The sequence below is a fragment of the Bradyrhizobium sp. AZCC 1693 genome (genome assembly GCF_036924745.1).
Lineage (GTDB): Bacteria > Pseudomonadota > Alphaproteobacteria > Rhizobiales > Xanthobacteraceae > Bradyrhizobium.
Map to the genome: position 1 here is coordinate 3,637,186 of NZ_JAZHSD010000001.1, position 114,177 is coordinate 3,751,362.

The 114,177-nt window shown below is 62.4% G+C and carries 105 protein-coding genes, 1 tRNA gene and 9 pseudogenes (2 of these 115 cut by a window edge); 43 read left to right on the forward strand and 72 right to left on the reverse strand.

All coding sequences use genetic code 11. From position 1 onward, the window contains the following. Both V1293_RS17275 and V1293_RS17280 read left to right on the forward strand, forming a co-directional pair. Positions 1–1,663, forward strand: the 3' portion of a protein-coding gene (locus tag V1293_RS17275; protein WP_334511089.1) for a branched-chain amino acid ABC transporter ATP-binding protein/permease. 107 nt of this gene lie to the left of the window's left edge; 1,663 of the gene's 1,770 nt are visible here — the last part of the coding sequence; its start codon lies beyond the left edge, outside the window; the stop codon is at positions 1,661–1,663. Beyond that, positions 1,660–2,373 (forward strand): ABC transporter ATP-binding protein, encoded by a 714-nt coding sequence (locus tag V1293_RS17280; protein ID WP_334511090.1) that lies wholly within the window; start codon positions 1,660–1,662, stop codon positions 2,371–2,373. Before V1293_RS17275 ends, V1293_RS17280 begins: the two co-directional genes overlap by 4 nt. A 35-nt stretch (positions 2,374–2,408) precedes the next feature. Here the strand turns inward: V1293_RS17280 and V1293_RS17285 are convergent, their stop codons facing one another. The 7 genes from V1293_RS17285 to V1293_RS17315 are packed head-to-tail and all read right to left on the reverse strand — an operon-like array spanning position 2,409 to position 8,376. After that, complete coding sequence (locus tag V1293_RS17285) at positions 2,409–3,386, reverse strand: 3-hydroxybutyryl-CoA dehydrogenase (protein ID WP_334511091.1); 978 nt, start codon at positions 3,384–3,386, stop codon at positions 2,409–2,411. Then, positions 3,383–4,474, reverse strand: a complete 1,092-nt coding sequence (locus V1293_RS17290; RefSeq protein ID WP_334511092.1) for an NAD/NADP-dependent octopine/nopaline dehydrogenase family protein — start codon at positions 4,472–4,474, stop codon at positions 3,383–3,385. Before V1293_RS17290 ends, V1293_RS17285 begins: the two co-directional genes overlap by 4 nt. 23 nt (positions 4,475–4,497) lie before the next feature. Next, positions 4,498–5,145, reverse strand: a complete 648-nt coding sequence (locus tag V1293_RS17295; protein WP_334511093.1) for a flavin reductase family protein — start codon at positions 5,143–5,145, stop codon at positions 4,498–4,500. Between the two features lie 9 nt (positions 5,146–5,154). Next, positions 5,155–5,580: a fumarylacetoacetate hydrolase family protein gene (locus V1293_RS17300; protein WP_334511094.1), complete on the reverse strand. Its 426-nt coding sequence runs from the start codon at positions 5,578–5,580 to the stop codon at positions 5,155–5,157. Between the two features lie 11 nt (positions 5,581–5,591). Beyond that, positions 5,592–6,719, reverse strand: a complete 1,128-nt coding sequence (locus V1293_RS17305; protein ID WP_334511095.1) for a cupin domain-containing protein — start codon at positions 6,717–6,719, stop codon at positions 5,592–5,594. Between the two features lie 49 nt (positions 6,720–6,768). Beyond that, positions 6,769–7,164, reverse strand: a complete 396-nt coding sequence (locus V1293_RS17310) for a RidA family protein (protein WP_334511096.1) — start codon at positions 7,162–7,164, stop codon at positions 6,769–6,771. 39 nt (positions 7,165–7,203) lie between these two features. Continuing rightward, positions 7,204–8,376 (reverse strand): acyl-CoA dehydrogenase family protein, encoded by a 1,173-nt coding sequence (locus V1293_RS17315; protein ID WP_334511097.1) that lies wholly within the window; start codon positions 8,374–8,376, stop codon positions 7,204–7,206. Between the two features lie 277 nt (positions 8,377–8,653). Between V1293_RS17315 and V1293_RS17320 the strand changes: the two genes are divergently transcribed. The 7 genes and pseudogenes from V1293_RS17320 (at position 8,654) to V1293_RS17350 (ending at position 16,449) form a co-directional block, all read left to right on the forward strand. After that, a complete protein-coding gene (locus V1293_RS17320; protein ID WP_334511098.1) occupies positions 8,654–10,816 on the forward strand; it encodes an indolepyruvate ferredoxin oxidoreductase subunit alpha in 2,163 nt (720 codons plus the stop codon). Continuing rightward, positions 10,813–12,357, forward strand: a complete 1,545-nt coding sequence (locus V1293_RS17325) for an indolepyruvate oxidoreductase subunit beta family protein (RefSeq protein WP_334511099.1) — start codon at positions 10,813–10,815, stop codon at positions 12,355–12,357. Before V1293_RS17320 ends, V1293_RS17325 begins: the two co-directional genes overlap by 4 nt. 2 nt (positions 12,358–12,359) lie before the next feature. Continuing rightward, positions 12,360–13,322, forward strand: a complete 963-nt coding sequence (locus V1293_RS17330; RefSeq protein WP_334511100.1) for a PDR/VanB family oxidoreductase — start codon at positions 12,360–12,362, stop codon at positions 13,320–13,322. An 11-nt stretch (positions 13,323–13,333) separates the two neighbouring features. After that, positions 13,334–14,648 (forward strand): annotated as a pseudogene (locus tag V1293_RS17335) (aromatic ring-hydroxylating dioxygenase subunit alpha). 1 nt (position 14,649) lies between these two features. Next, the gene (locus tag V1293_RS17340) at positions 14,650–15,162 is read left to right on the forward strand and encodes an aromatic-ring-hydroxylating dioxygenase subunit beta (protein WP_334511101.1); all 513 of its coding nucleotides are present in this window, start codon (positions 14,650–14,652) and stop codon (positions 15,160–15,162) included. A 6-nt stretch (positions 15,163–15,168) separates the two neighbouring features. Further along, positions 15,169–15,903 carry an SDR family NAD(P)-dependent oxidoreductase gene (locus V1293_RS17345; RefSeq protein WP_334511102.1) on the forward strand — a complete coding sequence of 245 codons (735 nt, stop codon included), beginning with the start codon at positions 15,169–15,171 and terminating at the stop codon, positions 15,901–15,903. An 18-nt stretch (positions 15,904–15,921) separates the two neighbouring features. Beyond that, a complete protein-coding gene (locus tag V1293_RS17350; RefSeq protein WP_334511103.1) occupies positions 15,922–16,449 on the forward strand; it encodes a MarR family winged helix-turn-helix transcriptional regulator in 528 nt (175 codons plus the stop codon). A gap of 18 nt (positions 16,450–16,467) precedes the next feature. Here V1293_RS17350 and V1293_RS17355 read toward each other — a convergent pair whose 3' ends face one another. Beyond that, positions 16,468–17,283: a dienelactone hydrolase family protein gene (locus tag V1293_RS17355; protein WP_334511104.1), complete on the reverse strand. Its 816-nt coding sequence runs from the start codon at positions 17,281–17,283 to the stop codon at positions 16,468–16,470. 166 nt (positions 17,284–17,449) lie between these two features. Between V1293_RS17355 and V1293_RS17360 the strand changes: the two genes are divergently transcribed. Beyond that, positions 17,450–18,379, forward strand: a complete 930-nt coding sequence (locus V1293_RS17360; RefSeq protein WP_334511105.1) for a GlxA family transcriptional regulator — start codon at positions 17,450–17,452, stop codon at positions 18,377–18,379. 30 nt (positions 18,380–18,409) lie between these two features. Here the strand turns inward: V1293_RS17360 and V1293_RS17365 are convergent. From V1293_RS17365 to V1293_RS17395, 7 genes and pseudogenes are all read right to left on the reverse strand, one after another. Next, positions 18,410–19,017 (reverse strand): annotated as a pseudogene (locus V1293_RS17365) (aldehyde dehydrogenase family protein); the annotation flags it as partial. Positions 19,018–19,077: 60 nt separating this feature from the next. Continuing rightward, positions 19,078–19,839 (reverse strand): SDR family NAD(P)-dependent oxidoreductase, encoded by a 762-nt coding sequence (locus V1293_RS17370; protein WP_334511106.1) that lies wholly within the window; start codon positions 19,837–19,839, stop codon positions 19,078–19,080. 6 nt (positions 19,840–19,845) lie between these two features. Then, the gene (locus V1293_RS17375) at positions 19,846–20,814 is read right to left on the reverse strand and encodes a Bug family tripartite tricarboxylate transporter substrate binding protein (RefSeq protein ID WP_334511107.1); all 969 of its coding nucleotides are present in this window, start codon (positions 20,812–20,814) and stop codon (positions 19,846–19,848) included. A gap of 43 nt (positions 20,815–20,857) precedes the next feature. Continuing rightward, positions 20,858–21,937: an alpha/beta hydrolase gene (locus tag V1293_RS17380; protein WP_334511108.1), complete on the reverse strand. Its 1,080-nt coding sequence runs from the start codon at positions 21,935–21,937 to the stop codon at positions 20,858–20,860. Between the two features lie 58 nt (positions 21,938–21,995). After that, positions 21,996–22,967 (reverse strand): DUF6282 family protein, encoded by a 972-nt coding sequence (locus V1293_RS17385; RefSeq protein WP_334511109.1) that lies wholly within the window; start codon positions 22,965–22,967, stop codon positions 21,996–21,998. 27 nt (positions 22,968–22,994) lie between these two features. Then, positions 22,995–23,927 (reverse strand): hypothetical protein, encoded by a 933-nt coding sequence (locus tag V1293_RS17390; RefSeq protein ID WP_334511110.1) that lies wholly within the window; start codon positions 23,925–23,927, stop codon positions 22,995–22,997. Continuing rightward, complete coding sequence (locus V1293_RS17395) at positions 23,911–24,729, reverse strand: HpcH/HpaI aldolase family protein (protein ID WP_334511111.1); 819 nt, start codon at positions 24,727–24,729, stop codon at positions 23,911–23,913. The genes V1293_RS17390 and V1293_RS17395 overlap by 17 nt, the downstream gene beginning before the upstream one ends. Positions 24,730–24,791: 62 nt before the next feature. Between V1293_RS17395 and V1293_RS17400 the strand changes: the two genes are divergently transcribed. The 4 genes from V1293_RS17400 to V1293_RS17415 all read left to right on the forward strand — a co-directional run bounded on the left by V1293_RS17400 (position 24,792) and on the right by V1293_RS17415 (position 28,707). Further along, complete coding sequence (locus V1293_RS17400; protein ID WP_334511112.1) at positions 24,792–25,649, forward strand: DNA-binding transcriptional regulator; 858 nt, start codon at positions 24,792–24,794, stop codon at positions 25,647–25,649. Positions 25,650–25,848: 199 nt separating this feature from the next. Continuing rightward, positions 25,849–26,394: a TRAP transporter small permease gene (locus V1293_RS17405; protein WP_334511113.1), complete on the forward strand. Its 546-nt coding sequence runs from the start codon at positions 25,849–25,851 to the stop codon at positions 26,392–26,394. Position 26,395: 1 nt separating this feature from the next. Continuing rightward, positions 26,396–27,703 carry a TRAP transporter large permease gene (locus tag V1293_RS17410; RefSeq protein WP_334511114.1) on the forward strand — a complete coding sequence of 436 codons (1,308 nt, stop codon included), beginning with the start codon at positions 26,396–26,398 and terminating at the stop codon, positions 27,701–27,703. Positions 27,704–27,744: 41 nt separating this feature from the next. Next, complete coding sequence (locus V1293_RS17415) at positions 27,745–28,707, forward strand: TRAP transporter substrate-binding protein (RefSeq protein ID WP_334516766.1); 963 nt, start codon at positions 27,745–27,747, stop codon at positions 28,705–28,707. Between the two features lie 74 nt (positions 28,708–28,781). On the opposite strand, the gene V1293_RS17420 is transcribed toward V1293_RS17415, so the two are convergent. The 3 genes from V1293_RS17420 to V1293_RS17430 all read right to left on the reverse strand — a co-directional run bounded on the left by V1293_RS17420 (position 28,782) and on the right by V1293_RS17430 (position 31,988). Continuing rightward, positions 28,782–29,711 carry a CobW family GTP-binding protein gene (locus V1293_RS17420; RefSeq protein WP_334511115.1) on the reverse strand — a complete coding sequence of 310 codons (930 nt, stop codon included), beginning with the start codon at positions 29,709–29,711 and terminating at the stop codon, positions 28,782–28,784. 2 nt (positions 29,712–29,713) lie between these two features. Beyond that, the gene (locus V1293_RS17425) at positions 29,714–31,204 is read right to left on the reverse strand and encodes an amidohydrolase family protein (protein ID WP_334511116.1); all 1,491 of its coding nucleotides are present in this window, start codon (positions 31,202–31,204) and stop codon (positions 29,714–29,716) included. 160 nt (positions 31,205–31,364) lie between these two features. Continuing rightward, on the reverse strand, positions 31,365–31,988 hold the full coding sequence (locus V1293_RS17430; protein WP_334511117.1) for a TetR/AcrR family transcriptional regulator: 624 nt from the start codon (positions 31,986–31,988) through the stop codon (positions 31,365–31,367). A 112-nt stretch (positions 31,989–32,100) separates the two neighbouring features. On the opposite strand from V1293_RS17430, the gene V1293_RS17435 reads away from it, so the two are divergent. Then, a complete protein-coding gene (locus V1293_RS17435; protein ID WP_334511118.1) occupies positions 32,101–33,066 on the forward strand; it encodes an alpha/beta fold hydrolase in 966 nt (321 codons plus the stop codon). A gap of 118 nt (positions 33,067–33,184) precedes the next feature. Here V1293_RS17435 and V1293_RS17440 read toward each other — a convergent pair whose 3' ends face one another. Continuing rightward, complete coding sequence (locus V1293_RS17440) at positions 33,185–33,574, reverse strand: hypothetical protein (protein ID WP_334517077.1); 390 nt, start codon at positions 33,572–33,574, stop codon at positions 33,185–33,187. Between V1293_RS17440 and V1293_RS17445 the strand changes: the two genes are divergently transcribed. After that, a complete protein-coding gene (locus V1293_RS17445; RefSeq protein WP_334511119.1) occupies positions 33,464–38,287 on the forward strand; it encodes an NAD-glutamate dehydrogenase in 4,824 nt (1,607 codons plus the stop codon). The two genes, V1293_RS17440 and V1293_RS17445, sit on opposite strands and share 111 nt — an antisense overlap. Before the next feature lie 120 nt (positions 38,288–38,407). Here V1293_RS17445 and V1293_RS17450 read toward each other — a convergent pair whose 3' ends face one another. The 3 genes from V1293_RS17450 to V1293_RS17460 all read right to left on the reverse strand — a co-directional run bounded on the left by V1293_RS17450 (position 38,408) and on the right by V1293_RS17460 (position 44,445). Beyond that, a complete protein-coding gene (locus V1293_RS17450; protein ID WP_334511120.1) occupies positions 38,408–41,194 on the reverse strand; it encodes a UPF0182 family membrane protein in 2,787 nt (928 codons plus the stop codon). 267 nt (positions 41,195–41,461) lie between these two features. After that, positions 41,462–42,178, reverse strand: a complete 717-nt coding sequence (locus tag V1293_RS17455) for a hypothetical protein (RefSeq protein WP_334511121.1) — start codon at positions 42,176–42,178, stop codon at positions 41,462–41,464. A gap of 206 nt (positions 42,179–42,384) precedes the next feature. After that, positions 42,385–44,445, reverse strand: coding sequence for a 2OG-Fe(II) oxygenase (locus tag V1293_RS17460; RefSeq protein ID WP_334511122.1), 2,061 nt, complete (start codon positions 44,443–44,445; stop codon positions 42,385–42,387). Between the two features lie 461 nt (positions 44,446–44,906). On the opposite strand from V1293_RS17460, the gene V1293_RS17465 reads away from it, so the two are divergent. Further along, on the forward strand, positions 44,907–45,293 hold the full coding sequence (locus V1293_RS17465) for a hypothetical protein (protein WP_334511123.1): 387 nt from the start codon (positions 44,907–44,909) through the stop codon (positions 45,291–45,293). Between the two features lie 197 nt (positions 45,294–45,490). Here V1293_RS17465 and V1293_RS36175 read toward each other — a convergent pair. After that, positions 45,491–45,562 (reverse strand): annotated as a pseudogene (locus V1293_RS36175) (autotransporter outer membrane beta-barrel domain-containing protein); the annotation flags it as partial. Here V1293_RS36175 and V1293_RS17470 point away from each other — a divergent pair. Continuing rightward, positions 45,561–45,890 carry a hypothetical protein gene (locus V1293_RS17470; RefSeq protein WP_334517079.1) on the forward strand — a complete coding sequence of 110 codons (330 nt, stop codon included), beginning with the start codon at positions 45,561–45,563 and terminating at the stop codon, positions 45,888–45,890. The pseudogene V1293_RS36175 and the gene V1293_RS17470 overlap by 2 nt on opposite strands. A 230-nt stretch (positions 45,891–46,120) precedes the next feature. Here V1293_RS17470 and V1293_RS17475 read toward each other — a convergent pair whose 3' ends face one another. The 5 genes from V1293_RS17475 to V1293_RS17495 form a co-directional block, all read right to left on the reverse strand. Continuing rightward, positions 46,121–46,801, reverse strand: a complete 681-nt coding sequence (locus V1293_RS17475) for a hypothetical protein (RefSeq protein WP_334511124.1) — start codon at positions 46,799–46,801, stop codon at positions 46,121–46,123. Positions 46,802–47,570: 769 nt separating this feature from the next. Then, positions 47,571–48,890, reverse strand: coding sequence for an MFS transporter (locus V1293_RS17480; protein WP_334511125.1), 1,320 nt, complete (start codon positions 48,888–48,890; stop codon positions 47,571–47,573). A 108-nt stretch (positions 48,891–48,998) separates the two neighbouring features. Next, a complete protein-coding gene (gene phnY / locus V1293_RS17485) occupies positions 48,999–50,447 on the reverse strand; it encodes a phosphonoacetaldehyde dehydrogenase (RefSeq protein WP_334511126.1) in 1,449 nt (482 codons plus the stop codon). Positions 50,448–50,479: 32 nt separating this feature from the next. Next, positions 50,480–51,724 (reverse strand): phosphonoacetate hydrolase, encoded by a 1,245-nt coding sequence (phnA, locus tag V1293_RS17490; RefSeq protein ID WP_334511127.1) that lies wholly within the window; start codon positions 51,722–51,724, stop codon positions 50,480–50,482. A 65-nt stretch (positions 51,725–51,789) separates the two neighbouring features. Then, positions 51,790–52,917, reverse strand: coding sequence for a phosphonoacetaldehyde reductase (locus V1293_RS17495; protein ID WP_334511128.1), 1,128 nt, complete (start codon positions 52,915–52,917; stop codon positions 51,790–51,792). Positions 52,918–52,998: 81 nt separating this feature from the next. On the opposite strand from V1293_RS17495, the pseudogene V1293_RS17500 reads away from it, so the two are divergent. Together V1293_RS17500 and V1293_RS17505 are read left to right on the forward strand one after the other, a co-directional pair. Further along, positions 52,999–53,127: pseudogene (locus V1293_RS17500) on the forward strand (LysR family transcriptional regulator); the annotation flags it as partial. Between the two features lie 90 nt (positions 53,128–53,217). Further along, a complete protein-coding gene (locus V1293_RS17505; RefSeq protein ID WP_334516768.1) occupies positions 53,218–53,880 on the forward strand; it encodes a LysR substrate-binding domain-containing protein in 663 nt (220 codons plus the stop codon). A gap of 225 nt (positions 53,881–54,105) precedes the next feature. Here V1293_RS17505 and V1293_RS17510 read toward each other — a convergent pair whose 3' ends face one another. The 5 genes and pseudogenes from V1293_RS17510 to V1293_RS17530 form a co-directional block, all read right to left on the reverse strand. Then, positions 54,106–54,777 (reverse strand): nitroreductase, encoded by a 672-nt coding sequence (locus V1293_RS17510; protein ID WP_334511129.1) that lies wholly within the window; start codon positions 54,775–54,777, stop codon positions 54,106–54,108. A 35-nt stretch (positions 54,778–54,812) separates the two neighbouring features. Then, positions 54,813–55,790, reverse strand: coding sequence for an NADPH:quinone oxidoreductase family protein (locus V1293_RS17515; protein WP_334516769.1), 978 nt, complete (start codon positions 55,788–55,790; stop codon positions 54,813–54,815). A 58-nt stretch (positions 55,791–55,848) separates the two neighbouring features. Continuing rightward, positions 55,849–56,994 carry an acyl-CoA dehydrogenase family protein gene (locus V1293_RS17520; protein WP_334511130.1) on the reverse strand — a complete coding sequence of 382 codons (1,146 nt, stop codon included), beginning with the start codon at positions 56,992–56,994 and terminating at the stop codon, positions 55,849–55,851. A 215-nt stretch (positions 56,995–57,209) separates the two neighbouring features. Beyond that, positions 57,210–57,920: pseudogene (locus tag V1293_RS17525) on the reverse strand (ABC transporter substrate-binding protein); the annotation flags it as partial. Positions 57,921–58,158: 238 nt separating this feature from the next. After that, entirely contained in the window at positions 58,159–58,356 is a 198-nt protein-coding gene (locus V1293_RS17530) for a hypothetical protein (protein ID WP_334516770.1), read from the reverse strand. Positions 58,357–59,139: 783 nt separating this feature from the next. Between V1293_RS17530 and V1293_RS17535 the strand changes: the two genes are divergently transcribed. Further along, positions 59,140–59,823 carry a GntR family transcriptional regulator gene (locus tag V1293_RS17535; RefSeq protein ID WP_334511131.1) on the forward strand — a complete coding sequence of 228 codons (684 nt, stop codon included), beginning with the start codon at positions 59,140–59,142 and terminating at the stop codon, positions 59,821–59,823. Between the two features lie 3 nt (positions 59,824–59,826). Here V1293_RS17535 and V1293_RS17540 read toward each other — a convergent pair whose 3' ends face one another. From V1293_RS17540 to V1293_RS17570, 7 genes are all read right to left on the reverse strand, one after another. Then, positions 59,827–60,939: a Zn-dependent alcohol dehydrogenase gene (locus V1293_RS17540; RefSeq protein ID WP_334511132.1), complete on the reverse strand. Its 1,113-nt coding sequence runs from the start codon at positions 60,937–60,939 to the stop codon at positions 59,827–59,829. Next, complete coding sequence (locus V1293_RS17545; protein WP_334511133.1) at positions 60,940–61,248, reverse strand: DUF6166 domain-containing protein; 309 nt, start codon at positions 61,246–61,248, stop codon at positions 60,940–60,942. Positions 61,249–61,258: 10 nt separating this feature from the next. Further along, on the reverse strand, positions 61,259–61,978 hold the full coding sequence (locus V1293_RS17550) for an ABC transporter ATP-binding protein (protein ID WP_334511134.1): 720 nt from the start codon (positions 61,976–61,978) through the stop codon (positions 61,259–61,261). Then, positions 61,978–62,784: an ABC transporter ATP-binding protein gene (locus V1293_RS17555; RefSeq protein ID WP_334511135.1), complete on the reverse strand. Its 807-nt coding sequence runs from the start codon at positions 62,782–62,784 to the stop codon at positions 61,978–61,980. Before V1293_RS17555 ends, V1293_RS17550 begins: the two co-directional genes overlap by 1 nt. 1 nt (position 62,785) lies before the next feature. Further along, the gene (locus V1293_RS17560; protein ID WP_334516772.1) at positions 62,786–63,700 is read right to left on the reverse strand and encodes a branched-chain amino acid ABC transporter permease; all 915 of its coding nucleotides are present in this window, start codon (positions 63,698–63,700) and stop codon (positions 62,786–62,788) included. A 92-nt stretch (positions 63,701–63,792) separates the two neighbouring features. After that, on the reverse strand, positions 63,793–64,674 hold the full coding sequence (locus V1293_RS17565) for a branched-chain amino acid ABC transporter permease (protein WP_334511136.1): 882 nt from the start codon (positions 64,672–64,674) through the stop codon (positions 63,793–63,795). Between the two features lie 3 nt (positions 64,675–64,677). Beyond that, positions 64,678–65,952 (reverse strand): ABC transporter substrate-binding protein, encoded by a 1,275-nt coding sequence (locus V1293_RS17570; RefSeq protein ID WP_334511137.1) that lies wholly within the window; start codon positions 65,950–65,952, stop codon positions 64,678–64,680. A gap of 189 nt (positions 65,953–66,141) precedes the next feature. Between V1293_RS17570 and V1293_RS17575 the strand changes: the two are divergent. The 4 genes and pseudogenes from V1293_RS17575 to V1293_RS17590 all read left to right on the forward strand — a co-directional run. Next, positions 66,142–66,946 (forward strand): annotated as a pseudogene (locus V1293_RS17575) (sterol desaturase family protein). Positions 66,947–66,963: 17 nt separating this feature from the next. Beyond that, positions 66,964–67,362, forward strand: coding sequence for a hypothetical protein (locus V1293_RS17580; RefSeq protein WP_334511138.1), 399 nt, complete (start codon positions 66,964–66,966; stop codon positions 67,360–67,362). Positions 67,363–67,381: 19 nt separating this feature from the next. Then, a complete protein-coding gene (locus V1293_RS17585) occupies positions 67,382–67,591 on the forward strand; it encodes a hypothetical protein (RefSeq protein ID WP_334511139.1) in 210 nt (69 codons plus the stop codon). Between the two features lie 205 nt (positions 67,592–67,796). After that, positions 67,797–68,135, forward strand: a pseudogene (locus V1293_RS17590) (tyrosine-type recombinase/integrase); the annotation flags it as partial. Positions 68,136–68,360: 225 nt separating this feature from the next. Here the strand turns inward: V1293_RS17590 and V1293_RS17595 are convergent. Further along, positions 68,361–68,936, reverse strand: a complete 576-nt coding sequence (locus V1293_RS17595; RefSeq protein ID WP_334511141.1) for a hypothetical protein — start codon at positions 68,934–68,936, stop codon at positions 68,361–68,363. 140 nt (positions 68,937–69,076) lie between these two features. Here V1293_RS17595 and V1293_RS17600 point away from each other — a divergent pair, with 140 nt between their 5' ends. From V1293_RS17600 to V1293_RS17610, 3 genes are all read left to right on the forward strand, one after another. Continuing rightward, positions 69,077–71,941, forward strand: a complete 2,865-nt coding sequence (locus V1293_RS17600) for a penicillin-binding protein 1A (protein WP_334511142.1) — start codon at positions 69,077–69,079, stop codon at positions 71,939–71,941. Continuing rightward, positions 71,938–72,960: a hypothetical protein gene (locus V1293_RS17605; protein WP_334511143.1), complete on the forward strand. Its 1,023-nt coding sequence runs from the start codon at positions 71,938–71,940 to the stop codon at positions 72,958–72,960. The genes V1293_RS17600 and V1293_RS17605 overlap by 4 nt, the downstream gene beginning before the upstream one ends. Positions 72,961–73,272: 312 nt before the next feature. After that, positions 73,273–73,935: a hypothetical protein gene (locus V1293_RS17610; RefSeq protein WP_334511144.1), complete on the forward strand. Its 663-nt coding sequence runs from the start codon at positions 73,273–73,275 to the stop codon at positions 73,933–73,935. A 425-nt stretch (positions 73,936–74,360) separates the two neighbouring features. Here the strand turns inward: V1293_RS17610 and V1293_RS17615 are convergent, their stop codons facing one another. The 8 genes and pseudogenes from V1293_RS17615 to V1293_RS17650 all read right to left on the reverse strand — a co-directional run bounded on the left by V1293_RS17615 (position 74,361) and on the right by V1293_RS17650 (position 78,567). After that, the gene (locus V1293_RS17615; RefSeq protein ID WP_334511145.1) at positions 74,361–74,705 is read right to left on the reverse strand and encodes a hypothetical protein; all 345 of its coding nucleotides are present in this window, start codon (positions 74,703–74,705) and stop codon (positions 74,361–74,363) included. A 440-nt stretch (positions 74,706–75,145) separates the two neighbouring features. Further along, entirely contained in the window at positions 75,146–75,901 is a 756-nt protein-coding gene (locus V1293_RS17620) for an AbiU2 domain-containing protein (protein WP_334511146.1), read from the reverse strand. After that, positions 75,886–76,152 (reverse strand): annotated as a pseudogene (locus V1293_RS17625) (Rap1a/Tai family immunity protein); the annotation flags it as partial. The pseudogene V1293_RS17625 and the gene V1293_RS17620, both read right to left, overlap by 16 nt. Positions 76,153–76,284: 132 nt before the next feature. Continuing rightward, positions 76,285–77,142, reverse strand: a complete 858-nt coding sequence (locus V1293_RS17630) for a nucleotide-binding protein (protein WP_334511147.1) — start codon at positions 77,140–77,142, stop codon at positions 76,285–76,287. Next, positions 77,142–77,303: a hypothetical protein gene (locus tag V1293_RS17635; RefSeq protein WP_334511148.1), complete on the reverse strand. Its 162-nt coding sequence runs from the start codon at positions 77,301–77,303 to the stop codon at positions 77,142–77,144. Before V1293_RS17635 ends, V1293_RS17630 begins: the two co-directional genes overlap by 1 nt. A gap of 25 nt (positions 77,304–77,328) precedes the next feature. Beyond that, positions 77,329–77,610 (reverse strand): hypothetical protein, encoded by a 282-nt coding sequence (locus V1293_RS17640; RefSeq protein WP_334511149.1) that lies wholly within the window; start codon positions 77,608–77,610, stop codon positions 77,329–77,331. Positions 77,611–78,021: 411 nt separating this feature from the next. Next, positions 78,022–78,096 (reverse strand) — tRNA-Glu (locus tag V1293_RS17645). A 132-nt stretch (positions 78,097–78,228) separates the two neighbouring features. Beyond that, a complete protein-coding gene (locus tag V1293_RS17650; RefSeq protein WP_334511150.1) occupies positions 78,229–78,567 on the reverse strand; it encodes a hypothetical protein in 339 nt (112 codons plus the stop codon). 25 nt (positions 78,568–78,592) lie between these two features. Here V1293_RS17650 and V1293_RS17655 point away from each other — a divergent pair, with 25 nt between their 5' ends. Then, the gene (locus V1293_RS17655; protein ID WP_334511151.1) at positions 78,593–79,609 is read left to right on the forward strand and encodes an RluA family pseudouridine synthase; all 1,017 of its coding nucleotides are present in this window, start codon (positions 78,593–78,595) and stop codon (positions 79,607–79,609) included. Positions 79,610–79,823: 214 nt separating this feature from the next. Beyond that, the gene (rpoH, locus tag V1293_RS17660) at positions 79,824–80,723 is read left to right on the forward strand and encodes an RNA polymerase sigma factor RpoH (RefSeq protein WP_334511152.1); all 900 of its coding nucleotides are present in this window, start codon (positions 79,824–79,826) and stop codon (positions 80,721–80,723) included. Between the two features lie 270 nt (positions 80,724–80,993). Here rpoH and V1293_RS17665 read toward each other — a convergent pair whose 3' ends face one another. From V1293_RS17665 to V1293_RS17675, 3 genes are all read right to left on the reverse strand, one after another. Further along, positions 80,994–81,617 carry a peptidoglycan recognition protein family protein gene (locus V1293_RS17665; protein ID WP_334511153.1) on the reverse strand — a complete coding sequence of 208 codons (624 nt, stop codon included), beginning with the start codon at positions 81,615–81,617 and terminating at the stop codon, positions 80,994–80,996. A 36-nt stretch (positions 81,618–81,653) separates the two neighbouring features. Then, positions 81,654–82,883 carry a GGDEF domain-containing protein gene (locus V1293_RS17670; RefSeq protein WP_334511154.1) on the reverse strand — a complete coding sequence of 410 codons (1,230 nt, stop codon included), beginning with the start codon at positions 82,881–82,883 and terminating at the stop codon, positions 81,654–81,656. Positions 82,884–83,155: 272 nt separating this feature from the next. Then, positions 83,156–83,482: a hypothetical protein gene (locus V1293_RS17675; protein ID WP_334511155.1), complete on the reverse strand. Its 327-nt coding sequence runs from the start codon at positions 83,480–83,482 to the stop codon at positions 83,156–83,158. Between the two features lie 419 nt (positions 83,483–83,901). Here V1293_RS17675 and V1293_RS17680 point away from each other — a divergent pair, with 419 nt between their 5' ends. Continuing rightward, a complete protein-coding gene (locus V1293_RS17680; RefSeq protein ID WP_334511156.1) occupies positions 83,902–84,672 on the forward strand; it encodes a transposase in 771 nt (256 codons plus the stop codon). A gap of 355 nt (positions 84,673–85,027) precedes the next feature. Here the strand turns inward: V1293_RS17680 and V1293_RS17685 are convergent, their stop codons facing one another. Both V1293_RS17685 and V1293_RS17690 read right to left on the reverse strand, forming a co-directional pair. Then, positions 85,028–85,645: a LysE family translocator gene (locus tag V1293_RS17685; protein WP_334511157.1), complete on the reverse strand. Its 618-nt coding sequence runs from the start codon at positions 85,643–85,645 to the stop codon at positions 85,028–85,030. A 53-nt stretch (positions 85,646–85,698) separates the two neighbouring features. After that, a complete protein-coding gene (locus V1293_RS17690) occupies positions 85,699–86,106 on the reverse strand; it encodes a response regulator (protein WP_334511158.1) in 408 nt (135 codons plus the stop codon). A 148-nt stretch (positions 86,107–86,254) separates the two neighbouring features. Here V1293_RS17690 and V1293_RS17695 point away from each other — a divergent pair, with 148 nt between their 5' ends. Continuing rightward, positions 86,255–87,100 (forward strand): SDR family NAD(P)-dependent oxidoreductase, encoded by an 846-nt coding sequence (locus V1293_RS17695; protein ID WP_334511159.1) that lies wholly within the window; start codon positions 86,255–86,257, stop codon positions 87,098–87,100. Between the two features lie 182 nt (positions 87,101–87,282). On the opposite strand, the gene V1293_RS17700 is transcribed toward V1293_RS17695, so the two are convergent. Together V1293_RS17700 and V1293_RS17705 are read right to left on the reverse strand one after the other, a co-directional pair. Beyond that, positions 87,283–88,089: a lytic murein transglycosylase gene (locus tag V1293_RS17700; RefSeq protein WP_334511160.1), complete on the reverse strand. Its 807-nt coding sequence runs from the start codon at positions 88,087–88,089 to the stop codon at positions 87,283–87,285. A 200-nt stretch (positions 88,090–88,289) separates the two neighbouring features. Next, entirely contained in the window at positions 88,290–89,042 is a 753-nt protein-coding gene (locus tag V1293_RS17705; protein ID WP_334516774.1) for a lytic murein transglycosylase, read from the reverse strand. Between the two features lie 259 nt (positions 89,043–89,301). Between V1293_RS17705 and V1293_RS17710 the strand changes: the two genes are divergently transcribed. The 5 genes from V1293_RS17710 (at position 89,302) to V1293_RS17730 (ending at position 94,751) form a co-directional block, all read left to right on the forward strand. Beyond that, complete coding sequence (locus V1293_RS17710; protein ID WP_334511161.1) at positions 89,302–90,246, forward strand: OmpA family protein; 945 nt, start codon at positions 89,302–89,304, stop codon at positions 90,244–90,246. 249 nt (positions 90,247–90,495) lie between these two features. Then, positions 90,496–91,272, forward strand: a complete 777-nt coding sequence (locus V1293_RS17715; RefSeq protein ID WP_334511162.1) for a DUF5131 family protein — start codon at positions 90,496–90,498, stop codon at positions 91,270–91,272. A gap of 45 nt (positions 91,273–91,317) precedes the next feature. Beyond that, the gene (locus V1293_RS17720; protein ID WP_334511163.1) at positions 91,318–92,421 is read left to right on the forward strand and encodes a three-Cys-motif partner protein TcmP; all 1,104 of its coding nucleotides are present in this window, start codon (positions 91,318–91,320) and stop codon (positions 92,419–92,421) included. A gap of 3 nt (positions 92,422–92,424) precedes the next feature. Next, complete coding sequence (locus tag V1293_RS17725) at positions 92,425–93,012, forward strand: hypothetical protein (RefSeq protein WP_334511164.1); 588 nt, start codon at positions 92,425–92,427, stop codon at positions 93,010–93,012. A 158-nt stretch (positions 93,013–93,170) separates the two neighbouring features. Next, positions 93,171–94,751, forward strand: a complete 1,581-nt coding sequence (locus V1293_RS17730; protein WP_334511165.1) for a hypothetical protein — start codon at positions 93,171–93,173, stop codon at positions 94,749–94,751. On the opposite strand, the gene V1293_RS17735 is transcribed toward V1293_RS17730, so the two are convergent. Beyond that, complete coding sequence (locus V1293_RS17735) at positions 94,714–95,682, reverse strand: DUF817 domain-containing protein (RefSeq protein WP_334511166.1); 969 nt, start codon at positions 95,680–95,682, stop codon at positions 94,714–94,716. The two genes, V1293_RS17730 and V1293_RS17735, sit on opposite strands and share 38 nt — an antisense overlap. A 131-nt stretch (positions 95,683–95,813) precedes the next feature. Here V1293_RS17735 and V1293_RS17740 point away from each other — a divergent pair, with 131 nt between their 5' ends. Continuing rightward, positions 95,814–96,050, forward strand: coding sequence for a hypothetical protein (locus tag V1293_RS17740; RefSeq protein ID WP_057849867.1), 237 nt, complete (start codon positions 95,814–95,816; stop codon positions 96,048–96,050). A 39-nt stretch (positions 96,051–96,089) separates the two neighbouring features. Here V1293_RS17740 and V1293_RS17745 read toward each other — a convergent pair whose 3' ends face one another. The 3 genes and pseudogenes from V1293_RS17745 to dnaG all read right to left on the reverse strand — a co-directional run bounded on the left by V1293_RS17745 (position 96,090) and on the right by dnaG (position 101,001). Next, entirely contained in the window at positions 96,090–96,470 is a 381-nt protein-coding gene (locus V1293_RS17745) for a thiol-disulfide oxidoreductase DCC family protein (protein WP_334511167.1), read from the reverse strand. A 6-nt stretch (positions 96,471–96,476) separates the two neighbouring features. Further along, a pseudogene (gene rpoD, locus V1293_RS17750) lies at positions 96,477–98,586 on the reverse strand (RNA polymerase sigma factor RpoD). Between the two features lie 396 nt (positions 98,587–98,982). Continuing rightward, a complete protein-coding gene (dnaG, locus tag V1293_RS17755; protein WP_334511168.1) occupies positions 98,983–101,001 on the reverse strand; it encodes a DNA primase in 2,019 nt (672 codons plus the stop codon). A 354-nt stretch (positions 101,002–101,355) separates the two neighbouring features. Here dnaG and V1293_RS17760 point away from each other — a divergent pair, with 354 nt between their 5' ends. Continuing rightward, on the forward strand, positions 101,356–101,922 hold the full coding sequence (locus tag V1293_RS17760; RefSeq protein WP_334511169.1) for a chlorite dismutase family protein: 567 nt from the start codon (positions 101,356–101,358) through the stop codon (positions 101,920–101,922). A gap of 147 nt (positions 101,923–102,069) precedes the next feature. On the opposite strand, the gene V1293_RS17765 is transcribed toward V1293_RS17760, so the two are convergent. After that, positions 102,070–102,468: a gamma-glutamylcyclotransferase family protein gene (locus V1293_RS17765; RefSeq protein WP_334511170.1), complete on the reverse strand. Its 399-nt coding sequence runs from the start codon at positions 102,466–102,468 to the stop codon at positions 102,070–102,072. A gap of 135 nt (positions 102,469–102,603) precedes the next feature. Continuing rightward, complete coding sequence (locus V1293_RS17770; protein WP_334511171.1) at positions 102,604–103,524, reverse strand: transglutaminase family protein; 921 nt, start codon at positions 103,522–103,524, stop codon at positions 102,604–102,606. Between the two features lie 102 nt (positions 103,525–103,626). On the opposite strand from V1293_RS17770, the gene V1293_RS17775 reads away from it, so the two are divergent. Continuing rightward, complete coding sequence (locus V1293_RS17775) at positions 103,627–104,430, forward strand: N-formylglutamate amidohydrolase (RefSeq protein WP_334511172.1); 804 nt, start codon at positions 103,627–103,629, stop codon at positions 104,428–104,430. Here the strand turns inward: V1293_RS17775 and V1293_RS17780 are convergent. The 4 genes from V1293_RS17780 to V1293_RS17795 all read right to left on the reverse strand — a co-directional run bounded on the left by V1293_RS17780 (position 104,427) and on the right by V1293_RS17795 (position 108,355). Then, complete coding sequence (locus V1293_RS17780) at positions 104,427–105,401, reverse strand: DUF3592 domain-containing protein (protein WP_334511173.1); 975 nt, start codon at positions 105,399–105,401, stop codon at positions 104,427–104,429. The genes V1293_RS17775 and V1293_RS17780 overlap by 4 nt on opposite strands. Before the next feature lie 84 nt (positions 105,402–105,485). After that, positions 105,486–106,103 carry a LysE family translocator gene (locus tag V1293_RS17785; RefSeq protein WP_334511174.1) on the reverse strand — a complete coding sequence of 206 codons (618 nt, stop codon included), beginning with the start codon at positions 106,101–106,103 and terminating at the stop codon, positions 105,486–105,488. A gap of 240 nt (positions 106,104–106,343) precedes the next feature. After that, complete coding sequence (locus tag V1293_RS17790) at positions 106,344–106,898, reverse strand: hypothetical protein (RefSeq protein ID WP_334511175.1); 555 nt, start codon at positions 106,896–106,898, stop codon at positions 106,344–106,346. 11 nt (positions 106,899–106,909) lie between these two features. Then, a complete protein-coding gene (locus V1293_RS17795) occupies positions 106,910–108,355 on the reverse strand; it encodes an LVIVD repeat-containing protein (RefSeq protein WP_334511176.1) in 1,446 nt (481 codons plus the stop codon). 118 nt (positions 108,356–108,473) lie between these two features. Here V1293_RS17795 and V1293_RS17800 point away from each other — a divergent pair, with 118 nt between their 5' ends. The 3 genes from V1293_RS17800 (at position 108,474) to V1293_RS17810 (ending at position 109,519) form a co-directional block, all read left to right on the forward strand. Continuing rightward, positions 108,474–108,788 (forward strand): ArsR/SmtB family transcription factor, encoded by a 315-nt coding sequence (locus V1293_RS17800; protein WP_334511177.1) that lies wholly within the window; start codon positions 108,474–108,476, stop codon positions 108,786–108,788. 16 nt (positions 108,789–108,804) lie between these two features. Continuing rightward, the gene (locus V1293_RS17805; protein WP_334516776.1) at positions 108,805–109,317 is read left to right on the forward strand and encodes an SRPBCC family protein; all 513 of its coding nucleotides are present in this window, start codon (positions 108,805–108,807) and stop codon (positions 109,315–109,317) included. Positions 109,318–109,378: 61 nt separating this feature from the next. Next, the gene (locus V1293_RS17810) at positions 109,379–109,519 is read left to right on the forward strand and encodes a Fic family protein (protein WP_334516777.1); all 141 of its coding nucleotides are present in this window, start codon (positions 109,379–109,381) and stop codon (positions 109,517–109,519) included. A gap of 48 nt (positions 109,520–109,567) precedes the next feature. Here V1293_RS17810 and V1293_RS17815 read toward each other — a convergent pair whose 3' ends face one another. From V1293_RS17815 to V1293_RS17840, 6 genes are all read right to left on the reverse strand, one after another. Continuing rightward, a complete protein-coding gene (locus V1293_RS17815; protein ID WP_334511178.1) occupies positions 109,568–110,344 on the reverse strand; it encodes a DUF2189 domain-containing protein in 777 nt (258 codons plus the stop codon). 277 nt (positions 110,345–110,621) lie between these two features. After that, positions 110,622–111,065 carry a hypothetical protein gene (locus V1293_RS17820; RefSeq protein WP_334511179.1) on the reverse strand — a complete coding sequence of 148 codons (444 nt, stop codon included), beginning with the start codon at positions 111,063–111,065 and terminating at the stop codon, positions 110,622–110,624. 2 nt (positions 111,066–111,067) lie between these two features. After that, positions 111,068–111,436, reverse strand: coding sequence for a nuclear transport factor 2 family protein (locus tag V1293_RS17825; RefSeq protein WP_334511180.1), 369 nt, complete (start codon positions 111,434–111,436; stop codon positions 111,068–111,070). An 82-nt stretch (positions 111,437–111,518) separates the two neighbouring features. Beyond that, a complete protein-coding gene (locus V1293_RS17830) occupies positions 111,519–111,989 on the reverse strand; it encodes a MarR family winged helix-turn-helix transcriptional regulator (protein WP_334511181.1) in 471 nt (156 codons plus the stop codon). Positions 111,990–112,007: 18 nt separating this feature from the next. Next, entirely contained in the window at positions 112,008–113,618 is a 1,611-nt protein-coding gene (locus V1293_RS17835) for an acyl-CoA synthetase (RefSeq protein WP_334511182.1), read from the reverse strand. 184 nt (positions 113,619–113,802) lie between these two features. Then, on the reverse strand, positions 113,803–114,177 hold the 3' end of the coding sequence (locus tag V1293_RS17840) for an FAD-dependent oxidoreductase (protein ID WP_334511183.1). Its footprint extends 1,152 nt past the window's final position; 375 of the gene's 1,527 nt are visible here — the last part of the coding sequence; the start codon falls outside the window, past its right edge; it ends in the stop codon at positions 113,803–113,805.

Here is a 114,177-nt window from a genome sequence, read left to right on the forward strand (position 1 = left end):
CATCTACGCGCTTGCGGCCATCGGGCTCGCGCTATTGACCGGCGTCGGCGGCATCGTGTCGTTCGGCCAGGCAGCTTTCGTCGGCGTCGCAGCCTACGCAACCGCCTGGGTCACCGCGGTGAACGGCTACTCGCCCTGGCTCGGACTGGTGCTGGCCGTGGTTCTTACCTGCAGCATCGCAGCGACCCTCGGCTTCGTGACGCTACGCCTGGGCGGCCACTTCCTGTCGCTGAGCACGGTCGCCTGGGGACTGGCGATCGCGTTCCTGTTCGGCAACATCGATGGCCTCGGTCAACATAACGGCATCTCGGGCATTCCGCCGATCTCGATCGGCCCGGTCGCCTTGGTCGAGAGCCGGCAGATCTATTTCCTGATCTGGGCGATCGTCGTGGCGGTTCTTTTCGTCTGCTACAATCTGCTCGACTCCCGCATCGGCCGCGCCATGCGCGCGCTCCGCGGCGGCAATACGCTGGTCGAAAGCCTGGGGATCAGCGCATTCCAGATCAAGCTGGTGACGTTCGTCATCGCCGCGTTCCTTGGCGCGCTGTCCGGATGGCTCTATGCCCATCTCGGTCGTTTCGTCAGCCCCGGACCGTTCGACGCAGCCATGGGCATCGAATATCTGATGATGGCGATGGTCGGCGGCGCCGGCAGCATTTTGGGCGGCGTGGTGGGTGCGGCCATCGTCACGCTGTTGAAGAACAGCGTGCAGGACTATCTGCCGCTGATCGCCAAGGGCGCCTCCGGCCAGCTCGAGATCGTGGCGTTCTCGGCGCTGTTCATTCTGTTCCTGCAACGGGCCCGGCAGGGCATCGTCCCGTTCATCGCAGGTTTTCTGCCGGACCTGAAGCAGTCCCGTCCGCAAGCGGCGACGCCATTGCCGCGCCGCGAGCAGCCGGCGCCCGGTACGCTTCTTCTCAAGGTCAGCGGCGCGCAGCGGCGATTTGGCGGCCTCGTCGCCGTCAACAATGTCAGCTTCGAGGTCAGGTCCGGCGAAATTCTCGGGCTGATCGGGCCGAACGGCGCCGGCAAGACCACGATGTTCAACCTGCTCACCGGCGCGCTGCGCGCCAACAGCGGCGAGATCGCGTTCGCGGGCCGCTCGATCACCCGCGATCAGCAATTCCACATCGCCCGCTCCGGAATCTCCCGTACCTTCCAGCACGTCAAGCTGCGCCCACGCATGACGCTGCTCGACAACGTGCTGCTCGGCACCTATTCGCGCACCCGGACCGGCCTGTTCGCCGGCGCCCTGCGCCTCAATCAGGCGGAAGAAGCCAGCGCCCGCTACGAGGCGCTGCGGCAGCTCGAACGGGTAGGCCTTGGCGACAAGCCGTTCGAACTCGCTGGCAATTTGCCGCTCGGCAATCAGCGCGTGCTCGAGATCGCCCGCGCGCTCGCAGCCGATCCGACGCTGCTCGTGCTAGACGAGCCGGCCGCCGGCCTGCGTCGTCAGGAAAAGCTCAAGCTCGCCGAACTGCTGCGTTCGCTGCGCGCCGACCACCTGACCATCCTCCTGGTCGAGCACGACATGGAGTTCGTGATGTCGCTGGTCGACCGCATCGTCGTGCTCGATTTCGGCTCAAAGCTCTGCGAGGGCGAACCGGCGGCGATCCGCAGCGATGCCCGCGTCCAGGAAGCCTATCTCGGAGGTGTCGCGTGACACAGATGCTCTCGATCGAGAATGTGTCGGTCGCCTACGGCAAGGTGGAGGCGGTGCGGAATGTCTCGCTTGCTGTCGAGCAAGGGCAGATCGTGACCGTGATCGGCCCGAACGGCGCCGGCAAGACGACCCTTCTGATGGCCGCCATCGGTCTGCTGAAGTCCACGGGACGGATGGTGTTCCAAGGCACCGATCTTGCGCGGATCGATGTCGAGGGCCGCGTCGAGCGCGGCCTTTGCCTGGTGCCCGAGAAGCGCGAGCTGTTCGCCGACATGTCGGTCGCCGACAATCTGTTGCTCGGCACCTACAGCCTGCGCGACCGCTCGACGACGCGGAAGAGCTTCGACGACGTGTTCGACCGTTTTCCTCGGCTGAAGGAACGCAGCAAGCAGGCCGCCGGCACGCTGTCGGGCGGCGAGCGGCAGATGCTGGCACTCGGCCGCGCGCTGATGGCAAAGCCAAAGCTCCTCGTCCTCGATGAACCCAGTCTCGGCCTTGCGCCGCTCATCGTCCGCGAAATCTTCCGCACGATCGCCTCGCTGCGAAGCCTCGGCGTATCGGTGCTGCTCGTCGAGCAGAACGCCCGCGCCGCGCTGGAGACCGCGGACTACGGCTACGTGCTGGAAACCGGCGAGATCATCCAGTCCGGTCCGGCGGACACACTGATCCACGACCCGAAACTGATCGCAGCCTATCTCGGCGGTCATTGAAGCGGCGGCGCGCTACACGCGGCGCCAGACGCGCGTCAGGCGACGGGTTTACGCGCGAGACCCATGGCCCGCAGCGCCGACGCAAAGGCCGCAAGCCGCTGCTCGCGATAGGCGGCCTGATCGACACCTTCGTAGTTCATGAATCCCTGTCCGGTCTTCAAACCGATCCGTCCTTCGCGCATATTCGTCGCGATGATGTCGGGTGCGGCGTAACGGCTGTCGCCCAACGCCTCGACCAGATAGCGGCTGGCATGATGCAGGATATCGCCGCCGCCCCAGTCGATGAACTCGAGCAGGCCCAGCACCGCGAAGCGGAATCCAAAGCCATAAATGACCGCCTTGTCGATATCCTCCGCCGAAGCGACGCCCTCCTCCACCATGCGGGCGGCCTCGTTCATCGCCAGCGCCTGGATTCTGGGAACGATGAAGCCCGGGCGCGCCGCGCAAACGACCGGCACCTTGCCGATGCCTTCGAGCAGCGCCTTCATCCGCGCCGTAACTTCCGGCGCGGTGAGCCGCCCTGGAGACAATTCGATCAGCGGCACGAGATAGGCGGGATTAAGCCAGTGCGCATTGAGGAAACGGCCGGGATATTCGATCGATCCCGCGAGATCGTCGACCAGTATCGTCGACGTGGTCGAGGCGATGATCGGGCCTTCGCCCGCCAGCCGCGAAGCTTCGGCCAGCGCTGCCTGCTTCAAGCTGAGGATTTCCGGCATTCCTTCGAAGATGACGTCACAGCGCCGCAGCGCCGCGCCCGCCTCTTGCCGCGGGACGATCGTGATGCGCTCGGCAATCGTGGGCACAAGTTCTGCCGGGAGCAGATCGATACGCGAGAGGATTTCGAGCGTCGAGCGGATCTCAGCTCGCGCTTCGGCCGCCAGCGCGTCAAATGCCGCCGCTTCCCGTTCCTTGAAGTCGACGACGACGACCTGGTGGCCGGCAAACGCGAATACCACCGCGATCCCGCGGCCCATTCGGCCGGCGCCGAGGCATCCGATGACCGGCTTCATCGGAAGCCCTCGGTCAAAAGAGTCTGCAGTGCGGCGCGATCCAGATCGCCGAGACCGAGCGAAGACAAGCTTCGGCCCGTCACCGCGAAATCCTGCCCGGTGATGGCGGAGCCGATCGCCAGGAATGCCTTCACGAGCGGCGTTTGCACGCCTGCGAGGCCTGCCACCGAAGCAAGGAACGACAGGCCGAGACGCAGATCCTCCAGCATGTAGCGGTGCTCGACGAGAATGAGGCGCTCGGACCAGTCGCCGGAATCCGTGAGCTGGTCATGGGCGTCGCGCGCATACATCCAGGGTTCGCCATCCTTCGAATAATGGTCGGCAAGCGGAAAATGCGGTCCTCCGTAACCGAGCGCCTCGCGAATGGCGATGCGTTCGGCATCGAGCGCGTCCGTCACGCGGCGGATGGCCGGCTGGGTTCCTTCCTTGTGGATGTCCCACTTCTCGAAATGCTCGATCGGGCCGGCGTTCATGGTGATCAGCGGCGGATGGATGATCGGGCCGGCATTCATTAGCGCGCCCGAGAGCGCATCGCCGCATGGTTCGATGGCGTTTGGAAACGCGCGTTCGATCACGCCCAGCGCGTGCGGGGCAAGGCGCAATGGAAATACGCCGGTCGGCAACCGCGCACCCCTGCCGGAGATGCGGACAGCACAAGGACCCTGCTTGCGCGCCAGCCACGGCAATGTGCCGGTCTCTGCGGTTGCGATCTCGGCGCGGTTACCTGCGTCTCGCGCGGCGCGGGCGAAGATGTAGGAGCCGAATGTGCCGGGCGGCAGGAACACCACCTGTCCGTCGCGCAAGTGCGGCGCGGCCAGATCAGAGATTTCAGCTTGCGCGAAAGCCGGTGCTGGACACAGGATAAGGTCGGCCGCTTCGATCGCTTCCGCGATCGAAGACGTGATCATGGCCAGCCGTGCATCACGTCGCCCCGACCGATCGATGACCGTTATCGTGCCTCCTTGTGCGCGATGCGCCTCAACATCTCCAAAATTTCGCCGCCACAGCCGGACTTCGTGACCGGCCAAGGCCAAGTCGCCGGCAGCCGCGAACGAACCGTTCCCTCCACCCAATACTGCAATCTTCAAGATGTCCTCCGCTTCAGATCCCGCTACGCAGGTGTCGCCTTGACGTTCTTTTCCTGCCACGCCGCCCAGGTCTGCCGATCGATCTGGAACAAGTCGGTGGAGCGCGCATACCAGCCGCTTCCGTGCATGCGGGCGATCAGACGCAGCGCCTGCGTATCGATGTGACAGCGCTCCTTGTCCAAAATCACGGCGTCATCGACATGGGCGCGGACCACGCGGCCGATGACGGCGGTCTGGCGTGGTCCCGTCACCAGCGAGGTGAGGACCCGACATTCGAACGACACCGGCGATTCCGCAATGCGCGGCGGGCGCACCGCCTGCGAGGCCGCCGGCGTCAGTCCGGCCAGCGTCAGTTCGTCGATCTCGGGCGGCGCATCGATACAGGTGATGTTCATGGCCTCGGCGTTGCTCTCGGCGACCAGGTTCACGACGAATTCGCCGGTGTCGAGGATATTCGCCGCGGTGTCCTTGAACCGCTCAGAGCCCGCCAGCAGCCCGATCGCGACAGTAGGCGGCTCATGCCCCATCACGTTGAAGAAGCTGAAGGGCGCTGCATTGATCACGCCGCTCGCGGAGACCGTGGTGATCCAGGCGATCGGCCGCGGCGTCACCGTGGCCGTCAGGATCTTGTAGCGGTTCTGCGCCTCCAGCGTCTCCATGTCGAAGATCATGCCGGCCTCTCAGATCGCGACCACCGGGTGGCGCAGCCGGCCGATACCCGTCACTTCGGCTTCCACCACATCGCCCGGCCACAGCCACTCCTGCGGAGAGCGCCTGGCGCCGACGCCCTCGGGCGTGCCCGTCGCGATGACATAATTGAGGCCGATGCCGAAGATGTTCTTGCGGGGTCGCGGTATCGGCGCCAGCAGCCTGACATTCGCCAGCGGCAATGCGGCGCCTACCGGCCAATGGTCCTTGCCCCCGTTCAGTATTTTCTTGAGCGCTGCCAGCGCGGGCGGTCCAAGATCGATAAAGTCGAGCATCGATGACGGAAGGGAAACTCCGGCGTGCTTGCCGACCTCCTCGACGTCGACGACCAGATCGTCAACGACCGCGCCAAGACGGGCAGCAGCCTCAACGGTGCTGCGATAGGTAACGAGACGCACTGTTTCTCTCCTTAGGATACGAGGGGCTGCCGGCCGCCATTGTCGCCAAACGCTTCTTCGCGGTAGAGCCCGAGCGCGTTCATCACCGGCAGGTCGTTGAAGGTAAAGAGGCAGGCATCCTCGCTGGCGGAAGCGTTCACATGTTCATGCCAGGCCCATGACGGAACACAGAAGATGTCGCGCTCCTTCCAGTCGAAGCGCTTGCCATCGATGATCGAGTGACCGCGTCCCTTTGCCACCTGATAGATGAAGCTGCCGGTGTGACGATGCGCGCGCGTGCTCTCGCCCGGCCGCAGCATCTGCATCGATGCGCCGATCGTCTGCATCACCGGCCCGCCGGTCACCGGATTCACATAGTTCATGAGAACGCCGTCATATGGCGAACCGTCGGTGGCCTTGCCGTAGCGCTGCAGCGCCTCGTAGGTCGGCCCCCACTCATATTTCAATAGCGGCGAATAACCTTTGGACCATTCGGCGCCCGCCGGACGCAGGCCGGGATTGCCCCAGGTGTGCGTCATGTCGTCGACGGGATAGCCGACGCTCTGCTGCAGGTCAGGGTGAACCACATAGAAGTTGGCTTCGAGCGTGTTCACCAGGGGAATGTCGAGGCCGTCCTGCCAGATGCAGGGCGTGCCGTCGCTGGAGACGCCGTGTTCGTGCCAGGTGCCGTTCGGCGTCAGCACAAAATCGTTGGCGCCGAGCGTCATCTTGTGGCCGTCGACGATGGTGTAGGCGCCCTCACCCTCCATGATGAAGCGAAGCGCCGATGCCGAATGGGCGTGGGCGGATGCGACCTCGCCCGGATGCATGACCTGCAGGCCGGAATAGAGCCAGCCGACCGCGGCGGCGTGCTCACGGCGGCCGGGATTGTTCAGATAGATGACGCGGCGGCCGGCCTTCTCGGGCGACACCAGTTCGACGGAACGCAACACGTGCGCGCGAAGGTCCTCGTAGCGCCAAAGCACCGGAACGGAGGATGATTTGGGCGCCCAGGGCTCGATCTTGTTCGCGACTGTCCAGAGCGCGCCGGCCTCCAGCCTTTCGAGTTCGTCGTAATAGGCGAGCAGTTCAGGCGTATCCTCGACATTGGCCCGTCCGGCCACGTCTTCCCGGTGGTTTTCACGAGCTTTCGTTGCCATGTCGCCCTCCTGTACTGGCGCCGTGTCCGGCGTCGCGTTGTCAGTTCATCTAATCAGGTATCATTGCGATCGCCTGGATTTCGACCTTGGCGCGATCCTCGATCAGCCCCGATACCTGCAACGCCGTCATGGTCGGAAAGTGCCGACCCATGATGTCCCGATAGGCCACGCCGATTTCCTTCAGCCGCGCCGAATATTCCTTGCGGTCGAGCAGGAACCAGGTCATCGACACGATATGCTCAGGCCCGGCGCCGCCGGCGCGCACCACCGCATCGACATTCTTCAGGGTCTGGCCGACCTGCGCCACCAGATCGTCGGACTCGAACTTGCACTGTTCGTTCCAGCCGATCTGGCCCGCGACGAAGATCATCTTGCCGCGGGCGGCGATGCCGTTCGCGTAACCGCTCGGCTTGGCCCAACCGGGCGGCTGCAAGAACTCGAACATTTCATACTCCCGTAGCAGGACGCGACTGGACGCCTGCGGCTAGGCCTTCAGGACGTCGCGTCCGATAATGAGTTTCTGGACTTCGGTCGCGCCTTCATAAATGCGCAACGCGCGTATCTCGCGGTAGAGCTGCTCGACGATCTCGCCGGAACGCACGCCGCGGCCACCGAACATCTGCACGGCGCGGTCGATCACCGCTTGCGCGGTTTCGGTCGCAACCATCTTCGCCATCGCCGCTTCGCGGGTCGTGGAAGCTTTCTGCACGTCGCGCCGCCAGGCTGCGCGATAGGTGAGGAGCGCGCTGGCATCGACGCCTGCCGCCATGTCGCCGAGGGCGGCCTGCGTCAATTGCTGGTCGCCCAGCACGCCGCCGAACATTCGCCGGATCCGCGCATGCAGTGTTGCCTCATCGAGCGCACGGCGGGCAAAACCAAGCGCTGCTGCTGCGACCGACGCGCGGAAGATATCGAGGGTCCGCATCGCGATCTTGAACCCTTCGCCCGGCGAACCCAACAGCCGCGCCGCCGGAATCCGGCAACCCTCGAAATGCAGTGTCGCCAGCGGATGCGGCGCCATCACATCGATGCGATCGGCAATCGAGAATCCAGGATCATCCGGAAGCACCACAAAGGCCGAAATGCCGCGCGCACCCGGCGCCTCGCCGGTTCGCGCAAACAATGTATAGACATCGGCGATGCCGCCGTTGGAAATCCAGGTCTTCTCGCCATCCAGGATATAGTGGTCGACCTCGCGCCGGGCGCTGCAGGCCATGGCGGCGACATCGGAACCGGCTTCCTTTTCCGACAGGGCAAAGGCGGCGACCCAGTCGCCACGCCGCGCCTTCGGTAGCACCAGCGCGCGCATTTCGGGCGAACCGGCAATCGCCACCGCACCGGTGCCAAGTCCCTGCATTGCAAAGGCAAAATCGGCGAGCCCGCTGTGCCAGGCCAGCGTCTCGCGCGCCAGACAAATCAGCCGGGAATCAATCACTGCATCGGGCCGATCGCCCGCGACCGATGCCTCCAGCAACCCCGCGGCGCCAAGCTGGCGAACCAGCGAACGGCAGGTCGCGTCGACGTCACCGCTGTGCGTATCGCCAAGACCGGCTGCAAATGCATCGAGCGCCGCGGCGTATTCGCTATGGCGGGAATCGAAGAACGGCCACGCGAGATGTTCGCGAGACGGCCCGCGCAACTGCGAAACCGGGGTCATGTCAGTCTCCCGCAAAGCCGCCTTGGCGCACGCCGACAAGTGCGACGCGCTCCAATAATGTTTCATGGCTAAAATATCCTGTCAAGCGAGCCGATCCGGCGCTGGAGCCGGCCGACTGTGCACGAAGCCCACGAAATAGGCTGTAAAATTGCACATCGATGCGCGTAAGGGTGTTTTGCCATGCGCAAATCCGCAAGTCCGATTGACATCATTTTTGTTTGATGTCTAAAATTATATTCGGTCGTCCGGAGTTCCCCGCAAGGCCGAGGAGGCGAGCATGGCAGAACGCTCTTTCGCGCGCGAGGTGGAAGACCTGAAGCTGGGCGCCGGCCAGGAATTTCGCGGCGAAGGCATCCTTGCGATCACCAAGGCATTGCTCGAATGCGGCGTCAGCTATGTCGCCGGCTACCAGGGCGCGCCGATCTCGCATCTGATGGACGTGCTGTCGGACGCGCAGGATATTCTTTCCGACCTCGGCGTGCATTTTGAATCGAGCGCCAGCGAGGCGACCGCAGCGGCGACGCTGGCCGCCTCCGTGATGTATCCGATCCGCGGCGCGGTCACGTTCAAGGCGCCGGTCGGCATCAATGTCGCCTCCGATGCGCTCGCCAACCTGTCCTCGGGCGGTGTGACCGGCGGCGCGCTCATCATCATCGGCGAGGATTACGGCGAAGGCTCCTCCATCATGCAGGAGCGGTCGCACGCCTTTGCGATGAAGTCGCAGCTCTGGCTGGTCGATCCACGGCCCAACGTGGCGTCGATCGTCAAGGCCGTGCACGATTCCTTCGAGCTGTCCGAGGCGTCGAATACGCCCGTCATGCTGGAGGTGCGGATTCGCGCCTGCCATGTCCATGGCCGCTTCGCCACCCGCGACAATGTCCGCCCTTCCTTTCCGCTTTCCCGCGCGCTCGATGCGCCGTCGCGCGACACCAATCGCATCGTGCTGCCGCCGGCTTCGTTCCTGCACGAAAAGGAGAAGATCGAGCAGCGCTGGCCCGCGGCGGTCGAATTCATCCACGCGCGCGGCATGAACGAGACGTTCGAGGGCGATATCGACGACATCGGCATCATCATGCAGGGCGGCATGTATAACGGCGTGATCACCGCGCTGCGCGAGGCCGGCCTTGCCGATATCTGGGGCGAGACGCGGGTGCCGCTCTATGTGATGAACGTGACCTATCCGATCGTCGACCGCGAGGTGATCGACTTCTGCCGGGCTAAGAAGGCGGTTCTGATGGTCGAGGAGGGTCAGCCCGAATTCATCGAGCAGGCGCTGCACAAGATCCTGCGCAACGCCGACATTCCGGCCAAGCTGCACGGCAAGGACCTGTTCCCGATGGCCGGTGAGTACACCGCGCAGGTCATGGGCCAGGCGATCGGCGCCTTCATCCGCCGCTGGCGCCCCGACGCGCTGCCGGATGCCGCGCGCGCACCGAACATTGATCGTGTCGAGGTCGACGACAAGATCCGCGCGCTGGCCGACGTGGTGCCGCCGCGGCCGCCGGGCTTCTGCACCGGTTGCCCGGAGCGGCCAATTTTTTCCGCGATGAAGCTGGTGGAGAAGGAACTCGGCCCGCATCATATCGCCGCTGATATCGGCTGCCATTTGTTCTCGATCCTGCCGCCGTTCAATATCGGCGCCACCACCATGGGCTACGGGCTTGGCCCGGCGTCGGCCTCGGCCTTCAACGTTCCGGCGAGCAAGCGCTCGATCTCGATGATGGGCGACGGCGGTTTCTGGCATAACGGACTGACCAGCGGCGTCGGCAACGCCGTCTTCAACCAGCACGACGGCGTGATCGTCGTGGTCGACAATTATTATTCCGCCGCGACCGGCGGCCAGGACATCCCCTCCTCTCGCGCCGACAACCGTTCGCGCTCGACCAAGCATCCGATCGTCGAAGCGGTGAAGGGCGTCGGCGCCAAATGGGTGCGCCAGATCGATCGCACCTACGACGTTACGCGCATGCGCGACACCCTCCGCGAAGCGCTGACGACGGAGGAAAAAGGGCCGAAGATCATCGTCGCCTCGTCGGAATGTATGCTGAACAAGCAGCGGCGCGTGAAGCCGCTGGTGGCCGCAGCCGCCAAGCGCGGCGAACGCGTCGTGCGCGAACGCTTCGGTGTCGACGAAGACGTGTGTTCGGGCGACCACGCCTGCATCCGCCTCTCCGGCTGTCCGTCGCTGTCGGTGAAACCGACCAGCGATCCCCTAAAGGACAATCCCGTCGCCGCCGTCGACAATACCTGCGTCGGCTGCGGCCACTGCGGCGAGGTCGCGGACGCCGCCGTGCTGTGCCCCTCCTTCTATCGCGCCGACGTTGTCTCCAATCCGACCGCCTTTGAAGCGCGCTTTGACCGGATCTGGCGGCGCGCGATCGGCGCGTTGCAGCGCTGGCGAGCGGGACGGCGGGTCATGTTCGAACAGGAGGCGGCATGAACGTCTCGGTCGCACCCTCGTCCATCGCGCTCAGTCAGGCTCGCCCTATCACCGTCGCGGTGCTTGCCATGGGCGGCCAGGGCGGCGGCGTGCTGGTCGACTGGATCGTGGCGCTGGCCGAGCGGCGCGGCTGGTTCGCGCAATCGACCTCGGTGCCCGGCGTCGCCCAGCGTACCGGCGCCACGATCTATTACATCGAGATGATCGCGCCCGACGCGAGCAAGCCGGAGCGTCACCCCGTGCTGTCGCTGATGCCGGCGCCCGGCAAGGTCGACATCGTGATCGGCGCCGAATTGATGGAGGCCGGCCGGGCTATCTTGCGCGGACTGGTCTCGCCCGACCGCACGCTCTTGATCGGCTCCTCGCACCGCTCGTTGGCCGTAATCGAGAAGACAGCGCCCGGCGACGGCACCGCCGACGCATCGCAGGTCTACGAGGCGGCCAATGTTGCGGCCAATCGCTTCATCGCGTTCGACATGGCCGAGATCGCCGACGCCACCGGCAGCGTGGTCTCCTCCGTGCTATTCGGTGCACTCGCCGGCTCCGGCGCCCTGCCCTTCACGACCGAGGATTTTGAGGAAACGATCCGGGCGGCCGGCGTCGGCGTCGATGCCAGCCTGCGCGCTTTCACCGCCGGCTGCAAGCGCGCCGTCGCCACGCTCAAGCAGGATCCCAAGATCAAGCCTATGGCAAAGCCGCCGCTCGCCAAACGCTTTCCGCGCCTCGAACCGATCGGTCATGCTGGCTATGACGCGCTCGTCGCCCGCGCGCGGCAATTGCCGGAAGGCCTGCACGGCATCGTCGCCGCCGGCCTGCAGCGCGTGGTCGATTATCAGGATGTCGCCTATGGTGGCGAATATCTTGACCGGCTGGAAGCGATGCCGCGCGACGCGACCGGCCTGCTGCAGGCCTTTGCCAAATATCTCGCGGTCGCGATGGCCTATGACGACGTCATTCGCGTCGCTGACCTCAAGACGCGTGCGGGACGATTCGACCGGGTGCGCCGCGAGGCGCGGGCCGGCGATGACCAGATCCTTGGCATCACCGAGTTCTTCCATCCACGGATCGAGGAAGTGGCGGGGCTGCTGCCGCCTCGCCTCGGCGAGAAGATCGAGCGCAACGCGCGGATCGCTCGGCTCATCGATCGCGGAAGAAAACTGCGCACGACCGCACCGTCGGCGTTCCTGATGCTGTACTGCGTGGCGGGCCTGCGGCGCCTCCGCCGCCGTACGCTGCGGCACGCCCGCGAGATGCACCATCTCGATCAATGGGCACAACGTATCAGGAAATTCGCCGCAAGCGACGTCGCACTCGCGACCGCCGTGTGCGAGGCGCGCCGCCTCGTCGGCGGCTATTCGGATACGCATTCCCGCGGCGAGTCGAAGTTCGACAAGGTCATGCTGGCGTCCGAGCGCCTGGCCGGCCGGCCAGATGCCGCCGAATGGGTGCAGCGGCTGACCAAGGTCGCGCTGAAGGACGCCGATGGCGCCGAGTTCGACGGCGCGCTGCGCACCGTCGAGACACTGTTCGGGGACGCCTGAGGATGGATCAATTCGAAGTCGTGGTGTCGAAGGCTGAGGCGCTTACGCCGCGCATTCGCGAATTCGTGCTTGCGCGCACCAACGGCGCCCCGATGCCGGGCTGGGCCGCGGGCGCACATATCGACGTGCATCTGCCCGATGTCGGCCGGCGTTCCTATTCGCTGATCGAGACGGCGTCACCGCGCGCGGCCGAACATCCGACCGCCTATCGCATCGCCGTGCTGCAGGAAAGCAAGAGCCACGGCGGCTCTATATTCATGCACGGTCTCAAGACCGGCGATCGCCTGACGATCTCGCCGCCGGCGAACAATTTTCCCCTCGGCGCGGGCACGAGCGAAGTCGCGCTCGTCGCAGGCGGTATCGGCGTGACGCCACTGCTCGCCATGGCCTGCGAACTGAACGCGGCGAAGCGACCGTTCTCGCTCTATTACGCCGGACGCAGCCGCAGCGAGCTCGCCTTTCTCGGCGACATCGAGCGATTGGCCAACGCAAGTGCGACGATCCACGCCGACGACGAAGCCGGCCGGTTTTTCGATCTCGAAGGTTTGATGATCCGGTTAGCCGCCGACGTGCCGCTTTACCTCTGCGGGCCGCTGCCGATGATCGAGGCCGCCATCGCGCTGGCCAAGCAGATGAACTGGCCGCAGGGGCGGCTGCATTTTGAAATCTTCAGCGCGCCCGAAGAGAAGTCCGGCGACGCCAGCTTCGAGGTCGAACTCAAGGGCAGCGGACGCGTCTATGAGATTCCCGCCGGCAAGACCATCCTCGATGTGCTGCTCGAGGCCGGCGAAGACCCGATACATGACTGCAAGCGCGGCGATTGCGGGATCTGCCAGACCACTGTCATCGAGGGCATTCCCGATCACCGCGATTACATCTTGAGCGAAAGCGAGAGGGCGTCGAACAAGGTGATGCAGATCTGTATTTCGCGCGCGAAAACCAAAAGACTTGTGCTCGACCTGTGAAGGAGGAACGCATGACCCGATATGCCGGCAACGCCGCGGCGCTTCGCGCGCTGGTCCGCGAGCAGGAAGTTCACCGCGAGCGTCTATGTCAGCGAAGAGGTATTCCAGCTCGAGATGGAGCATATGTTCCCGAATAGCTGGGTCTATGTCGGCCACGACAGCCAGGTCCCCAATCCCGGCGACTACTTTGGCACCACGATCGGCACGCAGCCGGTGCTGCTCGTACGCCATACCGACGGCAAGGTGCACGTGCTGCACAACCGCTGCCCCCACAAGGGCACGCGCATCACGTCCGAGACCTGCGGCAACACCGGAAAATTCTTCCGCTGCCCCTACCACGCCTGGAGCTTCAAGACCGACGGCTCGCTGCTCGCGATTCCCTTGAAGAAGGGCTACGAGAACACCGGCTTCGAGCAGAGCCACGCCGCGCCCGGAATGGCGCCGGTGCGCCATGTCCGCAACTATCGCGGCTTCGTGTTCGCCAAGATCAATGACGGCGGCCTCGATTTCGAGGAGTTCTTCGGCGAAAGCCTGTCGAGCTTCGACAACATGACCGACCGCTCGCCGGCCGGCCAGCTCAAGGTCGCCGGCGGCGTGCTGCGCTACATGCACAATTGTAATTGGAAGATGCTGGTTGAGAATCAGACCGACACCTGCCATCCGATGGTGGCGCACGAATCCTCCGCAGGCACTGTAGTCGAGGTCTGGAAGAAAGCGCCGCCCGGCACCAAAAAACCGATGGCGGTCGAGATCATCGCCCCCTTCATGAGCCCCTACGAGTTCTTCGAGAACATGGGCATCCGTATCTGGGACAATGGCCACGGCCACACCGGCGTGCACCACTCGATCCATTCCGACTATTCGGCTGTATCAGGCTATTTCGAGAAGATGAAAGCCGCCTATGGCGAGGAACGCGCCAAGGCGATCCTCGGCGAGAACCGACACAACACGGTCTATTTCCCCAACATCATGATCAAGGGACCGATCCAGTTATTGCGGCACTTCAAGCCGATCGCGGCCAACAAGACCTTGGTCGAATCCTGGACCTTCCAGCTCGTCGACGCGCCCGACATGCTGCTCGAACGCACGCTGATGTATAACCGGCTGATCAATGCGCCGACCTCCATCGTCGGCCACGACGATCTCGAAATGTATGAGCGGGCGCAGGAAGGCCTCCATTCGAACGGCAACCAGTGGGTGAACCTGCAACGCCTCTATAGCCCCGACGAGGCCGGACAGACCAACGTGGCGGTCAACGGCACCAGCGAGTGGCCGATGCGCCATCAGTTCCGGGCCTGGTCCAAGTTCATGACGATGGGGATGTGACATGAGCATGGTCACTGAGCTTCCCCTGAAGAATGCGGTCCCCACCGATCAGGAATTGATCGACTTCGTCGTTCGCGAGGCGCGGCTGATCGACCAGCAGCGTTTCGACGAATGGCTCGATATGTACGCCGACGACGCCTTCTACTGGATGCCGCTGGAATGGAATCAAACCGATCCGCGGCTGACCTGCTCGCTGATGTACGAGGACAAGCTGCTGCTCTCGATCCGAGTCGAGCGGCTCAAGGGCGCGCGAACCTTCAGCCAGAAGCCGAAGAGCCGTTGCCATCACGTGCTGCAGACACCGCAGGTCGATTCGCGCGACGCCGCCGCCAACAGCTACGTCACCTGGACCCCGATACATTATGTCGAGACTCGTCTGGACGACCAGGCGCTCTATGCGGCCTGGGTCACGCATCATCTGAGCGTCGAGAACGGCAAGCTGAAGATCAAGCTCAAGCGTGTCGACCTGATCAATTGCGATGCTGCCTTCGGCAACATCCAGCTCTTTATGTGAGGGAGAATGAGCGTGGTCCACCACACGGCGATCGTGAGCGGCGGCAATACCGGCATCGGCGCGGCGATTGCCCGCGGACTCCTCGCCGAGGGCTATGACGTGATCTCGCTGTCGCGGCGCAAGCCCGACTGGAGCCATCCTAAGCTCTCCTCGCGCGAGGTCGACCTGCTCGATGCGACGGCGACGCGGCAGGCCGCGAACGAGATCGCAGCAAAGGTCGCGATCACGCATGTCGTGCACAATGCCGGCGCGATCCGCGCCAAGCCGCTGGAGGAGGTCGCTGACGAGGACGTCGGCGCATTGGCGCAGCTGCATTTCGGCGCCGCGATTGCGCTGGCGCAGGCGGCGCTGCCGGGCATGAAGCAGGCCCGCTTCGGCCGCATTGTGCTGCTGTCCTCGCGCGCCGCGCTGGGAGCTGCCACACGCACGGTCTATTCGGCGACCAAGGCCGGCATCATCGGCATGGCGCGAACCTGGGCGCTGGAGCTTGCTCCCTTCGGAATTACCGTCAATGTCGTCGCACCCGGCCCGATCGGAGATACCGAGATGTTCGAGAGCGTGATGTCGCCGGAATCCGAACGCGCCCAGAAGCTGGCGCAGTCGATTCCGCTCGGCCGCCTCGGCAAATCGGCCGACGTCGCGCGCGCAGTCAGTTTCTTCAGTTCACCTGATGCCGACTTCATCACCGGGCAGACGCTCTATGTCTGCGGCGGAGCCAGCATCGGATCGATTTCCATCTAGCCCGGTGAGACCCAAGCCATGGACGCCACAGTCAAACGAAAGGCCCGATCCCCGAAGGGCGCACGCGGGCAAGCGTTGCGGCCGGTCGAGCCGGCGCACGAATCCGACGGCGCGCATCTGGAATTACGCATCTGGCTGCGGCTGCTCTCCTGCGCCACCCGCATCGAGAAGGCGCTGAATGCCCGGCTGCGCAAGGAGTTCAACACCACGCTGGCCCGCTTCGACCTGCTGGCACAGCTCACGCGCAAGCCTGAAGGCGCGACCATGTCCGAAGTTTCCGAACTTCTGATGGTCTCGAACGGCGCGATCACGGCGCTGGTGCAGAAGCTGGAAGCCGACGGCTTCATCCATCGCGAGGTCGATTCCGATGACCGCCGCACCTTCCGCCTGCGCCTGTCGCAGGAAGGCGCCAAGCAATTCGGCCGGATGGCGCGCCGGCATGAGGAATGGGTGATTGCCCTGATCGGCGAACTGTCACCCGTCGCGCAGTCGGACCTGCTGCAACATCTGACCCTGCTCAAGCGCCGCCTCGACAAGCACTCCTGATGTTGAAATGCGATCGCTTCACGCCAGCCTGTGCCTGAAGAACGCCAAAATTTCGTCGCGGGCTGCGATTGTCGGCTGGCCGGCCTCGTCGATCAGGTGCGCGGTGACAACGCTATGCGGGGTCGTGACGTGGCGCTCGAAGAACGGCGCAAGATCGGTATTCGCCGCACTGTCCGGCAGCACCCGCCCGATGAAGCGATCACCGAGCGCCTCTGCATACGCCGCGAAGCGTTGCGCCATGCAGAACTTGTCGCCCGCGAAGCGATAGGCCATCACAGTCAGATCTTCCCGCTCGAGCCGTTCGCGGACGGCCTTGACTTCGTCGGGTGCGATTTCAATGCCTGCCGGATCGTTCAGCGGCAGCGACGGCTGCGAGAGCACCGGCGCCAGCATCGATGGCTCGAGCATCATGGTCAGCGCAAAATTTCCCGTAAAGCACATGCCGATGGCGCCGACGCCGGGACCGCCGCACTCGCCGTGCGCAAATCGCGCCAGCGAACGAAGCCACTTCGTCACGGGGCTGGATTCGTTTGAGGCCAGGGCGCGAAACTCGGCGCTCACGCACGCGCGCTGAAAGATCGCGGCGCCCTCCTCCGCGCCTGGGACGGCGCCGTCGCGACCGAACAGCGACGGCATGTAGACGGTGAAGCCGGCATCGCGGACCCAGCGGGCAAACCGCGCGACATGCGGGCTGATGCCCGGCATCTCCGTCATCACGATGACGGCAGGCCCTGTGCCGGCCACGTAGACGACCTTGCTGACGCCATCGAGCGTGATATCGCGGCGCGTGAAATCCTCGAGCGGATCGTCCTGCTTCATGGACCGTTTCGGCATCGGCGCAATTCCTTGTTGGTCGATGGATACCCGGACGAGGGCCGCAGCGCAGCGGCCGAAGATGCCTGCGGCCAAGGCCTCCGGGGCGATGTCTTCACGGAGATCATTGCGATTTCGAGGCCGGCAGGCTAGTGTCAAAATTGACATTAATCGGGTATTTTCTGACATGACCAAAGTCGCGGTTCTTGAGATCGAGCGGTGCATGGCTTCGAGCGCGGCCATCACCTACGACGTCATGGCAACCGCCAACCGCATCAGCGCTGCGAAGCGCGTTCCGCCCTTCAAGGTCACGACGGTGCGTTGCGGATCCCGCCGCAGCAGCGTCGATCTGCGCGGAATCGAACTCGTCATCGTCCCCGGTCTTGGAACGGCGTCGGCGGACGCACTGGACGCGAAGTTGAAGGGCCCGGCGTGCCGGCATGCGGCCGACATGCTGATCCGGGCGCACGCGACCGGTGCGATGCTCGCCGCGTCCTGCGCGAGCACCTTCCTGCTGGCGGAGACGGGCTTGCTCGACGGCCGGCGGGCGACCACGACATGGTGGTTCGCGCCGCTGTTCCGGCAGCGCTATCCCGCAGTCGAACTGCTGACGGAGCAGATGGTGGTCGCCGATTGGCCGATCGCAACCGGCGGCGCGGCCATGGCGCAGATGGACCTGATGCTTGCGGTCGTCGGCCGGTTCGCTGGACCAAGCCTGGCGAAGGCCTGCGCCAACTATCTCCTGCTCGATGAACGGCGCTCCCAGGCGCCATTCATGGCGATCAACTATCTGGCGAGCCAGGACCCCAGGATCGCCAGGGCCGAGGGCTGGGTGCGCGACAACATCGCGCGCGACTTTGCGATCGAGGAGCTGGCCGAAGCCGTCGCGCTGGCGCCGCGGACATTTGCCCGGCGAGTTGCAGCGACATGCGGCGTTTCACCGATTCAGTTCGTGCAACGGATCAGGCTTGAGACCGCGCGATTCCTGCTCGAGACCACGCGCCTGTCGGTCGACGAGATCGCACGGCGGGTCGGTTATGCGGAGCCTTCCACGCTTCGCCGGCTGATCCGGCGCGATACGAAACATCCGCCCGGGCATTTCCGTCCCACCGCTTGAATGTCTCCCTCGCCCGCGATATCGCCAGCCTCAGTAGCCGAGTATGGCCTTCACCTCGAGATATTCTTCAAACCCGAACACCCCGAACTCACGCCCATTGCCTGACTGCTTATAGCCACCGAACGGCAGGCTGCGGTCGAAAGGAGCACCGTTGAGATAGACCCGCCCGGCGCGGATGCGGTTGGCGACAGCGCGAGCGCGATCAGGATCGCTGGACTGCACGAAGCCCGCCAGTCCGAACGGCGTATCATTGGCGATTTCGATCGCCTCATCCTCGGTGTCGTAGCTCATGATCGACAGCACGGGTCCAAAAATCTCCTCGCGTGCAATCTCCATTTGCGCGAATGGACTCCACAGCCTCACGCGCCGCAGCGAATGCCGCATCGCGCTGCGCGCGAGGGATGAGCATGCCCGTGGGAGATTGGCAATTTTGGCCGACGTTTGTTTAGCAGGCGTGAACGCCCTGGATCACGGCGGCTTTCACGTCGGCGTCGGCGAGGATGATGTCGGCGGATTTTCCGCCCAGTTCCGGCGACGCGCTTGACCGTATCCGCCGCAAGCTTGGCCACTCTTACACCAGCCGTTGTCGATCCGGTGAACGACACCATTTCGATCTCGGGATGGGCGGCGATCGCCTCGCATTTTTCCATTGCTTCCCGTCCACGACGTTACGCCGCGCTGTCGTTAGCGGCTTGTTTCTAGAGGTGCCTGCCCTCATCCACCGGCACCACGATTCCCGTCGAACTGGTCAGGTTGACGACGCAGGCAATCGCCGCCCTTGCGACATCGTCGGGCGTGGTGACGTGGGCCAGCGGCAGTTTTTCCGCGATCTTCTGCAACTGTTCGCGACTCCGGCCGGCGACAAAATCCGTATCCACGCCGGCTGGCGAGACCGAGAACACGCGGATTTTCGGCGCGAGTACTTTCGCGAGTGCGATCGTGAGCGCGTCGACGCCGGCCTTTGCAGCCAGATAGGCCAGGCTGCTGCCCAAGCCGGTGCGCGCCGCGATCGACGAAATGTTCACGATGGCAGCGCCACTGCCGCGTTCCAGCAAGGGACGGAAGGCGCGAACCATGGCGAATGGCCCGCGCAGATTGAGCGAAACGGTCCGATCGAAGATCTCGTCCGTCAGTCCCTCAAGATCAGCGGCGGGCACTGGCGTCGTGGCGCCTCCGCAATTGACCAGCACGTCGAGCCGCCCGTACTGCTTGTCCACGGCCGCCGCTGCCTCAGAGATCGAAGCCGGATCATCGATCGCGATGCGCATGGCGAGATGTCCGCGGCCTTGCAAGCCCCCGATCACCTCTTCGGCCTGCGCGCGTCGGCTGTTGTAGCCGACCACGACAGCCGAACCCATCGCGGCGAGGCGCGCTGCCGTCGCCCTGCCGATGCCGCTGTTGCCGCCCGTGACGAGCGCAACCTTCGGAATCGACAGCGGAGGAATTTCAATACCAGTCATCCATGCTCACATCGTGATCTTTGCGGCCTCGATCACGGGACGCCATTTGGCACGTTCGCCGTCGATGAACGCCTTGAGGTCATCCGGAGATCCTCCGACGCCTTGCAGCGAGTTTTGCTCGAGGATGATCTTGCCCTTGTCGCTCTTCAGAAAGGCGTTCACCGCGTTGTTCACCTTGCTCACGATGTCGGGCGGCGTACCGGTTGGAGCTACGATCGCGTACCACGCGGTCGCCTCGAAGCCTTTGAATCCCGCCTCCTGCACCGTCGGCACATCGGGCAGTTGCGCGACGCGCTGGCTCGTCGTCAAGGCAAGCGCGCGGACCTTGCCGCTAGCCACCAGCGGCAGATAGGTCGGCATGAAATCCATCGCGACATTGACCTGTCCCCCCAAGAGGTCCGTGATCAGCGGCGCTGAGCCGCGATAAGGCACATGCGTCATCTCCACGCCGGCAAACTGCTGGATCAGCGCCGAGGTAATGTGTCCGAGCGTGCCGTTGCCGGGATGGCCGACATTGACCTTGCCCGGGTTCTGTTTGGCATAGGCGATCAGTTCGGGGAGCGTCTTCGCCGGAAAGTCTGATATCGCCGCGATGATCAACGGAGACTTGGCGACGAGAACGACCGGCATGAAATCGCGATCGGAATCGTAAGCCAGGCCCTTGTACATGAACTTGTTGAGCGCGATCGGCGCCGGCGTCCCGAACAGCCACGTATGGCCGTCGGCAGCCGCCTTGGCGACCGCCATCCCGCCGAGATTGCCGCCCGCGCCCGCACGGTTTTCGACGATGAACTGCTTGCCGAAGTCTTCGCTCAGCGCATGCGCAACGGCGCGCGCCAGGGTATCAACGGCGGCGCCGGCAGGGAACGGCACGACCATGGTGACCGGGCGGTTCGGCCACTCCTGCGCCACGGCGTGGTGCCTTGGCGCAATGGCAAGTGCGAGGCCCAGCAGGCCGAAAGAGAGCAAGCGCATGTTTCCTCCGAATTGTGTGCGGGGCTTGCGTTGGCGCCAGCGCCTATTCTGCCGCAAATTTGTCCAGGCCCTTGCGGCCCAGCCATTTCGATAATTCATCCGCAACGGCTTCATTATTGAGATCGGCAAAGGCGATGTGCGTATTGCCGCGCAGGCCCGCATCTGACAGCAGCAAGACCTCGCAATCTCCGCCATGACGATTGACGATGTCGCAGAAGGTTCGCGCCACCTGGACGGAAGAGGCCCAGATCGGACGCGTGTCGGTGTAGTCGCCGAACACCATCTGGATCGGAAACTTCGTCAGCTTCTTGAACTCGGCCAGCGGCACGGCATTCGGACCGTACGGCGCGTCCGGCTTGGGCTCGGGCCCTTCGCCCTCAGGGAAGACGAAGCCCGGGGTTTCGTAGGCAACGATGCCCTTCATGTTGTCGCTTTTTGCCTTCAGCGCCGACAACAGCGCGCGCCAGCCGCCCGCGGAATTGGTGACGGCAATGACGGGGCCGATCTTGTCGATGGCCTGACCGCCGGCTTCCGCCTGCAGCAATGCATTCTCGAGCGTATCGAACTCGTCGTAGCGGGCGCGCGTGGCCTGGTTCCAGGCTTCCTTGTCGGCGGTCGGAAACTGCAGGCCCGGATGCCAGTTGAGATAGGTCAGGCCGAAGCGCCAGGCGGCAAAGTTGCGTTGATCGAAATAATCTGGCGTGTAGGTGATCGGCTCGCAGCTCCAGTTCGCGCGGCCGACGCGCGGGCCGTCCCAGAGGTAAACGGGATATCCCCTGCGCAGGAAAATGCTCTTGTAGCCTTCGCCGCCGTCCCAGCGGTTTTCCCAAACCTTCGTGCTGGAGCTGTGCCACATGATCAGGCCGACGTTGCGCCTTTTCGCGGGGATAAAATATTCGACGTAACCATGGTCGCAGGAGAGCGTCTGGCTGGGGTCACCGGGCTTAGTGACAACCTTGCCGCCCACTTCATACGCGCCCGTTGATTCCAGGACGATCGGAGGCTTCGGTGGCTTGCGGCCCTCTTCCGCGAAGGCTGTGTTGCTTAGTCCGGCAAACAACAATGCCGCGGCAAACGGCTGCAACTGCTTCCAGCCTTTCAAAGGGCTTCTACCGCAAATCATGATCAGCCTCCTCCCCAAATGATGCACGCCGCTTTTCGCGGTCTTTGCGTTTGTCTTGCTAGGCGGCGTCCTGCGCGGCCGACTGGCTCACCGGAAGATTAAGGAACCGCGCGGCGTTGTTGCTGATGAGCTTCCTGATCGCAGAGCGTGACATCTGCAGATCGAGCAGGATCTGCGTGATGCTGCGAAAACCATCGACCGGACGCTGCGAACCCTGCAACCCGAGGTCGGACGACAGGATCGTGTTGTCGACGCCGGCCACCTCGATCAGGTGCGCGAGATCATCCGAACTGTACTTCAGGGATTTACCTTCGATGAACATGCAGATCGAATGTTCCATCTTGACGCCGCGCGCGACCAACTGGCGGATATCGGTGTCGTTGCAGCCGACAATGTAGGTCGGATGATTGACCATCATCTTTTTGACGCCGCGCCGCGCCGCTTCGTCGAACAGGATGTGCAGCTCGCTGGCCGGCAGGTGACCGCCGGCCAGGATGATGTCCGCCTCGGCAATGAGGTCGATGACCTTCTTGGTGTCTTCCGTGAGCTTGCCGTTGGCGTCGAGCGCGGAAAGCGGAATCGGATCGAGCATTTTCTGCGCGGTCTTTGGAAAGGTCGAGTTCCCCTTCGCCATCGCCTCGATGTGGTTCGCGGCCGACAGCGTCGGCAACCAGACGATCTTGCCGCCGAGCTTGATCGCGTGATCGACGGCGTGGGGGTTGATGCCGCCCGACGCATTGTTCAGCACAATGCCCGAGAACAGCTTCACATTGGTTTCGGGGAACAGCTTCTCCAGCAGGATCGCATGCGCCATGCCGGCATAGAAGTGATCCTTGTAGAGCACGGCGCGAAATTTCGCGGCCGCCGCATCGAGCAGTTCCTCGTGATGATCGAGAATGCGCGGCATGGCCGCCGGTCCGCTATGGCAGTGCAGATCGATCGCGCCGACGAGAAGCTCGGCAACCTCCGCCGCCCGCGACAGCGGCGGCAGCGGTACGGTGGTCGGGTAGGATGCTTGCTTGTCGGCCATGGTCGGGCCCTTTCGGTTGAATACGTATCAGGCAGCGGATTTGCCGGCGGAAGTTTGCGCGGGCATCGGATAATCGTCTTCGTTCAGCACCCAGCCCGGCTTGGCCGAAAAGTCCATGCGCGGCGGGCAGAAGATGTCGACGAGAATGTTGAGCTTGGGATCGACAGCCTGCGAGGTGTGGATGGAGGGTGGCGGGATCACTGCGATCGAAGGCGATCCGCAGGTTTCGTGATCGTCGTTGCGCCACTGGGCCATGTCGGTCGTCCATGGCCAGCGCAGGTGATGAATGAAGGTGCCGGCCAGCGCCAGCGAGCACTGCTCGAAATCGTCATGGTGGTGCGGCGACATCTTGCTCGGATCGCGCGGACCGTTTTTCGGCTCGAGGAAATTCACCATGAAGGTCGAGCAGCGGAAGATCCGGCCGAACCGACCCGGTGTTGCCGCGACGTCGAGGCTGTAGGTGCGGATCTTCGCACCCGCAGCCGCCTCCGGCCACGGCTCGAACGGTGGCAGATTGGGATGCGGCGTCGCGTAAGACGCGGCGTTGGAGCACAGCCGAGTGAGATCTTCCGACCGCGTCGTCATCATGCGCACCACCTTGGCGGCACCGAGCAGCGTGACGGAGCTTGCGCCCGGCGGCACGAAACTGATGGAGTGACCGCCGACGACCTTGCGCTCGTTGCCCCACACGATTTCGGCGCCCGCGCCGGGATCGGGAAGCAGCACGACATATTCGTCGGGTTGGTTGGTCCGGCTCAGCACCGCGCCCTTGTCGGCGTCGGCATAGGCGATGATGAAATTCTGGCCGCGGGCATACCAGGTGCGTGCGCCGTTCTGATCCTCAGTCGGTGGCGTTTCGTAGAATTTCGCATATTCGGCGCCTGCAAAATGCGTGGCGGCGGGTTTGGTGCCGACCGGAGCAGCAGCGAGCGCCGCGCGGGGATCAGAGCTGTGATACATGCGAGCCATCCGTGGTTTGAACGAGGGTTTTGAAGTCGGTGAGGGTTTGCGCCGCGGCCCGGCGCATCTGACCCTGATCGGATGAGATGATGAAGGCGCTGGCGCCGAGGCCGGCGAAATCCCTGGCTTCCGACGCGCTCGCGACCATCACGCAGACCGGCTTGGCGGCTTTCTTCGCCGCCGCAATGATCCTGATAACTGCATCCTTCACGGACGTGTCGGCCGACGATTTGGCGCCAAGCGCGACAGTGAGATCACCACGGCCGATGAAGAACCCGTGGATTCCGTCGACGGCGGCGATGGCGTCGATGTGATCGAGCGCTTCCGTGTCCTCGATCATCGCGATCGCGCAAACCGATGCATCCTGTTCATCGACCAGGGACCACATCGGTGTGGCGCCATAGGCGCCGGCGCGGGCCGAGCCGGAATAGCCGCGCCGTCCGCCGCGGTATCGCGCAGCCGCCGCAATCGCGCGCGCCTTCTCGACGGTTGCGACATGGGGCACCAGCACGCCAGTCGCGCCGCAGTCGAGGCACGACAGGATCTTGGCCGGATCGTCCGACGACACCCGCACTATGCCGGCGAGGTTACTGGCGCGCGCGGCCAACAGCATGACATCGGTCACTGCGCGATCGATCGGCGCGTGCTCCTCATCGATCACGACGAAATCATAGCCGAGCGCGCCGAATATCTCGGTCGCGTGTGTGGTGGGCGTCTTGATGAACGAGCCGACGACGTGCTGCCGCGCGGAGAAGCGGCGGCGGAATGACGAAAAATGCGGCCTGACGACGTCTCCGGACACGGCTGTTCCTCCCCGGCCATCTGCACAGGCTTGCCTTGAGAAGGCAGACTCCGGCGTGGCGCTTGGCGAAAACCATTGCAGGGAGGACGCCGCTCGGCCATAGCTATTCGGTCGCGTTCCACCAGGTGGAATTCCATCGTATGCCGCTTAAATCCGACACCGTCGAAGCCGCCTCCCGCACGCTCCTGCTGCTGGAGGAGCTCAATCGCCACCGCGTCACCTCGATCGATCGCCTGCACAGGGCGACCGGGCTGCCGAAATCGACCGTGGTGCGATTGATGAAGTCGCTATGCGCGATGGGCTACGCCGCCAACGACCGGCGGCAGGGCGGCTACGCGGTCGCCTCGCGGGTCAAATCGCTGAGCAACGGCTTTCACGGCGATCCGCTGGTGGTGGAGGCTGCGCGCCCATGGGCGCTCGCCTTCACGCGGCAATATCACTGGCCGATCGCCATCGCCGTCCTCGACAGGAGCTCTGTCGTGGTCCGCTTCAGCACCATTCCCGACAGCCCGGTCTCGCCGTTTCATGGCACCCTCAACATGCATCTCAGCCTGCTCGGGCGGGCGCTGGGGCGCGCCTACCTGGCCTTCTGTCCGACAAGCGAGCGGTCGATGCTGCTCGACATGCTGGCGCGGTCGCAGGAGAGCGAAGACAAACTCGCCACCGAGCGAAAGCGCGCGCTGACTTTGTTGGCCACGATCCGCAAGCAAGGCTTCGCCGAACGCGACCCGATGGTCGAGCCGCGCTCATCCGGCACGATCGCGCTTCCCATCATCGTCAACCAGCGCGTGCTCGCCACCGTCGGCATGACCTATTTCACGTCGGCGCTCGACCGCGCGGACGTCGTCCAGCGCTACGTCCCGCTTGTGAAAGCCTTGGCCGACAATATCGCCGCAAGCGTCTCTTCATTGCAGCAATAGAGAGGTGACGCGTGACCGTATCCCGCCTTGACGGTCCGGAACAATTCCGAAACCCTGTCTCCTTCTTCTGGGGACTGATTTCAGTGATCGGCTTTCGCCTACGGCTAGGATCGATAGACTCATTCCGGAAGAGGACGGTTACCGGAATTGGCATCTCTATTGCTTGCGGGCAAAGGGCGTGCGAGGGGAAGGACACAGTATGATCCGCCTGTTTCTTGATCGAATCTACCTTTTCTCCGGCTATCTCGCCGGACTTTTCCTCATTGCGATTTTTGTGCTGATGATGCTGCTGTCCGGCGGCCGGCCGCTCGGCATCAATATTCCGGCGGGCGATGATTTCATCTCCTGGTGCATGGCGGCAACCGCCTTCCTCGGGCTCGCGCACACGTTCAAACATGGCGAGATGATCCGCGTCGGCCTCTTGATCGACCGCCTCAACGACAATGTCCGCCACTATGTCGAGATAACAGCGCTCCTCGTCGGCGTCGGCTTCATCGGCTTCTTCGCGTGGCATGCATCGGTCATGACCTGGCAGTCATGGAAATTTTCCGACATTTCGCAAGGCGTCATCGCGGTGCCGCTGTGGATTCCGCAACTCGGCTACAGCGGCGGACTTGTGATTCTCTTCATCGCTTTTGTGGATGAGCTGGTCCACGTCCTGCGCGGCTTCGCGCCGCGTTACGAACTGCCGAAGCCGCAGAGCGCCGAGGAAATCGTCGAGCGCGCCATGCAGAGCGGGGTCTGACATGGAGCTTCTCTCCATAGCCGCGATCCTGCTTGGATTTCTTGCGCTGCTGCTCGGGGCCGGCGTCTGGATCGCCGTCGCCTTGATGGCGACGGGATGGGCCGGCATGCAATTCGCCGGCGGCGGCATTCCGGCGGGCAGCGTGCTGGCGACAACGGTGTGGGGCAACAGCGCGTCTTGGTCGCTGGCGGCCTTGCCACTCTTCATCTGGATGGGCGAAATTCTGTTCCGCACGCGGCTGTCGGAGGAAATGTTTCGCGGATTTGCGCCCTGGCTGAACTGGCTGCCGGGCCGGCTCATGCATGTCAATGTGCTCGCCTGTGGCGTATTCGGTTCGGTGTCGGGATCATCAGCCGCGACCTGCGCCACGGTTGCCAAGATTGCCCTGCCGGAGTTGAAGAAGCGCGGCTACGACGAAGACTTAAGTCTGGGTTCTCTCGCGGGTGCGGGCACGCTCGGCATTCTCATCCCGCCGTCGATCACCATGGTGGTCTACGCCGTGCAGGCGAACGTCTCCATCATTCAGGTTTTCCTCGCCGGATTTCTGCCGGGCCTGCTGGTGATGGTGCTCTATTCCGGCTACATCGCGATCTGGTCGCTCGCCAATCCAAAGCGCACGCCGCCGGCCGATCCGCCGATGAGCCTGCGCAGGCGCATTGCAGAGTCGCTCAATCTCATTCCTTGTCTGCTGCTGATCGTTTTCGTCTTTCTGTCGTTGCTGATGGGCTGGGCGACGGCGACGGAATGCGCAGCCTGGGGCGTACTGGGCTCGCTCGCAATCGCATGGTGGCAAGGCGCGCTGAGCTGGGAATCCTTCTGGGCGAGCGTCATGGGCGCGACGCGGGTCAATTGCATGATCCTCCTGATCCTGGCGGGCGCCTCCTACATGGGCACGTCGATGGCCTATACCGGCATCCCGCTGGCGCTCGCGACCTGGGTGAACAGCCTGCAGCTCAGTCCCTATGCGCTGATCGCGGCGCTGACCGTGATGTACATCGTGCTCGGCACGGCACTCGACGGCATTTCCATGATCGTGCTGACCACGGCCATCGTCATTCCGATGGTGAAGCAGGCCAGCTTCGATCTTGTCTGGTTCGGCATTTTCCTGGTGCTGGTGGTGGAAATGGCGGAAGTCTCTCCGCCCGTCGGCTTCAATCTGTTCGTCCTGCAGACCATGAGCGGCAAGGATTCCAACACGGTCGCCAAGGCGGCCCTGCCGTTCTTCTTTTTGCTCGTTCTGGCGGTTGCCATCATCACGGTCTTTCCTGCTATCGTGATGGTGCTGCCGCGGATCGCGTTCCCTGGCTAGAGAAAGGTATTGTCATGTTCAGGCTTATTAAGACGTGCGCTATGGCCGCCTGCGTCGCGGCGCTTGCCGCTCCCGCACTTGTTGTTCCAGCACTGGCGCAGACCAAATGGAATCTCCCGGCGGCCTATCCGGCGGACAATCCGCATTCGGTGAACCTGATCGCGTTCGCCAAGGACGTTGGCGACGCCACCGGCGGCAAGCTGCAGATCACCGTGCATGCCGCCGCATCCCTGTTCAAGGCGCCGGAAATCAAGCGCGCGGTCGCCACCGGACAGGCGCAGGCGGGTGAGGTTCTGATCTCGCTGCATGAGAACGAAGATCCGATGTTCGGCATCGATGTCATCCCGTTCCTGGCGACAAGCTATCCGGCAGCCAAGAAGCTGTGGCTCGTGTCCAAACCCGCCGTCGAAAAGAAGCTCGCATCGCAAGGCCTGATGCTCCTGTTCGCGGTGCCGTGGGGTCCGCAGGGCATTTATTCCAAGAAAGACCTTAACACCGTCGAGGATATGAAAGGCTTGAAGTGGCGCGCCTACAATGTCGGTACCGCGCGCATCGCCGAACTGGTCGGTGCGCAGCCTGTCACCATCCAGGCGGCGGAACTGCCGCAGGCGCTGGCTACCGGCGTTGTGAACGCGTTCATGACCTCGGGCTCGACCGGCTACGACAGCAAGGCCTGGGAAAGCATGACGCATTTCTATGATACGCAGGCCTGGATTCCGAAGAACGTGACCTTCGTGAACAAGGCGGCGTTCGACGCGCTCGACAAGCCGACCCAGGAAGCCATCCTCAAGGCGGCCGTGGTCGCCGAAGAACGCGGCTGGAAGCTCGCGGAAGAAAAGGCGAAGTGGTATCTCGAACAGCTTCAGGCCAACAAGATGAAGGTGCTGCCGCCGCCGCCGGCGCTGAAGACGGGCCTTGAGAAAGTCGGGGAGCAGTTGACGGCCGATTGGCTCAAGAAGGCCGGCCCCGATGGTGAAGCCGTGATCGCGGCCTATAGAAAGTAGACCATCGTTGTTGCGTCCGGCGTTCGCTCGCCGGACGCAACAGTTTCGCAAGGGGAGGCGATCGGCCCCTCACCTCACCCGGCTTCGATGCACGCTTCCATGATCCCATCGATCTCGGCGATCGAGAGAACCCCGATCTCGGCAATGAATACGATCCGTGTCCGCGGCGCTCCGGCCGGCAGCGCCCCGCCCGGAGCCAACGTCGCGCGCCCGCCGGCGAGCTGAAACACCGTCAACCGCCCGGGCTGCTCCACCGTCTCGAACAACCCCTTCGCGCGCGCGAGCTTCGGCGCCAGCCGACCGATCGCTTGCTGCAACCGGGGGAGCGACACCGGCCGTTCCGATGTCCAGCTCAGCGTCTCGAACCGGTCGGCCGCCGGCCGTCGCGGCCCTACCTCGCGCGGCGCCGGCACGCGGTCCAAATCCGCGGGAAACAGCAGCGCTGCAGGGACCTCGCCATGCAGCGCATCGACCACCACCGCCGCCGGACGCACCGCCCGGACGGCATCGCGCAACTTTGCGCGACCCGCCGTGTCCACGAGGTCCACCTTGCTCAGCGCCACCACGTCGGCCGCCCGCAGTTGGGATCGCAGCAACGCGTCGTTCAACGCTTCTCTCGTTGTCGTCGCGTCCACCACGCACAGCACCGTTTCCAGCGGCGCCTCCCGCCAGATCAGGGGATCCATCAGGTTGCGCACGATATCGGAGGGATCGGCGATCCCGCTGGTTTCGATCACGATGAACTCCGGCCGCGGATCACGCCGCAGCAGGGCGGCGAGCGTGCGCAACAGATCGCCTTCCAGCGAGCAACAGATGCAGCCGTTGCTCAGGCTGACCACCCCGTCGCTGGCGCCCGCGATCAGCTCCGCATCGATGTTAACAGCGCCGAAATCGTTAACCACGGCGGCGATCCGCCGCCCCTGCGCATGCGCCAGCAGATGGTTCACGACCGTGGTCTTGCCCGCCCCGAGGAAGCCGGTCACCAGCAGGATCGGAACCGCCACAATCAACTCTCGGCAACGGGCCGGCGCACCGGCCGGCCCGGCCTCGCCGCCACATCCATCACGCCATCTGATATCAGCGGCTGGCCGCTGACCACCAGATGCCGCACGCCCTCTGACGGGCGGTTCATCGCCGAGAAAGTCGCCCGGTCGGTCAGCGCGTCGAAATCGAACACGACGATGTCGGCATCCGCGCCTGGCTGCAGCCTTCCCTTGGCGCGCATCGCGGGCGTGCTGCGCGAAAGGATCTCCGCCGGGATCAGGGCGCATTTGCGGACGCCTTCCAGGAGCGACAGCTTCTTGCGCTCACGCACCCACTCGCGGATGAAACGGGTGAAGCAACCCGCCGAACGCGGATGCGAGGTGGCGTCATCAGGCAGCGGCCAGGCGTCGCCGGTGTAAGCGCTGCCGTCCGACAGCGTCCAGGGCATCGCGTCGGACGCGATCGCGCCGCCGGGATACAGCACCGATATGTCCAGAAGGTCACGATGGTGCGGATTGTTCTCGGTATCCAGGATATGCCACAGCACCAGCGTGGAGGGCTCCTCCGCCTGCGCTGCCAGCAATTCCTTGCGGTCGCGGAAGCGCCGCCCGTCGGTCACGCGCTGCACCGAATCGTAGCCCAGTCCATTGCGCGCCTCGAACTCCGGATCGCTGAAGAAGGCCGCCGCCAGCACCGTCGAACCGGTGCCGTAGGGATAGGCCTCCACCGTGATCGGCAGGCCCTGCGCCTGCGCCTTGGCCACCAGCACGGCGCAACGCTCCACGTCCGTCTTGCTGGAAGAGTTGAAGTGGCAGATGTGCATGTGGGCTCCGGTAGCGCCGGCATAGCCGATCAGGCGGATATAGGCCTCGGCGGCGCTTTCCGGATCGATGCGGGACATGTAGGCGACGTGGGTGAAGGTCGCCACATCATGCGCCGCCGCCAGTTGGCAGACCGCAGTGAGCTCCTGTACGCCTGCGCCCGGGGCATAGGCGTTGAGAATGCCGATACCGATGCCGCCCTCGTTAAGTCCGATTGCGAGGCGGTCGAGGATACCGGCCACCTCCGTGTCGCTGGCCACGTTGTCGATCCAGCGGCGATCGCGCATGGCATTGCCGAACGCCTCCAGCGAGCTTTCCGCGTTGGAGCCGGTCATCGCGCCGATGCGCGCGAAGGCCCAGTTGGCGGCGGCGCCGTAGTTCAGCACGCGTCCCTTGGCGGCCTGGCGCCGATACCAGGATGCGACCGGCAATACGCCCGCCTCGAGGTCGAGCGTCGTCGTCACTCCGTCGAACGCCTGCATGCGGTCGGCCGGGATCGACTGGCCGTGCGCGTGCAGGTCGATGAAGCCGGGCGCCACCACCAGCCCGGTCGCATCGATCATTCGCTCGGCGCCGCCGAGCCCGGTGCCGACAGCGGAGATCCGGCCATCCACCACCGCCACGTCGCCAGTAGCGTCCATCCCGCTCGCCGGATCCACCACCCGGCCGCCGCTGATCACCAAGCCGCTCATATCGTTACTCCCCACGCAAAACTTTAGACCCGGCAGGCCGGTAGCCGCTCCGCAAGTACGTAAACCGGCTGCGTGCGGGCCGTCTCGATTCTCCAATAGAGGCAGATTTTCGGACCGACGACCACCTCCGCCGATGCTGAGGCATCATGCACCACGGCGACTACTGCAGATATCCGACCACGAGACGTGTAGTCTCGTCGACGAGCGTCCTAACCACTTCATCCGAGAGCTTTTCAGAGCGGTGCAAAACGGCCGTATGGGCCAGCGCCTCTATCGAGGTCACGCACACGAATGCCGCAAGTCCCAGGTCGACCGTGCGAAGTTCATCGCGGTGGCGCTCGAGATAGGCCCTGAAGAGAGCATGGGCCTCACGATTAAAGGCTTCGACATTCTCGAGGCGTCCCGTGCGCGGAATCTGCTCTGCAAGGACGCGATGTAGCTTGGGATCGATGCGATGCGCCTCGATCGCGACGGCAACAATCCTGCGCACCGCTTTCTCAATCGGCTGCGAGGCGACCTCCGCCAACGCGGCACGGACGACCCGCATGATTTCCTGATTATGACGATCGATGACGGCGGCAACCAGCGCCTCTTTGCCAGGGTAATATTGGTAAAGCGAGCCAACGCTCACGCCCGCCACCTCAGCAATCCGGTTGGTGCTGGCTTTGTCGAAACCTTCCCTGACCAAAATGCGAGCCGTCGCTTCAATAAGCGCGTCAACCGTCGCACGTGATCTCTCTTGAGAGGCGTTTTTTCTGGGTTTGGTGGGCGGCTTGCGCGCCATGTCATGCGTTCCAAATGCGAGTATGGAATACGAGCTATCGCTCATATTCTATCCCAGACGGCGACAAGTAGACAGATGCCATGACCCGCCGGACACCAAGCAGGATGTAGCCATGAGCGTTGACGAGATGCCATCAACACAGCAGATTCAGGAGCTGCTGCCGGACGACACCGGGCCGAGCTGGCAGAGCCGCTGCATCAATGGTCTGCTACGGCTTCTTCCCATCAAGAAGCAGACGGCGTCCGCCGCTGCCGTACAAGAGCATGTGCGCAGACTGGCATTGCGACCGGCTTGCTATGAACCGACGGGTTTGGGCCGCGCTGTCGAGGTGACTTTGAAGAATGTGGCGGGATGGCCGGTTTATTATACGGCGCCGTCTGCAAAGCCCAATATCGGCAACTACGTGCTGTTCTTGCACGGCGGCGGCTACATCAACGAGATCGTCCGCGCCCATTGGCGCTTCATCGGTTACTTGACTCGCCATGCTCGCGTCCGTTGCGTCGTTCCCATATATCCGCTGGCTCCCCGTGCCACTGCAAAGGACGTCGTGCCGGCCACGGGTAACCTGTTATGGAAGCTTCTGGAAGATGCCAGGCCCGCGAAAGTCACGGTGGTCGGCAATTCGGCGGGCGCTGGATTGGGGCTGGCGGCAGCCCAATGGTTACGAGATTCCGGATATCGGCAACCGAACGGGCTGGTGCTGATCTCGCCCGGAGTGGATGCTGCGATCAGCAGCCCGGAGCATATGGCGATCGCTGCGCGTGACCCCCTGCAGGATATTCCGGGCATCATCGAAGCGGGGCGGCTTTATGCTGGCGACCTGGATGTCGCCCATCCGTATGTCAGTCCGTTGAATGGCGATTTCCGCGGGCTGGCGCCGATGATCGTATTCTCCGGTACGCTCGACCTTCTCTATCCTGACAGTGTCGAGTTGGCCGCAAAGGCGCGGGCCGCGGGTGTGCCGGTCGAGCTTCATCTGCGAAAAGACCAGCCACACAACTATGCGGGGATGCCGACGCCGGAAGGCCGGCAGGCGCGTGCGATTATCCTGCGCGCCGTTGCCCAGGGACTGACGTGATCGCCTGCTGATGCAGTCTGCGGTGAGCCCAAGCAGCGCTTCGTCGAACAGTGCCGCAGAAAATCGCGGAATATCGTCGCTTGGCGCACCACTCAGAATGAAACGGCGGACTGATATTTCATTGAAACTCCTCGTGATTTCGCCAGCTGGCTGACGGTTCGACGATCGTCGGGACCGACTTCAGACGCGCCGCCCTCTCGAAGTCAGCTGAAACGCATCCGGAGATGTATTTCTCGAAATTTAATGGCATGATGATCAAGAGCCGCGGAGGCTCCGTGGCCGGGATTTTCGCGTACGTGATCAATTCCGGTGAAAATGATGCGCTCGAAGAGGTGCACTCCAGAATCAAGCGGACGATCGCGACATCGGTCGGGCGGCGAGAGAAATGGAGGACGTTATGGCGGCGTGGCGTGATGACAAGGCCCGGGCGACTCTGATCCACGAAGCCGCGGGTGACATGCGGCCAGGCAAGGCGCCCCGATCCTTTGCCGAGCGTCTGTTCGGTCATACCAATTTCGAGGACCTCGCCAACTACGATGCGGCCTCGCTGGCCTTCCTGTCGGAACAAGCCTGGGAACACGTGCAGCAACGCACGGCGGGCCGTGCCGACATCCGCGTCATCAATCCGATGATGCCGGACGGGCGCGAGATTTCCGTGCTCGAAGTGCTCAATGACAACATGCCCTTCCTGTTCGACTCCATCATGGCGGAACTCGCCGAGCAAGGCGTCGAGGTCACGCTGGTCGCCCACCCGATCATCGCCGTGGAGCGCAACGAGCAAGGCAAGCTGTTGCATTTCTACGGCGAAACGCTCCCCGAGGGAGCAAAGGGCGAGCGTGAAAGCCTGATTCACCTCCACATCGCGCGTCTGGACGCCGATGCCGATCGCCAGAAGCTGATTGACGGCCTCACCAGGACGCTGAACGACGTACGCGCCTGCGTCGCCGACTGGCGAGCCATGCGCGCCCGCGTCGAGCAGGCGATCATGACCTTCCGCTCCAATCCGCCGCCGCTGCCGATCGATGAGGTCGCCGAAGCCAACCAGTTCCTGCAATGGCTGTGCGCCGACAATTTCACCTTCCTGGGCTTGCGCGAATATCGCTTCTCGCCCGACGCCGATGCGTCGGATGACATCAGCACGGGCGAAGGCCTCGGCATCCTGCGGGATCCCGATGTGAAGGTCCTGCGCCGCGGCACCGAAATGGTGGTCATGACGCCGGAAATCCGCGAATTCATGCGCGAGCCGACCGTCCTCATGGTGGTCAAGGCCAATGTGAACAGCCGCGTTCATCGCCGCGTCCGCATGGATTATGTCGGCATCAAACTCTATGCGCCCGACGGCCGCCTCGAGGGCGAGTTGCGCCTCGTCGGCCTTTTCACGTCGGGTGCCTATACCCGCTCGGCGCGGCAGATCCCCCATGTCCGCCACAAGGTCGAGCAGGTGTTGCAGCGCGCCGGCTTCGACCCAGCCAGTCATTCAGGCAAGGCGGTCCTGCACATTCTCGAAGAGTATCCACGCGACGAGCTCTTCCAGGTCGATGCCGAAACGCTCTACAATTTCGTCATGGAAGTCCTGACGCTCTATGAGCGTCCCCGCGTACGGGCGCTGGCACGGGCCGACAAGTTCGACCGTTTCGTCTCCATCCTCGTCTTCATTCCGCGCGAGAAATACGATACCGATGTGCGCACGCGCGTCGCGGACTTCCTGGCGCAGGTCTACAAGGGGCGCCTGGCGGCCTCCTACGCTTCGTTCCCCGAGGGATCGCTCGCGCGCGTCCACTACATTATCGGGCGCTATGAGGGCGAAACGCCTGTCGTCGAGCGCGCGACGCTGGAAGCCGAGATCAGCGCCATCGCCGCGACCTGGGGCGACAAGCTGAAGGCGGCGCTCGCCGCCTCCACCGACGGCATGCGAGCGCGCATGCTCGCCAACCGTTACGCCCAGGCCTTCACTGGCGGTTACACCGAGGCCTTCGGCACCTCGCAGGCGATTGCCGATATCGCCACCATCGAAAAACTCACCCCGGCGCGGCCGGTGGCGATTTCGGCCCACCGCATCAAGGGCGAGGACGATCCAACGCGCTTCGGTCTCAAGGTCTTCTCGCATGGCGCACCACTGTCGCTGTCGTACCGGGTGCCGGTGATCGAACATCACGGCCTGCGCGTCGTCAACGAGCGCACCTATCAGATCGTGCCTCGCGCCATGCCGGCGCCGGCGCCGGTATGGCTGCACGACATGACGATCGAGGCCAACGACGGCAAGCCGATCGTGATCAGCCCGGAATTCGGCCATCGCCTGGAAGCCTCGATCATGGCGGTGGTCGGCGATCGGGCCGAATCCGACGGATACAACGCCCTCATCCTGCGCACGGCCCTGAGCTGGCGCGAGGTTTCGACCATCCGCGCGCTCTCCCGCTACCTGCACCAGATCCGGGCTCCGTTCAGCCAGGACTACATGTGGGAGACCTTGCGCAAGAACACCGCGATCACCGCAAGCATGGTCGCGCTGTTCCAGGCCCGCCTCGATCCGCGCCTCGCCACCACCGACGCCGAGCGCTCGGCACGTGAGACGACCCTCCTTGCCGAGATCGAGGAGCAGCTCAAATCGGTCGCCTCGCTCGACCAAGACCGCATCCTGCGCCGCTTCACCAATCTGGTGCAGGCAACCATCCGCACCAATCTGTGGCAGATCGGCCAGGACGGACATCCGCGTCCGGTGATCTCTTTCAAGTTTGACGCGCGCAAGATAGAGGACCTGCCGGCCCCGCGGCCGCTCTACGAGATCTTCGTCTATTCGCCGCGCCTTGAAGGCATTCACCTGCGCTTCGGCAAGGTCGCGCGCGGCGGGTTGCGCTGGTCTGACCGGCCGCAGGATTTCCGCACCGAGATCCTCGGCCTGGTCAAGGCCCAGCAGGTCAAGAACGCCGTGATCGTGCCAGTCGGCGCCAAAGGCGGCTTCGTGCCCAAACGCCTGCCGCCGCCCTCCAATCGTGACGCCTTCATGGCCGAAGGCACCGAAGCCTATCGCATCTTCGTTCGCTCCATGCTCGAACTCACCGACAATCTCGACGGCGACGTCATCGTGCCGCCCGACTCCACCGTGCGGCATGACGGCGACGACCCCTACCTCGTCGTCGCCGCCGACAAGGGCACCGCCACCTTTTCCGACATCGCCAACGCGATCTCGACCGAGAAGAACCATTGGCTCGGCGATGCCTTCGCCTCCGGCGGCAGCCAGGGCTATGACCACAAGAAGATGGGGATCACGGCGCGCGGCGCTTGGGAGGCGGTGAAGCGCCACTTCCGCGAGCTCGGCACCGACATTCAGACCATGCCGTTCACCGTCGCCGGCGTGGGCGACATGTCCGGCGATGTGTTCGGCAATGGCATGCTGCTCTCGCCGGCTACCAGGCTGGTCGCGGCTTTCGATCACCGCGATATCTTCATCGACCCCTTGCCCGACCCGGCCGTCAGCCACGCCGAACGCCTGCGCATGTTCAACCTGCCGCGGTCGAGCTGGCAGGATTACAACAAGGCGCTGATCTCGCAAGGCGGCGGCGTGTTCTCGCGCTCGCTCAAGGCCATTCCGCTCGCCCCGGAAGTGCGCGCCCTGCTTGATCTCGACAAGCCGCAAGCCACGCCGTTCGAGGTGATGACGGCGATCCTGAGAGCGCGCGTCGACCTTCTCTGGTTTGGCGGCATCGGCAGCTATATCCGCGCGTCGGGGGAAAGCGACGATCAGGTCGGCGATCGCGCCAACGATCCGATCCGCGTCACGGGCGCCGATATCCGCGCCCGGGTGATCGGCGAGGGCGCCAATCTCGGCGTCACCCAGCGCGGCCGCGTCGAAGCCGCGCAGAAGGGCGTCAAGCTCAACACCGACGCGATCGACAATTCGGCCGGCGTGAACACCTCCGACGTCGAGGTCAATATCAAGATCGCGCTGGCGCGCCCCGAGCGCGAGGGACGTCTCAGTGCGGCTGACCGCAACAGCCTGCTGGCCGCGATGACCGACGAGGTCGGCGCCCTGGTGCTACGCAACAATTATCTGCAGACGCTGGCGCTTTCTCTGGCCGAACGCAAGAGCTTGGCAGAGACCGGTTTCCTCACGCGCCTGATGCAGTCGCTCGAGCAGCGCGGCCTTCTCAGCCGCGCCGTGGAATTCCTGCCCGACGACGCGGCGATCGCCGAACGCGCCCGGCGCGGCCAATCCCTGACTCGGCCGGAACTTGCCGTGCTGCTCGCTTACGCCAAGCTGACGCTTTACGACGATCTGCTCGTCACCAGCGTGCCTGACGATCCATATCTCGCCAGCGAATTGTCTCGGTACTTCCCGCGCAAGATTGAGGACAAATTCTCATCTGCAGTGGAACAGCATCGCCTTCGGCGGGAGATTATCGCCACCAATCTCGCCAATGCCGTTATCAATCGCGGCGGCCCGGCCTGTGTCGTGCGCCTGATCGACGAGACGGACGCCGACGTGTCGACCATTGGCATGGCCTTCGTGGCGGTAGATGAATCCTGCGGTCTGAAGCGGCTGAATGACGCGATCGATGGACTCGACACCCGCATCGATGGGCAATTGCAACTTACCCTCTACGCGGCGATCCAGGATCTCCTGCTCTCCCGCATGGTCTGGTTTGTGCGCAACGTCGATTTCAAGGCCGGTCTGGACTCGGTCATCGCGCGCTTCGGCCCGAGCATCCGCGAGATCGTCGCCGGACTCGACAAGACCCTTCCGGAGGATTTGCAGGCCGGGCGCAGCAAGCGACGGCAGGATCTCATCGATGCCGGCGTCCCAGCCGACCTCGCGGGCGAGCTCGCCGATCTCAACGCCTTGATCTCGGCACCGGATATCGTGACTGTAGCGGAGCGCACCAGCCGGACCATCGGCGACGCCGCCACTACCTTCTTCGCGGCCGAGACTAATTTCCGCCTCGATCGCCTTATCGCCGCGGCACGTAGCGTCCCGGCAAACGACAATTACGAACGTCTCGCCATTGATCGCGCCATCGACCAGATCGCAGCCGCCGAAAGAAGACTGGCTGCGGACATGCTGGCGACCGGCCAATGCGGCCAGGAGGCCGCCGGGAACTGGCTCGCGGCTCATCCTGAAGCGACGCGCATCCGCCGCTCGGTCGAGGAGATTACTGGCAGCGGCCTCACGCTCGCGAAGCTGACGGTGGCGGCGAACTTGCTCGGGGATATGGTGAAAGGCTGAGTGGGCGCGCTCACGATGAGCGGTTCGGGATATGAGCGCTCATAGATGGTAGATGCGTGCAGGAAACTGGATTTCGCGAGCAGACGCTCGACGATCGGCCCCACCTAAAGAGCGGGGGCGCTAATGGCCGTTGGAGCGCCGGTTCATTTCCTCCAGAAGCTCGCGCATTGCATCGAACTGCGTGCCGAAGCCCTTCCAATCTCCGGACTTCAATCGCTCCACTGCCTGATTGTAGCGATCCAGCGCCTCCCGTGCCTGACTTGCCGCCGGGCCTGTGACGGGCCTCTCCTCTGTCGTGGTTGAAACTGCCGGCGCAGCGCCAGGCTCCATGAACAGCGCTGACAAGGCCTCGGCGAGGGTCTCCTTCATCACCACGTGTTCGCCATAGGCTGCGATCACGCGTTTCAGCTCCGGCAGGTGTCCGTGCTCCGCTCGCAGATAGAGCGGCGTTACATAAAGGATCGAGTTCTCGATCGGGATCACAAGCAGGTTCGCACCGCGGATCACCCGCGAGCCCATCTGATTCCACAGCGTGATTTGTTGCGATATCTCGGTACTCTGGTTGATCCGCGCTTCGATCTGGAACGGTCCGTAGACGAGTTTCTCCTTGGGAAACTCGTAGACGATCAGCTTGCCGTAGTCGGGCGGGTCGCAGCGCGCGGCGAGCCACGCGATCATGTTGTCGCGGCGGCTGGGCACCATCGGAAGCATGAGGAAGAACTCGGCCTGCGGCTCGCCGGGCAGCCGCATGATGATGTAGTAAGGGGCCATTGTTGCAACGCCGCCGCCGCCCGGCTGGCGCGGGAACTGCCAGAGATCTTCGCGATTATAGAAAACGTCGGCCGCTTCCATGTGGTAGGTCTGATAGAGCCGCGCCTGAATCAGGAACAGATCCTCCGGATAGCGAATGTGCTTCTGCAGGTCCGCGGGCATAGCCGAGAACGGCTTGAACAAGGTCGGAAAAATACGCTGGAAGGTTGCGGCGACCGGGTCGCCGGCGTCCATCAGATAAAAATCGACGGTTCCGTTATAGGCATCGACGATAACCTTCACCGAATTGCGAATGTAGTTGAGATTCAGCTCTTGCTCCGGCTGTGCATATGGGAAATAGGAACTCACCGTATAGGCATCCTGCATCCAGAACATCCGCCCATCGCTGATGACCAGATAAGGATCGTGATCGAGCCTGAGGAAGGGAGCGATCGTTGCTACCCGTTGCTGGATATTGCGACGGATCATGATCCGGCTGTCGGCGGTGATGTAGCTTGAGAGCAGCAGGTTCGGGTCGTTGAAGTAATAAGCAAACAGGCCTCTCCACACCATCGATCCGATCGGAACGCCACCGGCGCCGTCATAGGCCGCGTAGACATTGTCCTTTCCCTTTGGATAGTCGAACTCAGGTGTGCTCCCTTTGACGATGACGTAACTGTCGTGCTCTTCGCCGTAGTAGATGCGCGGTTCGCGGATCTGGGGGCCGCCGTCCGCAACAGGGGGTATGTCGCGCAAATAAAAGAATGGCAGCCCTTCGCTACTCTTGCGAGTGACCGGGCTCATCACCGCGCCGGTGCCGTGAGTAAACAGTACATGGCGGTTCACCCATGTCTGGGCATTCGGCGGCAACAAGGAGGGCCGCAGTTCGCGGGCCGAGATCATGACGCTTTGGTAGGAGCCATCGAGCCAATAGCGATCAACGTCAAGATGATGGAATTTGTAGTAGGTGCGGATCTCCTGCAGCTGCGCGTAGGTGTCCGACAAGGGCTGCCAGTCCCACAGCCTGATATTCTCGATTGTCGCCTTGTTGGCGTCGAGCGTCTTGAAGGTAAGCTTCTGTTCGGCAGCAAACGGCTTGGCTGCGATCTGATCGAGATTGTATGCCTGCCGGGTGAGCGCGATGTTTCGTTCAATGTAGGGCTTCTCCAGCTCCAACTCGCTTGGTTTGACGAAGAACTGCCGGAACAACACGGGCGCTATGCCGGACAGCACGAGCGAGCCGACAACGACAAGCATGACCATGGCGACAGGAAGCCGGTAGGTCCTGGCCCGGAGGTTTGCCAACGCGGCAACCGCCGCGGCGATCGACAGCCCGATCATTAGCCAAAGGCCCGGCAGCCCCACATGCACATCGGTGTAACTGGCGCCGACGACGACGCCGTTGTCGCCATAGAGCAGCAGATAACGGTCGAGAACGTACGACCAGGCCTTCACGATGAAGAGGAGAGCAAGCAGCGCCGAACCGTGAGCGATTGCCGTCGTCGACATCGATCGGCGATGAATGTCGTATTCGATCTCGCCGTGCACCCAGTAGATCGCTGCGGCGAAAAGCGCGCTCAGAACGAGTGTGAGCAGCATCCAGTTTTTGACGAGGATATAGGCCGGCAGCACGAAGAGATAGAAACTGATATCCTTGTTGAAGAGCGGGTCGTCTGCGCCGTAGGGGACGTGATAGAAAAACTGCAGGATGACGCCCCAATTGCCGGCTTCTGCCGCGGCAACCAGCAGAGCGAGCAAACCTGCACCGCCCGCGATAATCCGGGACCATGGCAGCCGATCGCGCACGACCGCCAGCAGGTCGGGCGGCGGCATATTGCCCGCAAGATTCCACACGAAGGCCGCGACGGATTGGGTCGGCCGCCGCCGGGCAAAGTGCAACGCGAGCCATCCGTTCAACCAAAGGACGAGCCCAGTCCCGGTCCAGACTGAAAAAAGAACGACGGCTTTGGCGCCGATCGTCGTCCAAAAGACCTGCGGATAACCGATCGCGGAAAACCACAGCCAGTCAACCAGAAAGTCGCTCGTGAGCCAGAGCAGGATCAGGCAAATCCCAACGAAGAAGGCCGCAATCGCGGACCCGACCACGGCGCTTTGCCTTGGTACCTTCCGTTCGGGTCCGGTAATCCCGATCGTCATGGCTTGATCATAGCGGAAATGCGGGACGCGTGCCGGTTTATTCGCGGTAGGGACTGCGCCTCGAGACGGGGGGCGCGGACGCTCGGAACTCCGTCGCCCCCCGAACCGCCAAGGTAGCAAATCGAGTCGCCGACCTTCGCGGGTTGCTGATCATGCAGGATGCGCGGACCAGGCTGGTTCCGGTCGATCCGAACGCGGGCGCGCGGACAGGTGCAGTTCAGCCTATCGACGTAGCCTGGCCTACCTGTGACAAAGACGTTGTTTGCATCACCGCGCATCTGCCAAGGCCTGCGGCTCGACCAGCAGACCTTGTCGTTCGTAACGGCGACGGGACTTGCTGAAGCGCACGACCACAGCATATCGGATGCTTTTCGCTTTCATGCGCCGCGTGAGCAGGGCATCGCCCGCCGGCAGAAACTCGAGATCATCGAGGCCAACGCAGCGCAGGCACGCCGGGCCAGGATTCTCCATCATCAATAGATCGCCGGTGCCGCCGCACCGATGGCATCGCCACTCTGCGTTCATCGGCTGGACGACCACCAGTTCCGGGGCGCGGCTTGCCTTTTCCGCCAGGCGCTCACGCTTCTTCTCGGAAAGCTCCGGCGACACCCAATGGGTCCGGTACGACGCCTCGATCGCGGGATTTCCGCTTCGGCTGAAGCGCAGCGCCTGACGCCGCGGCGTACGGCCGACATACGCCGTCTCGCTTGCGAACAATCCTCGCGCGGTCGCCCAGGATCGGAAAAGCTTCATGGCCTCCGAGATGCGCGGCAGATTGGTCCGGACAACTCCCTCCAGGCACTCGATCTGCCCGCGGCGCCAGCGTTCCACCGCTTCAGGATCGAGCCACCCGATCCCGACGAGGATGTCGATGGCGCTCACAAAGTGCCGGGCGGCAAGCGCCGCTTCGCCCGCCCTGGCGACACGATCAGCAAGTGGAACTTTATTCTTCCGGCTCATCTTGTGGTCGAACTCGTTGTTCACCGCGGTGCAAGACCAACCTCATCCGCCCAGCGCCGACACATGTTCCAGATCCTGCCGGCGCTGCATCGCGCGCCGTTCGTAACTGGCCTGGTTCTTGGTGGCGACCAGCGTGTGGGGACTGCCGCGCCTTTCGGTCGTCAGGTCAAGGTCGCACGCCGCGCTCCGAACACTTCCCTCGACATGGCTCCTCCGATCCTGGACAGCCTTCAGGCGCCATTGCTTTTGATCCGGCGCAGCCAGCAGTCGCCACAAGTGCATTTGAGCGGGTTAGTCCTGGTCCAATCCCGTGGCGCCTCCAGCGGCTGTGCGATGCGCCTGCGCAGGTGGTCGAGGGCCGCCTCATGGAGCCGCCCCACCGCCGGCCAAGCCTTGTCCTCCACAAGCCTGGCAATCGCGAGAGCAGCGGGGACCAGCACGTCGTCCGGCTTGTATGTCTGCGGCCAGGCCAGCAGGTGCCCGATCGCACGGGCCGCGAGCCCCGCATCGATCCGGCTCGTCGCCGTCAGAAGATCGACGACGAAGCCTGGCTTCACCGGCGTTGGCCGGGCCCAGGTGTCGACCTGCTCCCGCTTCGCCGGGTCGCCCTGCAAGGCATTTATCAACGCTACGCCGATCTGCTCCAGGTCGCCCGTCACACCCGTCGGCGCCCCGACGCAGACCCGCAGCAGATCGCCACAGGCGCTGAGATGGGCCGAAGCGTTGCGCCCGACAATCCGGGCCAGCAACTCCGTTGCGCGCGGGGCCGAAAGCAGGGCGGCGGCGCGCACGATCGCCCCGTTGTCGGGCGCGGCGTAATTGCCTTCCGCGGACAGCCCGGCGAGAAACGCTTCGATGTGCTTCACGTTTCCCAGCCGGATCTGCAGATCGAGCATTCGGCAGGCTTCGGAGTCGCCGTCCTCCCGCCAACGCGAGCGGGACCAGGAGAGCAGCATGTGCCGCGAAAGCTCATCGGCCTCACGCCACAACTGCGACTGGATCGATGCGTCGCTCCTCTCCCAGCGCGCCGTCAAATCTTCGAGATACGGCAGCGTCGTGCGAAGGCCGGCCTGATTCAGCACCGCGAGCCTCCGCGCGGTCGGCCACAACACGAAGCCGGCACGGCTATAGGTGCGCTCGAAGGACGCGCCTTCGTTGCCCGTCGCCTCGTGAAAATGCTGCTCGTCCGGCGTCAGATCCTCAAAGGCGTCGGGTGGGCACAGCTCGTCCTCGGCAAATGGAAAATCGTCGATCCCCGCCTCGCCGCCATCCGGACGCCGCCACTCCGACAAGACGAGCGCCCGGTCGATGATCTCGGCAACCTCGAATTCTTCGTCGTCGTCCTCCTCCTCGTCGCGGCTCCGGCGGCGACGGCCGTAATAGCCGGTATGTTCGGCGCTGCCGCTCTCTTCGATCGACACGAGAGCGAGGTGGAGGTCGCAATCCGCCTCGACGGCTGCTTTGACCGGCACAGAGGCCACGCCCGCATCGGCACCTTTGAGTGCACTGAACGACAGCTCCGCCGGCGTGTAGGCATGCTGCAGGGGCAGGATCAGCTTGTCAGGCTCGTCCTCCGCGCTCGCCCAGTTCCGCAGCAACTCCACCACCCGCCCGTGCTCTGCGCGATAGTCGGGCGGCTTCAGCGCGCGCGTTTTGCCGACGAAATGCAAATTATAGACTAGAACCAGGCGACATCCCGCCTCGACAGGTCGCACTTCATGCACGCAATCGGCATAGAAGGCCGCGAAGCCGATCTCCGAAGGTTCCTCCGGACGCGGGTCGAGCACCACCTCCCGTCCGAGATGCTTGATGACCAATTCGCCGCCGCTATGGGTCGAGGGCAGTACGAGCACCATCGTCGCGAACATGCCGGGGACCTTCTCGGTATCGCGATGGTCGACAAAGAAGCTGCCGGTTTCGTAGACAAGGAGCTTATAGAAGTCGGCCGCAACCGGGCCGCTCACGCCGAGCCCAAGGGCGATGTCGGCGACGAGCCCGGCCAGCGTCTTTTCCCAGTGGCGCCCTCCGATCCGAACCTTGGCGGAATCGACCTGCCAGGTTCTCCGGACCCCGCGATCGACCACCGTCTCCTCGCCCCGCCCATAGGGGGCTGCCTCGGCGATTGCGACGAGCCGCTCGGCCTGGACAGGCAGGATCGGAAAGGCGATCCTGCCGACACCGTCGACATCGATCGCCGGCATGAATATCTCCCGTATTCCGCCAACGCAAAAGTCGCCCGGACGCTCGACGGAACGAAGGCTGTCGAGCAACGCGCTACCGATCGACGACATGGCAACTCCCGGCAAGATGAACGGCGTTTGGTGGATGATCGAAAAGTCATCCAAGAGTCGGCGTGTTGGGCAAGAGTCGGCGTGTTGGGCCGTCAAACGATGATACGCAGCGAACGCACGCATGACAAATCGCGATCATGCGTCACCCGGGCGGCCGCGTTGACGACCAAGGGGGCTGCCGCCTGAACGGCGTCTGCCAGCTTGAGGCCGAGCGAAGCTCGCAACCTGGCCGTGCTTTCCACAATATCGACAAGCGCGGTCGGTTGCCAGGTTCAAGGATCGCACGATAGCGCCGGGCGCGCCTGCCGTCCGCAAGGGCGTCGGCCGGCGCTACGAGCAGAGATTCCACTTGGTGGAGCGGCAACGCATCAATATTCTGGGGACGAGCTCCGACCGAAATCCGGACGGAGCGCCAATCTCCCGAGCCCAGCATGATCTCCGCAAATCTCCAGGTCGCTGCAATGAACCTTTCAGCCGACGCATTGTATGGAATGTCCGACATGGAACTGCTGGCGGCCTATGCGGAAGCCCGGCGGCAATTCGTGGAGAAGAAGTTCGCACGCGACACGCATCGGGCACGGCTGGAGTGGATCAGGGCCAAGATGTTCGTCGGCGGCTCGGGCGGGGTGACCGAGCGCAACATGGCCATCGACGTTTCGGAGGAGATCGCCCGCAAGGGCCAGGAGTTGCGTGAGATGACACGCGACCTCGATCTGCTCAAGGTCGATGTCGATCTGATTGCGATCGCCATTCGATTTCGCGGCGAATCGGCGCCGAGCCGGGCGCATGCGGAAGACCTGGACGGCGATAGCGACCGCAAAGGCCATGACGCGACCGCGTCGAGTTGACGGCAAAGGGCAGCGGGCGCGGTTTGCAGGTCGGCTCGCGTCATCGTCAGGTAGAATTGTTGTCCGCGAGGCATCAGCATGGCGCGCCGCTCGGAACAAAACTACGAACTCTTATGTAGTTGAGATTTCAGCATAGTGCTGTCAGGCGCTCGCGGAATATTCATATGCAGGTCGGGCCATGCAAACTCGAGCACCCGCTACCATGCGTATCGCACCGTGCCTTTGCCGGCACAACTGCGGGTGACGTTGGAGAACTCCCCTTCGAAGGTGCGCGCTCTCAAAATATCGAAAACAACCCCATGCAAAGTAGCAGGCGACCGCCGGCGCTCGAATAGCAACTTGACACGTCGGGCAAATCAGGGGCATTTTTCGATTATTCCGAAATCCTGTACGCGCCCGTCGCCCCGCAATAGCGGGCGCGTCCGCCGCGATTGCAGCCGAAAAATCCTCACTCAATTGCACCGGATCCGCGATGCCCGCCGCCGCATCAATGGCTTCATCGCAGAGGTCTACAACAAGGACCGGCTGCACTCGGCGCTCGGATACCAATCGCCGCTTGAGTTCGAAACCGCGTTCGCGCAAAACAAAGCACGATAACGCATCATGGCAACCGCACTGTCACAGAAATTATCTGTGTCTCACTTATGGGGTGCAGTCCAGTGCACTCAAATTCCGTAAGAATTTCAGCGTAATTCTGTCACCGTAATTTCCGGACTCTCAATGATGGATGGCGGCGGCGGGGTTCCTCCTTGTACGGTCCCCAAGGTTGCAGCGGCCTCCAAATCTCAGGTGAAATCGGAGTTAGTGGATCGGGCTTAGGAAAAGTTTCATGGGTCATAAATCACACTCATGTGTGCGCCAAGCGACTTCAACATTTTGTCGACTTCATCTTGGCTGTCCGGGTAAGCTTCGTAGAAAATCTTCGCCTTGAACAATCTCGAATAATATCTAGGGTTTATGGTCCACGCGGTATCGCGGTAGACACCTGTTTCCATATACCGGCTAGACATGAGTTTCCGCACATAGAGACTGTCTGGGGGCGCAACGAATAGCGGGTCTACCGTTCTCTCCTTGAAAAACTGAGTCTGCGGCGGCGAATGCACGCTGTATGCAGATTGGTCCCCGAATGTCGCCTGCCCACATGGTCCACGCAGCAACTTCTTCGGCTCTCCCTCGCGCGGCTTCGCTAAAAAAGTACAAAACGGCTGATTTGGATCGGCGCTTTGATAGTTGTGCCAAGCGACAAGAGTTCCCTTGAGCACATACGTTTGGTGAGACGCGATCAGAAAATATTCTGCACAGGCAGAAACGCAAAACTCGTAAACCACTACCGTCGCACGACGATCGCGTACAAGATTCGAAAGCGCAATCGCTGGTCCCGGATATCCTCCAGGACTTCGAACAACAAAAAGACCATCTTCTCTGAGGTCCGCAGCTGCCGAGACATCCATATTCTGTGAAACAGCACCGCTAAAGCACAGGACTTGCTTGTCGGGACTTAGGTTCATTGGGCTCGGGCGGACATGTCGACGACAATATTCGACAGCGCGATAATATCTGTCCCTATCAAAAGATGCTTCCTGGGTGCGCCCTTCCGCCGGACAGAAGAAACATAATGCAAGCGATGCGAAAAGCAGCCACCTTCGAGCGGTTAAATGCTTCGACTCACATCCGAATCTCTTGGGCGCCACACCAGATCTCTGTTGCATTTCAACCCAACTCGCGCTCGTCAAAGCTCTTCAAGAGGCAAGAGGAACAAGTCACATGTGACTGCGAAAGACCGACCCGTCCGGCGGATCGATGGCCGGCCGATCTGCATGATTGTCCCCTGAAGCTGATGTCATGTCGCGTGGGAAAACAAGCTCAATGAACTACGGATGCCCGGGCTCAGAGCGTTAGTCAGGGAGAGTCAGTCATTCCCGCAGCCCCTGCTCTTGTTCTACCTCCGCCTGCGGCATCATGATGCCGCAACCTGGGCGAAAGAGGATTACGGATTACGGGATTACGGTGACAGTGCACTCAGATTCCGTAAGAATTTCATGCACTGTCACCGTAATTCCGCAATTCTGTCACCGTAATTCCCTGCCGACGCTTCGCCCATGCTCTCGCGAGCATGCACGCACGGCTCGGGGCCGATGTGGATTGCTACTTCTTCATCGCAGTGGACTTGCACCACCTACTCCTTGCCGGTCTCCCGGCGCACTCACCGTAATTCCAATCCATATCGATCGTTGCTGCTCCCCCCTGCAGGCGAGGAGCAGGAAGTTTTGTTCGAGCCTAGCGTCTGATGAATGCCGCAACTCCGGCGCTCATGGCGGCGCACGTCGCCACAACGATAAATACCAGCGAAGTGTCGTGCCGGGTGTCCATGAAGTGCCCGATGATCGGTTCTCCCAATCCGGCGAACAGGTACGCGCAGAAGTTCATCACGCCGGTCGCCGTTCCCGCGCGCTTATGACCAACCAGGTCGGGACACAACGCCCAGAACGAGGATTGCGGGCCATAGACGAAGAAGCCGCACAGGAACAGGACGCCCATTCCGAGATACACTTCCGTGGTCGGGATGGTGTACATGTAGAGCGACGTGATCGCCGCCAACACCATGTAGAGCACGATAGCGGCGTAACGGCGCGAGCCGAAGATCTTGTCCGACACCCATCCGTTGCTGAATGCGCCGACCGCCATGCCTACCGGCAGTGCGATGCTGATCCAGCGCGGATCGATCGCCGAAGCAGCCCCAGCCTTCGACCAGTTGCTGCCAAGGAAATGCACGGGGACCCACACAAGAAGCCCATACCTGGCGGCGTTCTGGAAACCGATGGCAAGGCCGGCCACCAGCAATCTCCAGTTCGATAGCACGGCCTTGTATCTGGAAAAAGAACTCTCGGAATCGATGACCGAGCCGGCTTCCTTTGCCGCGTCGTCCACCGCGTCGTCATGCGGCGATTCGAATCCCATGTCTTCCGGACGTTCGCGCGCGATCAGATAGAAGGCAATGCCGCCAACCAGCAGTAGCACGACCGGAAGCCGGAATATCCAGCGCCAGTCGAGCTGGAAATAACCGACGACGACCAGCGAGGTGACGAAGGAGAGCACCGAGGCAAGCCCGGCTGCAAAGGTGTACAGTCCATAGACCATCCCGCGTTCGTGCCGTCCCCACCAGTTGGACAGAAGCCGACTCCCAGGCGCCCAGCCCATCGACTGGAAATAGCCGTTGATGCCCCAGAACACCGAGAGGCTGACGATACCCGTCGACAGACTTGTCGCCCAGTTCATGATGAAGGACAGGATCGCGCCTGCGCTCATTACGCGACGGCCGCCGAACTTGTCGCCGAGGTTTCCGTTGATCGCCTGGCCGATCGCGTAGCACCACAACAGTGCCGCGCTGGCCCAGCCGAGCGTGGCCTTGCTGACGCCGAACTCGGCCTGGATGCCAGGAATGGCAAAGCCGAAAGTCTGACGGCCGGTGTAGAAGAACAGATAGCAAAACATCGCCGCGAGCAGCATGCGCCATTGCGCGCGCCGGAAAGAAACTGCCAACTCCGGATTTGTCACCCCCAACGAGCCGACGCTCGCGGGGGCAGAAATGACTGACATTATAGACCTCCCTGGTTTCAACTGGAATCTTCGCCGCCTCGCCGCACCCGTTTTTGTTCTTGTTAGGTGCGGCCGGGACCGTTAACCCCGCCTCGGGCGGTCCGCCGTTTACGTGGGCCAGGGAAGCGAATAGGTCTTCACGTTGGTGAAGCCCTTCATTGCTTCCTGAACGCCTTCCTTGTATCCAAGGCCGGAATCCTTGATGCCACCGAACGGGGACATCTCGATCCGATAGCCCGGCACTTCCCACACGTTCACGGTTCCAACGTCGAGTCCGTTCACAAAACGTGTGATGTAGTCGAGCCGGTTGGTGCACACGCCCGACGACAGACCGAAGGCCGTCGAATTGGAAATCCTGATTACGCTGTCGATGTCATTGGGCACCCGGATGATCGGCACCACCGGCCCGAACGTTTCCTGCATCACCAGCTCGCTGGTGTAGGGGATGTGGTCGACTACGGTCGGCGGATACAGCGCGCCCTTCCGGTCGTTGCCGTGGAGCAGCCGAGCACCGTCGCGGACGGCGTCATTGACGCGACGTTCAAATTCCATAGCAGCGCGTTCGTGGATCACGGTTCCAACATCCACCGCCGGATCCATCGGGTCACCGCATTTCAGCGTCTTGGCTTTTTTGAGCACGAGCTCGGAAAATGTGTCTGCTACGGCCTCCACGCACAGGATGCGCTTGACCGCCGTGCAACGCTGGCCGGAATTCCTGGTGGCGCCGGCGACCGCGAGTTCGGCCGCCTTCTCGAGATCCGCGTCTTCCATCACGATCAGCGGATCATTTCCACCGAGTTCGAGCACAATTCGCTTGTAGCCGGCAGTTGCCGCGATGTGCTTGCCGACCCGCACCGAGCCGGTGAAGGTCACGAGGTCCGCGTCCGGGTCTGTGATCATCGCGTCGCCCATGGAATGCGGATTTCCGGTGACGACGGACAGCATTTCCGGCGGCAGGCCCGCTTCGTAGAGCACGTCGGCCAGCGCCAGCGCGGTCAGCGGCGTCAATTCCGTCGGCTTCAGCACGATCCGGTTGTTGGTAGCGATCGCCGGCGCGATCTTGTGACTCACCATGTTGAGTGGATGATTGAAGGGCGTGATCGCGGAAATTGCGCCCAACAGCGGCGTGCGCGTCGTGAATATCTTGCGCGCCTTGCCTTGCGGGCTGATGTCGCACGAAAAGGTTTCGCCATCGTCCAGGATCGCCAGCTGACCCGCAAACGAATAGACGTCGTAGGCGCGGCCGGCCTCATAGAGCGAGTCCTTCCAGCAAAGCCCGGACTCGGCGGTGATCAGCCGCGCGAAATCTTCCTTGCGGCTGGAGAGGATGTCGGCAGTCCGCAGCAGAATCTGTTGCCGCTCGTACCGGCTGAGCTTCGGTTTAAAAGCCTTGGCCTTGGCAAAGGCGTCTCGTACATGCTCGGTACGTGCGGCTGGAACGGTACCAATCACCTTGTTGGTATAGGGATTGAAAACTTCCACACGCTCATCGGTATCCACGAAGTATCCCGCGATACGCATCTTTTCATGGCGAATGGTCGGTGCCTGGATGTTCATCAGACTATCCCACTTTTAGAGCGTTCGCGATTTCAATGCATGCGATTGAGGGCAACGTCGAAGGCGTCGAAATTCCGCAAGAGGTGACCAGGCGGAAGCACGATCTTCCGGTTTGCGATCAGCGGAACGCGCTCCTCAGTCAGTCCACCGTGCGACCTGAGAGGCTCGGTCAATCCCGACAGGTCGTGACGCGCCCGGCTGGTTCCCAGCACCTTGTGCTTGGAGGAGATGACCACGATGTCGCCGATACGATCGGCTGGCAGTTCGAAACGGGCACACGCTTCCTTTCGGGTCTGTGCCAGTTCGACGCCGTCGACCTTGCGAAGCCGGACAAGCAGCGCATCGACGTTGCTGCCCTGCGGGGCATAGATCGTCGCGAAAGAGCCGAGCGCGCCGTGATGGGCGACGTAGGGATCGGTGATCGGCAGGATTACCCGCGCCGCTCCCTTGCCGGTCCACTCGTCCATGAGGTCCTGCAGGTAAAGGACATCTGGCTTTCCATCCGGCAAGAACTTGTCGTTCATGCCGTGGTCGGCCGTTGCGACGATATTGCAACCGAGCGCATCGAACAGCGCCAGGTAACCGTCGATCATCGCGTAGAAATCGTTGGCGATCCTGGTGCCGAGTCCAACCTTGTGCTGGATGTAATCGGTGGTCGAGAGATACATCAGGTCGGGACGATGGTGCTGGACGAGCTTGACGCCGGCGGCAAACACAAATTCGGAAAGATCGGCGGAATATACCTGGGGAAGCGGCAGACCGACGAATTCGAGAACTTGGTCTATTCCGTTGTTTGCCACCGTGGCCTGGTCGGCCTTCTCCGACGAAAAGGCGAAGGCCCGGCCGGTGGAATAATCCAGCCCATGCGACAGCAGCGTGCGCAGTTTGTCCTTGGCGGTAATGGCTGCGACCTTGTATCCGGCATCATGCACACCCGAGAGAATCGTCGGCGCGCGCAGGAATTTGGGATCGTTCATCATCACTTCGACGCCGCTTGCGGTGTCATAGAAGTAATTGCCGGCGATCCCATGTACCGCCGGCGGCCGCCCGGTGATGATCGACAGGTTGTTCGGATTGGTGAAGCTTGGAATGACGCTGTTGGCGTGAACGTGAGCACCTTCCTTCATGAAGCGCGCAAATGTCGGCGCCACGCCGGCCTCGATGGCCTTCTCGATATATCCGGGCTCGGAACCGTCGAGACAAATCACGACGGTCGGCCGCTCGGGCGCGTAGTAATCGCGGCCGTTGACGGCAATGGTCTTTCCGTTGGCTTGCATGTTCGCTCTCCTTGTCGCGCCCCGGTGAACGCTTCGCGCGTCCGGCCTTGCGGGCTATTCGGGCTTCAGGCAGTTCTGGCCTTCGGCAGACGCAACATCTGCGACGCCTCGATCAGTCTTTCTCTCGAGCCGAGAAAATTCTTGCCACGCTCGCCTTCGAGCGACTCTTCGATCAGGGCGCGCCATTCCTGGCGATCGATCTTGTACGAAGCCGGATTGCAGGAAATGCCGAGCATTCCCATGAAGTCTTCGAGATCGTCGGCTCCCTGCGCGAGATTGGCGCCGAAAATCTGTTTCAGGCTGTCCTCGCAGAGGCCGCCTGCACCCTGAACGCTGCGCAGCACCATCGGCAATGAAAACGAGCAGGCGATTCCGTGCTGAACGCGATGCCGCAGCGTGATCGGATAGGATAAGGAATGTGCGATAGCCGTCTTGGTGTTGGAGAACGCCAGCCCTGCAAACAAGGCAGCCATCGCCATCCGGCTGCGCAATTCGACGTTGCCGAGATCGCGCACCAGCTCCGGCAACACGTCCAGTATGTTGCGCGCGGCAAATACCGCGTGGTTCGCCGACACCGGGTTGTTGTTGAGGTTCCACAGGCTTTCCAGCGAATGCGACAACGCATCCAGTCCGGTGCTGATCGTCAACAGCAACGGCTTGCCGAGCATGAGGCGCGGGTCGATAACGGCGTGGCTGGGGTAAAGGCCCGGCCGGGCGAGGGAGTACTTCTTGCCGCTCGCCTCGTCCCAGACGGTGCCCCAGCACGTAACTTCGCTGCCGGTGCCGGCAGTGGTCGGAACGGCGATGATGGGAATCTGCGAGAGTTGCTCGGCGCCCTTCTGGCTTTCAAGGTACGTCTTGACCTTGCCGAAGTCGCCGCCGGCTGCCGCGAACACCTTGGCCGAGTCGATCACCGAGCCGCCACCGAGCGCGACGATCACCTCCGGCTGCTGCTGCAGCGCGGCGAAACGGCCGGCTTGCTCGGCCAGCAATCGATAATCGGGATTGGGTGCGACATCGCGGACGACTAAAGCAGGTCGGCCGGCCGTCTTTTCCAGCTTGCCCGCAAGGTCGTCAAAGAACGGCTCGCCATAGGTGACCAGAGCATACCGCCGCCTTCCGATCAAATCAGGCAGCTTGGCAAAGCTGTCGATGCCGAATTCGACCTGAACCGGGTTTCCGTATCGCCACATCGTTGCGCCCCTCCGTTTTGAGGAACGGTAAGGAATGCTCAACTATTGACAAATTCATATTGTCGACGTGATCTATTGATTATGCCAATAGTGTTCAGCCAGATCCGCGCCTTCCATGCCGTTGCCGAGCGCGGCGGGTTCACCGCCGCATCGCGCGTTCTGAACGTCGGCCAGCCGACGCTGACCATTCAGGTCAAGGAGCTCGAGCAGACTTACGGTGTCGAATTGCTGCTCCGTAAATCGAGGCGGATCGAACTGACCGAAGCCGGCGCCGCACTGTTGGAGATCACGCGCGGTATCATGAAATTCTGCGACGAGGCTCATGAATTGCTTGGTGCGCGCGGCAAAGCAACGACGGGGCACTTGCGTCTGGCAACGGTCGGCCCCTTTCACGCGACCGAGATCTTGGCCGCGTTCAGGCGCAACCATCCCGGCGTGCAGATCTCGACGTTGCTTGGCAATTCCGAACGCACCCTTCGCCACATCATCGACTTCGAAGCCGAGGTCGCCATTCTGGCGGAGGTCCCGGCGGACCCGCGCGTGATGATGATTCCTTACCGGACACACCGCGTGATCGTGTTCGTCAATGGAGATCATCCGTGGTTCAAGCGAAAATCCGTCAAGCTGCGCGAGCTTGCCGATCAGCCCCTCGTTCTGCGCGAGCGCGGTTCCACGACGCGACGTGCATTCGAAGCGGCGATGCATGACGAAGGTTTGAAGATCAACCCGGTTTTCGAGATCGAAAGCCGCGAAGGCGTTTGGAAAGCGGTTGAGCGGGGACTCGGCATCAGCGTGGTAGCTGATTTCGAATTCGTCCCGCACTCAAACCTGCATGCGCTGGAAATCAGCGATCACGTCATCAAGACACAATATAGCATCGCCTATCACAGGGAGCGCGCACATTCCCCGATCATAAAAGCGTTTATCGATACGGTCAGCCGAATGAAAAAGACGACTCGCTGAAGGGGCCGACGTTATCGATATTTAATGCAGACAAAGCTCTCCCCCGAATGGAGGTCAAGGTTTTGGGCGCTGAACGGCGGCGCCGATGGAGTTACGACGAGAAGGTTCATCCAGTCGGAAGAGACCTAGCAAGCTGGCGAGACTGTTTGTGGCATTGCCCGCCGGCATGGATTGGCTCAAATCCTGCTGTTCACCTGGCGCCGACAAGCGCGCCAGAGCCGTTTATCAAAATCCACGGATCGTTATAAATTCCGATGGATCAGCACGATCTGCGCGAAGACTGTTGATCGGATGTTCTCGGTCCATGTAGCCGAGAGCCATGCCGCAAAAGAGCATGAGATGGGACGGCAACCCGATGAATTCCGCGACGGTCTTGTGCCAAAGCGCCCACGCCTCTTGCGGGCAGCTACTCAAGCCCTTCTCCAATGCGAGCAACATGATGGATTGCATGTACATGCCGAGATCAGCCCATTGCCCAGGCTCCATCTGGCGATCGATGGCGAAAAACAGGCCTGCAGGCGCACCGAAAAAGGTGAAGTTCTTTGCAAGCTGATTGAGACGCGCGGCTTTGTCTTCGCGCGGAATCCCGATCATGCGATAGAGATCTTCGCCGTTCTTGAATCGCCGACTTCTATACGGCTCCTTCAGTTCTGGCGGATAGATGTTGTATTCCGACTGCTCGCCCATCGGCTTAGTCTTGATCCGCTCCGCCATCAACGCCTTGAAGCGTGCGAGTTCTTCGCCGCCCAGCGCCCAGACATGCCACGGCTGCAGATTTCCGCCGGAAGGTGAGCGGCCGGCCGCAAGCAGGATGTCTTTGACGATCTCTCCCGGGACGGGTCTGTCCAGGAATGCCCGCACGGAGGTCCGCGAATGCAGCGCGTCCGAAACTTTCATGAGGATTTCTCCGAAGACCTCATCGAGGAGGATCGTCAGCCGATCCGGACGACCATCTTTCCCAGGGCCGAGCGCGTAGTCATCGCTTTGAACGCTTCGTGGAATTCCTCGAATGCAAAGACCTTTCCCACGACGGGAACAAGCGTCTTCTCGCTCAACCAAGTGAAAAGCTGGGCGATGACTTGATCCCGCACATCCGGTTCACGACGACCGATCTGAGCCAGGTCGACACCCAGCAGCGCTCCTCCCTTTAGAAGAGGCAAATTGAATCGCAGGGCGGGAATCGTTCCGGAAGCAAAGCCGATCACCAGGTGCCGTCCGTTCCAGGCGATCGAGCGGAATGCCTGCAGGCTCAGATCTCCTCCGACGGGATCATAGATCACGTCCGCGCCGTGACCGCCGGTGAGTTCCTTAAGCTCGTCGCGCCAGCCTTCACGCGTGTAATCCAGGCCAGCATCTGCACCATGTTTGATCGCAAACTGTCGCTTCTCCTCAGTCGAAGCCGCCGCAATGACGCGGGCGCCCAGCAGCTTTCCAACCTGAACAGCAGCTATTCCCACGCCGCCGGCGGCCCCAAGAACCAGGAGTGTCTCGCCGCTCTGAAGCTTTCCCCGAGCGCTGAGTGCGTACAGGGCCGTAAGGTAATTGGCGAAGAACGAGGCACCGACTTCCGGCGCTATGCCCTTTGGCGTAACGAAAAGGTCCGCAGCCGGCACGCAAATATATTCGGCAAGGCCACCATTTCTGACCATCCCGATGACCGGCGTGCCGGGCGCGAAGCCCTTGACATCTGCAGCCGCCTCGTCGACGACGCCTGCAAACTCCGACCCGGGCGTAAACGGCAAAGGGTCCTTGGTCTGGTACAGGCCCTGCACCTTCAAGCCATCCACGAAACCGACCGCAGCTGCTTGTATTCGAACGCGGACCATTCCCGCCGACAATTCCGGCCTGGCCACATCCTTGATAGTGATATTCTCGATACGATCGTAATTTTCAACCAGGACTGCTTTCATGACATCCTCGGGTTCGGCCATCGGGTTCACGCGATAGAGTTCGGACAATTCCGAAAACCTAGAGCGCTCTGGAGATCACTTCCTTCATCATTTCGCTGGTCCCACCGTAAATGCGCTGCACGCGTGCGTCGGCATACATGCGTGCAATGAGATACTCGTTCATGAAGCCGTATCCGCCATGCAGCTGCAGACACTCGTCGATGACCTTGCCCTGCTGCTCGGAGGCCCAGAGCTTGGCCATTGAAGCCGTAGCCGCATCGAGCGTCCCGGACACCAGCGCTTCGACGCACTCGTCGACAAAGCTCCGCGTGACCTTCGTGATGGTCGCCAGCTCTGCCAGCCTGTATTTGGTGTTCTGGAATTCAGCGATCGGCTTTCCGAATGCCTTGCGTTCCCTGACGAAGGCGAGCGTTGCTTCGAGAGCGCCCTCCATTGCTGCCACCGCCATCACGCCGATAATGGTGCGCTCGTAAGGCAAATCCGACATCAGTTGATGGAAACCACGCCCTTCCACTCCGCCGAGAAGGTTTGAGGCTGGCACCAGAACCTCGTCGAAGAATAGTTCGGAAGTATCCTGCGCCTTCAGTCCGAGCTTATCGAGCACGCGGCCGACCCTGAAGCCGGGAGATTTTGCCGTTTCGACCAAAATGATCGACATCCCGCTCGCTCGCTCAGCCGGATTGGTCTTCGCGACGACGAGCACCAGGCCGGCAAGAAGACCGTTGGATATGAAGGTCTTCGAGCCGCTAATCACATAGCTGTCGCCGCGCCTTTCGGCACGGGTCCGAATGGATTGGAGATCAGAGCCCGCACCCGGCTCGGTCATCGCAATGGCTCCGACGAGTTCCCCGCGCGCCAGGCGCGGCAAATATTCACGTTTTTGCTCCTCGGTCCCGTGGTTGAGCAAATAGTGCGCCACGATCGTGTGAACGGACGGATTCATCCCTGTCAGGCCGCGGCGTGCCATGGCGTCGTAAAAGATCGCCTCATGCCGAAAATCGCCTCCGCCGCCGCCATACTCGGCGGGAATGTCCGAACAGAGGAGCCCAAGCGCTCCGGCCTTCAGCCAGAGTTCGCGCCCGACATTCCCCCGCTTGCGCGCCTCCTCGTCCAGCGGAGCCATCTCCCTGTCGATGAAGCGGGAGACCGTGTCTCGATCCAGATCGAGATCAGAATCGAGCCAAGAGGGTCGATAGTCGATCATGCGCGTTACTCATCGTTCTCCGAATGCAACCATTGCGTTCACACTCGCGCTTGCAGCGCAAAAAGCCGCAGCTGTGGGAATGGACGGCCGTGTGCGGGCCGTCCGACGATTTCTTGCCTGAACGCCGCCGATTGCAGCAGCGGTGCATGCCTTTCAACAGAGTCTAGAGTTCAAATACTGTGCCGAAGGCATGCGCCGCGTCTTTCTACGAGCGTTTAGTCGGTCGTGCCACCGTCGATCACGTCTCCGAACAGCTCCCATTTTTCGCCGCTGAAGCGCATCAGCTGAAGTTGGGTGATCGGCGCAAAGTCCGTCGGTGAGGTGTTCACGTAGATTCCCGGCAACAGCGCCTCGGTGCGCCAGTTCTTCAGGTTTGCAGCCTGCTTCATGACGTTCTCGCGGGTGAGATCGTCACCGCATTGCTTCAATGTCTGCGCCAGCGTCTCCGCAAGCGCGTAGCCGGTGATCAGCAATATGTCGCGCTTGTTGCCTTCCGGATAGTATTTGCTCAGAAAGCTCTGAAACTGCTTCATTCCAGGATCATTTTCCCACTGCGGATCCGACGGATCCTTCAGGTAGCTGGCGGAAATGATGCCTTGCGCGTTCTCGAAGCCAGCGGGTTTGATTACGCTGCCGACAGAGGCGGAGACATTGCTGAGGATGTGCAGCGGCTTCCAGTCGATTTCAGCGATTTTCTTGATTGCCTGAGCCGCAAACTTCGGCGAGCTGATGTTGACCAGTGCATCAGCGCCCGTCGCTTTGAGCTTGACGATGTGCGCGTCGATGGTCGGCTCTGACGTCTCGTAGCTTTCCTCAGCAACGATCTTGGCCCCGAGCCTGTCCTTGAGACCCTTCAGGTAGTCCTTCCCGAAGTCGTCATTCTGGAAAAATACGGCGACTTTGACGTTCGGTTTTCGGCGTTGGAGAGAACACCGTTGGATGACAACAGATCAGCGAGGTGGATCGCAGCTTCGCCGGACCTTCCAAGATCCACGTCTCGAAAAAAAGACCACTGCCCCATGTCGATGCGTCAGCCTAACTCGGCCCGCTAAGGCGCTTAAGCGCTTTGTTCGATGAACGGCAGCTCGCGCACAGGCCCCCGAAGTCGACGATATGCCCGACAATTTTGAACCAAGTGTTGTGGCTCCGCCGGCAATCAGTTTCTCAGCCCTCAACCGCGATTTTCCACAAAGCGATCGGTCCTGATGCGCCCGGTTGCGTCTCTTGGCTGAGGCGACCATCCGGCGGCTCGCTGATCGCATTAATCGGCGGAAATATGCTGTCGTATATTGCGCGAGCCTCTCGAATTAGACGAGCCCTCTCAAGGTCAGATTTTGGAATAAATCGGATGATGTCGCCCATATTCACGCTCATCTAGTTAGGCTCTCAAGGATTTAGATGATAATCGTCATTCTAAGCATGGTTGCGAACCCCGCGCGCGTTCACTTTGGTATCAATCGGTCGAGCGCCTCGAGGTAGACAAGCCGACCCGGCTGAAGGCAAAGGCAGTGCGAATCTGACTTGCTTGGCCTGTGACTCAGAGATCGCCTTCTGATTGTCATCAACCTGATGCGAGAGGTGATTTTGTAATGTTATAACGTTACGAGCGATGCAAGCGAGGCGCAAGAGAGAAATGGTGGTCCAAGCTTGTTGCGTAAGCAGATTAGACACCCGCGCCCCGAACACAGTGAATATCTTCTAAGTTATTGATTTTTCTGGTTGCGGTAGGCGTTTTCGTCTCGTTTTGTTCACGGTCGTTTCACCCAATTCGTTGCGATTTCGTTGCGGCGTTTTCTGAGAGAACTGCGGCTGCCGCCTCCGGTAGAATGGGGATGCAAGATGGTGTGCACCTGGCAGCCGGGAATGGATCGGTTTGCTTTTGTACTGGGCTGGCCTTTATCCCACGGCTCATAACGGTCTGGTTACAGATTCGAGTCTTGCCCAGCCCAGCACCCTTTACCGCACCGACGACGCTGGTGCCGGCTGGACCGCTCACTCCATACGAACCTTCGCGACGACACCAAGCCGCTGTGGAGTCTGATCATCGATCGGTCAAACTTTGTATTTCTGCGTTCTCTTGATATGTTTTAAATATATTTCTGGGATGCGCGAAAGGCTCATGGCGACTACCGAAACGGAGAAGAGTTGAGAAGAACGCTAGGAAAACGCCGCAACCGCGCCACACAATCCGAGGATGGCACGCTCACCGATCGCGCTTACGGCGAACTCGAAGAGATGATTGTCACCCTGCAATTATCCCCGGGGACCGTGTTGTCCGAGCACGCGCTTGCCGTTCGCCTGAAGATCGGCCGAACCCCGATCCGGGAAGCTTTGCAGCGCCTCGCGCGCGACGGCCTCGTCGTCATCATGCCACGGCGCGGCATCATGGTCTCCGAAATCAATTTGAGGCTGCAGTTGCGGCTGCTCGAGGTCCGGCGTGAGCTGGAACGGCTGATGGCTTCTCTCGCGGCGGAACGCGCCACGCCGGAGGAGCGCGCGGAATTTGCGGAAGTGGCGCGGGCCATGCTGGAAGCCGCCGCCAAATCCGACGACATCGCCTTCATGCGGCTGGACCAGCGTTTTAACATTCTGATCGCCACCGCCGCCCGCAACGAATTCGCGCGGCGCTCGATGGGGCTGATGAACGCGCTGTCGCGCCGGTTCTGGTACCAGCACTATCAGGAGGTCGCGGACCTGCCGCTGGCCGCCAAGCTGCATGCCGCGGTCGCCGAAGCCGTGTCGCAAAAAAAGGCGAAGGCTGCCGCGACCGCATCCGACCGGCTGATCGACTACATTGAGGATTTTGCCCGCAAGACGCTCGATACCTGAGCCTTAATCGAACGTAATCACGCTGCGGATGGTCTCGCCGCGCCTTTGCGCCGCAAACCCCTCGTTGATTTCCTCGAGCGCGATGCGGCGCGAGATCAGCTCGTCGAGCATCAGCGCACCGTCGAGATAAGCCCGCGCCAGCAGCGGGAAATCGCGGCGCGGGCGCGCGTTGCCATAGCTGACGCGGCGGATCCGCTTCTCCTGCATCAGCGAGCCCCAGCGAAATGAGACGTCCTTGTCGACGTCGACCTTGCCGAGCCAGATGACCTGGCCGCCGGGCCGCACCGCCTCGGTAGTGTTGCGGAACGCCACAGCACTTCCGGCGGCCTCGATCACGACGTCGACGCCACGGCCGCCGGTCGCGCGCTTGCCTAATGAGACTGCATCCTTCTTTGAGGCGTCGACACCCTGCGTGGCGCCCATCTTTGCCGCCAGCGCGAGTTTTGCCGGATCGAGATCGACCGCGATGATGGCGCCGGCGCCCGCCAGCCGCGCGCCCTGCACCGCCGCAAGCCCGACCGCGCCGCAGCCGATCACCATGACGGTGTCGCCATGCGCGATGGCACCGAGATTGAGCGCAGCACCAACGCCGGTCATGACGCCGCAGCCGATCAGGCAGGCACGGTCGAACGGAATCTCCTTCGGCACCGGGATCGCCTGCTGGTCGGAGACGACGCAATATTCGCCGAACGATCCCAGGAACATCAGTTGCTGCAGCTGCCGTCCGTCGGAAAGCGCCGCGCGGACGCCGCCGTCGAATGCGCGCGCCTTTGGGCCTTCGCCGAGATACTGCTCGCACAGGATCGGCGTGTCGCGGTCGCAATAGAAGCAATGCCCGCAATGCGGGTTCCACGACAGCACGACGTGGTCTCCGGCTTTCACGCCGCGCGCCGCAGCGCCCGTCTGTTCGACGACACCCGCGGCCTCGTGGCCGAGCACGATCGGCAGCGGATAGCGCAGCGAGCCGTCGATCACTTCAAGATCGGTGTGGCAGAGGCCCGCGGCACGAATCCGCACCAGCACGTCGGTCGGCTGCAACGCCGCGGCGGTGACCGTCTCGATCATGAGCGGCGTTTGCGCCGCATGCAGCACGGCGGCCCGGTATTGCAGGGCCATTCAGGCGACCGCCTTGCCGGGAAGCGCCGATAGCGCCAGGTCGATATCGTCGGAGGTCATTTCCCACTCGTTGCCGAAATTGGCGACCACCGCCTCCATGAAGGGCTCGACCACAGCCTTCGCGGCGTCCTTGTCGCCGAGATGGTCGACCAGCAAGGCCAGCGCGAGCTGGCGCGGCTCCGGCCCCTCGTAACTCCACTCAAAACCGTTCTTGCTGTACTCCGCCACGTTGGTGGCGGGATCGAGCGGCGCGCCGTCGACGGTCACCTTGACGCCGTCGATGGTGCGGTCTCCGACATAGTGCTTCATGCTGCTCTCCTCACGATGCAGTCTCGATCTGGCCTGCGATCACCCGCATGACGTTGCGATCCCGATGGGCCTGCGCCAGCGTACCTGAAAACATCACCTCGCCGCGCTCCAATACATAGATGCGGTCGGCATAATCAGGGATGTGGTGGACATTGGACTCCGCGATCAGCACGCCCTTGCCCATGGCGCGGATCGAAGCGACCCCCTCCGCAATCAAGGGAATGATCGCCGGCGACAATCCCTCGAACGGCTCGTCGAGCAGCAGCAGTTTTGGATCGAGCGTCAGCGCGCGGGCGATCGACACCATCTTGCGCTCGCCGCCCGACAGTTGCGCGCCGCCGCGCGCCAGATATTGCCGCAGCTTTGGAAACACCGTGTAGGCTTCTTCGATGCGCACATCGGCCGGACGGCCGGATGGCCGCGTCCAGGTCGAGAGCTCGATGTTTTCCTTGACCGTCAAATCGGCATAGACCTCCGACTCCTCCGGCGAGAACCCGATGCCGGCTTGCGCGATCTGCCAGGTCGGAAGCCGGGTCAGGTCGGCGCCGTCGAAGGTGATGCCGCCCGACAGCGCGCGGCGATAGCCCATGATGCTGCGAAACGTCGTGGTCTTGCCGGCGCCGTTTCGTCCCACCAGGCATACCAATTCGCCTGCGCCGACCGTCAGGCTGATGCCGTTGAGGATGCGGCTGCCCTCGATATCGACCTTGAGGCTCGACAGGTCCAGCATTACGGCGCCCTCTTGTGCGTTTGCGGGCGGGTTCCGACCACGGCTGCTATCACCGCCGGATCGGCAAAGAACGCATCCGGCGGCATGTCGGCCAGCATTGCGCCTGCCTGCAGCGCGACGATGCGGTGCGAGTAGCGCTCGACGAGATCCATGTCGTGCTCGACCTGCACGATGGCGCGAACCCCGGCCGCCTTGGCGGCGGTGACGAGCACTTCCATGATGGCATGCTTGTCTCCGGTCGAAACGCCGCTGGTCGGCTCATCCAGCAGAATCACGGTTGGATTGAGCGCGAAGGCGCTGGCGATGTCGAGCAGCTTCTTCTCACCTTGCGAGAGGGTCGAGGCGACAATGTCCAGCTTGCTGCGCAGGCCGAGCACCTCGGCGACGCGTTCGATATCGGCTTGCAGGATATGATCCCGCCACAGCGAACGAAACGGATTGGCGATACGGCGTAGCCGCGACGCCACCGCCACCGCCAGCGTTTCACGCACCGTCAGCGCCGGAAAGATATTGACGAGCTGAAAGGCTCGCGACATGCCGCGCCGCGCCAGCTCCACCGGACCGACGCCGGCGATGTCCTGGCCGAGAAAGCGCACCTCGCCGACACTCGGCCGCAACAGGCCGGTCACGACGTTGACCAGCGTGGTCTTGCCGGCGCCGTTCGGCCCGACGATCGAGACGAATTCGCCGTCGCCGACGGCGAACGAGACGTCGAGCAACGCGATGAAGGGACCGAAGCGCTTCGTGACGTTGACGGTCTCGAACAGGGGTTCGGCGCTGACGTCGGCGGCGCGGTCCGGCTGCATCTCATCGCCCTCCGTTGCGCTTGCTGACGAGAAGTCCGACGGCGCCGGACAGGCCCTGCGGCAGGAACACGACGAGCAGCACCAGCACGCCACCCATCACGAAGCGCCAGTATTGCGTGACCGACATCACGAAATCCTGCAGCAGCACGAACACCAGCGCGCCGATCGCGGGCCCGGCAAAGGTGCCGCTGCCGCCAAGCACCGCCATGAACACGAGATTGCCGGAATGGGTCCAGTACGCCAATTCGGGATCGGCCAGACCGGTGGTGATGGCCAGGATCGTGCCGCCGATGCCGCCATAGACCGCCGAGATCACGAAGGCGGCAAGCCGCATGCGAAAGATCTGCACCCCGACATAGGCGGCCTTGCCGGCGTTCTCGCGGATTGCCTTCAGATGCAGGCCGAACGGCGATTGCGTGATGCGCCACATCGCAAGGCCGAGCAGCGCGAACAGCACGAGCGCGTAGTAGTAGAACGGCCCGGTCAGGAACGCGGTCTTGCCGCCGCCCCACTCCATGCCGAGCAGCAGCGGGCGCAGCACGCGCATGCCCTGATCGCCGCCGGTAACGGCGTAGAACTTGAACAGGAAGGAATGAAACAGCATGCCGAACGCCAGCGTCAACATGCCGAAGAAGATTCTGGTGTACCGGACGCAGAGCATGCCGATGACCAGCGAGATCAGGCCGGAACACAAGGCGGCGGCCAACAGCAGGATTTCAAAGCTCTTCACGCCGAATTTCGACGTCAGCGCCGCTGCCGTATAGGCACCTACGCCGAGAAACAGCGCATGTCCGAATGACAGCAGCCCGGTGGTGCCGAACAGCAGATTGAAGCCCAGCAGCGCGATGCCGTAACCCATGAACGGCAGCATCAGCAGCAGCGCATAAGGCGAAGCAAACGCCGGCAGCACCGCCATCACGGCGAGCAAGCCGAGCAGAACCCATAACCCGCTGACGCGCGGCAACGCGCGCGACACGGCAGGCGAAGCGGTATCGACCGACGGGATGCTCACGCGGTGGCCCTTCCGAACAGGCCGGCCGGCCGGACGATGAGTACGATGACGACAACCAGATAGACCGAGAGCATCTCCAGTTCCGGCACCAGCGAAATCGACGCCGCACGCATCAGGCCGACGATCAGGGCGCCGACGATCGCGCCGCGCATGCTGCCGAGCCCGCCGATCACCACCACCGCAAAGGATTCCACGACGAGCTCGACCGCCATGTCGAGCGATGCGGCGCCTGATGGCACCACCAGCGCGCCACCGACGGTACCCAGCATGCAACCGACGGTGAAGACCAGCGCAAAGATCTTGGAGGCGTTGACGCCGAGGCCTTCGGCCATATCGCGGTTTTCTGCCGTAGCGCGCACGATGCGCCCGGTCCGGGTCCGCTCGAGAAAGAATCCGAGACCGGCGGCAATCGCGATGCTGGCGGCGATCACCAGGAGATTGTAGGTCGGCACCCGGACGCCCAATACATTCGCCGTGCCATAGACGAGATAGACGTTGTCCATGGTGCGCGGCGTTGCGCCCCAAAGATAGCGGAACACATCCTGAAACATCAGGAGGAAGCCGAAGGTGATGAGCAGTTGATAGCTCTCGTCGCGCCGGTAGATGGTGCGCAACACGCGCTCGATCGGGAGCCCGACGAGGCCGATCAAAAGTCCGGCCAGGATCAGCACCGGAAAGAACAGCGGCGGCGGCATGCCGAGCTTGATGGCAAGGCCGACCGTCGTGATGCCGAAATAGGCGCCTAACGCGTAGAACGAGCCGCAGGCGAGGTTGACCAGCTTCTGCACGCCGAACACGAGCTGCAGTCCCGCGGCGACCAGGAACAGCACCGCGGCGTGGAACGTCCCGCCGAGAACGACGTCCACCAGTTCAGTCATGCCTCAGACCGGCATTTTCGCAGTCTTGATCCACTCCCAGAAATCCGCGCCGGGCGGCTTCTGCAGCTGCGCGGCCTGGAAGGTGTCGACCGATGCCAGCGTCGGGAAATCGTACTTGTTGGTGTTGGTGGACGGCCCCTGGTAAAACACCTGCTCGGCAATCTTGTCGTTGCGGAAGCGGCCCTTGCCGCCAAGGCTTTCCACCTCGAGGCCGGGCATCGCTTCGGCCACCTGTTCCGGGGTCGGCCACTTGCCCGCCGCCTTCTGCGCGGCCTCGACGCCGGCCTTGTAGGTGGCGAGCGCAAAATAGGCGCGGTCCGCTTCCCAGTGCGGCGCCTCCTTGTAGCGCTCCATGTAGTCCTGCACGAAGGCCTTCTGCAGCGCGGAGGCCTGCGGGTGATCGAAGTACAGCGTGTTGTGTCCGAAGATGATGCCTTCCGGCATGAACTCCTTCGTGAGCTGGTTGAGTTGCCAGCCGGCCGCCGGCAACACCATCTTGACGCCGTCGAACAGGCCGGCGGCGTGTCCCTGCTTCATGAACACCGGCAAATCGGCAAACAGCATGGAGGAGAAGATCAGGTCGGGCTTCGCCGCCTTCAGCGCTACGATATGCGAGGTCAGGTCCATGGTGCCGACCTTCGGCCATTGTTCGGCGACGAACTCCGCCTCGATGCCGTAGCGCGCCAGGATCTGACGGAACGCTTCCCAGTTGTTGCGGCCGTAGGAATAGTCCGGATTGATGCCGGCGACACGCTTGAACTTGCCCTTGAAGTGCTTGACCGCCAGCAGCGATCCCATCACCGCTTCGCATTCATTGTCGGTGGAACGGAACACGTATTTCGGATTCGGCATCATCTCCTTGACGCCGTCCTGCGTCGTGCCGTCCCACATCACGAGCAGCGCCTGCTCCTCCTCGGCGATCGGCGCGGTCCCGAGGCTGACGCCGGTCGAGATCAGGCCGTGGACCGACTCGACCTTTTCCTGCAGCACTAGGCGGCGGAAGCGTTCGATCGTGTCCTTTGGGTTGGTTTCTTCCTCGAGCACCAGCTCGATCTTGCGGCCGGCGATGCCGCCGTCCTTGTTCATCCGTTCCGCCGCCCACTGCACGGCGCGGATGCCGCACTCGCCGGCGGTGCCGGCAACGCCCGATCGCGGCGCGATGATGCCGATCCGGAGCGGCTTGTTCTGCGCCAGTGCCGGCGCAAGCAGCCGGGGCGCGGCGGCGGCCAAAATGCCCGTTGCTGCGAGTTTGGAAAAATCGCGGCGCGTCAGCTTCATGGAAATCCCTCCCCTGGCTCGGGCGCGTCTACCGCGCGCCCGTTGCCATACCGTAAATATATCAGCGGCATTGCATCAAGCGATTTTTCGAGGAAATCGGCCAAAACAGTCCGTTGCCCATCTAATAGATTGGTGATATATCAGCCGCCGGAGCCCCGCAGATTCAAGAGACGGCGACGGAGACCAGCGATGGAACTAGCATCAAGCCCGATGACGGAGCGGCAGCGCAATTACCGGGCAAACTACCGTTATCGCATCGCCGGCTGGTATAATGGCTGGGTGCACGTCTTCGTCATCTATGTGATCGGATTCACTGCGCTGTCGCTATATTTCGCCAACATCAGCAACCTGCGCTGGTGGGAACTCTTGATCGTGCCGGTGACATTCCTGTTCGCCAATTTCTTCGAGTGGTGGATTCACCGCTTCGTCATGCACCGGCCGTCGCAGGGTAAAAGCCTTCCGGGCCATCTACAACCGGCACACGTTGATGCATCACCAGTTCTTCACCGACCAGGAAATGCGCTTCGCCGGCCACAACGACTGGCGCGTGACGTTCTTTCCGCCCTACGCGCTGGTGACATTCACGATGATGTCGATCCCGCCGGCGCTGGTGGTCGGCTGGGTGATTTCACCCAATGTCGGCTGGCTGCTGATCTCGACGACGACGTCGATGTACCTGATCTACGAATTCATGCATTTCTGCTGCCATGTCGACGAGAACTGGTTCGTCCGCAACGTCCCCTTCGTCAACACCATCCGGCGCCACCACGCCGCCCATCACAACCAGTCGATCATGATGGAGCGCAACATGAACCTGACATTCCCCGTCATGGACTGGCTGTTTGGCACCTCCGATCTCAACCGCGGGCTGCTGGGCCATCTGTTCAACGGCTACGATACCCGCTTCGTGAAGACCGACATGCGCAAGACCTCCCGCACGCCGAAGCCGAACATGGCGGAGCCGTCGGGTGGATACGCCACGCCGGCCGAATAGGTTCTCAGAGCAAGGCCATGGATGCCATCGAACCGCACTGGGTTGCATCGCTGTATTTCGCGGCGTTCGCGACCGGTTGTGCGCTCGCCTTCCTGATCCTTGCCGGCATGTTTCCGCTGCGCGCGCGCCCCGATGCGGCGAGATCGACGCTCGCCGCGCTGCTCGTGGCCGGCAATGCCGCGCTCTTGATCCTGCTGCTGACGGCTACCTGTTTCTACGGCTATAGCGAACTGAGATGGAGCACGCTGATCGTCGTCGCCGGCCTCGTGGCGCTGTTCGCGCCCGGCCTGTTCGAAGCATTACCTGCGCCGCTGCGCGATGGTCGCGCCGGGCTGATCGTTTTGGCTGGCGCGCAGTCGCTCGCCCTTGCCGTGCTGGCGAAGGTCGGCGGGTATGCGTGGGCCAACATGTCATAAGCCTTTCGGAGATTGAGCCATGCCTGTGAAGATCAAGCTCGCGCTGTCGCTGCTCGTGGCCCTGGTGACGGCGATCGCCGTCCATTATCAGCACGCGCTCGGCCACGACCGCATCCAGTATGTGGTCGCGCTTCTTGGCGCCTTCATGATCTTCGCGATGTGGCTATTCCCCGAAGTCAAGCGCGAGGAATCGGCCGGCGGTGTTCGCCGCAACAATACGGCGCAATAGATGTTGAGCCACGACCGACTGCGGCTCCAAAGACCTTCGCCGCGCTCGCTGTTCGCTATTACGGCTCGCCGCAATATCGGTCCTTGTCCGCTTGCAGTCGCACCAACTATCGACGGATGATCGACGGTTTTCTCGAACAACACGGTCATCGACGTGTCGATCAAATGACACGTGAGCACGTTGATATCGTCATCGGCAAGATGGCCAACAAGCCCGGAGCATGCTTCATCTTGCGATCCGGGAGGCAGGTCTGCCCGAACGCCGCAAGGCGCACGGTCTTCGAAAGGCAGCCGCACGGCGTCTCGCCGAAGCCGGTTGTTCGGCAAGCGAGATCGCCGCGATCACGGGGCACAAGACGTTGGCGGAAGTGGAGCGCTATACGCGCGCGGCAGATCAGGAACGTCTGACGCGACAAGCGATCCAGCGACAATCTACGAATCAAAGTGGCAAACCGCTTGCCGATGAAGTGGCAAACACCACCGACGAGGCCTTAAAAATCAATAGCTTGATTGCGAAGCTGGCGCTCACTAGGGATGGGGCATAAGTGAGTGATTCCAATGGATTAAAGAAAAGTTTGGGCAACAAATGCCTTATTGCTTTCCAAAGCGTTTCAAAACGGCTGCCCAAACCTGCCCTAAAGGCGACGAAAGCCGAGCCTCGCCGCCAATACTGCAAACTCACCGGCGTCGGCAGTTGAGCATCCTCACCGCGCCTCTCATGACGTCCAAGCGCGGTCGCTACGACTGCAAATCACTTCAAGCGCAAAACTTCACTCCTCCAATTTCTTGCTCAGTTCAGGATTGAGCTTGTTCCGATCGACAGACTGATAGAACGTGATGGGTCTGCATTTTCCCTCGAAGTCCGCGAGGACAATGGCCGTCCACGGACTCGTGTTCTCGCCCGAACCGTCGCGGAGGTCCGGCATGACCTTGCGAGCAGCGATCACATACCAAGCGCGACCAGCCGCTGCCGCCTTCGCAGCCGCAGCGAACTCATCCAATATTCCGCGCAGATTTTTGCGCATTTCTTCTTCAGTGTCCCCGCGGAGGTATTTTCGAGACGACTTTCCCGCCTCTCCGTACTCATGATGAATGTTCAGCTGCAGTCGGGCATCGTCCACTTCGATCTTGGTGACCCGTATCGCGGCTCCGCCTTCGCGAAGATAGTCTCGCACCCGGACGTCGCAGGCCAAAAATCTGTCCGTGGGCGGCTGAGCGACGCTAGCTGCAGGGGAGACCGCGGCAAGGGCCCGGGTCTTTTTTCGAGGAGCAGCATCCGCAGGCATCGCGGCGATGGCGGCGCTGAGGAACGCCGCGGCAAGTACGACTGCAAGAGGGGCACTCATGACTGCACTGCCAATGTGGTATTTCTAAAACGCAGCGGCCGCAGCGTTGGTTCCGGGCCTGGGGAACTTTAATACAGCCTTGTTTATTGTTCTACCAAAACGGGATTGTACGGAGGCGGCTTTTCGACCGTCGGCGGGTCATGGACTCGATTCTCATCAAGATCTTCGCCACGGCGCTTGCCTTCAGCCAGGTCGCTACCCGGCCGGATGAGGTCAAGACGGAGTTCGATGCGGTGGGCGACCGCTTCGAGGTGGCGCAGCTCTTGAGTGACGGCTGCGCCCATATGCGCAGGGCTTTCGACATCGAGGACATCAACCTGGACGATCTGATTGCCACTGCCATGGACGACAAGGACGCGTTGAGCAGCGAAATCAAGGCGCTCAAAGGACTGAATCCGGCCGACCTACACGTGGCCTACAGGCAGTTCTGCAAGGTCGAAAAAGTGGAAGGATCTCCGGTCGATCTTGGTCAGGTCATCGCTTTCTACAACAGCGCGGTCAAGGATCTGCCCGACGCCGTGCAGCTTAAGCACCTCAGGCTTCCTGGCATGAGCGTAGTCCTCGACAACAAGAGCGAGCGCCTTGCCGAGATTTACGCGCCGAACAATCGCCGCGTCTGGGTCAAACTTGCGGATATCCCGGAAGCGGTGCGCAACGCATTCATCGCCGCCGAGGACAAGCGTTTCTTCCAACACGCCGGCATTGACGAGCGCGGACTGGTCCGCGCCTTCATCGGCAACTTCACGCAACCGAGCCGGCCGCAGGGCGGCTCGACCATTACGCAGCAGGTCGCCAAGAACCTGCTGGTGGGCAACGACATCACTTACGAAAGAAAACTGCGCGAAATGATCGTTGCCTCGCGGATGGAGCGCGCCCTGACCAAGTCGGAAATCCTCGAGCTCTATCTCAACTCGATTTATCTCGGTCGCGGAGCCTGGGGCATCGAGATGGCGGCGCGCAGCTATTTCGGCAAACCAGCCAAGGCGCTCTCCGCAGTCGAGGGCGCGCTGCTCGCCGGGCTCGCCAAGGGACCTAACTACTTCAATCCCGACCACCACCCTGAGCGCGCGCGCGAGCGCCTTGCCTACGTGCTGGGCCGCCTGCAGGACGACGCCATGAGCGACGCCGCCGCGGCGCAAGCAGTATTGCCGCAGCTCGTCGAGTACCGGCCGATGCGACGGGACTTCGGCTTTCACTTCGTCGATCACATCGCCCGCGAGGCAAAGGTGGTCGCGGGCCTCGATACTCTCACCAATTCCTCCTACACGGTGCACTCGACCGTCAATTCGGCCTTGCAGCGCGTAGTCGAAGCGACATTGCAGGAAGGCCTCGCGCGGTACGAGCTGAACACCAATCGTTACAAATTTGAGGGACCCGAGGCGAACATTTCCGATGCTGTCCGTCTCAGAGCGGCTGATCTGAGGGCCACGGAGCCGGCTTGGCTCGTGGCGTTGAAGACGACGCGGCTACCTCTCTATGACGTTCACTGGGAATCGGCCGTCGTCCTGGAGAATACGCGTGGCAAGCGCGGCCATGCGATCAACGTCGGTCTGGCCGACGGAAGCATCCTGCCGCTGAACACCTGGAGCGCCGCGATCCGGCACGGTCTCAAGCCGTACGACGTGGTCTACGTGCAGGTGCGCAAAGCCAACGGTAAGCAAGCGGCGCGTGCCGATCTGCGCATTCGACCGACCGTGCAGGGAGCGGCGCTCGTACTCGAGAACGAAACCGGCCGCATTCTCGCGATGGCGGGCGGCTTTTCGTATCCGGCAAGCCAGCTCAACCGCGTGGTCCAGAGCCTGCGGCAACCCGGCTCCACCTTGAAGCCGCTGACCTACCTCGCCGCCCTTCGGAAGGGATTGCAGCCTAACACGCTGGTGATGGACGAACCTATTACGCTGGCGCCGATCGGGGCGACGGTCCACGCGCGCCAGCGCGGTTTCTGGTCGCCGAAGAACTACGAGGGCGGCGCTTTGGGCGCCATTACGCTGCGGCGTGCGCTGGAAAACTCCCGGAATCTCGCCACCGCGCAACTGCTCGCGACCGGCCTCGACGACAGCGCCGAGCGAGGCCTCGACCGGGTCTGCGAGATCGCGATGGAAGCGCAGCTCTACAAGGAATGCATGCGCTATTACCCGTTCGTGCTCGGTGCCCAAGCTGTGCGGCTCATCGACCTTGCGGCGTTCTATGCAGCGATCGCCAACGAAGGCGCACGACCCCAGCCTCATGCGATCGAAACGATCGAACAGGACGGCCGCCCAATCTACCGGCACGATCCGCATGCGGTGTCCTGGATCGGCTTCGCCGACCGCGCATCGTTTTACCAGTTGAAATCAATGCTGCAGGGCGTGCTCGCGCGCGGAACCGCGCGCGTGGTGAAGCATCTTTCGCCCTATGTCGGCGGCAAGACCGGTACCACTGATAATTCGGCCGATGCCTGGTTCGTCGGTTTCACAAATGACGTCACCATCGCCATCTGGGTCGGCTACGACAACAACGATGGCACGCGCCGTACCCTTGGGCCCGGCCAGACCGGAGGGAAAGTGGCGCTGCCGATGTTCGAGCCGATCGTGCAGGCAGCCTGGGAGCTGCACGCTCCCAGGACGGCGTTGAACGGCCCTTCGCGCGAAGCCATGCGTCAGCTCGTTGCTCTGTCGATCGATCCCCATACCGGCGATCCTGCACCGGCCGGCTCCGGGCGCGCTTTCACCGAGTACCTCAAGAGGGATCCGGCGGGCAGAATCAACGATACGCAATTTCGGATCGTCTCGCGTGCAGAAAGCTACGCCCATCGTGGCGGTTATGACGAAGGCGACGGGCCATTCCAGCAGTGGTCCTACGACAACCGCCGTTACGGCGATAACCGGCCGCCCTTTCCATTCCCAACCTGGCGTCTTGGTCCGCGCGAATATCCCTCCTGGCGCGAATATCCCGATGACGAGGACCGCCTCCCGCGACCGCCGCTTCGAGTCGATCCCGATTATTTCTGGCGGCGGCTGAATTGAGTATTGACGCCATGAGAGTCCACCGTGCCGCTGTCCTCATCGCCGCCTGCGTGGCCACTTGCACGGGCGCGGCCGCGGAGGAATTCCAGCTGGAGGACGTGCCCGCAGCCGCCAGCGTTCCGATCGCACAGATCAAACCGCGCACGATCATCTTCGCCGACCAACGCAACGACAAGCTCGCCGATTCCTCGACCGGGCTCATTCCTTTCGACGATTGGGCCCGCTCACGTCCGGTTCAGCGGCGCTTCCTCTCGCTCTTCCCGAGCTTCGTTGAGCCCACGCTCAACCAACAAACGAAGCTGAAGCTCTCGGTCTACCAGGCAGAGGCGCGGTTTCGACTTCCAAGACCGGCAGCGGCATTGGATCTGTCGCGGTATGCGAATGTCGCGTTCCTCGAGCAGATCGATCCGGCGGTCAAGCACCGGCCGATTACGGCGGGCGATGCTGTTCCCAACAACGACGCGGGCGCCGCGCACAACCGTCAGCCGAATCGCCGCTGGTGCGAGGACGCGACGGCGATCTGCGTGCAGTCCCGCTACATGTTTGAAGGGAAAATTCCGGCGGGCATTCAGCTTGCCAACAAGCTGCGCGAGGAAAGCAAAAAGCCCATTCCGGATTTCATCGAGTTCCAGAGTGAGATCATGTTGGTCACGCAGCCGCACCTTGCCGAGCTGCCGAGCCTGACAGGGCTCGACTCCACAGTCACCGGCGGGCTCAAGCAGAACATCTTTTGGGTCAACCAGGTCATCCAGTTCGGCAAGCTGCTTGCGGTTCTGCAACAGCATCCGACCGAACGGGAAGCCGCCATCGCGACGGTCTATATCCTGATTGCGGTCAGGAACGACGTGCTGAACAAGCAAAGGGAACACAGCAAAACACCCATTCTGCGAAACCTCGTGCCCGCGCAGCTGCTCATGGGCAACAGCTCCTTCAACAGCGGCGATTCGCTGAGCGCCGGCCTGCCGAAATACGCCAGAAGCCGCATCAAGGCGATCGCCGACATGATGGAGCGGGAATGAGCAGAGCGTGTGCGGCAACGAATGGCGCCTCGACACACGCGCTTCCAAAATATCGAAAACAACCCCATGCAAAGTAGCAGGCCGCCGCCGGCATTCGAAGAGGCAGCTTGACACGTCGGGCAAATCAGCGGCATTCCTTCATCATCCCGCAATCTTGTAAACGCCCATCGCCCCGCAATAGCGGGCGCGTCGGTACGATTGCGGCTCAAATCCTCACCCACAATTGAAATTGCAGGGATCACCGCGGCGAACGATCGCGTGCGCGTGGCCGAACCGCGCGCTTGCCGCGCGCGTGGCCTAAGGAATCCCGACATGAACACCGCTCCAGACCTCACTGTGCCAACGGCGATCGCTGCAACTGACCAGACCAAAGCTGCCGCGGCCCCTCGAATAAAGCTTCTGTCGCACGGCTTCTCCATCGACCATCCAGACCCTGAAATCGGCGAACAGCTCATGGCTGATACATTGGGGGTCGCCGATCGCGAAGCGATGCATGGCATTATCAGGCAATTGGTAAAGGCCAGCGTGAGCGGCGAGAGCCCTGACGAGGTCAACCTCTCCTTCATGATTTCGATGGTGAAGAGCATCAAGCCGCGGGATTCCGTCGAGGCCATGCTGGTGGCGCAGATGGTTTCCGTTCATGTGATGGCGATGCGGTGCGCCCATCACCTTGCGAATGCCGACGATCTCGCTCAGCACGACAGTGCCGCGCGCGCATTGGGCAGGCTCGCCCGCACGTTTCCCGCCCAGATCGAGGCGCTCAACCGCTACCGCAGCCAAGGCGAGCCGGCCATCACCGTGCAGAACGTGTCCATGGGCGATGGCGGCAAGGCCATTGTCGGCAATGTCACACAGCATGCGCGCGTGATCGTTTCCGACAAGAACCCGACCTGCGCGGCGCGGAATGCGCCGAAGGGCTCGGGCTCCAGACGAAGGCGCGATTCCGCTGATGCCAAGCCGGAAGCAGAGGCATGAGCGAAGCGCGGAAGCTGCTGGAGGAGATGAAGTGATGACGGCTCGTTGAAGGCTCTCGCTTCCGAAGCGAAGGCACTGCCTACCTTGAGGTATCTCCGCTCAAAATGACGCGAACGATTTCGGCTGACAGCTCTTCCGAGCTAGTACCCGACACCTCAAGGCACATTTCATGCAGTCTTCATTCCTGTTGACGAGACTTGTTGAACAGTCGCCGACGAAGGCAAAGGCCGGGCCTTTGTGAGCTGTGTCACAGTCGGTAGCGCAGCTCCCTGTAGGGAATCCAGCGTTTCATGGGCTTAACTCTGGAGGGAAAAGATGCGCATCTACATTCTCCTTGCCGTCGTCGTTGTACTGACCGGCGTATCTGCCGAAAGCTTTGCCGGCACCGACGCGCCACAGCGACAGGTCGCCAAGCGGTCCGACAATCAATCCGCCACAGCCAACGCTGTCCGGCCGCAGGTCAGAAAACTTCTTACCAACTCACCCGCGTATCGCCCGCTCTGACTCGCGCGCGGCCCCAACGCAAACACGCCCGCGTGATTAAAACCCCGAGGGCGTTCCAGGAGCTCCTCGACGACGCCCTTCACGAACTTGATGTTTTCGTAGGCCTTCTCTTTGGCGATCTGCAGCTTGCGCCGGTAGTCGGCCTGTTCGAGTACCCAGATGCATTGGATGATGGCGATGCGGGAGAAGATGACGAAGGCGTCGGCGATCGCCAGCCGCAGCCGGTCCGGCAGGTCGAAGGACCGCGTCATGTCAGGGGTCGCCATGGGCGACACCGGCCTCGGCTTCCGAGGAGTTGTCTTCGGGCCCTTTTTCTTCTTCGCCATATTCCCCAGCCGGATCAACGCCGTGCGCGGACTGCCGCGGAGGCCCCAAGCGCCACCGCCCGTGCACAACAAATGATGGCGAAACGATAGGATTTAAGCTACTTCTACGGGTGACCGGAAGTAACGCCCCGGAGCCGCGACCAGGACAAAAGTCGTGCTCGTTGCTGACAACGCCTCGTTCAGAACTACAAGCTGCATCGGCCGATGCTCAAACCGCAACCGACTTGCAAGTCCTCCAACAGAAAGGAGATCACTTGAAGTTCGAGTTACAAATCGATCCGCAGGTCATCATCGTCCTCGCGTATCTAGCTTCAACCGCCCTCTAGTAGGGGAAAGCCGCAACACCGATGGGTGGGGCGGCTTTCTGCTTTCGGGCGACCTTAATCCGGATCGATCAGACCGTAAAGTAGATCGCCGGCCTCGCGATACATGTGCTCCGCCGCCGACGACTGCTGCGATCCGAGATACGCAGTCGGCGGCATGGAGAACGTCGTCGGCGTGAGATCGGGCTTCAGACCGTTCGAGTGAAGCTGGAACAGCGACATGTAGAGCGAGTGCAGGAAGCCGAGCATCTCCTTCACCTCGTCGATGTTCGTCTTGGCCATCAGGGCGTCGGCGCCGGCGCTGCTGACGCCCTTGTGCGCGAAGATTTTGTGCCGGATGTCGCGGTAGGTCGCCTCATATACCTTGCGCCACTTCGCGACCTCCTTCCGCATCGCGCGCACGTCGTTGGTCGTGAGATCGTACTTCGTCGAAGCGTAGGCGGCGGCATCGGCCGGCGTCATGCCCTGCACGACGCGGCGCTGCAGCAGGCCCGCGCGGCTGAGGGCTCCGATGTTGGCAGACACCACCGCCAGCAGCTTGTCGAGGTTGTGCAGCGATTTGGAATCCTGATCGAAGATGCGTCCGAGCACGACAAACGCCGACATCAGCAGGGCGTACCGCGTAGTCCGCCAGAACATCGGCGTCTCGCGCATCTTCTCGAGAACCTCGGAGTTCTTGAACGGCACAAGCTGCGTCGCCAAGTAGCCGTAGAAGTATTGCTGCGCGGATTCCTCCTCGCCGCGGAACATCTCCAGTTCCTGCTCGAGCGAAGGCGGTCGCGGAGCCGTCGGTGTCGTCACCGTTTGGGACATGGCCACGCCTTCGTCAGCGCCTTCGGAAACATAATCGCCTGCAAGCCGTCGCGCTCGGACGGATGGTCCTTGAGATAGGCACAGAACACATCAGTCACCTGTTCGAGGGTGACGCGCTCGGGCTTGCAGTAGCCGACCACCCGGTCGAGCGCGAAGTCGATCTCGATGTCGTTGTTCGGCATGTCCTTGCCGAAGTGCCGTCCAGAATCGATCACGGCCGCCGCGTGGGCTGCGGAGTCGTACAGGCCCGCGACGTAGCTGAAGGCGGCGCGCCGATCGTTTCGGCACCAGTCGTAGACGCCGTTGCCGGAGTAGAACGCCGTCGGCGGCGGCGTGCGCCGGCGACGCTAGGCAGACCGCGAACAGCGCTGCGGCCGCGGCCCTCATTTCTTGGCCTTCTTCTTCGCCTTCGGTGGCGTCGGGTCGAAGTCGCCGACGTTGAGCCAGTCCCAACCGTCGGTCGCGAGATCGCACTTGAGCATCTCCAAGCGGCCTACAAGATCGTTGCGGCTGCCGGGCGAGCCGTTGAAGCGCAGCATGTGCCGCCCGCCGATGTCGGAGAAGCGCTTCACGCTGCCGATCTCGATCAGCACCGTCTTCTCCTGATGGCGGCCCATGGCCAGGCCGGCCTCGAACAGGACGTTGGGGCGCGCCTGTCCCTGCTGCTTGCCCTCGGAATTACGCTCGTGGGCGTCGACGAACTGGTCCTTCAACTGCACGACGTCGTCGGGCGAGAACATGACCAGCACCGCTTGGGCCTGATCCATGACCTCGTCGATCACGTCGCCAACGAACGGGTTGGCACCGCGGCGGGCCCGGCGGATCGCCTGGTCCCACTCGAGCGGCTCGAGGCCGATCGCGCGCAGGAACGCGAACATGGATTCCCGCAGCTTGTTGTCGCGCCCGTGCACGACGAAGACGGTCTTGCCCTTGGTGCGCCGCTTGGCCTTCTTCGCCGGCTTACGCGCCGGCGCGGCCGCTGCCGGTCGGGGCTCGTCGTCCGGATCCCGGCGCCGGTGACCGCCGCCACCACCGAGGAAACCGCTGACGGCGGCGCGCTCCTCGGGCTCGGAGAAGCGGTTGACGTTCAAGTTGTTTCGCATCGCCAGCAGCAGCGCCGCGAGGTGGCGTTCCAAGCCAGTCGCGTTCACCACCTTCTGGATGTGCGGGTAGACCGCCTTCTCGGAGATCCCGAGCTTGCCTGCGATGCGGCCGATCAGTTGCTGATTGATGCGAGCCACTAGCGCTTCTTGCCCGTCCGGAAGCGGGCCACGCGAGTGAAGTTCTCGTTGACGTCGAGGAGCGCGGCGATCTCACGGCCGGAGAAGCCGATCGCGTCGAGCTTCAGCGCCGCCGTCTCCTTGGTCGCGATCAGCGCCAACAGCCCGGCGATCTTGTCCACCGCCGACGCGCCGTTCTCGGCGGGCTCAGCGGCGGCCGCTGCGCGCTTTGCTCTTTTTGCCGGCTTTCTTGCCATTGCCCTTGTTCCTGCGAAGGCGCTTGAGTTCGGCCACCGATGCCGCCGTCGACCCGGCCGCCTCGGCCGCGTCCTTGGCCGGAAGCCCGAGCGCTTCCAGGAAGTCGACGCGGGCCAACACGTCCTTGAATTTCTCGCGGTCGCTCTCCGTCGCCTTCGACAAGGACAGGCGCGCAAGGGCCCGGCCGATCACGGGAAGCCATGTCGCGAATTCCGGGACGTCGGCGGCCATAGGGGTACCTGCGGTTGAGCGAATCGTAGGTCGAATGGTGACGATCGCGGTTCCGGGAGTCCAGAGTTCCCGGTTTGGAAAACCGGACTATCCAGCGAAAGATGACTCGGCGTCCGAAATCGACGGTTCAGGAAACGCCCAATTCTATTTGGTGTTTTCGCGTTCGCCTTATTGATGGCGGAGAGGGATGGACTCTCACCCCTGTTAGCGTTCGACCTCGCGCGTTTACTGAAGCCGTTATCCTAGTGGCGATGTTGAACGACCGCCCGCTACAATCCTTATCGCCCGCCCTCCCCGCTTAATAATCCGACAGGCTTTGCCGGGCGCGTGCGCTTTGAATACGAAAATGCGATTTTAGACGAGACACTAACTGGACATCCAGTTTTTCCGTCCACTAACTATTTGAATTTATGGCGCTCCCTAGGGGAATCGAACCCCTGTTTCAGCCTTGAGAGGGCCGCGTCCTAACCGCTAGACGAAGGGAGCGTTGGCCTCAGGGAATAGCCGCGAAATGTGCGGCGGGCAAGGCAAGTCTGACGGCTCTCACACGGTTGGGTAAACCTGTCGCCTGGCGTCCTCGGGGCGGCGCGGGGCATTTTTGGGCCGATCGCGCAGGCCTCAGGGCTCATTGACGAATTTGAGCTTTCCCGCGGGTTTCAACGTCTTGGCATCAAAAGTGCGGATTTCGGTCACCCCGCCTATGTCCAGCGTCAGCACCAGCCGTTCGCCGGCCACCGCCGTCGAGACGATGCGGGCGCCCTTGGGCAAGGTTGCGATAATGTCCGTCGTGGCGGCCGCGGGGCTTCCCTCGCCCCGGTAAAGACGGTACCCGACGGCGATCAGAACCACGGCCACCGCCAGCGCCGAGGTCAGGCCCGCGATCAGCATCATCCGCCGCACCCGCGCCATCAGCGCGGCCTGCTCGGGGGTCGGTTCGGGCGCAACGGTATCGGTCATGCAAGGCTCTTAACAAGGCTCATCATTGGAACAAGTCTCTTCTTCAAACAGCGGCCAAAGGCTGGAGGTCACCGTCGGCGGCGACGAGGGATCGCCGCGCCTCGACCGCGTGCTCGCGGTGCTTCGCCCGGAACTGTCGCGCTCGCGGCTGAAAGCGCTGATTCTGGCCGGTTCCGTTACCGCGAAAGGCGCCCCCATCCGCGACCCCGCTTATCATGTCGCGCGAGGCGATACGATCACAATCGACGTGCCTGAAGCGGTGGCGCCGGAGCCTGTGGGCGAAGATATCGCGCTCGACATTATCTATGAGGACGACGACATCATCGTCATCGACAAGCCGAAGGGGCTGGTCGTGCATCCGGCCGCCGGCCATGAGAGCGGCACGCTGGTGAATGCGCTGATCGCCCACTGCGGCGAAAGCCTCTCCGGCATCGGCGGCGTTCGCCGGCCCGGCATCGTGCACCGGCTCGACAAGGACACGACAGGCCTGATGGTGGTCGCCAAGAACGACCAGGCGCATCAATCGCTCACCGCGCAATTCGCCGATCACGGCCGCACCGGTCCGATGCAACGGGGCTACATGGCCTTCATCTGGGGCGTGCCCAACCGCCGGCGCGGCACGGTCGACGCGCCGATCGACCGGCATCCTTTTGCCCGCGAAAAGATGGCGGTGCGCCAAAGCGGCCGCGAGGCCATCACCCATTGGGAATTGCAGGCGGCGTATCAGGGGCGCGACGGCAAGCCGGTCGCCTCGCTTTTGGCCTGCCAACTCGAGACCGGGCGAACCCATCAGATCCGGGTGCACCTCGCCCATATCGGCCACCCCCTGATCGGCGATGCCGTCTATGGCCCGCACTTCAAAACCAAGGCCGGGCAGCTCGGTACCCAAGGTAAGGATGCACTCACCGCGCTCGGCCGGCAGGCCCTGCACGCCTATCTGCTCGCGCTGGAACACCCCCGAACCGGGGAACTTTTGCACTGGGAGACGGGTATGCCGGAGGATCTGCTCCTCCTGCAACGCGCGCTGGAAGCGGCCCTATGACGCAGCCCCTTCAGAAAAGATAAGCTATGCCAACAGGTTATATCTGTCACACGGGGACGTGACGTCAGCATTCCTTCCCTATTTGTTCGTTTTCGGCTATGTTGCACCTGCGCTGAATATCCAGCGCGGAACATCGCAGCCTGGTCGGCTTTAACACAGCGATCACCTGCCGGGCCCGCCGCTATCGGGGGCCTGAACCACTGGAGGGCGCTCAATGGCCCGTACAGCTACGTTGCCGGTTCTCAATGGAGAATCCGGCCTGTCTAGATACCTCGCCGAGATCCGCAAATTCCCGATGCTGGAGCCCCAGCAGGAATACATGTTCGCCAAGCGTTGGCGCGAACATGACGATCGCGACGCGGCACATCACCTTGTCACCAGCCATCTCCGGCTCGTGGCCAAAATCGCCATGGGCTATCGCGGCTACGGCTTGCCGATTTCCGAGGTCGTCTCGGAGGGCAATGTCGGCCTGATGCAGGCGGTCAAGCGGTTCGAGCCCGAGAAGGGTTTTCGTCTCGCTACATACGCCATGTGGTGGATCAAGGCGTCGATACAAGAGTACATCCTGCGTTCCTGGTCACTCGTGAAAATGGGAACCACCGCGAACCAGAAGAAGCTGTTCTTCAACCTGCGCAAGGCGAAGAGCAAGATCTCCGCACTGGACGAGGGCGATCTGCGTCCCGACCAGGTAGCGATCATTGCCAAGCGCCTCGGCGTGACTACTCAGGACGTGGTCGACATGAACCGCCGCCTCGGCGGTGACGCGTCGCTCAACGCGCCGATCCGCGACGACGGTGAAGCCGGCGAATGGCAGGACTGGCTGGTCGATAACTCGCCCAACCAGGAAGCCGTGATGGCCGAGCACGAGGAGTTCGATCATCGCCGTCAGGCGCTGAACGGCGCCATCGGCGTGCTCAACCCGCGCGAACGCCGCATCTTCGAGGCGCGGCGCCTGGCGGAAGAGCCGATGACGCTGGAAGACCTCGCCGCCGAATTCGGCGTGTCGCGCGAACGCGTGCGGCAGATCGAGGTCCGCGCTTTCGAGAAGGTGCAGTCGGCCGTCAAGGGCACGATTGCCCGGCAGGAAGCGGAAGCGCTCGAAGCCGCGCACTGATCGCGCCATCGAGATAACAGTTGACGAAAGCCGGCGGCAACGCCGGCTTTTTGTTTTGCGGGGGCTTTTGTTTTGGAGGAAGCTGCCTCACCACCTCCGCTGTCGTCCTCCGCGAAAGCGGGGGACCCAGTACGCCGCGCCGGTCGTGAGACGGCGCGCAATCACTACGGTCTCTGGAATACTGGATCGTCCGCCTTCGCGGACGATGACGACCGTAACCGTCATTGCGAGCGAAGCGAAGCAATCCATCGTGCGGCAATGCCGCCCGCCCTACTCGCCCCACTCCCGCGCCATCTTCGCCAGCGCGCACCCTTCGCAATAGCGGGCGTCCTTGTAGTCGATCCAGTTGTGCGCATAGACGCGATCGAGCGGGATGCCGTAACGCGCGCGCAGCACCTTCACGAGAATTTTCCACGCCGCGATTTGCGCTTCGGTCGGGCCGCGCGTCACGTCGGGAAAATTGCCGGCGAATTCGACGCCGACCGAATTGTCGCCGACCACCTGGCGATAGGTCGGGCCGTTGTCGATATACTTGTTGTCGTTGCGGTTGGCGCCGTCACCATGGGTCGGAACGAGATGTTCGGCGACCGCCCAGTACACCGATCCGTCGGTTTCGACCCAGACCATGACGCCGCGCCGGGTCGGGTTCTTCGACTGCGCCTGCGCGCCGCCGCGCGCGGAGCCTGCCGGTCCTTCGGTCTGGTGCACGATGATGTTGCGCCAGGGACGGGCCTTCGCGAGGTCGCCCCATGGCGCGAGCCAGACCATCTTCAACCCGGGTATGTCGGGTGTGCCGGACATGCGCGCGATCGCGCTGAGGTCGGGCGTTTGCGCGAAGGCGGATACGGAAAATGCGAGGGCACAAACCGCCAGCGCAAGCGAATGAAGGTTCATGTCTCACGGCCCGGTGACAGGCCTTGAGTAACACGCTCACGCGCGCTTGCGCAGCCCTATATCCGATAGTCCCCGCGTTTCGGGTTCGGCTGCCAGCGGCGGCGCCGGGTCGTAGGTCGCAAAGCGGTTGCGGCCGGCCTTCTTGGCGTCGTAGAGCGCATGGTCGGCAGCCGCGATCAGGCGGTCGGGATACGCGCCCATCTCGCGGGCCCATTGCGCGACGCCGATCGAGACCGCGATCGGAATGTCGTTGCCGGCGCATTGCTCGGCGTCCGCACGGCAGACCTCCAGCACGCGCCGCGCGATCATGGCGCCTTCGCGCAGCGTCGAGGACGGCAGCACGATGCAGAACTCGTCGCCGCCGGTCCGTGCCAGCATGTCGCCGGGCCGCAGGCGAGTCTGGGCCATCAGGGTGAAATGCTGCAGGCAGGCGTCGCCGGCGGCGTGGCCATGGGTGTCGTTGATGCCCTTGAAGCCATCGAGATCGATCACCAGCAGCGCGAAGGGCTGACCTGAGCGTTCGGATCGCGCGCATTCCTCCGTGAGGCGCTGCAACAGATAGCGGCGGTTGCCGACGCCGGTGAGATCGTCGAGCAGCGCGAGATCAGCGACCTCGTTGCGCAGCCGATCCATCGCCATCAACAGGAAGCCGAAATTCAGCGACATCGACAGGAATACCAGCATCAGGATGACGACCGATTGCGCCGGGCTGAAATGCATGTAGGAGAATCCGCCGTCCGCGCTGGTCAGCGCGCCGAACAGCCGGGCTGCGAAAATACCGAGGATGACAATGGTGACAATGCCGGCCAGCCGGGCGCCCGGATTGACGCGCCCCTCGTGCCGCGACAGCAGCAGCTTCAGGCTGCGCACCATCGGCAGCGCCTGGGCGATCGTAAAGACAGTCATTCGCGCCGGCACGCTGTCATGGACGAACGTGAAGACGCACAGGCCGGCCGCGCCAAGCCCGGTGATCAGCAAGGTGTCGCGCCAGGAAACCGGCTGATTGAAAAACTTGCGGATGCCCATCGCAGCCAGGCAGATCGCCAGGATCAATGCGGTGCCGGCAAACAGCAGCGGCACCAGCGAATCCGGGAAAACCACGCGCAGCATCGCCATCGCCGCGCCGGCCGCCGCCACGAATGCCGAACCGGTCCAGAACCGCGCGGCTTCGAACGACGGATAGCTGCGCATGACGTAGGCCCAGATCAGGCCCAGCGCGAGAAAATTGATAACGAACACCGTCCAAAGCGTCGGAACGCTCAGCATCGCGAACCCGGGACGCGCACGTCCCGTCTCCCCTGTTGTCTAACGACCGCTCAAGACTCCAGCCTTGGGCCTTCTCCCACGACGATTCTTGTTGTCTTGCCCCGCCGTCTTGCGGGACAAGGTGCATCTGCGCCGCTTAACGGACCCTGACTGTCGCCGGCCAATCCAAACCGTGGTTTTGAATTGATGAAGATCGACGTTGGGACATCGTTAAGCATGATGCGTGCGCATGCGAACGGCGATGACGAGGCTCGTTTCGGCACAAAATCGCATCAAAATGCATAACAACTGTGGATAACGTGATGACAACGCCATGACAGCACGCGGCATGAGCCTGCGAATCTGCTGGGATTGTCATCGAGGATGTTGCGAGGCTGGCCCTCCGCCAAGCATGCCTCGGTGTCGCGTTTCAATCCATGAAAACCTTGAGAGGATACTATGGCTAAGAAAGCGAAGAAGGCGAAGAAGGCCAAGGCGAAGAAGGCCAAGAAGTCGAAGAAGAAGTGAATTTTGGCCCGGGTGGAGTGCTCAGCTCCGCCCGGGCTCCCAACTCCGGGTGCAATTTGGAGAATGGCGGGCCGCGGGTCCGCCTTTTTCATTCCGGATCTGTCCTCCCGTCGTCCCTGCGAACGCACATCGGCGCTAAAATAGTGTTGCGGGTCGGAATCGTTTGTGATTCCAGCGTGTCATGAGGCACGAATCACTGGTGAATGAGGACTGGGCGAACGTTGTCGCCCGGCTTGGCGGGGTGGAAACGCTTGAAGTTACGGCGCGTAAGACGAGAGCGTTTTTGCGTCCGCGTGAGATCACCAATGCGGTGGATTTGCTGAGATTGATCTTGGCTTACTGTCTGTGCGAGCGCGGATTGCGCTCGACCGTTGCATGGGCGACATCGGTAGGTCTTGTCGATATTTCCAACGTGGCTCTGCTATATCGACTGCGTCAGTGCGGGGACTGGTTCGCAATGCTGGTGGGTCAGGTACTTGCGGCCACTGCCCCGTCAGCGAGCCGGGGACGAATGATCCGCATCATCGATGCCACTTCGGTGCCGAAGAAAGGATCGGAGGCCAGGAAGAAGAACAAGGTGTGGCGCATCCACAGCGCGTTCGATCTGCCGCAGGAACGCTTTGGCCACTTCGAACTGACCGATCAGCGGGCGGGCGAGACGCTCGACCGGATACCGGCGGTGGCTGGAGAGATCCGCCTTGCCGATCGCGCCTATTTGCAACCGGACCGCATGGCGACCCTGCTCGAAGCCGGAGCGGACCTCGTGATCCGGGCCGGCTGGAAGAGCGCGCGCTGGCTCGATGCCGAAGGTGAGGTGTTCGATCTCCTCGCCGCGTTGCGCAAGGCGGCAGTCCGCGGGCTGATCGATCGGCCGATCTGGGTAAAACGCAAGCGCGGCGCACCTCTCGCCTTGCGTCTGGTCGCCATCAAGAAGCCGGTGCAGGCGGCTGCCGACGCGCGACGCAAGGCGCGCCGCGACGCACAGCGAGGCGGTCACCAACTCTCGAAGCAAACGCTCGAGGCCGCCGAATGGGTGATCCTGATCACCTCACTCAAGCCCAAGGACTTCGCAACCGCCGATGTCCTGGCCCTATATCGCCTTCGATGGCGGATCGAACTCGGCTTCAAACGATTGAAGAGTCTGATCGGCCTGAAGGGACCGCCAGGAACCGATGAAGGCTCCGCCAGACCCCACGTTCTGGCTCATCTATTGGCCATTCTGCTGCTCGAGCCGTTCATCGACGAACTCGAGGTCTCTCCCCGCTTGGCCGAAGCCGCCTGACGCCGCCTGGCGCTTGGCGTCTGCTTCAGAATCTCGTCGCCTCGCTGCTTCAGGCGATTATCCCACAGCCCACAATCGCCTGCCTGCGCCGGTCAAAGTCGGCGCTCCAGCGCCATCTTCGCGAACCCCCAAGAAAACGCACGTATCAAACAATGATCCAACTACCTTAGCGCCTATGTGCGAACGCAGGGACCCACAACCACCGTCCTCCCTAACAGCAAACGACGACTGCCACAGCGCCCAAAGGAAAAGCCGCGGCGTATGGGTCCCTGCGCCCGTGCGCAATTGCGCACTACGCAGGGACGCCGTGTGGAGATGACAGCGCGCGACATCTGCGCCACGCATTGCGAAGCAGTCAGCGCTCCGCCAGCGCGAGCTTGGCGCCGAGTGCGGCAAATCCCGCCGCAAAGCTCCGGCGCAGCCAGGCCATCGCCTCCGGGCGGGTGATGACACGGTCGCGCAGCGAGGCTGCGAACAGGCCGTAGACCGCGAACACCGCAAACGTCATCGCCATGAAGGCTGCGCTCAATTCCAGCATCCGCGCCAGCGGGTGCGGCTCGTCGACGGCCACGAACTGCGGCAGGAAGGCCAGGAAGAAGATCGACAGCTTTGGATTGAGGATGTTGATCAGGATCGCGGTTGCGATGACGCGGCGACTGGAGCGCGCCGAAGCCGTGGGGCGCGTATCAATCGACAGCGCGCCCGTCTCGCGCAACGCCTGCCAGGCCATGTAGAGCAGATACGCAACGCCGCACCATTTCAGCGCGGCAAACGCCAGGGCGCTCGTGTGCAGCACCGCGGCAAGCCCGAGCATGGCGGCCAGCATGTGCGGCAGGATGCCGAGCGTGCAGCCAAAGGCCGCCGCAACGCTCGGCCGCGCGCCCAGCGTCAGCGCCACCGCGAGCGTATAGAGCACGCCGGTGCCGGGTGAGGCGACCACGATCAGCGAGGTCAACAGGAACGACAGCGTCATGCCCTGCCATTAACACGGCGGCATACGGCAGGGAAGCGGCGCGCGGCGGCTTCTTACGAACGCGGCCGCGCCTCGTCGTTGCGGCGCCTTTCATACAGCATCCGTTCGGCCTCGCGAATCACGTCGAGCGGCGCCCACGGCTTGGACCAGAACTGCACGCCATCGGGCAATTCCTGATGCAGCGGTTTGCCCGAGGTGACGATCACTCCCATGTCGGGATTGTACTTCCGGGCGATGTGCGCGAGCTCAACGCCGTCCATGTTGCCGGCGAGCTGCACGTCGGTCATCATCAGGACCAGACTGCCGGCCGCGCGCTCCAGCACCAGCTCGGCGGCCTCCGCACTCTCGCATTCGATGACATCGACCTCGCTCTCTTCCAGCAGCAGGCAAATCATGTCCCGTTGCATCGGATCGTCTTCGACAATGAGGGCCGTCGCGCGATGGGGTTTTGATTGTCCCATATGAGCCTCCTCTGGATTCGCGCCGGTTTGGCGATGCCCCTTCTGTCGGGTAGTCGACGTTAAGGCCCGAAGCGCTTTATTGTTCAGTTCCAATTTGCGAAAGTTGCGGAACCCCGCCTTCCTTCTCGACCTGCATGGAGTTCACCCAATGACTGCGATATCCGGAAGTGCGGCCGCCGTGACCGGCGCTGCCAGCGGCATCGGCCGCGCGCTGGCGCTGGAACTGGCCGCGCGCGGCTGCGATCTCGCGCTGGCCGACCGCGACGAGGCTGGGCTGCAGCAAGTGGCCGCCGAGATCGGCAAGGCGGGCGCGCGCCAGATATCGACCCACCGCGTCGATGTCGGCCAGCCCGCCCAGATCCAGGCATTCGCGCACGCGGCCATTGCCGCCCACCCCCGGCTCAACATCGTCATCAACAATGCCGGTGTTGCGCTGCTCGGCGCCTTCAACGAGGTCGACCAGGCGCAGATGGAGTGGCTGATCAACATCAATTTCTGGGGCGTGGTGCACGGCACCCGCGCGTTCCTGCCGCATCTTTCGACGCAGCGCGAGGCGCATATCGTCAACCTCTCCTCGATCTTCGGCATTCTCGCCCCGCCCGGCCAGACCGCGTATGCGGCGGCAAAATTCGCGGTGCGCGGCTTTTCAGAAAGCCTGCGGCATGAGCTGGCGATGGCGAAAAGTCCGGTGAAACTCTCGGTGGTGCATCCCGGCGGGGTATTGACCAACATCGTGCGCAACTCCCGCACCGGCAGCGGTATCGCCGACAATGCGCGCCGCGCCGAATCCATCGACCGCTTCGATGCAATCGCCAAGACCACGCCGCCGATTGCAGCCCGGCGCATCATCACCGGCATCGAGAAAAACCAGCCGCGGATTCTGATCGGCAACGACGCGTGGTTCATGGATCTGTTGCAACGATTTCGTCCGGCGACGTATTGGGCGGTGCTGGCGAAGCGGATCGGGAGGACGGCGGAGCGGGAGGGGAAGTGAGTTCGGCATGCGGATGGTGCCCCTTCGCAGGATGGGTGGAGCGAATCGATACCCATCAATGCCGACGTGTGCGGCGATGGGTTTCGCTGTAGCGTGCCCACCATCACGAGCGAACGTGAAATGGTGGGCACGGCGCTGGCGCGCCTTTGCCTACCCTACCAAGTTACGAAGCGACGAGGCTCTTATCGCCCGACCAGCCTGTCGGCAAAATACCCGATCGTCTTGCGGTAGATCGTGGCCCTGTTCCACTCGCGCATCGCTTCGAAATTCGCGGTGCCCTCGCCGTAGGGCGCGCCGCCCTTGAAGCCGCTCGTGTGCAGCAAGTTCGCGGTGGAGGCGAGCACGTCGGGGACGCTGTGACGCAAATCGACGTGGCCGTTGCCGTCGAAGTCGACGCCGTACTTGATGTAGGACGACGGCAAGAATTGCGTCTGGCCGATTTCGCCGGCGTAGGCGCCGATCAAATCGCGCAAGGGCAGATCGCCGCGCTGCACGATCTTCAGCGCCGCCAGCAGTTCGCCCTGGAACAGTTCGGTGCGGCGGCAATCATGCGCCATGGTGGCGAGCGTGCGGATGACCGGCATTTTTCCGATATCACCCTTGCCGAAATCCGACTCCAGCCCCCAGATCGCGACCACGATCTCGGGCGGCACGCCAAACTTCTGCTCGATGCGCGCCAGCAGCGAGCCATGCCGCTGCAGCATCTGCCGCCCGATGTTGATGCGCCCGGGGCCGACGCGGGTGGAGACATACTGCTCGAACGATTTGTTGAAAGTGCCGCGCTGGCGGCGGTCGAAGGTCAGCACCGCCGGATCCTGCGTGATGCCGGCAAAGGCCTGACTGATCACGGCCTGCGAGACGCCGGCCGCTGCCGCCTCCTGCGACATCGCGGAAACGAAGGTGTTGAAATCGCCGCCGCAGCGGGCGGCGTAGGTCGGGGTGGAGCAGATGACGGCACTGAGGAAAATGGCCCAACGAATGATGCGCATGCGAATCCCTTGTTAGCTCCCGCTCCGATCATGGCATGGAAAATAGCGCGCGAAACCCCGTCGTCCCCGCGCACGCGGGGAGCCATACGCCGCGGCCGATATTGTTAAAGCGGACTGGTTGACGGCTTGGCTTCAACAATTGCCGACTGTGGTTATGGGTCTCTGCTTTCGCAGGGACGACGACACAATTAGCCCCCTACTCACTCCCCGCCGTCGATCTGGCGGCCCATCAGCGCGATGGCTTTCTGATAGACACCCGCGGCATTCCAGGCCTGGATGGCAGCAAAATTCGGCTCGCCCGGCTGGTAGCCTGCGCCCGCGCGCCAGCCATGGGCCTTCAAGAAGTTCGCGGTCGAGGAGAGCGCATTGGCGGCGTTTTCGAGATTGCCGGTGCCGTAGGCCAAAATGGCTTTGGGCATGAACTGGGTCTGGCCGACTTCGCCATGCATGGAGCCGCGCTGGGCTGGCGAGAGCGCGCCGCGATCGATCAATTGCAGCGCCGCGTAAAGATGCTCGGTGAAATATTCCGAACGCCGGCAGTCATAGGCCAGCGTCGCGATCGAGGCGAGCATGTTCTGGTTGCCGCGCTGGCTGCCGAACCCGGTCTCCATGCCCCAGATCGCAAGCAGCGGCCCCGGCGGCACGCCGTAGCGGCTCTGAATGGAGGCAAACAGCGCGCCCTGCGACTGCTTCAACTGCCGCCCTCTCGAGACGATGGTCGTAGCTCCCCGCTTGGCGAGAAACTGATCGAGCGAGAGATTGAAACTGCGCTGGCCGCGGTCGGCATTGATGGTCGCCTGCGCGTAGTTCGTCGCCATCAGCGCCTGGATGGTCGAGGCGCTGATGCCCTTGGCTTGCGCCTCGCGAGCGAATTCCTGCTTCCAGGCAGCAAAGCCGGCGGACGAGCTGCCGCATTGGGCGGCGCGGGCCTGCGAGTTGAAGCATGCGAACATTGCCAGAGTGGCGCTGAAAGCAAATGCGAGGCGGAGCATGGAAAAGCCATTCCTTAAGAGAGCACTGCAAATAAGCATCGGCTTCTAGCACGTCCTTGGCCGCGCTTCGAGCGGTTGCGGCAAACGCACGGGCAAAATCTCCCCGAAAACGGCCATGATTGCGACTAATTTGAACCGGGTGGTGTTCTGCCGCGACCCTTACGAGTCGTATTTCGTCCCGCCCTTCCCCTCGATCGTTTCTCGAACCAATGGATTTCCCATGGGCTTACCGCGCATACTGTTCAGGCCGATCCTCCTGCTGCTCGCCTTGTCGCTTGGCGCGATGACGAACGCTTCCGCGCAGACGCGCGACGTGGCCGGCGCAAAAGATTATCCCGGCATCGGCCGGTTCGGCGGCAGCGTCATCACGGGCTATCAGGTGAAGGATTTTGACGCGGCGCGGATACAAGGAGCCGCCTTCAAGGACGGCCAGCCCACCGACGCGCGGCGGCTGGAAGGCCGCATCACCCGCATCGCCTATCGCACCAATCCCGGCCCCTCGATCCTGGAAGTGTCGCGCAATTTCGAGACGCAACTGGCAAAGGCCGGCTTCGAAACGCTGCTTGCCTGCGACACCGAGGCCTGCGGCGGCATTCCCTTCTCGGAAGCGATCGACGCGCTGCCGATCCCGCAGATGTGGGTGGACGGCTTCAACTATCGCTATTTTGCGGGGCGCAAGACCGATGGCGGGCGCGAGACCTATGCCAGCCTCATCGTCAGCGAGAACAACCGCGACATCTATGCGCAGCTCGTGATCGCCGAACTCGGCGCCATCCAGAACAAGATGGTGGATGCGGCGGCAATGGCAAAGGGCCTCGGCGAAGCCGGCCACATCGCACTCTACGGCATCTATTTCGACACCGACAAGGCGGTGGTCAAACCCGAAAGCCGCCCGACGCTCGAACAGATCGCAAAACTGCTGACGGGCCAGCCGCAGCTCAACGTCTTCATCGTCGGCCACACCGACAACCAGGGCGCTTACGACTACAATCTCGATTTGTCGCGGCGGCGGGCTGAGGCGGTGGCGGCGGAACTTGTGAAGAACTTTCGTATTGTGCAGGCGCGGCTGAAGACCGCCGGCGTAGGATTTCTGGCGCCGGTCGGCTCCAATGCCAACGAGGGCGGCCGCGCGCTGAACCGGCGGGTGGAGTTGGTGGCGCCGTAGGGCCCGCGGGAACTCGAGCCAGGCGCGCAGCAGGAACGAACTTTCAGCCAACCGCGGAAGTCTCGTAGAATGGGCCGCGCCAGCGAGAGGCGAGCTCTCGCGCCGGGGACCGCGTTGGAGCATTGCCTGTTCCGCATTCAATCTGCCCCGCTGATCAGGAATAAAATCATGTTAACCTAAGGATGTTTCTTCATCTGATAGGATACTTTTTGAATAGCAACTGTTCTTGTTTTGTTCTAAGGTGGCTTTATGGCATCCTCGACGCAAATCGAATGGACTGACGCAACCTGGAATCCTGTCACGGGTTGCACAAAGATCACTCGTGGCTGCGACTTTTGCTATGCGGAGCGTTTTTCAGAACGCTTTCGAGGAGTCCCTGGCCATCCGTTTGAAAATGGTTTCGACCTAAGACTACGACCGGAGCGGCTAACCCAACCGCTAAGCTGGCGACAGCCGCGCCGTATCTTCGTCAACTCTATGAGCGACCTCTTTCACAAAAACATACCTAGACCCTTCATTGATTCGATATTCGACACAATGGAGGCTGCTGACTGGCATACGTTTCAGGTTCTAACCAAGCGCAGTTCGCTTATGGTCCGATATCTTCGCGATCGATACGGCATAGGCAAAGCACCCTCGCATATTTGGTTGGGGGTATCCGTCGAAGACGCGAAAAATGCAGTTCGATTGAAGCATCTCCTCGCTGCACAGGCATCCGTCAAATTTGTCTCCTTCGAGCCTCTGCTAGGTTCTGTAGGCAAGATCGATCTCAAGGGAATCGACTGGGCCATTGTGGGCGGGGAGAGCGGCCCGAGTGCACGTCCTATGGCAGAAGAATGGGCGATAGAAATTCGAGATCACTGCCGTTCGGCCAAAGTCGCGTTCTTCTTTAAACAATGGGGCGGCGTTCGGCCTAAGTCCGGCGGTCGACTTCTTAGGGGCCGCGAGTGGAACGACTATCCTCGTGTGTCTTGCCTTAAACCTGTGGTTTCTTCCTTGCCACCAGTTGATTTTAACGCGAATTAGGTCTGGACTTGGCAGGATCAGACAAAATCCATTAGGCAGCTTCGGATGCAGCCAAGAACGACAATTTGGGAACTTGAGCCGCATACCGCGGCAAAGCATGAGATTCTCCGTCGATATATTCAGGCTTGGGCACCAATCCTAAGCCAAGGAAATTTTCCTCATCTCGTTTTTGTTGATGGATTCGCTGGGCCAGGCCGCTATTCGGAAGGCGAGGAAGGCTCACCTGTCATCGCGGCAAAGGCCGTAATCAATCAGCTCCGCCCAATCAAAGCCAAGGTCGATTTCCATTTCATCGAACTCGATGAGAAACGGTCCGATCACCTCGCTACCGAGATTGGGTTACTAACATTCCCGTCAAATGTCTCGGCCAAGATCCACGGCGGCCGTGCCTTTCAAGACACGTTCCCTGAGGTTTGGGACAGCTATGCATCCAGGCCAGGTCGTTCGCGACCACCGACATTCGTGTTCATCGACCCGTTTGGATTTAAGATACCCTTTTCGAATGTAGTGAAAGTGCTAAGCGCACCAAGCTGCGAGGTGTTGATCACCTTCATGTTCGAGGAGATCAACCGATTCCTGTCACAAGGCCAACAGCCCGACAATTTTGATGATCTCTTTGGCTGCCGCGACTGGCGGGAAGGAATTGACATAAAGCTACCGAGAGAGCGCGTGAAATTCCTTCACGACCTCTATCAGAGGCAACTTACGCAAGCCGCCGGGGCCCGCTTCGTACGCTCTTTCGCAATGCGCAATGAGCGCAATACAATGGACTATTTTCTCTTCTTTGCGACGAATAACGAACTTGGATTGAAGAAAATAAAAGAGGCTATGTGGCGAGTTGACGAAAGCGGAACATACACATTTTCTGACGCAACAGACCCAAACCAATCTGTGCTCTTTTCAGCAGAGCCTAACCGTGAATTGCTCAAACGACTCATCGTGGGCAAGTTTGAAGGAACTGAGGTAACAGCCAGCGAGATAGAGCGTTTCGTGGTTCATGAGACACCGTTTCGGGAGACCCATTACAAGAAAGTGCTTCAAACTCTGGAGGGAGCCGAGAGACTAATCCCAATTGATCCCCCAGCAAACCGGCGACGCGGAACTTATGCCGATATAAATATGAAATTGCGCTTCGAGCCCAAGACATGAATTGTGAAAGACATGCTGGCCATAGATTTTGAGCAGCAGGAGGGAATCACCGTTCCTTACCCTCCGCTATTCGATGGCGTCCGCAACAACTATGGCTTCGTAGACCTCCGAGGACGGCCCGATCTCGCCGCTAGAATTTCTGAGGGATGTGCCTCAGATGCATTAAAGAACCTTCTTGTTAGGTTGTCTGAGCGCGGCTCCCCATTTTTCACGGTTGGCTGCGATCTTGGTTCACACGAAGAGCCAGACGGTGATAAGAACGCTCGATACGTTGCGGGCGGATATGTTCAATTAATGCACTGTCGTTATGCGGACCGATCGCCAGAAGACTATTATTCATTCGGCGAGGTAATAGCGAAAGAGTTGGGCGAATTATCCCAAGATCACAGTTGGCTTCTGCGTTTCGTTCTAACGTTTGTGGCCTTTAACCTCGACGATTTCTCGAGCCTCACTCCCTCAGTTTGGATGTGGTTTTATGCAAAGGGGCACAATCCAGAAGCAGCCGTGGCATCCCGCGAAATATTGATTTCTGAATTTCGTGAGACTCTGGCGAGCAAACAGCTAAACCTTCTTCTCGAAGAATGGTGCTAAGGGAAAATCTCGAACAAATGAAAACGGCGAATTCTCGCCCGCTGCCTTGTTTCTAAGGAACCCAAGTCTATCCCGGTCATGACGATCTGAATCAACTATCCAAGAACGACTGCAACCTTCTGCTCCGGCTGCCGCTTTGGCTGCCAAGGACAATGGCTATGACCAGGTCCAATGGTTTCAAAGTCGGAATCGGAATTGTGATCGCCGCGCTGGCGGGAAGCCAGCAGGCATCCGCCCAGACGCCAACGCTTTCCGTAGACCCTTCACGATTGCCGCGTCTCGGCACCATCGACGCGCGTTTTCAATCGTACAACGTTGAAATGGTCGAGGTCACCGGCGGACGGTTCTGGAAGCCTTACGCAGCGAGCGCCTCCGCGCCGTCAGATCGCGGCGCCGATAACGCCGGGAATATGCCTGCGGGCGGCAATCCCGACCTCTACGCGTATCGGGAGCCGATCGACCTGTCGAACCCGCGGCTCCGCGCATTGGCTGCGGCGCTGGCGCCGGCCTACCTGCGCGTCAGCGGCTCCTGGGCCAACAGCACCTACTTTGCAGAAAGCGATGAGACGCCGTCGGTGCCGCCCAACGGCTTCCGCGCGGTGCTCAGCCGCGAACGCTGGAAAGGCGTCATCGACTTTGCCCACGCCGCCAGCGCAGAGATCGTGACCTCGATGGCCACGAGTGCCGGTGCCCGGGACGCCGCAGGCCGATGGCAGAGCGATCAGGCGCGTCGCTTCTTCGCCTACACCAGATCCGTCGGTGGCAGAATAGCCGCCGCCGAGTTCATGAATGAGCCGACGCTGGCCGCGATGGGCGGTGCACCCAAAGGCTACGATGCGGCAGCTTACGGGCGGGACTTCAAAGCCTTTGTTGCGTTCATCAGGGCGAGCGAACCGGATGTGATGGTTCTCGGCCCCGGTTCGATCGGCGCGACTATAGCGCCGCAATCATCCAGGCCGTCCGGCTCCGGATTCATCTCTACGCGGGACTTGCTTGCAGCATCCGGCCCCGGCATCGACGCTTTTTCCTATCATCACTATGGCGCGGTCTCGCAACGGTGCTCTCCGGATCAAACCACACAAGAGGCCGCGCTTTCGGAAGCGTGGCTGGCGAGCACGGGCCGGACGCTCGCGTTCTACCAGTCGCTCAGGGACGAATTTGCGCCTGATAAGCCGATGTGGCTGACCGAAACCGCCGAGGCGGCTTGCGGCGGCAATCCCTGGGCTTCCACTTTCCTCGATACGTTCCGATATCTCGACCAGCTTGGCCGGCTTGCCAAAGCCGGCGTCCAAATGGTCGCGCACAACACGCTGGCTGCGAGCGATTACGGCCTGCTTGACGAGAAGACGTTCCGGCCGCGGCCAAACTATTGGGCGGCGCTGCTCTGGCGCAGGCTGATGGGCACAATTGTTCTCGACGCCGGCGCGCACGAGGGGATGCACCTCTACGCGCATTGCCGACGAGGCGTGCGTGGGGCCGTCGCGCTGCTGGCCATCAATACCGACAGGACAATCGCCGCCACCTTGCGATTGCCCGTGTCCAGCGAGCGTTACACGCTGTCGGCGGATGATCTGCAAAGCACCGGCGTGAAACTGAATGGATCGGCTCTCGAACTCGGCCTAAACGACGATCTTCCGCGGCTTACCGCAGTGACATCGCCACCCGGTTCGATCGAGATCGGACCGGCCACGATCACTTTCCTCACGGTCGGGGAAGCCAAAAATCCGGCATGCGATTGAATTTCTTGCGGATGCCGGTCGTGCGCTCGTCCATGCGCCTGTCCCGCGGCGCGTTGACCAGACTCACCAACGTGTAGCTGATGATCAGCAGCAGGAACCAGGAGCCGAACTTTCCGAAGGAAACCATCGACCAGCCGTGCCGCTGCGATGGATAGAGCCAGGTCTTGGTGAAGGTACCGATGTTTTCCGAGAACCAGATGAAGAGCGACACCAGCGTGAGCCCGAGCAATAGCGGCATCGAACGATGGTGGTGCCAAACCCTGAAATAGACGCGGGTGCGGAAGAACAGCCAGCCGGCAAGAGCGAACAGCAGCCAGCGCAGGTCCGGCATGAAGTGATGGCTGAAGAAATTGACGTAGATCGCGACGCTGAGCACGGCGAGGCCGAGGCGCCGCGGATGATGGGAAAACTCGAAATCGAACAGCCGCCACGCGCGGCAGAGATAACTGCCGATGCAGGCATACATGAAGCCGGAGAACAGCGGCACGCCACTGACGCGGAAGAAATTCGGCTCCGGGTAAATCCAGGAGCCGGCCTGTGTCTTGAAGATCTCCATCGCCGTTCCGACGAAATGATAGATCAGGATCACCTTCGCCTCGTCCGCTGTCTCCAGCCGGCCCGCGAGCAGCGCGACCTGAACCGTGATCATGCAGAGAAACAGAAAGTCGTAGCGCGGAAGCCACGCTGCCGCCGGATAGAACCACCAGGTGGCGATCATCAGGAAAACAGCGATCCCGCCGAACAGGCAGGCCCAGGCCTGCTTCACGCCAAAGCGGAAAAATTCGTAAAGCGCTGAGGTCCAGCGGCCCTTCGCCATGAAGCGGCCGAGCCGGTATTCGCCCGCGATGAAGGGGCGCAGCGGCGGCCAGATGGCGGCGGCGCTCGGCAGGGGTTTTGAGGTGTCGGGCTTGCGGTCCGGGGGGCGATGCATGCCATCGACGATGGCGGCGGAACGCGGTGCAAAATTGGCAAATATTTGCAGATTGCGCTTAGTCCCTGCGCTGTTCTTGCGCAGCGCTATTTTGCTTTGACAACGTCGCCCTGATCGAAGAAAAGCCGCCCATGGCCAAGAAACCCGGGACCAATCCCAAAGGCGAGTTCGCCTTCTTCAACGTCGTCTATGAAGACGACTCGCAACGCTCCAACCGGCGCGTGCCTTCCGAGCTGCTCGGCGGGCTCGACGGCGACGAGCCGGCGCGCGGCTACATCATGGAGCAGGACCGCGAGATCGCCGAAAAATCCGGCCGCACGCCGCTGGCGATCAAGAGCATCAGCCGGGTTGGGGCGAAGAAGAAATAGGGCGCCGCGGTCTAGGCCATTCGGGTGAAACGGCGGCGCTCACCAACGCCCCTTCCGTCTATTCCAGGCAAACAGCAGGTCGGCAAACCGGTCATAGACAAACCGCGTGACCGGCAGCATCGCCCGATTGCCGAACAGCGAAGCCAGCCATCCCTCGCCCTTTGTTTTCAGCCAGATCGCGATCGCGACATCCGCGCCGACGATCAGGCGGCCGGTCTCATCCGTCGCGTGCAGGCGGCGACGCACGTCGTCGAGCGACGCGCCGTATGACGCGAGCGCGTCGGGTCGCTCGTTGATGTCGTTGAAGGAGATGTGGCCGGCGCGGACGGCCTGAAGCAGCTTGTTGCGCTGCCAGTCGATGCCGGCGTCGCAGACGGGGCAGCGCGTGTTGTACCAGACAACAAGGCGATGCCCCGTCATGATCGGTCAGTTATCGAGGAACGACCGCAGCTTCCGGCTCCGCGACGGATGCTTCAGCTTGCGCAGCGCCTTCGCCTCGATCTGACGAATACGTTCGCGGGTCACGCTGAACTGCTGGCCGACTTCTTCAAGCGTGTGATCCGTGTTCATGCCGATGCCGAAGCGCATGCGCAGCACGCGTTCTTCGCGCGGCGTCAGCGAGGCCAGCACGCGCGTGGTGGTTTCGCGCAGGTTGGACTGGATCGCCGCATCGATCGGCAGGATCGCGTTCTTGTCCTCGATGAAATCGCCGAGGTGTGAATCCTCTTCATCACCGACGGGCGTCTCCAGCGAGAGCGGCTCTTTCGCGATCTTGAGAACCTTGCGAACCTTCTCCAGCGGCATGCCGAGCTTTTCAGCGAGCTCTTCGGGCGTCGGCTCGCGGCCGATCTCGTTGAGCATCTGGCGCGAGGTGCGCACGATCTTGTTGATCGTTTCGATCATGTGCACGGGGATTCGGATAGTGCGCGCCTGATCTGCAATGCTGCGCGTGATCGCCTGCCGGATCCACCACGTGGCGTAGGTCGAGAACTTGTAGCCGCGGCGGTACTCGAATTTATCAACCGCCTTCATCAACCCGATGTTGCCTTCCTGGATCAGGTCGAGGAACTGCAGGCCGCGGTTGGTGTACTTCTTGGCGATCGAAATCACCAGACGCAGATTGGCCTCGACCATTTCCTTCTTGGCCTGGCGCGCCTCGCGCTCGCCCTTCTGCACGCCGTGCACGATCTTGCGGAATTCGCCGATCTCGAGACCAGTGAGGGCTGCCAGCGACTGGATCTCGTGGCGCAGCTCCTTGATGCGGTCCTTTTCGTGATGCACGAAATTCTTCCAGCCTTTTGCGGAAAGTTTCGAGACACGGTTGAGCCAGCGCGGATCGAGTTCCGAGCCCTGGTAGTTGCGCAGAAAGTCTTCGCGCGCGACGCCGTGGCTGTCACCCAAACGAAGCAGGCGGCCTTCGAACGAGACCAGCTTCTTGTTGATGTCGTAGAGCTGCTCGACGAGGGAATCGATGCGCGCTTGATTGAGGCGCAGCGACTTCACCTCGACGATGATTTCATCCTTCAGCTTCTTGTACTTGCGCTCCTGCGAGGGCGACAGCGACTCGCTCTGCAGCTGGTTGGCAATGTCCTGTTCCTGCAGGCGGCGCAGCTTCTTGTATTCGGAGGCGATCTTGTCGAACGTCTCGACCACCTTCGGCTTCAGCTCGGCCTCGATGGCCGCAAGCGACATCTGGTTTTCGAACTCGTCGTCATCCATGTCGCCTTCGGCGGCGGCTTCGCCCGGATCCTTCTCCTCGGTGTCTGCACCGGGAGCAGGCGCGGCACGGAACGGGGTCGCCGACGGGGGAGCAGCGGGCGGCGCGACATGCGCGGGCGCCGCCTCGCCATTGGGCGGGCGCGCCATCCGCGGGCGCTGCGATCATCGCCGGGTTCATGTTGTTCTTGGCGTCGGGGCCGGCATAGGTGGCTTCGAGATCGATGATGTCACGGAGGAAGATCTTTCCTTCGTTGAGTTCATCGCGCCAGATGATGATGGCCTGGAAGGTCAGCGGGCTTTCGCACAGCCCTGCGATCATCGCCTCGCGGCCGGCCTCGATGCGTTTGGCGATCGCGATTTCGCCTTCGCGCGACAGCAATTCCACCGTGCCCATCTCGCGCAGATACATGCGGACGGGGTCGTCGGTGCGCTCGCCGGGCTCGGACTTCTTGACCTCGGTGACGGCCTTCTGCGTAACCTCGACAAGCTCGTTGTCGGTGTCGTCGTCGGCCTCTTCCTTTTCCTCGTCGGCGTCGGCCTCTTCGGCTTCCGACACGTTGATGCCCATGTCCGACAGCATCGACATGATGTCTTCGATCTGTTCGGGCGAGGTGGTGTCGGAGGGCAGCACTTCGTTGAGCTGATCGAAGGTCACGAAGCCGCGCTTCTTGGCCTGCTTGATCATCTTCTTGACCGCGGCATCCGAGAGGTCAAGCAACGGCGACGGCGCGTCGGGGCTGTCCTTCTCAGGGGCGTCCGCTGCCTTGTCGTCTTTTTCCTTGTCTTTAACCTGCAGCGTCTTTGCCTTGGTGGCCATTCATCAAGCTCCCGAAACGCGCTCGTGCGGGATGGCGCGCAACGCCACCCGCCTCTGAATTACTGAAGTCGTCAGCAGGATGTCTTTTGTTCGAAAAGCCAACCCGCTAGATCCTTGCTCTTTGCGCGTGATCGTTTCGGAAAACCGGATATCCATTTTTCCGGATCACGCTCGTGCCCCTGAGTATTCCGCATGCTCACGACGCGGAAAGGGCGGCGCAGACTGTCGCCACCCCTGTAACCCGCCATCGCCGGTGTTATGCCAATAGCCCTTCGGCGCCGTTAAAGTAACCTTCGGACTATTAAGCTTCGCTTAACCCTGTTTTTGCCGCCAAACCATGGATTTGGCGAGTCTTTTTGCGGGCACGGCCGCCGCCGTCCGCATCATTTTTTTATCTCACACGCTCTTCCGGAACCGGCCCGAAAGCTCGCCGAAACCCTCGATCAGGGCCTCCGTGCCGTCGAGCGACTCAAGTCGGGCGCTGACGTCCTTCAGCCACGCCATGTTGGCGTCAGTGGGCTCATCGCCCAACGCCAGCTCGGCATCTTTCTTCTCCCTAAGTAGGGCATGTGTTTTCTGATGCAAGACAACGAGTTGCTGCCAGGTCGCCAAAACATCTTCCCGGGCCGCGCCGGGCTTGGCGCCCCAGACGGCCGCGGTCGTGATCGCTCGCTCAACCCTTTGAAGAACCTCGCCTAATCCTCGCGCTTCGAGATCGGCCCGCATTTTCTCGGCCTGCTCCTCGACGTCGGGAGAATGGTGATGGTCATTGGCGAAGGCGGCGATAATGCCGGCGCGGAGCTTGTTGGCCTCGGGATGGGCCAGTTCCAGGGCGGCTACCTCCTCCAGATGGTCGTGCAGCAGCCAGGGGTGATTGATCAGGGATTGCAGGATCAGCGCCTCGCGGCGGGACATCGCGCTGCGCTGGCCGCGCATGATCGGACTGGTCGCGAGCTGGGGGCTGGCCGCCTGGTAGGGGCCCGGGGAGATCGCAGGGCTGCCACCCGCCCCCGGTCCGCGCCCGCCCCGGGGGGCGAATCGGCCGACCTGGCCCTGGCTGAACCCGCTGCGGGGGGCAAACGTGCGGGGTGATTCGCCCCGCCCGGTCCGGAAATTACCCCGACCGTAGCCGCCGCCCCCACCTTGCGGCGCAAAGGCGCGCTGCAGGCGATCGGCGAGATCGTCGCGATAATAGCGACGCACCACCTCATCGCGGATGCCCTTGCTGAGTTCGTTGATGCGTGCTTCCAGCGCCGCGCGCCGCTCGGGGGTGGCAAAGCTGCCGCCCTCGATTTCGCGCGACCAGAGCATGTCGACGAGCGGCCGCGCGGCTGAAATCACTTCCTCGATCGCGCCGCGACCGCCGGTGCGCGCGAGGTCGTCGGGGTCCTGCCCTTCCGGCAGCAGCGCAAAGCGCAGGCTCTTGCCGGGAAGGAGCGCAGGCAGCGCGAGGTCGGCGGCGCGATAGGCCGCCTTCTGGCCGGCGCGGTCGCCGTCGAAACAAAGAATCGGCTCGTCGGCCATCTTCCACAGCAGCGCGAGCTGGTTTTCGGTCAAGGCCGTGCCGAGCGGGGCGACCGCGCCGCCAAAGCCCGCGGTGACCATGGCGATGACGTCGACATAGCCTTCGACCACGATCAGCGGCGAGCCGTTATGCGTCGCCTGCCGCGCGGTTGAGAGGTTGTAGAGATTGTCGCCCTTGTGAAACAGCGGCGTTTCCGGCGAGTTCAAGTATTTTGCCGGAACGTCCTTTTCCAGCGCGCGGCCGCCGAAGGCGATGACGCGGCCCCTCGCATCCGTGATCGGAAACATCACGCGATCCCTGAAACGATCGAACGGAACGGGCTTGTCCTCGCCCGCCACCAGCAGCCCCGCTTCCACCATGTCCTCGGTCGAAATGCCCTGCGCGCCCAGATGCTCCTTCAGCGCAAAACGATCCGGTGGCGCATAGCCAAGGCGAAACTGCAGCTGCGTCGCCGGCGAAATGCCGCGGTCGCCGAGATAGCCGCGCGCCTTGGCGCCGTTGCGCGAGGCGAGTGTGTCGGCAAAGAATTTGGCCGCGAGTTCCATCACGTCGTGGAGCGTCTTGCGGCGCTGCTCGTGGCGCGCGGCATCGGGGGTGGTCGCCGGCAGCGCCATGCCGGCCATGGAAGCCAGCCGCTCGACGGCTTCCGCGAAGCCGACGCCCTCGGTCTCCATCAAAAACGAGATGATGTCGCCGTGCTTGCCGGAGGAGAAGTCGTGGTAGAAGCCCTTCTGGTCGTTGACCGTGAACGAGGGCGACTTCTCCTGCTGGAACGGCGACAGCCCCTTGAACTCCCTTCCTGCCTTCTTCAGCTTGACGCGCCGGCCCACGACTTCCGAAACCGGAAGCCGGGCGCGCAGTTCGTCGAGGAATTGGGGCGTGAAGCGCATGAATCAGGTAGCTGCCAGAGTCGTGGGGCCGTGCCAACCGATTAGCGATACAGGGACCGGCCGACAAAATACGAAGGTTGGCGGGTTTCTCGCCACTATTCACAGCCGGGAAGCGGCAAAATCTCTCCTCGTCATGGCCGGGCTTGCCGCCTCCGCTAAAACTTCGGCGCGCCAGCACGGGAAAGCCGCGGCGAAGCCTTGGCGTAGCCGGGACCAGGCCATCCACGTTCTAGGCCGCCACCTTGCAAGAAAGGCGTGGATGCCTGGGTCAAGCCTGGTCAAGCCCGGGCATGACGGCGGAGTGCGGCACGCACACAGCTTGAACCGCGCCCAGTTCCGGGCTTCCATATCCCCATGTTCACGGTGTTCCGGGGTGGCAAGAGCGGGGCGTGGCGGGTGACGCGGTTCGCGCCGGTGAAGGGCGCGGCGCTTTCGCCGACGCCATCGATGTCGGTCGTGCATTCGCTGTCGATCGCGCTGCCGATGCTGCCGTCAGCAACCTCGTGGCGGCTGGCCGGCGTCGCCAGCCACCTGCGCTATACCGAGCGGCCCGAGAAGGAGCAGCTTGTCGCCGTGCAGGCCGAGATCGGCCGGCCCGAGGCGACGTACGCGGCGCTGATCCCGATCAAGAAATCGGCGGCGTGGTGGGAACTGACCCAGGAGGAGCGGCGGCAGATTTTTGAGGACCGATCGCACCACATCGCGAACAGCCTGAAATATCTGCCGGCGATCGCCCGCCAGCTCTATCACTGCCGCGACCTCGGCGAGACCTTCGACTTCCTGACCTGGTTCGAATACGCGCCTGCGCATGCGGACGAATTCGAGGAACTGGTCCGCACGCTGCGCGCCACCGAGGAATGGCGCTATGTCGAGCGCGAGGTGGATATCCGCATGGAGCGCGAGCGGCTGGATGCGGGCTGACCCATTCTCGTGCCCCAGCTTAGCAGCGCAGCACGAAAGTGCTGCGCTGCTAAGCCGGGGCCCACGCTTGCGGCGTAACGGGCTTGGGCTTGGGTCCCGGCTCTGCGGCGCAGCGCTACGCACCGCACCGCGTCCGGGACAAGAGAGCTAGTTCTCCAGAAACTTCCCCGAGGCGATCTGTGGCAGGCCGGTGACCGGCCAGTTGTAGACATAGGTCCACGCCTCGCCGGCCGCGCCGTCCTCCTCCGTCACGGACAGCATGCGGCGGATATATTCGGTCGGCTCCGGAAAACCCGCGCCGCAGGCCTCATACATGTCGAACTCGCCGAGCAAAGCGTCGCGGTCGCGCAGGCGGTACAATTCGCCGAACACGATGTCACCAGCGTCGTCCGAGAGCACGAGCCCCGGATAATGCTTGATCAGGTAGAGCCGGCCGCGGCAGGTGGCGGTCCCGAGAAAATCCGCGCTGCGCGACAGAAGCTGCGCCATCGGATGGTCGAAGCCGCGCATCAGCGTGCCGTAGACGAACAGTCGATCTGAAATCATGGGCTTTCTATGTCATTGCGAGCGCAGCGAAGCAATCGGGCCGCAAGCCGCGACATCGATTGCTTCCGCCTTCGCTCGTTGAGCTACGGCGGACACGGTCGCAATGACGGTGTCAGCCGACCCCGATCGCCATGGTCAGACCTTCTCCGCCTGCGGCGCTTCGCGTTGCTCTTCCGGCTCTTCGCCGACGGAAACGACCTCGATGTGGACCTCCATGCCCGCGAACGCGTCGGTCGGGCCGAGATACGTTCCGTGCAGCGGAATCGCCTGACGCGGGTCGCGGGCGACTGCGACGCGGATCAGGTCGCGGGTGCCGACGATGCCGTTGGTCGGATCGAACTCGATCCATCCCGCACTCGGCAGATAGACCTGCACCCAGGCATGGGTCGAGCCCCCGCCGACATAGCCATGCGCGCGGTCGCCGGGAATGAAGACATAGCCGGAGACGAAACGCGCGGCGATGCCGAGCCGGCGCAGCGCCTCGATCATGAACAGCGCATAGTCGCGGCAGGTGCCGGAGCCGGTCTGCAGCGTGTCGAGCGGATGCTGGGTGCCCTGCTCGTGGCGCTTGCGATAGGTAAAGGCCTCGCGGATGCCATGCGTCATGCCGCTCAGGATGTTGAAGGTCGGCGTCGGCCCCTCGGCGTCGAGAAATTTTCGGGCCCAGGCCGACAGTTCGCCATGCGGATCGCCATATTGCGGCGTGACGAACTGCAGCAGGTCCGGGAATTCCTCGTCGTCATAGAGGAAGGGATAGAAATAAGCGGGATCGTCCGCAGTGAGCGCGAACTCTTCCTCCGGATTGTGCTCCACCGTCACGGTCGAGGTGAACGACAAGGTGTCGGCGCGCTCGTCGAAGGTAGCGATCGCAACGCTGTTGCCGAACACATCGTGAATCCAGCGCAGCCGCATCGGCTGCGGCTCGATATCGAGACTGCTGGACAGCACCCGCAGGTCATGACCGTCGCGCGGGCGCAGCATGATGCGGTGCTCGCCGAACGCGACGGGACGGCTGTAGCGATAAACGGTCTTGTGGTTGATGGTCAGGAGCGGCATCGTCAAACAATCATCGATTCTGGTACGTCTAATCTAGGTCGAATCCTGCTCAATTGTAGATCGGGGTGCCGATTCGATAGGCACTGCTTTAAGGAAAACGCTTTGGACGACGCCGCCGATACAACACTACTCCTCAGCTCCGAAGACGTTCCTCCGGTCCACGAATTCAACGCCGCGGGACGCTCGCCGTTCCTGTTGACCTGCGACCACTACGGAAGGCTGATCCCGCGCATACTCGGCGATCTCGGCCTGCCGGAGAGCGAATTGACGCGCCATATCGCCTGGGACATCGGCATTGCCGGCGTCGCGGAGGCACTCTCAAAACATCTCGACGCCCATCTGATCGTGCAGCGCTACTCCCGGCTCGTCATCGACTGCAACCGCCCGCTCGATGTCGCAAGCTCGATCCCGCGCATCAGCGAGGCGACCACGATTTCCGGCAACGAGGGCATTTCGCGCGAGGCCGCCGCGATGCGGCGCGCGCAGGTCTTCGATCCCTACCACCGGCGCATCGGCGAGATCATCGACCGGCGCGGCAGCGCAGGAATGCCGACGGTGCTGGTGTCGCTGCACAGCTTTACGCCCATTTATGCCGGCATAGCGCGGCCCTGGCATATCGGCACGCTCTATCACCGCGACACGCATCTGCCGCCGCTGCTGCTAAAGCTGCTGCGCGCCGAGGGCGATCTCGTGGTCGGCGACAACGAGCCCTATGCGGTCAGCGACGAGACCGACTACACGATTCCTGTGCATGGCGAGGCGCGCGGGCTGATGAACACGGGGATCGAAATCCGCCAGGACCTGATCTCGGATCCCGCGGGCGAGAAAGCGTGGGCCGAGCGGCTGGCGCGAATCTTTGCTGAAATCGAGCCCATGCTGCGCGCGCAGCAATTGCTGTCCGCCTAGCCGTGCACCGCCGCATAATACGCGACGCCCCAGATAAAGGTGACGGACGCCCAGAGTATCCAGATCTGGCTAACGTGAGGCTCCAGCACGGCTTCCGACGGATTAAGCGGATTGACGTAGACTTTGACTTTGGCGCCGGTGGGATATTTTCGGGCGAAGCGCTCCACCAGGCCCCTCGACGTCGACGAGACCTTGCCGCCGAGGCTGGCGTGCTGGCTAACATAATCGATGCCGTTGAAGCGATACGCGAAGGAAACCTTGGACTGGAACGTGAGCTGGCTGCGTTCGGCGGGCTCCGACGGCGCGGACATGAATTGTTCGAGGCCCGATGATTTGATGGTGCCGGGCACGACCGGCCATTTCCTCGCCAGCGAAGCCTGGCGGTGCAGCGCCAGCCCGAACAGCGCAATCAGAAATCCGAACGCGCTCATGGCGACGACAAACGGCGACACTTTGGGGTTCGTGAGATGTTTCGATGCGAATTCAGTCAGCTGATGCAGGCCGAAAGCCGAGCCGAACACGATCGCCAGCACGATCGCCGTTCCGATTCCGAGGCAGCCCCATAGGCCCTTCGGCAGGTCGCGCTCCAGCACCGCCTGGTCCGGATGCAGCGGATTGTAATAGACGGTGACAACGGTGCCGACCGGATATTTCGCGATGGTCTCCGCGACCTCGAAATTTCCGCGATCCTCGCCGATGCTGACACGGTTGTTGCGCAGCTTGCGGCCCGCGACGGAATATTCGTAGACGACGTTGGCGAAGTTGCGCTGTTCGATCCGATGCCTGTCCTGGCGGTCGCTGTCGATCACCTCGACGTCGCGCACTTCCGCCTTCGAGATCACGACCTTGCCCGGCGCAGACGGCCAATCGCGGGCCGCGCGCACCTGCAGGCTCTTGTACGCGGCTGCGACCAGAATCAGCCCGAGCGGCGCCAGCAGCATCGCATAGACGAACCACGGCAGATCGGGCACGAAATTCTCCCCCAGAACGGGCGGGAAATCCGCCCCGTTCCTCAGACGCGCCGAGGCCGCGAATGGTTCAATTGGCGGGAAAGACTACCTTGCCCGCGTCAGCGCCAGCCAGATGCCGCCGCCGATCATGAAGCCGCCGGAGACGCGCGACAGCAACCGCGTGCGCTGCTTGGAGAAGAACAATCGCGCCCGGCCGGCCAATAGCGCATAGATGGCGTCGGTCGTGGCCGCGATCACCATAAAGGTGATGCCGAGCAGCGCCACCTGCGGGAGGTGGTCCTTCTCCATGTCCATGAACTGCGGAATGAAGGCGCCGAAGAACACCAGCACCTTGGGGTTAGAAAGCAGGACCAGAAAGCCCTGCAGGAAAAACCCGCCGCGCGGCGGCGGCGGCGGTTCATCGGCGTTGACGCCTTCGACCGGCGAACGGATCAGCTTGATGCCGAGCCAGATCAGATAGGCCGCGCCGGCAAAGCGCACCCAGTCGAACCAGTAGCCCATGGTCGCCATCAGCGAGGTCAGGCCGACCGCGACGATGCCGATCACGATGGCGAGGCCGGTCTGCGCGCCGGCGCAATTGATCAGCGCCGCGCGGGTGCCGTGCCGCAGGCCGTTGGCGATCAACAGCGTCACCACCGGACCCGGTAATAGCGCGAGCGCGATACAGGCGGCGACAAAGGCGAGATAGGCTTGAAGGGACATGGGGGAACCCGGCTGGAGAGCGATTTGGTCATTATGCATGTGAGGGAGGCAGATGGAAGGCGCGCGCGGCTGGTAAGCTCCCTCTCCCCGTTCTTTACGGGGAGAGGGTTGGGGTGAGGGGCTCTCTCCGCGGATGCGCTCCATCGATAGACCTGTACCCCCTCACCCGGATCGCATCTTCGATGCGATCCGACCTCTCCCCGCAAGCGGCCGCTTGCGGGGAGAGGTCAAGAGGCACCGTCACCGTCCTTCCATCGCCGCCATCACCCAGCGCGTCATTTCGCTGCGCGCCAGAAACGCCAGCGCCGCGCGCCGCAGCTCGGGCGCGTCACCCTTGCCGTGCGCTACCGCGACGAGGAGATCGCAGCCGCGTGAGACTGCGACGCCGATCGCAGTGTGCGGCACGCCGCTGGACATTTTGAGATCATAGGCCCTGATCCGTCCGGCCAAATCGCCGACCCTGACGACATCGCCCGGCGCCAGCGGTGCAAAATGTTCGCTCAACAGATCGAGATCGGCGACCCGATCGACCTCATCATCGTCGGCGACGCCACGGTCGCAATTGCAGAAACCCATTTTCGGCCGAACATAGACTTCGACCTCGCCCCCGCACGCAGCCGCGCCGCAGCGGAAGGCCTTGCCCGCAGGCCAGCCATCGCGGGCAAACGGCCAGGCGATCTCTTGCCACTCGCCTTTCTCTTCGTCTTGGCGCGGCGCGACGTGTTGATAGGCGGCAGCGCCCGATAGCGCACCGAGCGCCACGATGGCTGACACAATGAGCGGCCAACGACGCACCGCTCCCGTCCTCACGGCAGACCGGCGACAGCGCGCGCCGGGCCGGCCAATTCCAGAATGTGCAGGCCGGTATTGGCGCGGTCGACGATGTAGATGTAGCCGCGCTCGTCGGTTTCGACATTGTTGGTCTGGATCGCGACCTTGCAGCGATCCTTGCCGTCGATCTTGACGCAGCGCTTGTCGGTCGCCGCCGTGATCGCCGGAATGAAATAGCCGACTTCCACCGGGTGATAGGGATCGCGAATGTCGAGCGCGCGCACACCGGCATTGAAGAAGGATATGAACGCCATCTTCTTGTAGAAGACCGGCGCCATGCTCTCGTTGGAGGAATGCGCGCCGAACCGCCCTCCCCGTTCGCAGAACGCCCCGCTCGCTTCCGACACCGTGTAACTCGATATCATCATCGGCCGGTTCTCGACGGTAACATCGGCGAACCACACCATCTGCCGCGGCTCGTTGCATTCGTTCAAAATCGCCTCATCGACGATCATCACGATGTCGCGGGTCTTGCCGTCCTTGTCGCGGGCGAATTCCGCGATCGGCATGCCCGGCATCGGAAACGTCGTGTGGGCGCCGTTGAATGCCGACATCGCCAGCCGTGCAATTTCCGGGATCCGCAGATTGTCCGCGGTCGGCTCCCTGGGCCCGTTGAGCAATTTCTCGCGATCGACGATCTGCAGGAAGCCGCCCTTGTTGGTGCCGTAGCCGAAATAGACCCGGTTGGCGGAAGGCCCGGTCGAGATCGGTCCGTGCAGTTCGGTCGGCACCGCACCCGTCGAGCCGGGCTCCTGGCCGGGCAGGCCGAAATCGCGGATCTTCTGCGGATGCGCGGGATCGGAGAGATCGTAGACTTGCGTCATGCGGCGGGTGCGCCAGTCTGGCGCGCCCGACACCAGGAAGGCAATGCCGGTGTCGCATTCCCACCAGTTCTTGTGCGTGTCCTTTAATCCGGCGATCCGCGTCACCAGCACGGGATTGGCGGGATCGGCCACGTTCCAGATCTCATGCGCCTCACCGCCAAAAGTCCGCAGCATGTAGACCGCGTTGCGGTCGCCCTTCGGCAGCGCCTTGCCGTCGCAGATCCGCACCATCTGCGCGCCGCCCGCTTCATACTTGCCTTCCTGGCCCGGCAGGTGGCGCAAATATCTGGGCTGCGCGGGATCGGTGACGTCGACGATCGACGTGCCGTTCGGCTCAGTCTTGCCGGTCTGCGGATTGACCGGCGCCGGGATATCATCGCTACCGCCGTGATGGCCGATATAGGCGATCCAGCGGTCGCCCTGATGATGGATGGTCGGCTGATAGGCGCTGCGCGCCTGCAGGTCGCTGGTACCAACCAGCTTCATGTTGAGCGCTTCGGGCGGCGCGCCGATCACCTGTTGCTGCGCGGAAGCGATGGCTGGGTATACGAGGAAATAAATCGAGAACGAGGCTGCGAGTTTAAGGCGACCGCTCATGTTCCACCCGACTGTTCAAGGCCAATCTGCGCTGGCTGAGCGCACGATAACACAGCGGTGGGCAGCGCCCAACACACGCCCTTGACATGCAACCTTTTGGTTGCCTATTATCCAACCCATGGATGAAGTCTTCAAAGCGCTTGCCGATGCGTCGCGGCGCTCGCTGCTGGACAGGCTTCACGCCAACAACGGACAGACACTGAACGAACTCTGCGACGGCCTCGCCATGACGCGGCAGGCGGTTACAAAACACCTTGGGATTCTCGAAGCGGCCAACCTCGTCACCACGCTCAGGCATGGCCGCGAGAAGCTGCACTACATCAATCCGGTTCCGATCCATCAGATCGGCGAACGCTGGATCAAGAAATTCGAGCGCGGGAAACTTACAGCGCTCAGCGAGTTGAAACGGCAATTGGAGAAGCGTGATGAGTAAGTCCGAGGGCAGTGTCGTGAACGTCGGTAACTTCAAGCCGGCGATCGTCTACACAATCTATATTGCGTCAACGCCGGAGAAGGTGTGGGAGGCGCTGACACGCGCGGAATTTTCCAGGAAGTATTTCTCCGGCCATGCGGTCGAGGTCGACCTCAGGGTGGGCGGCGCCTTCATCATGCGCACGCCTGACGGCGCCCTGCATATTTCGGGCGAGGTGATCGAATGCGCCCCCCTGAAGAAGCTCACCGTCACCTTCAACGTCAACTGGCCGGCGCTGGTGGAAAAGCTCGGGCCGACGCTTGTCACGTACGAGATCGAGCAGACCGGCGACGCGGTGAAGCTGACGATGCTGCAGTCGCACGATCGAGAGATCAGTGACGATATCCTTTCGGGCGGCCGCACCGGCTGGCCGGCGATCCTGTCGAGCCTCAAGAGCCTGCTGGAGACCGGCAATGCGATGGTGATCAAGATGCAGCCGCCGGAACGGATGCTGGCCGCGCTGCAGGAAATGGGCATCGGAACGCCGTAGGTCGAACGCCCCCGAAACATCGAAGGACAAGCGAAAAAGCTATTCGACGATTTGCGATCGGCTGACTACCTTCACAACCTCGACAAGCAAACGTTCGCGGGACAGGGCCGCGCACTTCCCGGCAGAGCTCAACGCCATCCATGCCTTCCGCGAAGGAAACGGCCGCTCGCAGGCCGATGTGATCAGTGGCCTCATTGAATGATGGCCTCACACGCCGCCTGCGCCCGAAGCGCAACGACCGTGCAGTTCCTCACCCCACCGGCGCAATGATCCGCCGGTAGAGATGCCAGGTGGTGTGGCCGAGCACCGGCAGCGTCACCACCAGGCCGAGGAAGTACGGCACCGCCGAGACGGCAAGCAGGACTACGATGAGGGCGGCCCAGCCGATCATCGGCAGCGGGCTCATCACTACCGCGCGCACGCTGGTGATCATCGCGGTGACGAAATCGACGTCGCGGTCGAGCAATAGCGGAAACGACACCACGGAGAGCGAAAACAGGATCAGCGACAGCGCCGCGCCGACCGCGTTGCCGATGGCGAGAAACAGCAGCCCTTCGTTGGTGGTGAGCACCACCGTGATGAACTCGCGCAGGCTGGAGAACGAGGCGTTGAGCCCGAGCAGCAGCGCGATCAACAGCCGCACCTGGTACATCCAGATCACGAAGACGAACAGCGTGACGAACGCCATCCAGCCGATCTCGCTCCGCGTCCGCACGGTGGCCGAGATCGCGCCAATCGAAATCGGCTGCCCCGCTTCGCGCCGCCGGCTGACCTCGTAAAGGCCTGTGGCGACGAACGGGCCGATCATCGCGAAGCCGGCGGCGAGCGGATAGGCCAGATAGATCATCCCGAACGCGGTCAGGCAAAGCACGATCGCGATGCCGCCGGCGGCATAGAACGCGCCGAAGGCGAGGCCATAGAGCGGCACCGCCTGAAAATCCCGCAACCCCTGGCTCAGCGCTTCGGCGATGTCGGCCGCCGATATGCGCCGCACCACGGGATCGACCTTGCCGGAGATCGATGTCATCGATCCCTCCGTTTGTTTGCTGCGCATTGAGGCAGGGCGGCAAGGAAGATGTGTTGATCTCGGTCAACATTTGAGCGGAAGCGGCTAGGCACGCTCCCTCGGTGGTCGTCCCTGCGAACGCAGGGACCCATACGCCGCGGCGGCCGTTTTGAACAATGCTGGTCGACGACTTGTGCGCAACAACAAAGGTCGGTGGTTATGGGTCCCTGCGTTCGCAGGGACGACGGCGAGGGTTGTGCTCCCTCCTCATGGTGCGGGGATTGTAGTCGATCGCTTGTCAGGACCGGGATACGAGCAGCAGGGCGACAACAAGATTTGCCATGAATAGCATCGCATCGATGGCAAAAATCCGAAGCATCGGGCCCCTCAACACGGGCCAATACGCCACCCCGACCCGTCCGCCGCGCATCAGGACCGGGAGGTTGTAGGCGAACTGGCTGAAGTGGCACGCGGCAAAGAACAGGAACAACGCAAGCTGCGCGTCGTCAGCCTGAAAGAAGGGCGGCCGGAACAACAGGAGATACAGGGACAGAAGGCCGATCGGGAGATTGATCCCGCCGAGAAAGGCCACGCTGGCCGACAAGGTCGGAGCGATCGGATTTCCGCGCTCCTCCCGCGGCACCAGGATCTTCAGCGTGTTGCCCTGGGCGATGCCGAACTGGATGAAGGCCGCGCCAAACCAGAGCGTGTTGAGGAGCAGGATAAAGTCCGAGAATCGCATGGCTACTTTCCGTAGAACGCCTCGCTGCGCACCACACGGCCGGCGCCGTCGAAGTCCATGAACTCGCTGGCGCGGCTTTCGCCCAGTTGCCACCACACCGTCAGGCGCGCGATCGTATCGTCCCAGCTCCAGCTCAGGATTTTCAGGTCCGCGCTCTCGATGCCGCCGTAAGCCCTCTGCCAGTAGGCGCGGATGTTCTCGGCGCCTGGGACTACCGGGGATTCCGTCAATTTGAGCGCCAACGGGCTGCGCATCTCGGCGTTTTCGGCGAAGTGCGAAACGACCGCGTCGATATCGACCTTGCGCCAGTTCGCGCACCACGCCTCGACAAAGCGTCCGGCCGCCGCGCGGTCCATTGTCTGTCCGCTCATGCTTGCGCCCTCCCTCGGTGCAACTGCGGAAGAGATGACACAGGGCGACTATCACGTCAACTATATTGACCTGAGAAAACTGTCAGTTGTTGTCGGCAATGACCCCCATGACGGCCATCCAGGCGGCAGCGCCGGGTGGGCCGACACGATCGAACGCCTCGCGCAGAACCTTGCGCTCATGGCCCGATGCCCGTTGCTCAATGCGTTTTCCTGCTTCCGTCAGCCGCAGCAATTTGGAGCGATGCTGCTCGGGCGACCGCTTCGATGTCAGGAGTTTACGTTGCAGCAACAGGTTTAGCGGCCGATTCACGGCTTGCTTGGATATGCCGAGCACCTCGATCAGCGCGCCGATCGAGATGTCGGGCTGTCGCGCAACCACGTAGAGAATGCGATGGTGCGGACGTGAGAGGCCGAGCGTGGCGAGATACTGGTCGGCCGAGAGCGTCATGCCGCGCCAGCCGTAATACATGAGCTCAAGCGCCGCATCCAGATCGTGGAACTTCGTGAGCGAGGCGCGATGCAAGCCCGCAGCGCGCTTGGCAGCTTTCTTCATTTGCCCCTCGAACCAATGCTAGCCCAGTGCCCGCAATTCGCGCCGCAACACCTTGCCCGTCGCCGTCATCGGCAGCGTCTCGGCAAACTGCACGAAGCGCGGGTATTCGTGGGCGGCGAGCTGCACTTTCACGAATTCCTGGATCTCGCGCGCCAGTTCATCGCTCGCCGCAAAGCCCGGGCGCAGCACGATCCATGCCTTGATCGACTCGGTGCGGATCGGATCTGGAATGCCGACCACCGCCGACATCGCCACCGCCGGATGCTTCATCAGCGTGTGCTCGATCTCGGACGGGCCGACGCGATAGCCGGCGGTGGTGATGACGTCGTCCTCGCGGCTGACGTACCAGAAATAGCCGTCCTCATCCTGCACGCCGAGATCCCCGGTCAGCAAGAACTCGCCGGCGTATTTTTTCGCGGTCGCTTCCGGATTGCGCCAATATTCGATCATGGTGCACGGACAGGGCTGGCGCACACCGATGATGCCACGCTGTCCTCGCGGCAACTCCTCGCCCTTGTCGTTGACGATGCGCACGTCGAAGCCCGGCGTCGCCTTGCCCATCGAGCCGGGACGGATCGGAAACAGTTTTGAATTACTGCCGATTACCAGATTGCATTCGGTCTGGCCGAACACTTCATGCGCGTCGATGCCGAAGGTGTCGCGGACCCAGTCCAGCAATTCGCCGCCGAGCGATTCACCGCCGGTGAAAATGCTGCGGAGTTTTACACCCGGATGCTTGACGTTTGCCTGCCGCATCAGCTTTAGCGCTGTCGGCGGCAGGAACACGTTGCGGATGCCGTGCTCGGCCATCATTTGCATGGCCGCCTGTGGCTCGAATTTTCGCGCGCGATGCCCGACAATCGGCACGCCATGATACCAGAAGGCGAACAGCGCGTTGATCAAGCCGCCGATCCAGGCCCAGTCGGCCGGCGTCCACATCAGGTCGCCGGGTTTTGGCATGAAGTCGTGGCACATCTCGACATTCGGCAGATGGCCGAGCACCACGCGATGGGCGTGCAGCGCGCCCTTCGGATTGCCCGTCGTGCCCGAGGTGTAAATGATCAAGGCGGGATCATCCGCCGAGGTATCGACGGTGGGGAACACATCGTCCGCCGCCTCGATCGCCGGCCAGAAAGGTTTTGCGCCGGCATGCGCGATGCTGGTGGTGACGTAGATATCCTGAAGATAGGGCAGCCGGTCGCGAATTTTCGTGAGCTTCTCCCAGCCAGCCTCGTCGGTAATGATGGCCCTGGCACCGGAATTCGACAGGCGGAATTCCAGCGCGTCCTCGCCGAACAGCGCAAACAGCGGGATCGAGATCAGGCCGGAGCGAAACGCCGCAAGATGCGCGATCGGCAATTCCAGCGACTGCGACAGGAACACCGCGACACGGTCGCCGCGCGAGAGGCCATCGGCCTTCAGCACATTGGCGAAACGGCGCGACATCTCGGCGACCTCGTCGAACGAGGTGCGCGTGGTGGCGCCGTCCTCATCGACATAGATCAGCGCCAGCCGGCCCGTACCGTCCGCATGCCGGTCGCAGCACGCGGTCGCCATGTTGAAGCGATCGGGAATATCCCAGCGGAAGTTGCGGTAGAGTTCGTCGTAGGTCGAGGCTTCGGTTAGCATGGCCTTGGCGTTTCCGTCTTTCCGTCATAGCCGGGCATAGTAGTCTGCTTTTGCGCAGACTACGTACACTTGTCTGCTCTGCGCTCCCGGCCATCCACGTTCTTGCTTTGTCGTAAGTTTAAGGACGTGGATGCCCGGGACAAGCCCGGACATGACGTGGAGAGACGTTTTTGTCGCCCCTGACTCAAGGCGCCCGCGCCTTCTCCATCGCAAGCTCAGCCTCGAGGCTTGCGACGTCGCGATAGATCGAGGCGACCGCGAGCACGCGGCCACGGCTCTTGTACTGCAGCAGGCAATCCTTGCCGGCGATGTCGCCGTCGACGGCGATTTCGTCCCATTTCTCGGCGTGACCGACATAGTTGATCGGCACGTCGTAGTGCTGGCTCCAGAAGAACGGCACCGCATGGAACGGCTCGCGCTGCCCAAGCATGTTTCGCGCCGCGGTCTGGCCCTGGCGCTCGGCCACCACCCAATGTTCGACGCGAATGGTCTCAAGGGAATGTGGATCGGGCCAGCGCGCAATGTCGCCAGCGGCGTAGACGCCGGGAACGCTGGTTTC

Bases quoted from the DNA above. Each gene is read 5' to 3' on its own strand.
- V1293_RS17580 (WP_334511138.1), top strand. From the start codon at position 66,964: ATGGATGCCATCGAACCGCACTGGGTTGCATCGCTGTATTTCGCGGCG.
- V1293_RS17540 (WP_334511132.1), bottom strand. From the start codon at position 60,939: ATGGCCCTGCAATACCGGGCCGCCGTGCTGCATGCGGCGCAAACGCCG.
- V1293_RS17690 (WP_334511158.1), bottom strand. From the start codon at position 86,106: ATGGGACAATCAAAACCCCATCGCGCGACGGCCCTCATTGTCGAAGAC.
- V1293_RS17380 (WP_334511108.1), bottom strand. From the start codon at position 21,937: ATGATTTGCGGTAGAAGCCCTTTGAAAGGCTGGAAGCAGTTGCAGCCG.
- V1293_RS17370 (WP_334511106.1), bottom strand. From the start codon at position 19,839: ATGACTGGTATTGAAATTCCTCCGCTGTCGATTCCGAAGGTTGCGCTC.
- V1293_RS17600 (WP_334511142.1), top strand. From the start codon at position 69,077: ATGGACTCGATTCTCATCAAGATCTTCGCCACGGCGCTTGCCTTCAGC.
- V1293_RS17820 (WP_334511179.1), bottom strand. From the start codon at position 111,065: ATGCGATTCTCGGACTTTATCCTGCTCCTCAACACGCTCTGGTTTGGC.
- V1293_RS17515 (WP_334516769.1), bottom strand. From the start codon at position 55,790: ATGAAAGCAGTCCTGGTTGAAAATTACGATCGTATCGAGAATATCACT.
- V1293_RS17650 (WP_334511150.1), bottom strand. From the start codon at position 78,567: ATGACCGATACCGTTGCGCCCGAACCGACCCCCGAGCAGGCCGCGCTG.
- V1293_RS17700 (WP_334511160.1), bottom strand. From the start codon at position 88,089: ATGCGCATCATTCGTTGGGCCATTTTCCTCAGTGCCGTCATCTGCTCC.
- V1293_RS17675 (WP_334511155.1), bottom strand. From the start codon at position 83,482: ATGAAAAAGGCGGACCCGCGGCCCGCCATTCTCCAAATTGCACCCGGA.
- dnaG (WP_334511168.1), bottom strand. From the start codon at position 101,001: ATGCGCTTCACGCCCCAATTCCTCGACGAACTGCGCGCCCGGCTTCCG.
- V1293_RS17745 (WP_334511167.1), bottom strand. From the start codon at position 96,470: ATGACGGGGCATCGCCTTGTTGTCTGGTACAACACGCGCTGCCCCGTC.
- V1293_RS17720 (WP_334511163.1), top strand. From the start codon at position 91,318: ATGCAGCCAAGAACGACAATTTGGGAACTTGAGCCGCATACCGCGGCA.
- V1293_RS17830 (WP_334511181.1), bottom strand. From the start codon at position 111,989: ATGAAGAAAGCTGCCAAGCGCGCTGCGGGCTTGCATCGCGCCTCGCTC.
- V1293_RS17505 (WP_334516768.1), top strand. From the start codon at position 53,218: ATGAAATTCTGCGACGAGGCTCATGAATTGCTTGGTGCGCGCGGCAAA.
- V1293_RS17320 (WP_334511098.1), top strand. From the start codon at position 8,654: ATGGCAGAACGCTCTTTCGCGCGCGAGGTGGAAGACCTGAAGCTGGGC.
- V1293_RS17695 (WP_334511159.1), top strand. From the start codon at position 86,255: ATGACTGCGATATCCGGAAGTGCGGCCGCCGTGACCGGCGCTGCCAGC.
- V1293_RS17785 (WP_334511174.1), bottom strand. From the start codon at position 106,103: ATGTCCCTTCAAGCCTATCTCGCCTTTGTCGCCGCCTGTATCGCGCTC.
- V1293_RS17355 (WP_334511104.1), bottom strand. From the start codon at position 17,283: ATGCCGAAACGGTCCATGAAGCAGGACGATCCGCTCGAGGATTTCACG.
- V1293_RS17480 (WP_334511125.1), bottom strand. From the start codon at position 48,890: ATGTCAGTCATTTCTGCCCCCGCGAGCGTCGGCTCGTTGGGGGTGACA.
- V1293_RS17530 (WP_334516770.1), bottom strand. From the start codon at position 58,356: ATGGGCGACATCATCCGATTTATTCCAAAATCTGACCTTGAGAGGGCT.
- V1293_RS17545 (WP_334511133.1), bottom strand. From the start codon at position 61,248: ATGAAGCACTATGTCGGAGACCGCACCATCGACGGCGTCAAGGTGACC.
- V1293_RS17445 (WP_334511119.1), top strand. From the start codon at position 33,464: ATGGCGGCGTGGCGTGATGACAAGGCCCGGGCGACTCTGATCCACGAA.
- V1293_RS17415 (WP_334516766.1), top strand. From the start codon at position 27,745: ATGGCCGCCTGCGTCGCGGCGCTTGCCGCTCCCGCACTTGTTGTTCCA.
- V1293_RS17520 (WP_334511130.1), bottom strand. From the start codon at position 56,994: ATGATCGACTATCGACCCTCTTGGCTCGATTCTGATCTCGATCTGGAT.
- V1293_RS17610 (WP_334511144.1), top strand. From the start codon at position 73,273: ATGAACACCGCTCCAGACCTCACTGTGCCAACGGCGATCGCTGCAACT.
- V1293_RS17740 (WP_057849867.1), top strand. From the start codon at position 95,814: ATGGCCAAGAAACCCGGGACCAATCCCAAAGGCGAGTTCGCCTTCTTC.
- V1293_RS17550 (WP_334511134.1), bottom strand. From the start codon at position 61,978: ATGCTGGACCTGTCGAGCCTCAAGGTCGATATCGAGGGCAGCCGCATC.
- V1293_RS17285 (WP_334511091.1), bottom strand. From the start codon at position 3,386: ATGAAGCCGGTCATCGGATGCCTCGGCGCCGGCCGAATGGGCCGCGGG.
- V1293_RS17310 (WP_334511096.1), bottom strand. From the start codon at position 7,164: ATGTTCGAGTTCTTGCAGCCGCCCGGTTGGGCCAAGCCGAGCGGTTAC.
- V1293_RS17360 (WP_334511105.1), top strand. From the start codon at position 17,450: ATGACCAAAGTCGCGGTTCTTGAGATCGAGCGGTGCATGGCTTCGAGC.
- V1293_RS17620 (WP_334511146.1), bottom strand. From the start codon at position 75,901: ATGTCCCAAACGGTGACGACACCGACGGCTCCGCGACCGCCTTCGCTC.
- V1293_RS17595 (WP_334511141.1), bottom strand. From the start codon at position 68,936: ATGAGTGCCCCTCTTGCAGTCGTACTTGCCGCGGCGTTCCTCAGCGCC.
- V1293_RS17405 (WP_334511113.1), top strand. From the start codon at position 25,849: ATGATCCGCCTGTTTCTTGATCGAATCTACCTTTTCTCCGGCTATCTC.
- V1293_RS17770 (WP_334511171.1), bottom strand. From the start codon at position 103,524: ATGCCGCTCCTGACCATCAACCACAAGACCGTTTATCGCTACAGCCGT.
- V1293_RS17345 (WP_334511102.1), top strand. From the start codon at position 15,169: ATGAGCGTGGTCCACCACACGGCGATCGTGAGCGGCGGCAATACCGGC.
- V1293_RS17295 (WP_334511093.1), bottom strand. From the start codon at position 5,145: ATGATCTTCGACATGGAGACGCTGGAGGCGCAGAACCGCTACAAGATC.
- V1293_RS17815 (WP_334511178.1), bottom strand. From the start codon at position 110,344: ATGACATCGATCTCCGGCAAGGTCGATCCCGTGGTGCGGCGCATATCG.
- V1293_RS17305 (WP_334511095.1), bottom strand. From the start codon at position 6,719: ATGGCAACGAAAGCTCGTGAAAACCACCGGGAAGACGTGGCCGGACGG.
- phnA (WP_334511127.1), bottom strand. From the start codon at position 51,724: ATGCAAGCCAACGGAAAGACCATTGCCGTCAACGGCCGCGATTACTAC.
- V1293_RS17760 (WP_334511169.1), top strand. From the start codon at position 101,356: ATGTTCACGGTGTTCCGGGGTGGCAAGAGCGGGGCGTGGCGGGTGACG.
- V1293_RS17475 (WP_334511124.1), bottom strand. From the start codon at position 46,801: ATGAACCTAAGTCCCGACAAGCAAGTCCTGTGCTTTAGCGGTGCTGTT.
- V1293_RS17430 (WP_334511117.1), bottom strand. From the start codon at position 31,988: ATGGCGCGCAAGCCGCCCACCAAACCCAGAAAAAACGCCTCTCAAGAG.
- V1293_RS17560 (WP_334516772.1), bottom strand. From the start codon at position 63,700: ATGGCGGTGCTGCCGGCGTTTGCTTCGCCTTATGCGCTGCTGCTGATG.
- V1293_RS17440 (WP_334517077.1), bottom strand. From the start codon at position 33,574: ATGACCGAACAGACGCTCGGCAAAGGATCGGGGCGCCTTGCCTGGCCG.
- V1293_RS17765 (WP_334511170.1), bottom strand. From the start codon at position 102,468: ATGATTTCAGATCGACTGTTCGTCTACGGCACGCTGATGCGCGGCTTC.
- V1293_RS17685 (WP_334511157.1), bottom strand. From the start codon at position 85,645: ATGACGCTGTCGTTCCTGTTGACCTCGCTGATCGTGGTCGCCTCACCC.
- V1293_RS17800 (WP_334511177.1), top strand. From the start codon at position 108,474: ATGGATGAAGTCTTCAAAGCGCTTGCCGATGCGTCGCGGCGCTCGCTG.
- V1293_RS17565 (WP_334511136.1), bottom strand. From the start codon at position 64,674: ATGACTGAACTGGTGGACGTCGTTCTCGGCGGGACGTTCCACGCCGCG.
- V1293_RS17835 (WP_334511182.1), bottom strand. From the start codon at position 113,618: ATGCTAACCGAAGCCTCGACCTACGACGAACTCTACCGCAACTTCCGC.
- V1293_RS17730 (WP_334511165.1), top strand. From the start codon at position 93,171: ATGACCAGGTCCAATGGTTTCAAAGTCGGAATCGGAATTGTGATCGCC.
- V1293_RS17585 (WP_334511139.1), top strand. From the start codon at position 67,382: ATGCCTGTGAAGATCAAGCTCGCGCTGTCGCTGCTCGTGGCCCTGGTG.
- V1293_RS17570 (WP_334511137.1), bottom strand. From the start codon at position 65,952: ATGAAGCTGACGCGCCGCGATTTTTCCAAACTCGCAGCAACGGGCATT.
- V1293_RS17495 (WP_334511128.1), bottom strand. From the start codon at position 52,917: ATGTGGCGATACGGAAACCCGGTTCAGGTCGAATTCGGCATCGACAGC.
- V1293_RS17460 (WP_334511122.1), bottom strand. From the start codon at position 44,445: ATGTCGTCGATCGGTAGCGCGTTGCTCGACAGCCTTCGTTCCGTCGAG.
- V1293_RS17715 (WP_334511162.1), top strand. From the start codon at position 90,496: ATGGCATCCTCGACGCAAATCGAATGGACTGACGCAACCTGGAATCCT.
- V1293_RS17425 (WP_334511116.1), bottom strand. From the start codon at position 31,204: ATGAGCGGCTTGGTGATCAGCGGCGGCCGGGTGGTGGATCCGGCGAGC.
- V1293_RS17315 (WP_334511097.1), bottom strand. From the start codon at position 8,376: ATGACCCCGGTTTCGCAGTTGCGCGGGCCGTCTCGCGAACATCTCGCG.
- V1293_RS17390 (WP_334511110.1), bottom strand. From the start codon at position 23,927: ATGTATCACAGCTCTGATCCCCGCGCGGCGCTCGCTGCTGCTCCGGTC.
- V1293_RS17615 (WP_334511145.1), bottom strand. From the start codon at position 74,705: ATGGCGACCCCTGACATGACGCGGTCCTTCGACCTGCCGGACCGGCTG.
- V1293_RS17710 (WP_334511161.1), top strand. From the start codon at position 89,302: ATGGGCTTACCGCGCATACTGTTCAGGCCGATCCTCCTGCTGCTCGCC.
- V1293_RS17510 (WP_334511129.1), bottom strand. From the start codon at position 54,777: ATGAAAGTTTCGGACGCGCTGCATTCGCGGACCTCCGTGCGGGCATTC.
- V1293_RS17825 (WP_334511180.1), bottom strand. From the start codon at position 111,436: ATGAGCGGACAGACAATGGACCGCGCGGCGGCCGGACGCTTTGTCGAG.
- V1293_RS17640 (WP_334511149.1), bottom strand. From the start codon at position 77,610: ATGGCCGCCGACGTCCCGGAATTCGCGACATGGCTTCCCGTGATCGGC.
- V1293_RS17735 (WP_334511166.1), bottom strand. From the start codon at position 95,682: ATGCATCGCCCCCCGGACCGCAAGCCCGACACCTCAAAACCCCTGCCG.
- rpoH (WP_334511152.1), top strand. From the start codon at position 79,824: ATGGCCCGTACAGCTACGTTGCCGGTTCTCAATGGAGAATCCGGCCTG.
- phnY (WP_334511126.1), bottom strand. From the start codon at position 50,447: ATGAACATCCAGGCACCGACCATTCGCCATGAAAAGATGCGTATCGCG.
- V1293_RS17330 (WP_334511100.1), top strand. From the start codon at position 12,360: ATGGATCAATTCGAAGTCGTGGTGTCGAAGGCTGAGGCGCTTACGCCG.
- V1293_RS17705 (WP_334516774.1), bottom strand. From the start codon at position 89,042: ATGTTCGCATGCTTCAACTCGCAGGCCCGCGCCGCCCAATGCGGCAGC.
- V1293_RS17680 (WP_334511156.1), top strand. From the start codon at position 83,902: ATGATCCGCATCATCGATGCCACTTCGGTGCCGAAGAAAGGATCGGAG.
- V1293_RS17340 (WP_334511101.1), top strand. From the start codon at position 14,650: ATGAGCATGGTCACTGAGCTTCCCCTGAAGAATGCGGTCCCCACCGAT.
- V1293_RS17665 (WP_334511153.1), bottom strand. From the start codon at position 81,617: ATGAACCTTCATTCGCTTGCGCTGGCGGTTTGTGCCCTCGCATTTTCC.
- V1293_RS17325 (WP_334511099.1), top strand. From the start codon at position 10,813: ATGAACGTCTCGGTCGCACCCTCGTCCATCGCGCTCAGTCAGGCTCGC.
- V1293_RS17450 (WP_334511120.1), bottom strand. From the start codon at position 41,194: ATGACGATCGGGATTACCGGACCCGAACGGAAGGTACCAAGGCAAAGC.
- V1293_RS17410 (WP_334511114.1), top strand. From the start codon at position 26,396: ATGGAGCTTCTCTCCATAGCCGCGATCCTGCTTGGATTTCTTGCGCTG.
- V1293_RS17795 (WP_334511176.1), bottom strand. From the start codon at position 108,355: ATGAGCGGTCGCCTTAAACTCGCAGCCTCGTTCTCGATTTATTTCCTC.
- V1293_RS17465 (WP_334511123.1), top strand. From the start codon at position 44,907: ATGAACCTTTCAGCCGACGCATTGTATGGAATGTCCGACATGGAACTG.
- V1293_RS17385 (WP_334511109.1), bottom strand. From the start codon at position 22,967: ATGGCCGACAAGCAAGCATCCTACCCGACCACCGTACCGCTGCCGCCG.
- V1293_RS17375 (WP_334511107.1), bottom strand. From the start codon at position 20,814: ATGCGCTTGCTCTCTTTCGGCCTGCTGGGCCTCGCACTTGCCATTGCG.
- V1293_RS17670 (WP_334511154.1), bottom strand. From the start codon at position 82,883: ATGCTGAGCGTTCCGACGCTTTGGACGGTGTTCGTTATCAATTTTCTC.
- V1293_RS17555 (WP_334511135.1), bottom strand. From the start codon at position 62,784: ATGCAGCCGGACCGCGCCGCCGACGTCAGCGCCGAACCCCTGTTCGAG.
- V1293_RS17350 (WP_334511103.1), top strand. From the start codon at position 15,922: ATGGACGCCACAGTCAAACGAAAGGCCCGATCCCCGAAGGGCGCACGC.
- V1293_RS17435 (WP_334511118.1), top strand. From the start codon at position 32,101: ATGAGCGTTGACGAGATGCCATCAACACAGCAGATTCAGGAGCTGCTG.